This is a genomic window from Escherichia sp. E14S1, from assembly GCF_004211995.1.
Taxonomy (GTDB): domain Bacteria; phylum Pseudomonadota; class Gammaproteobacteria; order Enterobacterales; family Enterobacteriaceae; genus Escherichia.
The window spans coordinates 255203-347339 of record NZ_RHJQ01000002.1 but is presented as its reverse complement, the minus strand read 5'-3'; the positions used below and the strand labels follow the sequence as shown (position 1 = coordinate 347339).

At 51.1% G+C, this 92137-nt stretch carries 86 protein-coding genes; 40 read left to right on the top strand and 46 right to left on the bottom strand.

Annotated elements, in window-relative coordinates; genetic code table 11:
* Positions 1-233: 233 nt before the first annotated feature.
* Positions 234-806 (bottom strand): D-glycero-beta-D-manno-heptose 1,7-bisphosphate 7-phosphatase, encoded by a 573-nt coding sequence (gmhB, locus tag D9734_RS02285; protein WP_130205052.1) that lies wholly within the window; start codon positions 804-806, stop codon positions 234-236.
* Positions 807-993: 187 nt separating this feature from the next.
* On the opposite strand from gmhB, the gene metN reads away from it, so the two are divergent.
* The 7 genes from metN to D9734_RS02250 all read left to right on the top strand — a co-directional run bounded on the left by metN (position 994) and on the right by D9734_RS02250 (position 7457).
* A complete protein-coding gene (gene metN, locus D9734_RS02280) occupies positions 994-2025 on the top strand; it encodes a methionine ABC transporter ATP-binding protein MetN (RefSeq protein WP_000593990.1) in 1032 nt (343 codons plus the stop codon).
* Positions 2018-2671: a methionine ABC transporter permease MetI gene (locus D9734_RS02275; RefSeq protein WP_001294600.1), complete on the top strand. Its 654-nt coding sequence runs from the start codon at positions 2018-2020 to the stop codon at positions 2669-2671. The genes metN and D9734_RS02275 overlap by 8 nt, the downstream gene beginning before the upstream one ends.
* A 39-nt stretch (positions 2672-2710) precedes the next feature.
* The gene (gene metQ / locus D9734_RS02270) at positions 2711-3526 is read left to right on the top strand and encodes a methionine ABC transporter substrate-binding lipoprotein MetQ (protein ID WP_130205050.1); all 816 of its coding nucleotides are present in this window, start codon (positions 2711-2713) and stop codon (positions 3524-3526) included.
* A gap of 117 nt (positions 3527-3643) precedes the next feature.
* Positions 3644-4048: an Rcs stress response system protein RcsF gene (rcsF, locus tag D9734_RS02265; RefSeq protein WP_001202329.1), complete on the top strand. Its 405-nt coding sequence runs from the start codon at positions 3644-3646 to the stop codon at positions 4046-4048.
* Entirely contained in the window at positions 4045-4752 is a 708-nt protein-coding gene (gene tsaA, locus D9734_RS02260; RefSeq protein ID WP_130205048.1) for a tRNA (N6-threonylcarbamoyladenosine(37)-N6)-methyltransferase TrmO, read from the top strand. Before rcsF ends, tsaA begins: the two co-directional genes overlap by 4 nt.
* A 110-nt stretch (positions 4753-4862) precedes the next feature.
* Positions 4863-6581, top strand: a complete 1719-nt coding sequence (proS, locus tag D9734_RS02255) for a proline--tRNA ligase (protein ID WP_001260707.1) — start codon at positions 4863-4865, stop codon at positions 6579-6581.
* 51 nt (positions 6582-6632) lie between these two features.
* Positions 6633-7457, top strand: coding sequence for a YaeF family permuted papain-like enzyme (locus tag D9734_RS02250; protein ID WP_130205046.1), 825 nt, complete (start codon positions 6633-6635; stop codon positions 7455-7457).
* Between the two features lie 154 nt (positions 7458-7611).
* Here the strand turns inward: D9734_RS02250 and nlpE are convergent, their stop codons facing one another.
* Genes nlpE through D9734_RS02235 form a run of 3 tightly spaced genes read right to left on the bottom strand, consistent with a single transcriptional unit; the run spans position 7612 to position 9300 of the window.
* Positions 7612-8322, bottom strand: coding sequence for an envelope stress response activation lipoprotein NlpE (nlpE, locus tag D9734_RS02245; protein WP_130205044.1), 711 nt, complete (start codon positions 8320-8322; stop codon positions 7612-7614).
* Between the two features lie 13 nt (positions 8323-8335).
* Positions 8336-8758 (bottom strand): alternative ribosome rescue aminoacyl-tRNA hydrolase ArfB, encoded by a 423-nt coding sequence (gene arfB, locus D9734_RS02240; RefSeq protein WP_130205042.1) that lies wholly within the window; start codon positions 8756-8758, stop codon positions 8336-8338.
* The gene (locus D9734_RS02235; protein ID WP_001185282.1) at positions 8755-9300 is read right to left on the bottom strand and encodes a YaeQ family protein; all 546 of its coding nucleotides are present in this window, start codon (positions 9298-9300) and stop codon (positions 8755-8757) included. Before D9734_RS02235 ends, arfB begins: the two co-directional genes overlap by 4 nt.
* Positions 9301-9465: 165 nt before the next feature.
* Here D9734_RS02235 and D9734_RS02230 point away from each other — a divergent pair, with 165 nt between their 5' ends.
* Together D9734_RS02230 and rof are read left to right on the top strand one after the other, a co-directional pair.
* Positions 9466-9666 carry a YaeP family protein gene (locus D9734_RS02230; protein WP_000417058.1) on the top strand — a complete coding sequence of 67 codons (201 nt, stop codon included), beginning with the start codon at positions 9466-9468 and terminating at the stop codon, positions 9664-9666.
* A complete protein-coding gene (rof, locus tag D9734_RS02225) occupies positions 9653-9913 on the top strand; it encodes a Rho-binding antiterminator (protein ID WP_000062312.1) in 261 nt (86 codons plus the stop codon). The genes D9734_RS02230 and rof overlap by 14 nt, the downstream gene beginning before the upstream one ends.
* Positions 9914-9961: 48 nt before the next feature.
* Here rof and tilS read toward each other — a convergent pair whose 3' ends face one another.
* From tilS to rpsB, 20 genes are all read right to left on the bottom strand, one after another.
* On the bottom strand, positions 9962-11260 hold the full coding sequence (gene tilS / locus D9734_RS02220; protein WP_130205040.1) for a tRNA lysidine(34) synthetase TilS: 1299 nt from the start codon (positions 11258-11260) through the stop codon (positions 9962-9964).
* Positions 11261-11324: 64 nt separating this feature from the next.
* Complete coding sequence (locus D9734_RS02215) at positions 11325-11714, bottom strand: VOC family protein (RefSeq protein ID WP_130205038.1); 390 nt, start codon at positions 11712-11714, stop codon at positions 11325-11327.
* Positions 11715-11878: 164 nt separating this feature from the next.
* Entirely contained in the window at positions 11879-12133 is a 255-nt protein-coding gene (locus D9734_RS02210; protein WP_130205036.1) for a DUF4282 domain-containing protein, read from the bottom strand.
* Between the two features lie 224 nt (positions 12134-12357).
* Entirely contained in the window at positions 12358-13317 is a 960-nt protein-coding gene (gene accA, locus D9734_RS02205; RefSeq protein ID WP_000055746.1) for an acetyl-CoA carboxylase carboxyl transferase subunit alpha, read from the bottom strand.
* Between the two features lie 12 nt (positions 13318-13329).
* Entirely contained in the window at positions 13330-16812 is a 3483-nt protein-coding gene (gene dnaE / locus D9734_RS02200; protein ID WP_130205034.1) for a DNA polymerase III subunit alpha, read from the bottom strand.
* Positions 16813-16848: 36 nt separating this feature from the next.
* The gene (gene rnhB, locus D9734_RS02195; RefSeq protein WP_130205032.1) at positions 16849-17445 is read right to left on the bottom strand and encodes a ribonuclease HII; all 597 of its coding nucleotides are present in this window, start codon (positions 17443-17445) and stop codon (positions 16849-16851) included.
* Positions 17442-18590: a lipid-A-disaccharide synthase gene (gene lpxB, locus D9734_RS02190; RefSeq protein ID WP_130205030.1), complete on the bottom strand. Its 1149-nt coding sequence runs from the start codon at positions 18588-18590 to the stop codon at positions 17442-17444. The genes rnhB and lpxB overlap by 4 nt, the downstream gene beginning before the upstream one ends.
* Positions 18590-19378 carry an acyl-ACP--UDP-N-acetylglucosamine O-acyltransferase gene (lpxA, locus tag D9734_RS02185; protein WP_000565966.1) on the bottom strand — a complete coding sequence of 263 codons (789 nt, stop codon included), beginning with the start codon at positions 19376-19378 and terminating at the stop codon, positions 18590-18592. Before lpxA ends, lpxB begins: the two co-directional genes overlap by 1 nt.
* A 3-nt stretch (positions 19379-19381) precedes the next feature.
* Positions 19382-19837 (bottom strand): 3-hydroxyacyl-ACP dehydratase FabZ, encoded by a 456-nt coding sequence (gene fabZ, locus D9734_RS02180; RefSeq protein ID WP_000210739.1) that lies wholly within the window; start codon positions 19835-19837, stop codon positions 19382-19384.
* Between the two features lie 104 nt (positions 19838-19941).
* Positions 19942-20967, bottom strand: coding sequence for a UDP-3-O-(3-hydroxymyristoyl)glucosamine N-acyltransferase (lpxD, locus tag D9734_RS02175; protein WP_064524990.1), 1026 nt, complete (start codon positions 20965-20967; stop codon positions 19942-19944).
* Between the two features lie 3 nt (positions 20968-20970).
* Positions 20971-21456 carry a molecular chaperone Skp gene (gene skp / locus D9734_RS02170; RefSeq protein ID WP_000758958.1) on the bottom strand — a complete coding sequence of 162 codons (486 nt, stop codon included), beginning with the start codon at positions 21454-21456 and terminating at the stop codon, positions 20971-20973.
* A 121-nt stretch (positions 21457-21577) separates the two neighbouring features.
* Positions 21578-24010 (bottom strand): outer membrane protein assembly factor BamA, encoded by a 2433-nt coding sequence (gene bamA / locus D9734_RS02165; RefSeq protein ID WP_130205028.1) that lies wholly within the window; start codon positions 24008-24010, stop codon positions 21578-21580.
* A gap of 29 nt (positions 24011-24039) precedes the next feature.
* The gene (rseP, locus tag D9734_RS02160; protein ID WP_130205026.1) at positions 24040-25392 is read right to left on the bottom strand and encodes a sigma E protease regulator RseP; all 1353 of its coding nucleotides are present in this window, start codon (positions 25390-25392) and stop codon (positions 24040-24042) included.
* 11 nt (positions 25393-25403) lie between these two features.
* Positions 25404-26261: a phosphatidate cytidylyltransferase gene (gene cdsA / locus D9734_RS02155; protein WP_130205024.1), complete on the bottom strand. Its 858-nt coding sequence runs from the start codon at positions 26259-26261 to the stop codon at positions 25404-25406.
* 12 nt (positions 26262-26273) lie between these two features.
* Positions 26274-27032, bottom strand: a complete 759-nt coding sequence (gene ispU / locus D9734_RS02150; RefSeq protein ID WP_112014149.1) for a (2E,6E)-farnesyl-diphosphate-specific ditrans,polycis-undecaprenyl-diphosphate synthase — start codon at positions 27030-27032, stop codon at positions 26274-26276.
* A 188-nt stretch (positions 27033-27220) separates the two neighbouring features.
* On the bottom strand, positions 27221-28417 hold the full coding sequence (gene ispC / locus D9734_RS02145; RefSeq protein ID WP_130205022.1) for a 1-deoxy-D-xylulose-5-phosphate reductoisomerase: 1197 nt from the start codon (positions 28415-28417) through the stop codon (positions 27221-27223).
* Positions 28418-28509: 92 nt separating this feature from the next.
* Entirely contained in the window at positions 28510-29067 is a 558-nt protein-coding gene (gene frr, locus D9734_RS02140; RefSeq protein WP_000622419.1) for a ribosome recycling factor, read from the bottom strand.
* 291 nt (positions 29068-29358) lie between these two features.
* Positions 29359-30084, bottom strand: a complete 726-nt coding sequence (pyrH, locus tag D9734_RS02135) for a UMP kinase (RefSeq protein ID WP_000224573.1) — start codon at positions 30082-30084, stop codon at positions 29359-29361.
* A 146-nt stretch (positions 30085-30230) separates the two neighbouring features.
* The gene (gene tsf, locus D9734_RS02130; protein ID WP_000818112.1) at positions 30231-31082 is read right to left on the bottom strand and encodes a translation elongation factor Ts; all 852 of its coding nucleotides are present in this window, start codon (positions 31080-31082) and stop codon (positions 30231-30233) included.
* 258 nt (positions 31083-31340) lie between these two features.
* Positions 31341-32066 carry a 30S ribosomal protein S2 gene (rpsB, locus tag D9734_RS02125; RefSeq protein ID WP_000246884.1) on the bottom strand — a complete coding sequence of 242 codons (726 nt, stop codon included), beginning with the start codon at positions 32064-32066 and terminating at the stop codon, positions 31341-31343.
* 367 nt (positions 32067-32433) lie between these two features.
* Between rpsB and map the strand changes: the two genes are divergently transcribed.
* The 5 genes from map to D9734_RS02095 all read left to right on the top strand — a co-directional run bounded on the left by map (position 32434) and on the right by D9734_RS02095 (position 38349).
* On the top strand, positions 32434-33228 hold the full coding sequence (gene map / locus D9734_RS02120; RefSeq protein WP_001018190.1) for a type I methionyl aminopeptidase: 795 nt from the start codon (positions 32434-32436) through the stop codon (positions 33226-33228).
* 179 nt (positions 33229-33407) lie between these two features.
* Complete coding sequence (gene glnD / locus D9734_RS02115) at positions 33408-36080, top strand: bifunctional uridylyltransferase/uridylyl-removing protein GlnD (RefSeq protein ID WP_130205020.1); 2673 nt, start codon at positions 33408-33410, stop codon at positions 36078-36080.
* Positions 36081-36110: 30 nt separating this feature from the next.
* Positions 36111-36935, top strand: a complete 825-nt coding sequence (dapD, locus tag D9734_RS02110) for a 2,3,4,5-tetrahydropyridine-2,6-dicarboxylate N-succinyltransferase (protein ID WP_001186656.1) — start codon at positions 36111-36113, stop codon at positions 36933-36935.
* Between the two features lie 53 nt (positions 36936-36988).
* Positions 36989-37801, top strand: coding sequence for a phosphodiesterase YaeI (gene yaeI / locus D9734_RS02105; protein WP_130205018.1), 813 nt, complete (start codon positions 36989-36991; stop codon positions 37799-37801).
* Between the two features lie 161 nt (positions 37802-37962).
* Complete coding sequence (locus D9734_RS02095; protein WP_000272188.1) at positions 37963-38349, top strand: DUF3461 family protein; 387 nt, start codon at positions 37963-37965, stop codon at positions 38347-38349.
* Positions 38350-38437: 88 nt separating this feature from the next.
* On the opposite strand, the gene cdaR is transcribed toward D9734_RS02095, so the two are convergent.
* From cdaR to dgt, 3 genes are all read right to left on the bottom strand, one after another.
* On the bottom strand, positions 38438-39595 hold the full coding sequence (gene cdaR / locus D9734_RS02090) for a DNA-binding transcriptional regulator CdaR (protein WP_130205014.1): 1158 nt from the start codon (positions 39593-39595) through the stop codon (positions 38438-38440).
* A gap of 154 nt (positions 39596-39749) precedes the next feature.
* A complete protein-coding gene (gene degP, locus D9734_RS02085) occupies positions 39750-41177 on the bottom strand; it encodes a serine endoprotease DegP (RefSeq protein ID WP_130205012.1) in 1428 nt (475 codons plus the stop codon).
* Positions 41178-41306: 129 nt separating this feature from the next.
* The gene (dgt, locus tag D9734_RS02080) at positions 41307-42824 is read right to left on the bottom strand and encodes a dGTPase (RefSeq protein WP_130205010.1); all 1518 of its coding nucleotides are present in this window, start codon (positions 42822-42824) and stop codon (positions 41307-41309) included.
* An 83-nt stretch (positions 42825-42907) separates the two neighbouring features.
* Between dgt and mtnN the strand changes: the two genes are divergently transcribed.
* From mtnN to D9734_RS02065, 3 genes are read left to right on the top strand one after another with little or no spacing between them, the layout of a single operon-like run.
* Positions 42908-43606 carry a 5'-methylthioadenosine/S-adenosylhomocysteine nucleosidase gene (mtnN, locus tag D9734_RS02075; protein WP_064525028.1) on the top strand — a complete coding sequence of 233 codons (699 nt, stop codon included), beginning with the start codon at positions 42908-42910 and terminating at the stop codon, positions 43604-43606.
* Complete coding sequence (gene btuF, locus D9734_RS02070) at positions 43599-44399, top strand: vitamin B12 ABC transporter substrate-binding protein BtuF (RefSeq protein WP_130205008.1); 801 nt, start codon at positions 43599-43601, stop codon at positions 44397-44399. The genes mtnN and btuF overlap by 8 nt, the downstream gene beginning before the upstream one ends.
* A gap of 37 nt (positions 44400-44436) precedes the next feature.
* Positions 44437-45060 carry a TRIC cation channel family protein gene (locus D9734_RS02065; protein WP_064525034.1) on the top strand — a complete coding sequence of 208 codons (624 nt, stop codon included), beginning with the start codon at positions 44437-44439 and terminating at the stop codon, positions 45058-45060.
* A 46-nt stretch (positions 45061-45106) separates the two neighbouring features.
* Here D9734_RS02065 and erpA read toward each other — a convergent pair whose 3' ends face one another.
* From erpA to D9734_RS23455, 4 genes are read right to left on the bottom strand one after another with little or no spacing between them, the layout of a single operon-like run.
* The gene (gene erpA, locus D9734_RS02060) at positions 45107-45451 is read right to left on the bottom strand and encodes an iron-sulfur cluster insertion protein ErpA (RefSeq protein ID WP_001295564.1); all 345 of its coding nucleotides are present in this window, start codon (positions 45449-45451) and stop codon (positions 45107-45109) included.
* Entirely contained in the window at positions 45444-45509 is a 66-nt protein-coding gene (gene yadW, locus D9734_RS02055; RefSeq protein ID WP_120795373.1) for a small protein YadW, read from the bottom strand. The genes erpA and yadW overlap by 8 nt, the downstream gene beginning before the upstream one ends.
* 23 nt (positions 45510-45532) lie before the next feature.
* Positions 45533-46954 carry a H(+)/Cl(-) exchange transporter ClcA gene (gene clcA / locus D9734_RS02050; RefSeq protein WP_130205006.1) on the bottom strand — a complete coding sequence of 474 codons (1422 nt, stop codon included), beginning with the start codon at positions 46952-46954 and terminating at the stop codon, positions 45533-45535.
* Complete coding sequence (locus tag D9734_RS23455; protein ID WP_214251109.1) at positions 46951-47013, bottom strand: hypothetical protein; 63 nt, start codon at positions 47011-47013, stop codon at positions 46951-46953. Before D9734_RS23455 ends, clcA begins: the two co-directional genes overlap by 4 nt.
* A gap of 162 nt (positions 47014-47175) precedes the next feature.
* Between D9734_RS23455 and hemL the strand changes: the two genes are divergently transcribed.
* Positions 47176-48456, top strand: coding sequence for a glutamate-1-semialdehyde 2,1-aminomutase (gene hemL, locus D9734_RS02045; RefSeq protein ID WP_130205003.1), 1281 nt, complete (start codon positions 47176-47178; stop codon positions 48454-48456).
* A gap of 250 nt (positions 48457-48706) precedes the next feature.
* On the opposite strand, the gene fhuB is transcribed toward hemL, so the two are convergent.
* From fhuB to hrpB, 6 genes are all read right to left on the bottom strand, one after another.
* Positions 48707-50689, bottom strand: coding sequence for a Fe(3+)-hydroxamate ABC transporter permease FhuB (gene fhuB / locus D9734_RS02040; RefSeq protein WP_130205001.1), 1983 nt, complete (start codon positions 50687-50689; stop codon positions 48707-48709).
* Positions 50686-51576: a Fe(3+)-hydroxamate ABC transporter substrate-binding protein FhuD gene (fhuD, locus tag D9734_RS02035; RefSeq protein WP_130204999.1), complete on the bottom strand. Its 891-nt coding sequence runs from the start codon at positions 51574-51576 to the stop codon at positions 50686-50688. The genes fhuB and fhuD overlap by 4 nt, the downstream gene beginning before the upstream one ends.
* Complete coding sequence (gene fhuC, locus D9734_RS02030) at positions 51576-52373, bottom strand: Fe3+-hydroxamate ABC transporter ATP-binding protein FhuC (RefSeq protein ID WP_096319580.1); 798 nt, start codon at positions 52371-52373, stop codon at positions 51576-51578. The genes fhuD and fhuC overlap by 1 nt, the downstream gene beginning before the upstream one ends.
* 50 nt (positions 52374-52423) lie before the next feature.
* Positions 52424-54619 carry a ferrichrome porin FhuA gene (gene fhuA, locus D9734_RS02025; RefSeq protein WP_130204997.1) on the bottom strand — a complete coding sequence of 732 codons (2196 nt, stop codon included), beginning with the start codon at positions 54617-54619 and terminating at the stop codon, positions 52424-52426.
* A gap of 218 nt (positions 54620-54837) precedes the next feature.
* Positions 54838-57357 (bottom strand): bifunctional glycosyl transferase/transpeptidase, encoded by a 2520-nt coding sequence (mrcB, locus tag D9734_RS02020; protein ID WP_130204995.1) that lies wholly within the window; start codon positions 57355-57357, stop codon positions 54838-54840.
* Positions 57358-57519: 162 nt separating this feature from the next.
* Positions 57520-59949, bottom strand: a complete 2430-nt coding sequence (gene hrpB, locus D9734_RS02015) for an ATP-dependent helicase HrpB (RefSeq protein ID WP_130204993.1) — start codon at positions 59947-59949, stop codon at positions 57520-57522.
* 73 nt (positions 59950-60022) lie between these two features.
* Here hrpB and thpR point away from each other — a divergent pair, with 73 nt between their 5' ends.
* The 15 genes from thpR to panC all read left to right on the top strand — a co-directional run bounded on the left by thpR (position 60023) and on the right by panC (position 74117).
* Entirely contained in the window at positions 60023-60553 is a 531-nt protein-coding gene (gene thpR, locus D9734_RS02010) for an RNA 2',3'-cyclic phosphodiesterase (protein ID WP_130204991.1), read from the top strand.
* Between the two features lie 14 nt (positions 60554-60567).
* A complete protein-coding gene (gene sfsA / locus D9734_RS02005; protein WP_130204989.1) occupies positions 60568-61272 on the top strand; it encodes a DNA/RNA nuclease SfsA in 705 nt (234 codons plus the stop codon).
* A gap of 177 nt (positions 61273-61449) precedes the next feature.
* Positions 61450-61905, top strand: coding sequence for an RNA polymerase-binding protein DksA (dksA, locus tag D9734_RS02000; RefSeq protein WP_001155227.1), 456 nt, complete (start codon positions 61450-61452; stop codon positions 61903-61905).
* 66 nt (positions 61906-61971) lie between these two features.
* The gene (gluQRS, locus tag D9734_RS01995) at positions 61972-62868 is read left to right on the top strand and encodes a tRNA glutamyl-Q(34) synthetase GluQRS (RefSeq protein ID WP_135383394.1); all 897 of its coding nucleotides are present in this window, start codon (positions 61972-61974) and stop codon (positions 62866-62868) included.
* A gap of 59 nt (positions 62869-62927) precedes the next feature.
* Positions 62928-64325, top strand: a complete 1398-nt coding sequence (gene pcnB / locus D9734_RS01990) for a polynucleotide adenylyltransferase PcnB (protein ID WP_205712810.1) — start codon at positions 62928-62930, stop codon at positions 64323-64325.
* Entirely contained in the window at positions 64322-64801 is a 480-nt protein-coding gene (folK, locus tag D9734_RS01985; protein ID WP_130204983.1) for a 2-amino-4-hydroxy-6-hydroxymethyldihydropteridine diphosphokinase, read from the top strand. The genes pcnB and folK overlap by 4 nt, the downstream gene beginning before the upstream one ends.
* Positions 64802-65147: 346 nt before the next feature.
* Positions 65148-65732, top strand: a complete 585-nt coding sequence (locus tag D9734_RS01980) for a fimbrial protein (RefSeq protein ID WP_130204981.1) — start codon at positions 65148-65150, stop codon at positions 65730-65732.
* 104 nt (positions 65733-65836) lie between these two features.
* Positions 65837-66577, top strand: a complete 741-nt coding sequence (locus D9734_RS01975) for a fimbrial chaperone (protein ID WP_130204979.1) — start codon at positions 65837-65839, stop codon at positions 66575-66577.
* Positions 66578-66611: 34 nt separating this feature from the next.
* A complete protein-coding gene (gene htrE, locus D9734_RS01970) occupies positions 66612-69212 on the top strand; it encodes a Yad fimbria usher protein HtrE (RefSeq protein WP_130204977.1) in 2601 nt (866 codons plus the stop codon).
* A 16-nt stretch (positions 69213-69228) separates the two neighbouring features.
* A complete protein-coding gene (locus tag D9734_RS01965) occupies positions 69229-69798 on the top strand; it encodes a fimbrial protein (RefSeq protein ID WP_130204975.1) in 570 nt (189 codons plus the stop codon).
* Positions 69799-69812: 14 nt separating this feature from the next.
* Entirely contained in the window at positions 69813-70418 is a 606-nt protein-coding gene (yadL, locus tag D9734_RS01960) for a fimbrial-like protein YadL (protein WP_130204973.1), read from the top strand.
* A 26-nt stretch (positions 70419-70444) separates the two neighbouring features.
* Positions 70445-71041 carry a fimbrial-like protein gene (locus tag D9734_RS01955; protein ID WP_130204971.1) on the top strand — a complete coding sequence of 199 codons (597 nt, stop codon included), beginning with the start codon at positions 70445-70447 and terminating at the stop codon, positions 71039-71041.
* Positions 71042-71063: 22 nt separating this feature from the next.
* Positions 71064-72347, top strand: coding sequence for a fimbrial-like adhesin (locus tag D9734_RS01950; protein ID WP_276320409.1), 1284 nt, complete (start codon positions 71064-71066; stop codon positions 72345-72347).
* A gap of 112 nt (positions 72348-72459) precedes the next feature.
* The gene (gene panB / locus D9734_RS01945; protein ID WP_130204969.1) at positions 72460-73254 is read left to right on the top strand and encodes a 3-methyl-2-oxobutanoate hydroxymethyltransferase; all 795 of its coding nucleotides are present in this window, start codon (positions 72460-72462) and stop codon (positions 73252-73254) included.
* Between the two features lie 11 nt (positions 73255-73265).
* A complete protein-coding gene (gene panC, locus D9734_RS01940; protein ID WP_000905370.1) occupies positions 73266-74117 on the top strand; it encodes a pantoate--beta-alanine ligase in 852 nt (283 codons plus the stop codon).
* A gap of 81 nt (positions 74118-74198) precedes the next feature.
* Here panC and D9734_RS01935 read toward each other — a convergent pair whose 3' ends face one another.
* Positions 74199-75143: an Rpn family recombination-promoting nuclease/putative transposase gene (locus D9734_RS01935; protein WP_130204967.1), complete on the bottom strand. Its 945-nt coding sequence runs from the start codon at positions 75141-75143 to the stop codon at positions 74199-74201.
* A gap of 273 nt (positions 75144-75416) precedes the next feature.
* Between D9734_RS01935 and panD the strand changes: the two genes are divergently transcribed.
* Complete coding sequence (gene panD / locus D9734_RS01930; protein WP_130204965.1) at positions 75417-75797, top strand: aspartate 1-decarboxylase; 381 nt, start codon at positions 75417-75419, stop codon at positions 75795-75797.
* Between the two features lie 3 nt (positions 75798-75800).
* Here the strand turns inward: panD and D9734_RS01925 are convergent, their stop codons facing one another.
* The 4 genes from D9734_RS01925 to D9734_RS01910 form a co-directional block, all read right to left on the bottom strand.
* A complete protein-coding gene (locus tag D9734_RS01925; protein ID WP_130204963.1) occupies positions 75801-77027 on the bottom strand; it encodes a polysaccharide deacetylase family protein in 1227 nt (408 codons plus the stop codon).
* A 56-nt stretch (positions 77028-77083) separates the two neighbouring features.
* A complete protein-coding gene (locus D9734_RS01920) occupies positions 77084-77524 on the bottom strand; it encodes a PTS sugar transporter subunit IIA (protein WP_130204961.1) in 441 nt (146 codons plus the stop codon).
* 104 nt (positions 77525-77628) lie between these two features.
* Positions 77629-78399 carry an ABC transporter permease gene (locus D9734_RS01915; RefSeq protein WP_064525104.1) on the bottom strand — a complete coding sequence of 257 codons (771 nt, stop codon included), beginning with the start codon at positions 78397-78399 and terminating at the stop codon, positions 77629-77631.
* Positions 78396-79322, bottom strand: coding sequence for an ABC transporter ATP-binding protein (locus D9734_RS01910; RefSeq protein WP_000150637.1), 927 nt, complete (start codon positions 79320-79322; stop codon positions 78396-78398). Before D9734_RS01910 ends, D9734_RS01915 begins: the two co-directional genes overlap by 4 nt.
* A 108-nt stretch (positions 79323-79430) precedes the next feature.
* Here D9734_RS01910 and can point away from each other — a divergent pair, with 108 nt between their 5' ends.
* Positions 79431-80093 (top strand): carbonate dehydratase, encoded by a 663-nt coding sequence (can, locus tag D9734_RS01905; RefSeq protein ID WP_130204959.1) that lies wholly within the window; start codon positions 79431-79433, stop codon positions 80091-80093.
* A 40-nt stretch (positions 80094-80133) separates the two neighbouring features.
* Here the strand turns inward: can and hpt are convergent, their stop codons facing one another.
* Positions 80134-80670, bottom strand: coding sequence for a hypoxanthine phosphoribosyltransferase (gene hpt, locus D9734_RS01900; protein ID WP_000683335.1), 537 nt, complete (start codon positions 80668-80670; stop codon positions 80134-80136).
* 205 nt (positions 80671-80875) lie between these two features.
* Here hpt and gcd point away from each other — a divergent pair, with 205 nt between their 5' ends.
* A complete protein-coding gene (gcd, locus tag D9734_RS01895; RefSeq protein WP_130204957.1) occupies positions 80876-83266 on the top strand; it encodes a quinoprotein glucose dehydrogenase in 2391 nt (796 codons plus the stop codon).
* 46 nt (positions 83267-83312) lie between these two features.
* Here the strand turns inward: gcd and cueO are convergent, their stop codons facing one another.
* A complete protein-coding gene (cueO, locus tag D9734_RS01890) occupies positions 83313-84863 on the bottom strand; it encodes a multicopper oxidase CueO (protein ID WP_130204955.1) in 1551 nt (516 codons plus the stop codon).
* 164 nt (positions 84864-85027) lie between these two features.
* Between cueO and D9734_RS01885 the strand changes: the two genes are divergently transcribed.
* From D9734_RS01885 to speD, 3 genes are all read left to right on the top strand, one after another.
* Positions 85028-85375, top strand: a complete 348-nt coding sequence (locus D9734_RS01885) for a YacC family pilotin-like protein (RefSeq protein WP_000846617.1) — start codon at positions 85028-85030, stop codon at positions 85373-85375.
* A gap of 105 nt (positions 85376-85480) precedes the next feature.
* Entirely contained in the window at positions 85481-86347 is an 867-nt protein-coding gene (speE, locus tag D9734_RS01880) for a polyamine aminopropyltransferase (RefSeq protein WP_130204953.1), read from the top strand.
* A 15-nt stretch (positions 86348-86362) separates the two neighbouring features.
* Positions 86363-87157 carry an adenosylmethionine decarboxylase gene (speD, locus tag D9734_RS01875; RefSeq protein WP_000734287.1) on the top strand — a complete coding sequence of 265 codons (795 nt, stop codon included), beginning with the start codon at positions 86363-86365 and terminating at the stop codon, positions 87155-87157.
* A 37-nt stretch (positions 87158-87194) separates the two neighbouring features.
* On the opposite strand, the gene yacL is transcribed toward speD, so the two are convergent.
* Both yacL and acnB read right to left on the bottom strand, forming a co-directional pair.
* The gene (gene yacL, locus D9734_RS01870) at positions 87195-87557 is read right to left on the bottom strand and encodes a protein YacL (RefSeq protein ID WP_000384304.1); all 363 of its coding nucleotides are present in this window, start codon (positions 87555-87557) and stop codon (positions 87195-87197) included.
* Positions 87558-87732: 175 nt separating this feature from the next.
* Complete coding sequence (acnB, locus tag D9734_RS01865) at positions 87733-90330, bottom strand: bifunctional aconitate hydratase 2/2-methylisocitrate dehydratase (RefSeq protein ID WP_130204951.1); 2598 nt, start codon at positions 90328-90330, stop codon at positions 87733-87735.
* A 354-nt stretch (positions 90331-90684) separates the two neighbouring features.
* Between acnB and D9734_RS01860 the strand changes: the two genes are divergently transcribed.
* Positions 90685-92137, top strand: a 1453-nt coding sequence (locus D9734_RS01860) for a DUF3300 domain-containing protein (protein ID WP_240780529.1), incomplete at its 3' end; no start/stop codon positions are given.

The following is a 92137-nucleotide window of genomic DNA, read 5'->3' as shown; positions in this document are numbered from 1 at the left end:
TTGTTAAAGAGCAGTTGCGACACGGCTTTCAGCTCACTGTCGCGAGGTGGCGTATATTACGCTTTCCTCTTTCAGAGTCAACCCTGAATTTCAGGATTTTCTCTTCAACCGAACCGGCTGTTTGTGTGAAGTGATTCACATCTGCCGTGTCGATGGAGGCGCATTATAGGGAGTCAGCTCAGGAAGACAAGCGGAAAAATGCATTTTTATTTCAACCGCTCATCTTTTAGTCATTACACCGATTTTTGCTGCTTTTTTATCGCTTGCGGCAGGTCTGCCAGGCTATTTAACACCCAATCCGCCGCCGTTTCTGCTTCAGGGGTAATAGGTTTACCCGTACGCACCAGCACTTTTGTTCCCACGTTCGCCGCAGCCGCTGCCTGCATATCTTCTAATTTATCGCCCACCATATAAGAAGCGGCCATATCAATATGCAAATAATCGCGTGCTGACAAAAGCATCCCCGGATGTGGTTTGCGGCAATCGCAGACCTGGCGAAACTCTTCAACACTGCCCTGCGGATGATGCGGACAATAATAGATGCCATCCAGATCAACATCGCGGTCCGCCAGCGACCAGTCCATCCACTCGGTCAGCGTTTCAAACTGTGCTTCAGTAAATTTACCGCGAGCAATGCCAGACTGGTTAGTTACTACCACCAGCGCGAAGCCCATTTTTTTTAGCTCGCGCATGGCGTCAATAACACCGTCGATAAACTCAAAGTTGTCGATCTCATGGACATAGCCGTGATCGACATTAATGGTGCCATCACGGTCAAGAAAAATTGCGGGTACGCTCTTCGCCACCTTTTATAGCTCCTTAATAAGGCATGTGACGCTAGTATCGCATGTTTCGACCAGCAAGAAAGTGCTCTTCGCATAAACCTGATTGATTTAGACGTCTGGATGCCTTAACATCCATTTCATTGACGGCGATGCCCGTTCCAGGCATTCGAAATGCCACGACTAACTTAATGACGATAATAAATAATCAATGATAAAACTTTCGAATATCACCAAAGTGTTCCACCAGGGCACCCGCACCATCCAGGCGTTGAACAACGTCAGCCTGCATGTGCCAGCTGGACAAATTTATGGCGTTATCGGTGCCTCAGGCGCGGGTAAGAGTACGCTTATACGTTGTGTAAACCTGCTGGAGCGCCCAACCGAGGGTAGCGTGCTGGTCGATGGCCAGGAACTGACCACGCTGTCAGAATCTGAGTTGACTAAAGCTCGCCGCCAGATTGGTATGATTTTCCAGCATTTTAACCTGCTCTCTTCGCGTACTGTTTTTGGCAACGTGGCTCTGCCGCTGGAGCTGGACAATACGCCGAAAGACGAGATCAAACGTCGCGTGACGGAATTGCTGTCATTGGTTGGTCTTGGTGATAAGCATGATAGCTATCCGTCGAACCTTTCCGGTGGGCAGAAACAGCGTGTGGCGATTGCCCGTGCATTAGCCAGCAATCCCAAAGTATTGCTGTGTGATGAAGCCACCAGCGCGCTGGACCCGGCAACGACACGTTCTATTCTCGAACTGCTGAAAGATATCAACCGCCGTCTGGGTTTGACGATTCTGTTGATCACCCACGAAATGGACGTTGTGAAGCGCATTTGTGATTGCGTGGCGGTCATCAGCAATGGCGAACTGATCGAGCAGGACAAGGTAAGTGAAGTGTTCTCGCATCCGAAAACGCCGCTGGCGCAAAAATTTATTCAGTCGACTCTGCATCTGGATATCCCGGAAGATTACCAGGAACGTCTGCAAGCGGAGCCGTTCACTGACTGCGTGCCGATGCTGCGTCTGGAGTTTACCGGTCAGTCGGTCGATGCCCCACTGCTCTCCGAAACCGCGCGTCGTTTCAACGTTAATAACAACATTATTAGCGCGCAGATGGATTACGCCGGTGGCGTTAAGTTCGGCATCATGCTGACTGAAATGCACGGCACACAACAAGATACGCAAGCCGCCATTGCCTGGCTGCAGGAACACCATGTAAAAGTAGAGGTACTGGGTTATGTCTGAGCCGATGATGTGGCTGCTGGTTCGTGGCGTATGGGAAACGCTGGCAATGACCTTCGTATCCGGTTTTTTTGGGTTTGTGATTGGTCTGCCGGTTGGCGTTCTGCTTTATGTCACGCGTCCGGGGCAAATTATTGCTAACGCGAAGCTGTATCGTACCGTTTCTGCGATTGTGAACATTTTCCGTTCCATCCCGTTCATTATCTTGCTGGTATGGATGATTCCATTTACCCGCGTTATTGTCGGTACATCGATTGGTTTGCAGGCAGCGATTGTTCCGTTAACCGTTGGTGCAGCACCGTTTATTGCCCGCATGGTCGAGAACGCCCTGCTGGAGATCCCAACCGGGTTAATTGAAGCTTCCCGCGCAATGGGTGCCACGCCAATGCAGATCGTCCGTAAAGTGCTGTTACCGGAAGCGTTGCCAGGTCTGGTAAATGCGGCAACTATTACCCTGATTACCCTGGTCGGTTATTCCGCGATGGGTGGTGCAGTCGGTGCCGGTGGTTTAGGTCAGATTGGCTATCAATATGGTTACATCGGCTATAACGCGACTGTCATGAACACGGTACTGGTATTGCTGGTCATTCTGGTTTATTTAATTCAGTTCGCAGGCGACCGCATCGTCCGGGCTGTCACTCGCAAGTAACGTTCAACACAACATAAATAATTGAAGAAGGAATAAGGTATGGCGTTCAAATTCAAAACCTTTGCGGCAGTGGGAGCCCTGATTGGATCACTGGCACTGGTAGGCTGCGGCCAGGATGAAAAAGATCCGAACCACATTAAAGTTGGCGTGATTGTTGGTGCCGAACAGCAGGTTGCAGAAGTCGCGCAGAAAGTTGCGAAAGACAAATATGGCCTGGACGTTGAGCTGGTAACCTTCAACGACTATGTTCTGCCAAACGAAGCATTGAGCAAAGGCGATATCGACGCCAACGCCTTCCAGCACAAACCGTATCTTGATCAGCAACTGAAAGATCGTGGCTACAAACTGGTCGCAGTAGGCAACACTTTTGTTTATCCGATTGCTGGTTACTCCAAGAAAATCAAATCACTGGATGAACTGCAGGATGGTTCGCAGGTTGCCGTGCCAAACGACCCAACTAACCTTGGTCGTTCACTGCTGCTGCTGCAAAAAGTGGGCTTGATCAAACTGAAAGATGGCGTTGGCCTGCTGCCGACCGTTCTTGATGTTGTTGAGAACCCAAAAAATCTGAAAATTGTTGAACTGGAAGCACCGCAGTTGCCGCGTTCTCTGGATGATGCCCAAATTGAGCTGGCGGTTATCAATACCACTTATGCCAGCCAGATTGGTCTGACTCCGGCGAAAGACGGTATCTTTGTCGAAGATAAAGAGTCCCCGTACGTAAACCTGATCGTAACGCGTGAAGACAACAAAGACGCCGAGAACGTGAAGAAATTCGTTCAGGCTTATCAGTCTGACGAAGTTTACGAAGCAGCAAACAAAGTGTTTAACGGCGGCGCTGTTAAAGGCTGGTAATTTTTAGGCTGTTTCCACAATTTGTAATATCATTCAGGATGGGCGCTTGCCCGTCTTGTCATTTTTACAAGCTCCTGATTCAATATTGACGTTTTGATCATACATTGAGGAAATACTATGCGTGCTTTACCGATCTGTTTAGTAGCACTCATGCTAAGCGGCTGTTCCATGTTAAGCAGATCCCCTGTCGAACCCGTTCAAAGCACTGCACCCCAGCCGAAAGCGGAGCCAGCAAAACCGAAAGCGCCGCGCGCCACACCGGTCCGAATTTATACCAATGCAGAAGAATTAGTCGGCAAACCGTTCCGCGATCTCGGTGAAGTCAGTGGCGACTCTTGCCAGGCCTCTAATCAGGACTCTCCGCCAAGCATTCCAACCGCGCGTAAGCGGATGCAAATCAACGCCTCTAAAATGAAAGCCAATGCGGTATTACTGCATAGCTGCGAAGTCACCAGCGGTACGCCAGGCTGCTATCGTCAGGCTGTATGTATCGGTTCTGCGCTTAACATTACGGCGAAATGAGCAGTTTCCAGTTCGAGCAAATAGGCGTTATTCGCTCGCCCTATAAAGAAAAATTCGCCGTTCCGCGCCAGCCAGGTCTGGTAAAAAGCGCCAACGGCGAACTGCATCTCATTGCTCCCTACAACCAGGCCGACGCCGTGCGCGGCCTGGAAGCGTTCAGCCATTTATGGATCCTTTTCGTCTTTCATCAAACGATGGAAGGCGGCTGGCGCCCAACTGTGCGTCCGCCTCGTCTTGGTGGTAATGCCAGAATGGGCGTTTTCGCCACACGCTCTACTTTCCGTCCTAATCCGATTGGTATGTCGCTGGTAGAGCTGAAAGAGGTTGTTTGCCATAAAGACAGCGTGATTCTGAAGCTTGGCAGTCTGGATCTGGTCGATGGGACGCCAGTGGTGGATATCAAACCGTATCTCCCCTTTGCCGAATCGCTTCCCGATGCCAGCGCCAGCTATGCGCAAAATGCGCCAGCGGCAGAAATGGCGGTGAGCTTTACCGCAGAGGTCGAAAAGCAGCTTTTGACACTGGAGAAGCGTTATCCGCAGTTAACGCTGTTTATCCGCGAAGTACTGGCGCAGGACCCGCGCCCGGCCTATCGTAAAGGTGAGGAAACGGGCAAAACCTATGCCGTCTGGCTGCATGATTTTAACGTTCGCTGGCGCGTCACCGACGCAGGTTTTGAAGTCTTTGCGCTGGAACCGCGTTAAATTCACGCCCTTCTCTTTTGACATTTCTTTTGCACTGGTAAACTAAATCACTTTTTTTGTCCCAGGCTCGCCTTGAGCCTGTTCTACCTTCCAACTGGAACCGTAACAACATGCGTACTAGCCAATACCTGCTCTCCACTCTCAAGGAGACACCTGCCGACGCCGAGGTGATCAGCCATCAGCTGATGCTGCGCGCCGGGATGATCCGCAAGCTGGCCTCCGGGTTATATACCTGGCTGCCGACCGGCGTGCGCGTTCTGAAAAAAGTCGAAAACATCGTGCGTGAAGAGATGAACAACGCCGGTGCGATCGAGGTGTCGATGCCGGTGGTTCAGCCAGCCGATTTGTGGCAAGAGAGTGGTCGTTGGGAACAGTACGGTCCGGAACTGCTGCGTTTTGTTGACCGTGGCGAGCGTCCGTTCGTACTCGGCCCAACTCATGAAGAAGTTATCACTGACCTGATTCGTAACGAGCTTAGCTCTTACAAACAGCTGCCGCTGAACTTCTATCAGATCCAGACCAAGTTCCGCGATGAAGTGCGTCCGCGTTTCGGCGTCATGCGTTCCCGCGAATTCCTGATGAAAGATGCTTACTCTTTCCATACTTCTCAGGAATCCCTACAGGAAACCTACGATGCAATGTATGCGGCCTACAGCAAAATCTTCAGCCGCATGGGGCTGGATTTCCGCGCCGTACAGGCCGACACCGGTTCTATCGGCGGTAGCGCCTCTCACGAATTCCAGGTGCTGGCGCAGAGCGGTGAAGACGATGTGGTCTTCTCCGACACCTCTGACTATGCAGCGAACATTGAACTGGCAGAAGCTATCGCGCCGAAAGAACCGCGCGCTGCTGCTACCCAAGAGATGACGCTGGTTGATACGCCGAACGCGAAAACCATCGCGGAACTGGTTGAACAGTTCAATCTGCCGATTGAGAAAACGGTTAAGACTCTGCTGGTTAAAGCGGTTGAAGGCAGTAGCTTCCCGCTGGTTGCGCTGCTGGTGCGCGGTGATCACGAGCTGAACGAAGTTAAAGCAGAAAAACTGCCGCAGGTTGCAAGCCCGCTGACTTTTGCGACTGAAGAAGAAATTCGTGCCGTGGTTAAAGCCGGCCCGGGTTCACTGGGTCCGGTAAACATGCCGATTCCGGTAGTGATTGACCGCACCGTTGCGGCGATGAGTGATTTCGCTGCTGGTGCTAACATCGATGGTAAACACTACTTCGGTATCAACTGGGATCGCGATGTCGCTACCCCGGAAATTGCGGATATCCGCAACGTGGTGGCGGGCGATCCAAGCCCGGATGGTCAGGGTACGCTGCTGATCAAACGTGGTATCGAAGTCGGTCACATCTTCCAGCTGGGTACCAAGTACTCCGAAGCACTGAAAGCCTCCGTACAGGGTGAAGATGGCCGTAACCAAATCCTGACAATGGGTTGCTACGGTATCGGGGTAACGCGTGTAGTAGCTGCGGCGATTGAGCAAAACTATGACGAACGCGGCATCGTATGGCCTGACGCGATTGCGCCGTTCCAGGTGGCGATTCTGCCGATGAACATGCACAAATCCTTCCGCGTACAGGAACTGGCCGAGAAACTGTACAGCGAGCTGCGCGCGCAAGGTATCGAAGTGCTGCTGGATGACCGCAAAGAGCGTCCAGGCGTGATGTTTGCTGATATGGAACTGATCGGTATTCCGCACACTATTGTGCTGGGCGACCGTAACCTCGACAACGACGATATCGAATATAAATATCGTCGTAACGGCGAGAAACAGTTAATTAAGACTGGTGACATCGTCGATTATCTGGTGAAACAGATTAAAGGCTGATGCCAGAAAGGGTCCTGATTTCAGGGCCCTTTTTTACATGGATTGTATAAAATGGATAAACCAAAGGCGCACTACCGCCTGCTTCTCCCCTGCTTTATTTTGCTTTCAGCCTGTACCGTTGATATCAGCCAGCCGGGTTCATCAGCCACAGCGGTGGATGCCGAGGCAAAAACATGGGCAGTTAAATTCCAGCATCAAAGCTCTTTTACCGAACAAGCAATAATTGAAATAACCGAGCCTGACCTCAAACCCGGCGATTTACTGTTCTCCTCAAGCCTTGGGGTAACCTCATTTGGTATCCGCGTCTTCAGCACTTCCTCTGTGAGTCACGTTGCAATCTATCTGGGTGATAATAACATTGCAGAAGCGACAGGCGCTGGCGTCCAGATTGTTTCCCTGAAAAAAGCCATGAAGCACAGTGATAAGCTTTTCGTTTTACGAGTCCCGGACCTTACCCCGCAACAAGCCACAGAAATCACCGCGTTCGCCAACAAAATCAAAGATAGCGGGTATAACTATCGCGGCATTGTCGAGTTCATTCCATTTATGGTGACCCGCCAGATGTGCTCACTAAATCCGTTCTCCGAGGATTTTCGCCAACAGTGCGTCAGCGGCCTGGCGAAAGCACAGTTAAGCAGTGTGGGCGAAGGAGACAAAAAGTCGTGGTTTTGTTCGGAATTTGTCACTGATGCTTTTGCCAAAGCCGGGCATCCGCTTACGCTGGCGCAGTCAGGTTGGATTAGCCCTGCCGATCTGATGCATATGCGTACTGGTGATGTCTCTGCGTTTAAGCCAGAAACGCAGTTACAGTATGTTGGGCACCTGAAGCCTGGGATTTATATCAAGGCGGGTCGCTTTGTTGGGCTGACCAAGTGATAAAAGCCAGCCTCGTGTGCAAAATGCCGGATGCGGCGTGAACGCCTTATCCGGCCAACAAATCGTGCCAATTCAAAATATTGCATTATATGCTGTAGGCCTGATAAGCGCAGCGCATCAGGCATTTTTTCGTTTGTTTCTGTCTCAAGACGGGTTACAGCCCCAAACTACTGCAATCCTTGTTCGGGTAAAATTTACCCGCCGTATCGGGCGCTAATAATTTGGTCGGCGCACCGGTATCCGGATTAACCTCCAGCGTAAAGTGACCTTCAACTGACAATAACACCGGTTTTTCACTGTTACCACGAGCCGCCAGATAGCCACGCTCCAGCTCTGCGTTATTCGCCACCATAAAACGTTTTCCGGTCGCGCAATCAGTAAAAGTTGCTGCGTCTGCCATATAGAAATACATGCCACGCAGGGTCATCGGCGTCATTGGCATGCTCGATTTTGCCGGTTCCAGCGTGTAGTTGAACTGCGATTCAATCGGATTGCCTTCGCGATCGAGCATCTCCAGCGCATCCCCTTTCGCCCGATAATATGACTTTTCGCCTTTACTGTCGGTTAATACCAGCTTGTCGGCAGTTCGCGCCCATGTACCGTAAGAGGCAAAGGATGAAGGCTCTTCACGAGCGCCAAGATAGCGTTCGTTCATCACCCAGGTTCCATCTTTTTCGAGGAACAGAGAGGTTTCGATCCCTTCGCAATCGGCACACGGCAGCACGCCGCGCCAACTTTGCGGCATCGGTTTCAGTTCGGCAGCCTGCGCCGGAGAAAGCGTATCGACTTCGGCCCGATTGTTACATCCCATCAGAGTAAAGAGGCTGATTACAGCCATCGCTGTCACTATCGCTTTTCTCACCATCCATTCCTTCTTTTTACTCCCGACCGCTGCGCACTTTGCCGCGCATCGCCTTCACGCTTGATTTTTGTGCCTTCGATGCCAGCCTGCGCTCTTTTGATGCGCGGGTGGGCCGCGTGGGTCGTCGGGCTTTTTGTTCTGTTGTTAATTCTTTAATCACTGCCACCAACCGGGCCAGCGCCGCTTCGCGGTTGAGCTCCTGACTACGGTATTCCTGCGCCTTAATGACAATCACGCCATCGCTGCTGATTAAATGATGGCTGGCGGCGAGCAGGCGCTCTTTGTAATACTCTGGCAGGCTGGACGCCCGAATGTCAAAACGCAGATGAATGGCCGTTGAGGTCTTATTGACATGCTGCCCACCCGCGCCCTGTGCACGAATAGCAGTGATCTCAAGCTCGTCATCGGGGATAGCAACATGTCGGGAAATCACAATCATGAAGGTTGTTGCCAGGCAGTTAAGTTCACTTCCAGATTATTCTTATCATCCGATAACCAGATCACGCCATCCTGAATCGTTGCCTGCAGCGTCATGGTACGATCGGCAAAGGCACTCACTTTCGCCAGCTGCTCGTCGTCCAGATACCAGACGGAAAGATTGGCAAACTGCGCACATTTGCTCTGATTTTGCTGCCACCAGATTTGCGCCGCCCGACTATTATAGGCAAACAGCGCCACTTCTGCGGCCTGGGTGCAGGCTTTCTTAATCCGTCGCTCATCCGGCAGCCCCAGTTCAATCCACAAATCAATGCCCAGGTGATCGTTACGCAGCCACGCTTCCGGCTCATCATCGGCACACAAACCTCGGGTAAATTGCAGACGTTCATCAGCATATTTCAGCCACGCCAGCAGGCGCAGCATCATGCGCTCCTGGGTTTCTGAAGGATGGCGCGCCAGCGTCAGAGAGGCATCGAGAAACTGGTTGCGGTCGAGATCGGCCACATTAACCGTCGCTTTATAAATTGTCGCTTTAAGCGCCATAAGAAAACTCCTTTCGAATCAGGAGGCCATTGTAACGGAATACGTGCAGTTGCGGCGCTGATATTGCAGAAATGAGTGTGGTATAGTCACCTTGCGAAACAGAGTTTATCTTCGTAGGCTTAGACTTGCATCCACGGTTAAGTCAGAGTGCTGACAGGAGGGCATGTGGAAAAATATTGTGAGTTAATACGCAAGCGGTACGCGGAAATCGCCAGCGGAGACTTAGGATACGTTCCGGACGCGCTGGGCTGCGTTTTGAAAGTGCTGAATGAAATGGCTGCCGACGACGCCCTTTCTGAGGCTGTCAGGGAAAAAGCAGCATACGCTGCGGCAAACTTACTGGTGAGCGATTATGTCAATGAATGATACGTATCAACCAATCAATTGTGATGATTACGATAATCTTGAGCTCGCCTGCCAGCATCATTTAATGCTGACACTTGAGCTGAAAGATGGCGAAAAATTGCAGGCGAAGGCCAGCGATTTAGTCTCCCGCAAAAATGTGGAGTATCTGGTCGTCGAGGCCGCTGGCGAAACCCGCGAGCTACGTCTGGATAAAATTACCAGCTTTAGCCACCCGGAAATCGGTACGGTGGTGGTGAGCGAGTCCTGATTGACTTTCGCCGGATGCGACGTTTGAAGCGTCTTATCCGGCTTTCACTTAACTAAGTGTTTTCTGCCAGATAAAACTTACGCCATTCTCACCTTCAGCCACACCTTCTTGCGTCACAAATACCCCTGCCGCCGCAATCAGCGTTTCGCCATAAAACAGCAGTGGCGTGGTGTCACGTAGCCACGGCGGCACGCCCAGCTCTTGCCAGATTTTCTTCAGCTTACGTCCGCCGTTGCGCCCGACAATATGCAGCAATCCTGGCGCTTTGAAACGCACGCTGACCGCTTCGTCTGCACGCGGAGAGCGAATATCGCCTCCCGCAGTAAGCTGTACACTTCCCAGCCCCGCCGGTAATTCCAGCGGTTGTAGCCACGTCTGCCACGGCACAATGGTTTCGCTTTGCCCGGCGACGGATTTAATCCACCACAATTGCGACTGATAGCGGCGGATTTCAAACGCGCCAAAACGTAAACAGGGGGAAGCATCTTCCCGCGCCAGCGCCACTTCCTGCCAGATCCGCCCCAGCGCGTCGCGGGAAGGCATTGGGGCATTCAGCCCTGCCAGCCAGCGGCGGATAATCGCGGCGCGACGGGCATCACTCATCGCCAGCATTGGCGCAATCTGCAGCGTCCTTTGCGGCGTTTGGCAGTGCGCTAAATCATCCGCCAGCAGTTCATCCAGCAGGCTCTCTTGTTCGGCGCAAAGTGCGGCACTTCGGGCCGTCGCTTCGGCAAAATGTGGCCAACGCTGCTGCAATAACGGCACCACGCGCAGGCGCAGGAAGTTACGATCGTAGGAATCGTCCTGATTACTTTCGTCTTCAATCCAGCGTAAACCATGTGCCAATGCCCACTGCGCCAGTTCTCCCCGCGTACGGGCGAGCAACGGACGGATAAGCCGCGTTCCGGCAAACTCCGAGACTTCCCCCATAGCCGAAAGCCCGGCGGGGCCGCTTCCGCGTTTTAGCGCCAGCAGAAAGGTTTCACATTGATCGTCAAGATGTTGCGCTGTGACCAGCACTTCGCCAGGTAACAAGGTGCGGGCAAATGCCTGATAACGCGCCTGCCGTGCCTGGGCCTCAATGCCTAACCCCTCTTGCGCAAGCTGCACACGCTCAACCACCAGCGGCACCTGCCACTGCTGGCAGATATTTTCACAATGTTTCACCCAGGCATCAGCATTGGCACTTAACCCATGATGCACATGGATAGCGCGCAAAGCGACGCCCGGATTTTCCGCCCGCCACTGCACCAGTTGATGCAGCAGAACGGTAGAGTCAAGCCCGCCGCTAAAGGCCGCCAGAATCTGGCGTGAGGTGAGAAGTTGTGTATTCAGTGTGAGTGTCATGATAGCGCGATTTTACAGTAGCGATGCCCGGCACGTTACCGGGCAAATGCAGTAATGACAAGCCTTACTGCTCATACAGTTCCAGCGGCAGTCCGTCAGGGTCGTTAAAGAACGTGAAGCGTTTTTGCGTGTATGGATCGACACGTATCGCTTCACATTTCACGTTATTGCTTTCCAGGTGCGCCACTGCCGTATCGATATCATCAACGCTAAAAGCCAGATGGCGCAGGCCGCAGGCTTCCGGTCGACTGGGTCGTTGCGGCGGAAACGGAAATGAGAAAAGCTCAATCACGTACTGCCCGTTAAGTGCCAAATCCCCTTTCCACGAATCTCGCGCTTCACGATAGACTTCGCTTTGCAACGTGAAGCCGAGAATGTCGCAGTAAAAAGCTTTGCTCACCGCATAATCCGTCGCAATAATCGCAATATGGTGAACCTGTTTTAACCCCAACATAGAATCTCCTGCATTGATATGATACGCACGTGCATCGCTATATATTGATAATACGCACAAATTACAGGAAAGATGAATCAGACATTTACACTGACTTTAAAACAACATCTCAAACGCCTGTAATAGCGGTTGAGATGCGGTTTGGTGAAGCGCTTTGCGGGAGATTACTCTGCGCTATTCTTGCTAACACTCTCGGCAATGCGGCGCAAATATTCGTTATTCTTAAACGCTATCATAATTAATTCGAAAGTCATACGACAGCTTATAAGACCAATGACGGTATAAGCTAACCCTAAAATAATGTTTCCGCTAAATATGGAGAAGACGCCGCCTATCAGTGTCAGCACCATAGCCAGCCAGTAAAAAAACACCAGAACACGCGGCATAAGAAGATGATCAAATCCTAAAATTGCTTTCATATTTTATCCTTAAAAATTCTATGAGATTGATAAATTTATATTATTTTTGACCACTGTGTATATTGGTATATGCCTCCGAAATCGGAGTTATCAACAGGAGTTCAAGAATTTTATGGCAGGAGAAAACGAAAGTAAGATTATCTAAATGTAATTTATAATATGACTAAATAAACTACATAGAAAAAAAGGCCACCGAAGTGACCCTTTTTCAGAACTTTTGCGAATTACGCGTAACCGTAGCTCATCAGGCGCTGATAACGACGATTTTTTAAATCTTCAGTGCTTAACACGTCGAGATCGGCCAGATCCGCCAGCAGTTGCGCTTTCAAAGACGCCGCCATCGCTTCCGGGTTACGGTGAGCGCCGCCCAGCGGTTCCGGGATGATGGAGTCGATCAGTTTCAGTTCTTTCAGGCGCGGAGCGATGATACCCATCGCTTCAGCCGCCAGCGGCGCTTTGTCGGCGCTCTTCCACAGAATGGACGCACAACCTTCCGGCGAGATAACGGAATAGGTGCTGTATTGCAGCATATTCACTTTATCGCCCACGCCAATCGCCAGCGCGCCGCCAGAACCACCTTCACCGATAACGGTACAAATAGTCGGTACACTAAGGCGAGACATTTCACGCAGGTTGCGCGCGATGGCTTCAGACTGACCGCGTTCTTCTGCGCCCACGCCCGGATAAGCTCCAGGAGTGTCGATAAAGGTGATGATTGGCATCTTAAAGCGTTCAGCCATTTGCATCAGACGCAGAGCTTTGCGGTAACCTTCTGGTGCTGGCATACCAAAGTTACGGCGAATTTTTTCTTTGGTTTCACGACCTTTCTGATGACCAATGATCATCACCGGACGACCGTCAAGACGTGCGATACCACCGACGATAGCTTTGTCATCTGCATACGCACGATCACCAGCCAGTTCGTCAAATTCATCAAATGCCAGGCGAACGTAATCCAGGGTATAAGGGCGCTGTGGATGGCGTGCCAGTTGGGCAATCTGCCATGCGCCGAGATCGGCGAAGATTTTACGTGTCAGTTCTACGCTTTTTTCACGCAGACGATGCACTTCTTCATCGATGTTAATATCCAGTTTCTCGTCCTGACGGCTAACCGCAGTCAGAGAATCGATTTTCGCTTCCAGCTCTGCAATCGGCTGTTCAAAATCAAGGAAATTCAGACTCATAGTATTCCTGTATTAGTCAAACTCCAGTTCCACCTGCTCCGAACCAATGAGGCCACGGAGATCGTTTAACAAACGATCGCTCGGAGAGACACGCCACGTCGCGCCAAAACGCAACCGCGCGCGTGCATCCGCCCTCTGATAGTAGAGATGTACTGGAATTGTCCCAGAGCGGTGGGGTTCCAGAGACTGACGGAGTCGGTTTAAAAGCTGGTCATCAATTTGCCTGTCCGTCAGCGAGATAGCAAGCCCGCGAGCATATTTTTCCCGGGCTTCGTCAATATCCATCACTTCGCGAGCGGTCATTTTAAGCCCACCGCTGAAGTCATCAAAGCTGACCTGTCCGCTGACGATAAGTATGCGGTCTTTTTCCAGCAATTGCTGGTATTTATCCAGGGCGTCTGTAAACAACATCACTTCCAGGCGCCCGGAACGGTCATCCAGCGTGCAGATACCGATACGATTGCCGCGCTTGGTGACCATAACCCGCGCGGCAACAACGAGCCCCGCAGCCGTGGTGACTTTACCACGTTCTGTCGGGTGCATGTCTTTCAGCCTTACGCCTCCGACATAACGCTCAATCTCTTTTAAATACTGATTGATGGGGTGGCCCGTCAGGTACAGCCCCAACGTTTCACGTTCCCCATCTAACACCACCTGCTCCGGCCAAGGCTGGCAGCTGGCGTAGGATTGTTCAATTTGTTCCGGCTCTTCGGCCAGCACGCCGAACATATCGGCCTGACCGATGGCTTCCGCTTTCGCGTGTTGATCTGCCGCTTTTAACGCATCGCCCAGCGAGTTCATCAGCGCCGCGCGGTGTGGACCCAGACGGTCAAACGCCCCGGACATGATCAGTTTTTCCAGCACTCGCCGGTTTAACTTTTTGGTGTCGGTACGAGCGCAGAGATCAAACAGTTCGCGGAAATAGCCGCCTTTATTTCGGGCTTCGATGATGGCCTCAATCGGACCTTCACCTACCCCTTTGATCGCGCCAATACCATACACGATTTCGCCGTCGTCGTTGACGTGGAAATGGTAAAGACCGGAGTTTATATCTGGTGGCAGGATTTTCAGCCCCATCCGCCAGCACTCATCCACCAGGCCCACCACCTTCTCGGTATTGTCCATATCGGCGGTCATTACCGCCGCCATAAACTCCGCCGGATAGTGCGCTTTCAGCCATAACGTTTGATATGACACCAAAGCATAGGCCGCAGAGTGCGATTTGTTAAATCCGTAACCGGCGAATTTCTCCACCAGATCGAAGATTTTCATCGCCAGTTCGGCGTTGATCCCGTTCTTTTCTGCACCTTCAGCAAATACAGAACGCTGCTTAGCCATCTCTTCCGGCTTTTTCTTACCCATCGCACGACGCAGCATATCCGCGCCACCGAGGGTATAACCAGAAAGCACCTGGGCAATCTGCATGACCTGTTCCTGATACAGGATGATGCCGTAGGTTGGCTCCAGTACCGGTTTCAGGCTTTCATGCTGCCATTGCACGTCCGGGTAGGAAATCTCTTCGCGACCATGTTTACGGTCGATAAAGTTATCCACCATCCCTGATTGCAACGGGCCGGGGCGGAACAGTGCCACCAGTGCGATCATATCTTCGAAGCAGTCAGGTTGCAGACGCTTGATCAGGTCCTTCATGCCGCGCGATTCAAGCTGGAATACCGCCGTGGTTTCCGAGCGTTGCAGCATGTCGAAGCTTTTCTTATCATCCAGCGGGATCGCGGCGATATCCAGCGGCGGCTCGCCATTCTTCGCTCGCCGCTTGTTGATCATCTCCAGCGCCCAGTTGATGATGGTGAGCGTACGCAAACCGAGGAAGTCGAACTTCACCAGCCCGGCGTATTCAACGTCGCTTTTATCAAACTGGGTGACCGGATGTTTGCCCTCTTCATCGCAATAAAGTGGCGCAAAATCAGTAATTTTTGTCGGCGCGATAACCACCCCACCGGCGTGCTTACCGGCATTACGGGTGACCCCTTCCAGTTTGCGCGCCATGTCGATCAGCGCCTTAACTTCTTCATCCGCTTCGTAGATTTCCGGCAGCTGTGGCTCAGCTTCAAACGCTTTTGCCAGCGTCATTCCCGGATCGGGCGGGATCAGTTTCGAGATACGGTCGACAAAGCCGTACGGATGCCCCAGCACGCGGCCTACGTCGCGGATCACCGCTTTCGCCGCCATCGTACCGAAGGTGATGATCTGCGATACCGCATCACGACCGTACATGTCTGCCACGTGTTCGATCACCTGATCGCGTTTCTCCATACAGAAGTCAACGTCAAAGTCAGGCATGGAGACACGTTCCGGGTTAAGGAAACGTTCGAACAGCAGGTCAAATTCCAGCGGATCGAGGTCGGTGATTTTCAGCGCGTAGGCCACCAGTGACCCTGCACCGGATCCACGGCCCGGCCCTACCGGTACGCCGTTATCTTTCGACCACTGGATAAATTCCATAACGATGAGGAAGTAGCCCGGGAAGCCCATCTGGTTGATAACCTGAAGTTCAGTCTCCAGACGCTCGTCATATTCCGGGCGGCGCTTAACACGTTCTTCTTCATCAGGGAATAAAAATGCCAGACGCTCTTCCAGCCCCTCTTTTGCACGCTTGACCAGATAATCTTCAGTACTCATGTCCCCGGTCGGGAACTGCGGCAGGAAGTATTCACCAAGACGCACAGTCACGTTACAACGTTTGGCGATCTCAACGGTGTTGGCAAGGGCTTCGGGGATGTCGGCAAACAGCTCGCACATCTCCTCTTCGCTACGCATATATTGCTGCGGCGAATAGTTACGTGGGCGTTTGGGATCGTCGAGGGTAAAACCGTCATGAATCGCGACGCGGATTTCGTGTGCGTCAAAGTCGCTGCTGTCGATAAAGCGCACGTCGTTGGTCGCCACGACGGGCAAACCGCGCGCTTCCGCCAGTTCCACCGCCGCGTGCAAATAGCTTTCTTCGTCCGGCCTTCCGGTGCGAATCAGTTCGAGAAAATAGCGATCCGGGAAGTGTTCTTCATAAAACGCGACACACTCATCTACCAGCGCGCTGTTACCACGCAAAAGACTGCGTCCGACGTCGCCCATGCGCCCGCCAGAGAGCAAAATCAGCCCTTCGTTTAATTCGATAAGCCAGTCGCGATCGATGATCGGTCCGGCGGCACCGTAACCGCGCTGATACGCTTTTGAGATCAGCAACGTCAGATTCTGATAGCCGGTATTGTTCGCCGCCAGCACCGTCAGGTGGGTTAACTCATCACCCAATAAGTCGCACTGGACATTAAAATCCGCCCCGACGATGGGCTTAATCCCTGCGCCATGTCCCGCTCCGTAGAACTTCACCAGACCGCAAAGGTTGGTGAAATCGGTGATCGCCAGCGCAGGCATACCCAACGCCGCCGCCTTTTTTACCAGCGGCGCGGTTTTGGCCAGGCCATCGATCATCGAGTAGTCGCTGTGCACCCGCAGGTGTACGAAACGTGGTTCAGACATCTTCAGATTCCGGTTTACTTAATCTCGACACAAGAATCAGGACGCAAGTCCCAGTGCGCGTTTGACAGGCCCAAAGCTGCGACGATGATGTTCAGTCGCGCCATATTCAGCCAGTTTTTCCAGATGAAAAGCGGTTGGATACCCTTTGTGTTGGGCAAAGCCATATTGTGGATAAACGATGTCCAGCGCCGCCATTTCAGCGTCGCGCGTCACTTTCGCCAGGATAGACGCAGCACTGATTTCCGGTACGCGGCTATCGCCTTTAACTACAGCCATCGACGGCATCGGTAATTTCGGGCAGCGGTTACCATCAACCAACACATATTCCGGCGCAATATGCAGCCCAGCGACGGCACGCTGCATCGCCAGCATGGTCGCGTGTAAAATATTCAGTTCGTCGATTTCATGAGGTTCCGCACGGCCCAGGCTCCAGCTTAACGCTTTCTCTTTGATCTCTTCACAGAGCGCAAGACGACGTTTTTCACTTAGCTTTTTGGAATCATTCAACCCGACAATCGGGCGCGCCGGATCGAGGATCACGGCAGCGGTAACGACCGCGCCAACCAACGGCCCGCGCCCAACTTCATCCACACCTGCAACCAGATTCGTGTGCGGATAGACAAATTCGATCATTGTGCTAACTCCAGAACGGCTTGTGCCGCCTGCTCATCGGCATTGCAGCGGATCTGCTGATGCAACTCGCGGAAGGTGTCGTGCATCGCGTGGCTGGTTTTCCCGTTCGCCAACAGCGGTAACAGCGACTCAGCCAGTTTTTGCGGCTCACACTCTTCCTGCAATAATTCTTTAACTAACTCTCTGCCCGCCAGCAGGTTTGGCAGCGAGACATAATCGGTTTTCACCAGCCGCTTCGCCAACCAGAAGGTGAAAGGCTTCATGCGATACCCCACCACCATCGGGCATTTCGCCAGCATGCACTCCAGTGCAGCCGTACCCGATGCCAATAGCGCCGCATCGCTGGCGACCATCGCCTCACGGCCCATTCCATCCAGCATATGAACCGACAGGTCTGGCGCGACTTCAGCTTTGATGCGTTCAAACTGCTCACGGCGTTTGGCATTTACCAGCGGCACCACGATCTCCAGCTCAGGGTACGTCTGGCGCAAAAGCTGGGCAGTTTTCAGGAAATCGGCGCTAAGCATCTCAACTTCCGCGCCACGACTTCCCGGCAACAGCGCCAGACAGTGGGCATCGTGAGGGATCCCCAGCACATCACGCGCGGCGTTTTTATCTGGATCTAACGGCATGGCATCAGCCATGGTGTGACCGATAAAACGGCACGGCACGTTATATTTGTCATAAAACGCTTTTTCGAAAGGCAGAAATGCGAGCACCAGATCGGTGGCTCTGCCTATTTTGAAAACGCGTTTCTGTCGCCACGCCCAGACGGACGGACTGACATAATGAATGGTTTTGATACCCTGCTTTTTAAGGTTACCTTCAAGGGTAATATTGAAGTCAGGCGCATCAATACCGACAAAAACATCTGGCTTCAGTTCGCCAAAACGCTTTGTCAGATCGGCACGAATATGCAGTAAGCGACGCAGACGCCCGAGCACTTCAACAATGCCCATCACCGCCAGCTCTTCCATTTCGTACCAGGCTTCGCAACCTTCGCCTTGCATTCGTGGCCCGGCAACACCAACAAAGCGGGCATTGGGCACACGTTCTTTCAGAGCACGGATTAAACCGGCCCCCAGGATATCGCCGGAGGTTTCTCCGGCGACCAGGGCAATCGTTAATGGACGCTGTTCAGTCATTAACGAATCAGACCGCGCGTTGAGCGTGCAAAGAAATCGGTAAACGCTTTCACTTCCGGATATGTTTCCGCCAGTTCAGCAATTTCCGGTTTCACTTCATCGAGCGTTTTACCGCTGCGATAAATCAGCTTATACGCATTGCGGATAGCGGTAATCGCCTCACGGCTGAATCCGCGGCGCTTCAGCCCTTCGATATTGACACCGAACGGTGTTGCATGGTTACCCTGCGCAATGACATAAGGAGGGACGTCCTGCGCCACACCAGAGCAACCGCCTACCATCACGTGCGCACCAATGATGCAGAACTGATGGACTGCGGTCATGCCGCCGATGATCGCGAAGTCGTCTACCGATACGTGACCCGCCAGCGTTGCGTTGTTGGCGAGAATGCAGCGGTTACCTACCGTACAATCGTGCGCAATGTGCGCGTTGATCATCAGTAAGTTGTCGCTGCCCACCTTCGTCAATCCACCGCCCTGGACCGTGCCACGATGAATGGTGACGCTTTCGCGAATGCGGTTACGATCGCCAATTTCCACGCGGGTCGGTTCGCCAGCATATTTCAGATCCTGGTTAACTTCACCGATGGAGGCGAACTGATAAATCTCATTGTCGCGGCCAATTTTAGTATGACCATTCACGACAACGTGAGATTTCAGTACGGTACCCTCACCAATTTCGACATGGGGTCCAACGATACAAAAAGGACCAATGTGGGCGTTAGCGCCAATCGACGCGCCCTCTTCCACAATGGCAGTTGGATGCACAAAGGCGGATTTATCAATCACGTATCAGGCCTCCCGGCTACGAGCACACATCATCGTTGCTTCGCAAACTACTTTACCGTCGACCAGAGCAACCCCTTTAAAACGGGTCAGGCCGCGGCGCGTTTTTTCGAAAGTGACTTCCATGATCATTTGATCGCCTGGCACGACCGGGCGCTTGAAGCGCGCTTCGTCAATACCGGCGAAGTAGTACAGCTCACCCGGTTCCAGTTTTCCTACGCTTTTAAACGCCAGAATACCTGTTGCCTGTGCCATAGCTTCCAGAATCAGCACACCCGGGAAAATCGGTTTTCCAGGGAAATGGCCCTGGAAGAATGGCTCATTGACAGAGACATTTTTTACTGCGCGCAGAAAACGACCTTCTTCAAAATCCAGCACGCGATCCACCAGTAAGAACGGAAAACGGTGCGGCAGAAGTTCTAAAATCTCTTCAATCTGCAGAGTATGAGTGTTAGTAGTCAAGATACTCTTCCTGTCAAAATATAAGAAACGACAATAATAACACGGCCTGCCGCAATCGTAAGAATGAGACAGGCCGTAAAGTTTGGCGAACAAAAGATGGAACGTTAGTCTTGTTGATTAACCTTGCGCTCAAGCGACTTCAGACGCTTGCTCATGTCATCAATGTTCATCACCAGTGCAGCGGTTTTGCGCCAGACTTTGTTGGGTTGCAGCGGAATGCCTGAGGAATAGACGCCTGGTTCAGTGATGGGACGCATCACCATACCCATGCCCGTAACCGTCACTTTATCGCATATTTCCATATGCCCGTTGATTACGCTGGCACCGCCGATCATGCAGTAACGACCAATTTTCAGGCTGCCCGCCATAATGACGCCACCGGCAACCGCCGTATTGTCGCCAATCACGACGTTATGTGCAATCTGGCACTGGTTATCAATGATCACGCCATTGCCAATAACGGTGTCGTCCAGCGCACCGCGATCGATGGTGGTACATGCGCCGATCTCCACGCGATCGCCAATAATTACGCGACCAATCTGCGGGATCTTCACCCAGTTACCACGATCGTTGGCATAGCCAAAGCCGTCTGCGCCTACCACAGTTCCGGATTGGATCAGGCAATTCTGACCAATCTGGATCTCATGGTAAATCGTCACGTTCGCCCAAAGACGCGAACCTGCACCGATTTTGCTGTTTTTACCAACGAAGCAACCGGCACCGATAACCACGTTATCGCCCAGTTCAACGCCGGACTCAATCACCGCGTTAGCGCCAATTGATACGTTGTTACCCAGCTTCGCCGTCGCGTCGATCACTGCACTCGGTGCAATGTTTTGCGCGGGCTGTGGCGTGGTATCTAAAATTTGCGCCATGCGCGCGTAAGTCAGGTAGGGATTCTTCACTACCAGCGCGGCACTTTTCGCGAAAGGGAGATCGTCCTGAGTCATGACAACCGCGGACGCCTGGCACAAGCCTAAATGTTCACGGTATTTAGGGTTAACCATGAACGTGATGTGACCTGTTTGTGCAGATTGCATGGACGCAACGCCGGTGATGACGATATCGCCATCACCGTGTAGTTCTGCATCCAACTGCTGCGCTAAATCAGCCAGTCGAATTGAAGGCATTACTTATTTAACCTGTTTCAGTACGTCAGCAGTGATGTCTTTTACATCGCTGCTGTTGTAAGCAACGGCGTTTGCGTCAACAACCAGATCGATGCTCTGGCTGCTGGCAACGGATTTCACAGCAGTCTGGATACGAGTAACCAGTTTACCGCGTTCTTCGTTGGAACGACGTGCACGATCCTGCTCAAAAGCCTGCGCTTTCTGAGCAAAAGTCTGGCGCTGAGCCATCACGTCTTTTTCCAGCTTAGTGCGATCGCTGCCGGCTTTCATGGACTGCAGCTTTTTCATTTTAGCTTGCAGATCAGTTTCCATACGCTGCAGTTCGCTGGCACGGCCTTTGAACTCATTTTCCAGCGTGTTAGAAACACCGGTTTTCTGTGCTACCTGCTGAAACAGGCTGCCCATATTGACGATTGCAATTTTGTCAGCCGCCTGAGCAGAAGTTGCCAGTGCTAAACCGAGACCTGCCGCTAATAACCACTTTTTCACAATAAACTCCTTACCATCCCATTTGCACCGGAAGGTGCAGTTCTTTGCGTGGCCCGGCGATCTTATCGAGATCGCCTAAAGTCATCGCTACACTACCACTACATTCCTTTGTGGAGAACACTTACCAGGTTTTACCAATGTTAAACTGGAACTGTTCAGCCTTGTCTCCATCGTACTTTTTGAACGGCTGGGCGTAGGAGAACACCAACGGCCCCAATGGGGACATCCATTGTAATGCGATACCCGCAGACATACGGATATTGCTTGGATCACTATAGTCCGGATATCCAGAGTACTGACTTGAATCCCAGTTAGTATCCCAAACGGTACCCATATCCCAGAAGAAGGAGGTACGGACCGAGTTGGCATACTTATCGCTAATGAACGGCGTCGGAGTGATGAGTTCCAGGCTGGCAACCGCCATAGCGTTACCCCCAATTGCATCATCCGATTTACACAGGTCGGTTGCACCGTCCTGAGTTGCACATTCATAATCGTAGTCCGGATTATAATCACTGGCCTGATGCGGGAAGTAAACCGCTTTCGGACCGATGGTATTGGACTGGAAGCCACGCACGGTGCTGGAACCACCTGCATAGAAGTTTTCATAGAACGGCATTTCTTTGCCGCCTAAACCATCACCGTAGCCCCAACGAGTACGACCCAGAACAACCCATTTGTGATCGTCGTCGATCGGCACATAGGTCGCCGTGTCTAACGTCACTTTATAGTATTCGTTATCCGATCCCGGAATGGTCACTTTACCGGTCAGGTTGACACGGGAACCATCCGTCGGGAAGTAACCACGGTCGAGCTTGTTATAGGTCCAACCATAGTTAAACGTGAAATCGTCCGTTTTGAAGCTGTTATCCTGATCAGAGGTGTTTGGATGCTCACCCATAGAGTAGAGATAACGCCACATCGCAACCTGCGGCTGCATATTGGACAGGGAGTTATGGACATAACCCAAACCCGCACGTAGCGAGTTATATTCGTTGATCGGGAAGCCCAACGTCACGTCTGTACCATAACTCTTGTTGGTATAGTCGGACAGGTCAGCGTCATCTGCCTGGAAGTCATTATAGAAGACACGACCGCCAAGGCTTACACCATCTACAGTGAAGTACGGGTTGGTTACCGACAATTCAGCATAGGTCTGGTAATCGTTTTTGGTCCCGTTGATACCAACAGCATAACCGGTACCTAACCAGTTATCCTGCTGCACGCCAGCCTGGAAGCTCACACCACTTTCAGTACCGTAACCGATACCAAAGTTGAAGCTACCGGTGTTGCGCTCTTTTACCTTGTAGACCACGTCAACCTGGTCCGGGCTACCCGGAACACGTTGGGTATCGGTATCAACCGTTTCAAAGAAGCCCAGACGATTCAGACGTTCTTTACCCTGATCGACCAGATCGCTGCCTAACCAGGCACCTTCCATCTGGCGCATTTCGCGGCGCAGGACGGCATCTTTCGAGGTGTCGTTACCTTCAAAACGGATCTTACGTACGTAGAAACGGTTACCCGCATCAACGTTCACACGTAATTTAACGGTTTTGTCGGCGTCGTTGATTTCAGGCATCGACTGCACGCGCGGATAGGCATAACCGTAGCGACCGAGAAGTTTTTTAATGTCATCTTCCATTTTGGTCACTTTGGTGCCGTTATACAGCTCACCCGGCTCGATCTTAGTCAACTGTTCGATTTCCGCAGAGTGCCCGGCAAGGTTACCGCTCACTTCAACGCCAGAGAGTTTGTACTGATCGCCTTCGGTGATGTTTACCGTGACGTAGATACCTTTTTTATCTGGAGTCAGACTGACCTGGGTAGAGTCGATGTTGAAACGGGCATAACCGCGATCCAGATAGTAACTGCGCAGGGTTTCAAGGTCGCCCGCCAGTTTCTGTTTCTGATATTTACGATCGCCTACCACGTTCCACCACGGCACTTCGTCACGCAGCTGGAAATGAGAGATCAGTTCGTCGGTGGTGAAAGCATGGTTACCAACAATGTTGATTTGCTGGATTTCAGCTGACACACCTTCCTGGAACACCAGTTTTAGGTCAACACGGTTACGCGGCAGTGGGGTCACGACAGCTTTTACGCTGGCGCTGTATTTACCGACGCTGTAGTAGAAGTCTTCCAGACCTTTCTCGATATCGGCAATGGTGGTGCGATCGAGGGATTCCCCCACTCGCACGCCAGAAGCCTCGAGGTTTTGCTTCAGCATGTCATCTTTCACCGATTTGTTACCGGAGAAAGTGATGCTGGCAATCGTCGGACGTTCTTTTACCTGAACCAGAAGGGTATCACCATCACGAAGGACGCGAACATCCTCAAAGTTGCCGGTAGCAAACAGAGCGCGAATGGTATTACTGATATCTTCATCATTAACCGTGTCGCCTGTGCGCACCGGCATACTGAGGAGGGCCGCACCAACGGCGACACGCTGAAGGCCTTCGAAATGAATGTCTTTCACTACGAACCCTTCAGCACCGTATACGGTGGCGCTGCTAAACAGCAGCGACGCTATGAGCAACTTTTTCATCGCCATCGTTATTATGCGTTCTTCCTAACTAACTCTCATAACCGAGAGAAATCATTGAAAAGTGCAAGCCCCATTAACAGCACCAGCAGAATCGAGCCAATGCGATAACAAAAGTCTTGAACCCGCTCGGATACCGGTCCGCCCTTGATCTTTTCGATCGCAAGGAACAGCAGATGCCCCCCGTCAAGTACGGGCAACGGAAACAGGTTAATTATCCCTAAGTTCACGCTAATAAGCGCAAGGAACGGCAGGTAATAAACAACCCCGAGTTCCGCTGTCATCCCAGCCCCCTTGGCGATAGAGATCGGCCCACTGAGGTTGTTCAGTTTCACATCACCGGTGATCAATTTTCCCAGCATACTGACCGTCAGCTTCATCAATTGCCACGTTTTGTCCGTGGCCTCAACGATGGCGTTGAACGGTCCATACTGGCGTACAACTTTATACTCATCTGGCAAAGGAATGACTTTCGGCTCAATGCCGGCAAAACCAATCGCTTTACTCTTACCCGGTTTGCTCTCCGGGATTAATGTCAAAGACAAGGGACTCCCCTGTCTTTCGATATCTAACGCTAATGGTTTATCCGGGTTATCCCGGACAAGCATCACAAACGTCAGCCATTGCGTTAATGGCTGACCATCGACTTTAACGATCCTGTCGCCTGCTTGCAAACCCGCCTTACTTGCCGCTGAGTTTGGTGACACATTTTCCAGTACAGGTTCAATTTGCGGACCACGAGGGCGAATTCCCAAGGAAGATACCGGATCTTCCTTATCAGGCTCAAACGCCCAGTTTCGCAAATCAAGCTTTACATCTCGTCGTTGATCGCTGCCAAAAGGTGCCACCGTAAGGGTGGTGCTTTCGTCGCCGATTTTGTCAACCAGTTGTAAGCGCACGGCATCCCAATCAGGCGTTTCGATACCATCTACAGCTTTTAGTTCCGTGCCAGGTACAATTTGTGCTTGTGCGGCAATCGAGTTGGCTGATATTTCACCAACAACCGGACGAACACCGGGAACACCAATGATAAAAACCAGCCAGTAAGCAAAGATAGCAAAAATGAAGTTTGCAACCGGACCTGCGGCGATTATCGCTGCACGCTGGCCAACAGTTTTATTGTTGAAGGCATGGTGGCGAAGTTCCGGAACAACCGGTTCTGCGCGTTCATCCAGCATTTTGACATAACCGCCCAGGGGGATCAGGGCGATGACATATTCGGTGCCGAGTTTGTCAGTGCGGCGCCAGAGCGCCTTACCAAAACCTATTGAGAAACGCTCAACGCGAACACCACAGCGCCGGGCAACCCAGAAATGACCAAATTCATGCACGGTGATAAGCACACCCAGTGCAACAATGAACGAAGCCAAATCCCAGAGAAAACTCAGCATAATACCTTCCGTTAAAGCGTCCTGAATACCAGCAACAACAGGCAAGCAAAGACCGGCACCGCAGCCGTCAGGCTATCAATACGATCTAAAATACCACCGTGTCCTGGAATTAAATGACCGCTGTCCTTAATTCCTGCTTCGCGCTTAAACATGCTCTCAGTTAAGTCGCCGAGCACAGAAGCTAACGCTGCGACAATGGAGCAAATGAGTAAGGTGACGGGGGCGACGTCGAGATTCGCCCACATACCATAACCCCATGAGATTACTGCTGCGGTCGCGAGTCCGCCAATAAAACCTTGCCAGGTTTTACCCGGAGAAACCTTCGGCGCCAGCTTATGTTTGCCAAATAATTTGCCAAACATATATGCCCCTGAGTCAGCTCCCCAGACCAGGATCATGACATAGAGCAGCCATATCGCGCCACTGTAATGATTCTCGTCATAGTGCCAGGCACGTAACGTCAGCATGCCCCAAAAGAAAGGCACAATGGTTAATACACCGAAAATAATGCGTAACGTTTTAGAGTTGCGCCAGATTGCCGCCGAACCGGGGTAAAATAGCACCAATAATAACGCAACACCCCACCAACCAAGCGAAGCCCAAAGTGAGACTTCAACCAGTGGTTGATGAATATTCCGATGATATTCCGGCAATAGAAAAAGCATCAGCGCCAGCAATAACCCGCACAGCACCGCCAGCCATACCCGCTGCGAGCGAGTGGTAAAACCGCTAAGCTGTCCCCATTCCCACGCCGCCAGCATACAAACTACCAGCGTAACAATGGCGAACCCCACCGGCGGCAACAAAAACAGCGCCGCGATGACTACGGGTATTAAAACAAAAGCAGATATCAGGCGATACTTCAGCAAAAGCGACCCCCATCAGGCTGTTTCATCACCGGGCTCGGTGCCGCCGAAACGACGCTCACGATTAGCAAAGGCATTTAACGCCCCTTCAAAGTCTTGTTCATCGAAATCGGGCCAAAGAACATCTGTAAAGTAAAGTTCGGCATAGGCAATTTGCCAAAGCAAAAAGTTACTAATGCGATGCTCCCCCCCAGTCCTAATTACTAAATCTACAGGGGCCAGTTCATGCATACAGACATGCTGGTTAAGCATCTCTTCATCTATCTGATCCGGTTGCAGGTTTCCTTGCTGCACCTTTTCAGCCAGTTGCCTGACTCCCTGGGCAATATCCCAACGTCCACCGTAGTTCGCAGCAATATTTAGCGTCAGACCGGTATTCCCGGCAGTTAACGCTTCAGATTTACGAATACGTTCTTGCAAACGCGAGTTAAAGCGACTGGTATCGCCAATAATACGCAGACGCACGTTATGTCGGTGCAGGCTTTTTACTTCGCTATCAAGCGCCCACACAAACAGTTCCATTAACGCACTGACTTCCTGCGCTGGTCGGTTCCAGTTTTCACTACTAAAGGCATACAGCGTTAACGCCTCAATACCGTTGTTGGCCGCAAAAGAGACAGCCCGGCGGACGGATTTTGCCCCGGCTTTATGCCCAAAGGCACGAATCTTCCCTTGCTTTTTTGCCCAGCGACCATTGCCGTCCATAATGATCGCAACATGGCGACAGCCATGTGCTGGCAATTTTTCGCTAAGTGGTTGAGTAGCAGACAACATCACGCGTTTTTTATTCCCTGATAGGGTTTACGGTACTCAGGAATACTGAAGCCTATACAAAAAAAAGCCGTGTAAAACCACGGCATATCTGACCTTACAAAGCCAACTACTGACGATCAGATGGCGCAGACTATATCACTGAAGCCCTACGCTAACAAATAGCACGACTCTCTGTAGCCAGATTATCCTCAGCTTGCGAGACGCATCACCTCTTTTCTGGCGACCTCACGCGCATTGGCATCAACAGACAACACATCGTCCACACTTTGTGGTTCGCGCATATCCATTTTTTCCAGCACGGATAAATTCAACGCGGCGATATCCGTAAAGCGGATTTGTTGCGCAAGAAAGGCTGCAACAGTGATTTCGTTTGCAGCATTCAATGCGGTCGTCGCTGCCTGGCCCTGTTCGAACGCCTTCATCGCCAGTTTCAGGCATGGATAACGCTCATAATCCGGTGCGGCAAATGTCAACGCACTTAGTTTGCAAAAATCGAGCGGCTTCACGCCAGAGTTCACGCGATTCGGCCATGCCATGGTGTGGGCAATTGGCGTACGCATGTCGGGTTCGCCCAGTTGCGCCAGAACGCTGCCGTCCTGATAACGCACCATCGAGTGAATCACTGACTGCGGGTGAATCAGCACTTCCATCTGGCTGGCGCTGGCGTTAAACAACCAGCGAGCTTCAATGTATTCCAGACCTTTGTTCATCATGGTAGCCGAATCGACAGAAATTTTACGTCCCATCGACCAGTTCGGATGACGGCATGCTTGATCGGGCGTCATTGTTGCCAAATCGCGCAAGGGCGTCTCACGGAAAGGGCCACCAGACCCGGTAAGTAAAATGGACACCACTCCATTTTGCTCAAGGTCAGCGTATCCCAGATTATGCTGAATAGGTTGCGGTAAACTCTGAAAAATGGCGTTGTGTTCGCTATCGACCGGTAATAACTGTGCTTTACTCTGCTTTACTGCGTCCATAAACAGACGTCCGCAGGTGACCAGTGATTCTTTGTTTGCCAGCAGGATGGTTTTACCGGCGCGGATCGCGGCAAGGGTAGGTAACAGGCCAGCAGCGCCCACAATCGCCGCCATCACCTGATCAACATCTTCAAGCGCCGCCATATCGCAGGCAGCTTGTTGCCCGCTTAAGACTTCGGTGCGGCTACCCTGTTGCTGTAGCATCGTTTTAAGAAGTTTCGCACTCGCTTCATCGTCCATAACGGCATAGCGGGGAGAGAACTCCAGGCACTGTTCTACCATGCGAGTGACATTTTTGCCTGCCACCAGCGCAACTACGCGGAAGTGTTCGGGATTATGGCGCACCACGTCCAGCGTGCTGCAACCAATCGAGCCGGTCGAGCCCAGAATGGTGAGTTGCTTCATGAAACATCCAGAGTTGAGACAGAATAAAAAGCAAAACGCCGCCAGCCGATCCGCAAGGATCTACTGAGCGGCGTTTTTTGTCGTTCAAGAAATCAGAACTGCATCAGTTCTGCTTCTTTGTCTGCCAGCGCCGCTTCAATTTTCTTGATTGCAGCATCAGTCAGTTTCTGTACATCGTCCTGAGAACGGCGATCGTCGTCTTCGCTGATCTCTTTTTCTTTCAACAGTGCTTTCACTTTGTCGTTCGCATCACGACGCACGTTACGTACTGCAACACGCGCCTGTTCAGCTTCGCCACGAACGATTTTGGTCAGATCTTTACGACGCTCTTCCGTCAGCGGCGGCAGCGGAACACGAATGTCGCTACCCGCAGAGTTCGGGTTCAGGCCGAGATCGGACGCCATAATCGCTTTTTCAACGGCCGGAGACATTGAACGGTCAAACACGTTGATTTTCAGAGTACGGGAATCTTCTACCGTTACGCTTGCCAGCTGACGCAGCGGCGTTGGCGTGCCGTAATATTCCACGACAATGCCATCCAGCAGGCTGGGAGAAGCACGACCCGTGCGTATTTTGCTGATTTGGGTTTTGAACGCTTCAACGCATTTGTCCATGCGTACTTCAGCATCTTTTCTGATATCGCTAATCACGTTACGAATCCTTGAAAACTTGTCTCAGTCAGACCAGACAGTCACACACAGTGGAAGTGTGCTAAGTATAGCCCTGATTAAACATATTACGGGTAATTGTCTGGATTATTAGGCTATTTTATTTGCCATTTTGGCCCCGGGCAGTGCTCGCCATCCTCACGTACTTATGTACGCTCCGGTTGCTGCGCGCTGGCCGTGACCAGACTGCCTGCAACAATAACGCCTTATAACCAGACTTACGCCCCCGCGATACTTATGCGGAATCTTACCCTTATTTATCCATCACGGGAATTATTCCGTGATTAATGTTCCTTCTTTTTCACCCATTACCACACGGCGCAGTGCACCCGGTTTGTTCATGTTGAAAACACGAATCGGTAATTTGTGGTCACGAGCCAGCGTAAAGGCCGCCAGGTCCATGACTTTCAGCTCTTTTTCCAGCACTTCGCTGTAAGTCAGCTGCTCATACATAGTTGCAGTTGGATCTTTCGCTGGATCAGCGGTAAACACACCATCAACTTTGGTCGCTTTCAGCACCACATCGGCTTCAATTTCGATACCACGCAGGCAAGCTGCGGAGTCAGTGGTGAAGAATGGATTACCCGTACCGGCGGAGAGGATCACCACACGGTTGTTACGCAACAGGCTGATTGCTTCTGCCCAGCTGTAACTGTCGCACACGCCATTCAACGGAATAGCGGACATCAGACGAGCGTTCACATAGGCGCGGTGCAGTGCATCACGCATTGCCAGACCGTTCATTACGGTAGCCAGCATCCCCATGTGGTCGCCCACAACGCGGTTCATACCCGCTTTCGCCAGACCAGCGCCACGGAACAGGTTACCCCCACCAATCACCACACCAACCTGAATACCTAGTTCAACCAGCTCTTTAATTTCCTGAGCCATGCGATCCAGTATGCTTGCATCAATACCGAAGCCTTCCGTGCCCTGCAGAGCTTCGCCACTCAACTTAAGCAGAATGCGTTTATAGACGGGTTTTGCATTGGTAGCCATGTTTCTTTCCTGAGACTGTCAACGATTGAAATGAATTAATACTAGCGACATTGTACGTCGCTTTTCAGCGCAGCCCCATAAGGGTTAGCTGAATTTACAAGATGGGCGCAAAAAGAAGCCGCCCTCAGGCGGCTCCTTTTCGATAATTAAGACTGCTTGGACATCGCAGCAACTTCTGCTGCAAAGTCAGTCTCAACTTTCTCGATGCCTTCACCTACTTCGAAGCGGATGAAGCCAGTCACTTCAGCGTTATGCTCTTTCAGCAGCTGACCAACAGTTTTTGCCGGTTCCATAACGAACGGCTGACCGGTCAGAGAAACTTCGCCGGTGAATTTCTTCATGCGGCCTTCAACCATTTTCTCTGCGATTTCTTTCGGCTTACCAGACTGCATCGCGATGTCCAGCTGTACCTGGTATTCTTTCTCTACCACTTCAGCGGATACGTCTTCTGGTTTGATGAATTCTGGTTTGCTTGCAGCAACGTGCATAGCGATGTGTTTAACCAGCTCTTCGTCAGCGCCTTTAGCAGCAACCAGAACGCCGATACGCGCACCGTGCTGATAAGAACCCAGAACGTCGCCTTCCAGTGCAGCAACGCGGCGAATGTTGATGTTTTCACCAATTTTCGCTACCAGCGCAACACGTTCTTCTTCGAACTGTGCTTTCAGAACTTCAACGTCAGTGATTTTGCCAGCTACAGCTGCGTCCAGAACTTTGTCTGCGAACGCCTGGAAACCAGCGTCTTTCGCTACGAAGTCAGTCTGGCAGTTAACTTCCAGAATGATGCCGTAGTTGCCGTCGATTTTGGTTTTGATCACGCCGTCAGCAGCAACGTTGCCTGCTTTTTTCGCTGCTTTAATAGCACCGGACTTACGCATGTTTTCGATTGCCAGCTCGATGTCGCCGTTAGCTTCAGTCAGTGCTTTTTTGCAATCCATCATGCCTGCGCCAGTACGCTCACGCAGCTCTTTTACCAGGGATGCGGTAATTTCAGCCATTCTAAAATCCTCGGAGATGTGATCTGCCCGGCGTTAAACCGCACAGATATAAAAGTGAAAAAGGGGGCCATATGCAGGCCCCCTAACCAAACGTGTACTACCTGGTCTATAAGGGCTCTCCCCCCTTCATATTTCGCGCCGCAGATGCGTTGTCTTCGCTCGCTCATCCCGGTCACTTACTGATGTAAGCTCCCGGGAATTCTCGAGCTTGCCGCCTTTCTGCAACTCGAACTATTTTGGGGGAGTTATCAAGCCTTATTACTCAGCTTCTACGAAGCTTTCTTCCGCCTGGGAAGCCAGATCCTGAGAACGGCCTTCACGTACGGTTGCAGCAACAGCGCCCAGGTACAGGGTCACAGCACGGATTGCGTCGTCGTTACCCGGGATAACGAAGTCAACACCATCCGGATCAGAGTTGGTATCAACGATAGCAAATACCGGAATACCCAGGTTGTTTGCTTCTTTGATAGCAATGTGTTCGTGGTCAGCATCGATTACAAACAGAGCGTCCGGCAGACCGCCCATGTCTTTGATACCGCCCAGGCTGTTTTCCAGTTTCTCCAGCTCACGAGTGCGCATCAGCGCTTCTTTCTTGGTCAGCTTTTCGAAAGTACCGTCCTGAGACTGAGTTTCCAGGTCTTTCAGACGTTTGATGGACTGACGAACGGTTTTCCAGTTAGTCAGCATACCGCCCAGCCAGCGATGGTTCACGAAGAACTGGTCGCAGCTCAGAGCTGCGTCTTTCACCGCTTCGCTTGCAGCGCGTTTAGTACCAACGAAAAGGATTTTACCTTTGCGAGAAGCAATCTTGTTCAGTTCAGCCAGAGCTTCGTTGAACATCGGTACAGTTTTCTCAAGGTTGATGATGTGAACTTTGTTACGCGCACCGAAGATGAACGGCTTCATTTTCGGGTTCCAGTAACGGGTCTGGTGACCGAAGTGAACACCAGCCTTGAGCATGTCGCGCATGGAAACAGTTGCCATGATTAAAACCTCTATATAAAAGTTGGGGTTATGCCTCCACGTATCCCATATTACCGACCCCAAAGGGCACCCCGGAATATGTGCCGATACGTGTGTGTTGTTACACAAAGTGAGATTGTCGCTTCCGTCCAGTCTGTGTATACGAAATGGATCGGAAGTCCGGCGCGCTTTATACCACAAATACGTTGCGGACACCAATAATTGTTGGCGCTGTGTACAGCACCAGACGATGAATTTTCTATTATAGAAAACGTTCAGTGGCACGTTTGGCGAAATTCAGAATGATTCTCAATTTGCCCGGGTGTGATACCATTGACAGCACTTACATATATATTGTCGGTATCACCGACGCTGATGGACAGAATTAATGGCTATCTCAATCAAGACCCCTGAAGATATCGAAAAAATGCGCGTCGCTGGCCGCCTGGCTGCCGAAGTGCTGGAGATGATCGAACCCTATGTTAAACCGGGCGTCAGCACCGGTGAGCTGGATCGCATCTGTAATGATTACATTGTTAATGAACAACACGCGGTTTCTGCCTGCCTCGGCTATCATGGTTATCCGAAATCTGTTTGCATCTCTATTAATGAAGTGGTGTGCCACGGTATTCCGGACGATGCCAAGCTGCTGAAAGATGGCGACATCGTTAACATCGATGTCACCGTTATTAAGGATGGTTTCCACGGCGATACCTCGAAAATGTTTATCGTCGGTAAGCCGACCATCATGGGCGAACGCCTGTGCCGCATCACGCAAGAGAGCCTGTACCTGGCGCTGCGTATGGTGAAACCAGGCATCAATCTGCGCGAAATCGGTGCAGCGATTCAGAAATTTGTCGAAGCAGAAGGCTTCTCTGTCGTTCGTGAATATTGCGGGCACGGTATTGGTCGCGGCTTCCATGAAGAACCGCAGGTGCTGCACTATGACTCCCCTGAAACCAACGTCGTGCTGAAACCAGGGATGACATTCACTATCGAGCCAATGGTCAACGCGGGTAAAAAAGAGATCCGCACCATGAAAGATGGCTGGACGGTAAAAACCAAAGATCGCAGCTTGTCTGCACAATACGAGCATACTATTGTGGTGACTGATAACGGCTGCGAAATTCTGACGTTACGCAAGGATGACACCATCCCGGCGATAATCTCGCACGACGAATAAGAGGAAGACAAACGCAAAAATGCCTGATGCGTCCTACCTTCTCCATTTGCAAGGAGTTGTAGGCCGGATAAGGCGTTCTCGCCGCATCCGGCATGAACAAAGCGCACTTTGTCAACAATCTGAAGCCGGCGAATGCCGGCTTTTTTAATGTGATAATGTAATCTTATGGGTGGCGCACGATGAATACCCTTCCAGAACAGTACGCAAATACCGCTCTCCCCACCCTGCCCGGTCAACCGCAAAATCCATGCGCCTGGCCCCGTGATGAATTAACTGTCTGTGGGATAAAAGCCCATATTGATATTTTCCAGCGTTGGCTGGGTGATGCCTTTGATAGTGGGATCTCCGCTGAACAATTGATTGAAGCCCGCACTGAATTTATCGACCAGCTCTTGCAACGGTTATGGATTGAAGCAGGATTCAGCCAGATCGCCGATCTGGCGCTGGTCGCCGTCGGTGGCTATGGTCGTGGCGAGCTGCATCCGCTTTCAGACGTCGATTTACTGATCTTAAGCCGTAAAAAACTTCCGGACGATCAGGCACAAAAAGTGGGCGAGCTGTTAACGCTGCTCTGGGATGTGAAGCTGGAAGTCGGTCATAGCGTGCGCACGCTTGAAGAGTGCTTACTGGAAGGATTATCAGATTTAACCGTCGCAACCAACCTGATCGAATCCCGCTTGTTAATTGGCGATGTAGCGCTATTTCTCGAACTGCAAAAGCATATTTTCAGCGAAGGATTCTGGCCGTCCGATAAGTTTTACGCGGCGAAAGTTGAAGAACAAAACCAGCGCCACCAGCGTTATCACGGCACCAGCTACAATCTTGAACCAGATATCAAAAGTAGCCCCGGCGGCTTGCGCGATATCCACACTCTGCAATGGGTGGCCCGCCGTCATTTTGGCGCAACATCACTCGATGAAATGGTCGGATTTGGTTTCTTAACGTCTGCGGAACGTGCAGAGCTAAATGAGTGTTTGCATATTCTCTGGCGAATTCGCTTCGCCCTGCATTTGGTGGTCAACCGTTACGATAATCGCCTGTTATTTGATCGCCAGCTTAGCGTTGCCCAGCGTCTGAATTACGGTGGCGAAGGTAACGAGCCTGTCGAACAGATGATGAAGGATTATTTTCGCGTTACGCGCCGCGTTAGCGAACTTAACCATATGCTATTGCAACTGTTCGACGAGGCTATCCTCGCCCTCCCTGCCGACGAAAAACCGCGACCAATAGACGATGAATTTCAGCTACGCGGCACGCTTATCGATCTGCGCGATGAAACGCTATTTATGCGCCAACCAGAAGCGATATTACGCATGTTCTATACCATGGTGCGCAACAGTGCGATCACCGGCATTTACTCCACCACACTACGCCAGTTACGTCATGCCCGTCGCCATCTGCAACAACCGCTGTGCAATATTCCGCAAGCGCGAAAGCTATTTTTGAGCATTCTGCGTCACCCTGGTTCGGTGCGTCGTGGACTGTTACCGATGCATCGCCATAGCGTGCTCGGTGCCTATATGCCACAATGGTCGCATATCGTCGGGCAGATGCAGTTTGACCTGTTCCACGCCTACACGGTGGATGAACATACTATTCGCGTGATGTTGAAACTGGAGAGTTTTGCCAGTGAAGAAACGCGCCAGCGCCATCCGTTGTGTGTGGATGTCTGGCCGCGATTGCCGTCACCTGAGCTTATCTTTATCGCCGCACTGTTTCACGATATCGCCAAAGGGCGCGGCGGCGACCACTCTATACTCGGCGCACAAGACGTAGTGCATTTTGCCGAGCTCCACGGGCTGAACTCGCGCGAAACGCAACTGGTAGCCTGGCTGGTTCGCCAGCACTTGCTGATGTCGGTCACCGCCCAACGCCGCGATATTCAGGACCCGGAAGTCATCAAGCAATTTGCCGAAGAAGTGCAAACGGAAACCCGGCTGCGCTATCTGGTATGCCTGACAGTGGCCGATATTTGCGCCACCAACGAAACACTATGGAATAGCTGGAAGCAAAGCCTGCTGCGCGAACTCTATTTCGCCACCGAAAAACAGCTACGACGCGGGATGCAAAACACGCCGGATATGCGCGAACGGGTTCGCCATCACCAGCTTCAGGCGCTGGCGCTGCTGCGCAAGGACAATATCGACGAAGAGGCGTTACACCAGATTTGGTCACGTTGTCGCGCCAACTATTTTGTCCGCCATAGCCCAAATCAACTGGCCTGGCATGCGCGCCATTTATTACAGCATGATTTAAGCAAGCCGCTGGTATTGCTTAGTCCGCAAGCCACACGCGGCGGAACGGAGATATTTATCTGGAGTCCGGACCGCCCCTATCTGTTTGCTGCCGTCTGTGCCGAATTAGACCGCCGCAATTTAAGCGTTCACGACGCACAAATTTTCACCACTCGCGACGGTATGGCGATGGATACCTTCATCGTGCTGGAACCAGATGGCAGCCCGCTGTCCGCTGATCGCCATGAAGTCATTCGTTTTGGACTTGAGCAGGTACTGACGCAAAGTAGCTGGCAGCCACCACAGCCGCGTCGTCAACCGGCAAAACTACGTCACTTTACTGTTGAAACCGAAGTGACGTTTTTGCCTACCCATACCGACCGAAAATCATTCCTTGAGCTTATCGCTCTCGACCAACCTGGACTACTGGCCCGAGTTGGGAAAATTTTTGCCGATCTGGGAATTTCGCTTCATGGCGCTCGAATTACAACCATTGGCGAGCGAGTAGAAGATTTATTCATAATCGCCACCGCTGATCGGCGCGCACTTAATAACGAGTTGCAGCAGGAAGTGCATCAGCGGTTGACAGAGGCCCTCAATCCAAACGATAAAGGGTGATGTGTTTACTGATATGAAAAGAGTTTAACAATGCAGCAGTTACAGAACATTATTGAAACCGCTTTTGAACGCCGTGCCGAGATCACGCCAGCCAATGCAGACACCGTTACCCGCGAAGCGGTAAATCAGGTGATCGCCCTGCTGGATTCCGGCGCACTGCGTGTAGCGGAAAAAATTGACGGTCAGTGGGTGACGCATCAGTGGTTGAAAAAAGCGGTGCTGCTCTCTTTCCGTATTAATGATAATCAGGTGATCGAAGGGGCAGAAAGCCGCTACTTCGATAAAGTGCCGATGAAATTCGCTAACTACGATGAAGCGCGTTTCCAGAAAGAAGGCTTCCGCGTCGTGCCACCAGCGGCAGTGCGTCAGGGCGCATTTATCGCCCGTAATACCGTGCTGATGCCATCTTACGTCAACATCGGCGCATACGTTGATGAAGGTACGATGGTTGATACCTGGGCCACTGTCGGTTCCTGTGCGCAGATTGGTAAAAACGTCCACCTGTCTGGCGGTGTAGGCATCGGCGGTGTACTGGAGCCGTTGCAGGCTAACCCGACCATTATTGAAGATAACTGCTTCATCGGCGCACGCTCTGAAGTGGTTGAAGGGGTGATTGTCGAAGAAGGTTCCGTCATCTCTATGGGCGTATACATCGGTCAAAGCACCCGTATTTACGACCGTGAAACCGGCGAAATCCACTACGGTCGCGTTCCGGCGGGTTCTGTGGTGGTATCCGGCAACCTGCCGTCGAAAGATGGCAAATACAGCCTCTACTGTGCGGTTATCGTTAAGAAAGTTGACGCGAAAACTCGCGGTAAAGTTGGTATTAACGAACTGCTGCGTACCATCGACTAAAAGTATGCACACGGGCAGCACGACGCTGCCCGATTTTTTTGCAGGGATGAGCGATGATTTCACGCCGACGATTTTTGCAGGCTGCCGCCGCGACGTTAGCCGCGGGCTCAGGTTTCGGTTATATGCATTACTGGGAACCTGGCTGGCTTGAATTAATCCGTCACCGCCTCGCCTTTTTTAAAGACAACGTTCCACCTTTCAAAATCCTTTTTCTGGCAGATCTCCATTACTCTCGTTTTGTTCCTCTAAGCCTGATTTCTGACGCGATTGCTCTTGGCGTAGCACAAAAGCCCGATTTGATATTGCTGGGCGGCGATTACGTATTATTTGATATGCCGCTGAATTTTCCGGCGTTTGCTGACGTACTCTCCCCCCTTGCCGAATGTGCGCCGACGTTTGCCTGCTTCGGCAACCACGATCGCCCTGTTGGTACAGAGAAAAATCGCTTAATTGGCGAGGCGTTGCAATCGGCGGGCATCACGGTGTTGGTTAACCAGGCAACCGTGATCGCCACGCCGAACAGGCAATTCGAACTGGTAGGCACTGGTGATTTATGGGCCGGACAATGCAAACCGCCTCCCGCCAGCGAAGCCAATCTGCCACGACTGGTGTTGGCGCATAATCCCGACAGCAAAGAAGTCATGCGTAATGAAAAGTGGGATCTGATGCTTTGTGGTCACACTCACGGCGGTCAGTTACACGTGCCATTAGTTGGCGAACCTTTTGCGCCAGTTAAAGATAAACGCTATGTCGCAGGGTTAAACGCTTTTGGCGAACGACACATCTACACGACTCGAGGTGTGGGAAGTTTGTATGGCTTGCGTCTGAACTGCCGTCCGGAAGTGACAATGCTGGAACTGGTGTAGAACATGAATGATATCGCCAGAATAAAGCAGGTAATTTTTTTAATTTTACGCCATGATAGAAGTCTGGAAGAAAAAGGCTTTCTGCGATCACAGTCGAGCCGGGCGGGCCAGGCCAAATGCTAAGATAAGCACAATTTACTGACTCATTTTGAGGTAACGCTATGTACGACAATCTGAAAAGTCTGGGTATTACCAATCCTGAAGAAATTGATCGTTACAGCCTCCGGCAGGAAGCCAACAACGATATTCTGAAAATCTATTTTCAGAAAGACAAAGGCGAGTTTTTCGCTAAGAGCGTGAAGTTTAAATATCCGCGCCAGCGCAAAACGGTCGTCGCCGATGGTGTGGGTCAGGGTTATAAAGAAGTGCAGGAGATCAGCCCGAATCTGCGTTATATCATTGATGAGCTTGATCAAATCTGCCAGCGTGACCGCAGCGAAGTTGATCTTAAACGTAAGATCCTCGACGACTTACGTCACCTGGAGTCAGTAGTAACCAATAAGATCAGCGAGATTGAAGCCGATCTGGAAAAACTGACGCGTAAATAATCCCGAACAGACAGTTAGCTCGGGAAATCCCCTCTTCCCTTCGGGGTGAGGGGAACAAGCCAGCGCCGCCTCGACCTTAACGCGTAACCTACCGCTCTTCATCCAGTTGCAACGCAACATACAGCAGCAACCTGTCATCAAAATTGCCCAAATCCAGCCCGGTCAGTTCCGATATACGATTAAGCCTATACTCCAGAGTATTGCGATGGATAAACAGCGCCTTTGACGTTGCCAGCGGCTGCACATTATGGCGAAACCACGCTGCCAGCGTCCGCCGCAGCAAGCCATTATTATCCATCGCTTTTAGCCGTGCCAGAGGACGCGCCAGTTCGTTGGCTTGCCAGTCGCCACGCAAACTGTCGAGTAATACTGGCAGTATCAGATCCTGATAAAAATAGCAGCGACTTTCTGGCATCCGCTGTTTACCCACGACCATCGTTGTTTTCGCCGTACGATAAGAACGCGCAATACTGCCAGCGCCGGTAAAATAATTGCCCAGTGACACGCGAAAACGCAGCTGACCGTACTCCTTCATACGAGTAATAAGTTGCTCTACTCGCTTACGATGGTCTTCCGCATCCCAGCGCCCAAACGTATTCAACGCCGGTTTCAGCACCACCATTTCGGTTAGCGAGACTATCGCCACCAGATTGTTGCGTTCCGGCGTGGTGAGTGCATTTTGCAGTTGCTGTAGTTCCGCCATCGCGCTGTCCACGCCAAGCTGGCCGCTATCGACCTCGACAATGGCCACCACACGGGGTTGATTGAGATCGATACCCAGTCGTTGCGCCCATTCGGTTAACGCTGGCGTATTTTCTTCAGCCTGAATCAGATGCATGACTAACTCTTCACGCAGTCGGCTATCCTGCGCCAGCAGGTGCATCAACCGCGACTGTTCCAGCATCATCTCCGCCGTCATACAGACCAGTTCACCATATTTGCGCAAATGCTCCGGTTCACCGGTCAGGCCGATAACGCCGACAATCTCGCCTTCCAGCCGTAACGGCAGGTTAATCCCCTGACGTACACCGTGCAGATGGCGCGCTACCGCATCATCGATATCGACCACCCGCCCTTGCGACAGTACCAGTAATGCACCTTCGTGCAATTCACCAATACGCTCACGATCGCCGCTGCCGATAATTCGCCCGCGAGCATCCATTACGTTGATATTGGTATCGATGATGCGCATGGTACGCGCCACGATATCCTGCGCCATTTTGGTATCAAGATGCCAGCCAGCCATAAGCCCTCCGTTGTGCACGGTTTAGCATAAGGAAGTACGCAACGCACAGCATTGTGCAAATGCACAAAGGACGACAGAGAAATATGGAGTTGTGGAGGGGGTCACAAATTGAAAAGAGAACCCCTTCCCGTTTGCAGGAAGGGGTTGAGGGAGATTACTGCATTAACAGGTAGATGGTGCTATCGCCGCGCTGAATGTTCAGCGCCAGCACTGACGGCTTGCTGTCGAGAACTTTACGCAGTTCAGCGATGTTTTTCACTGTCTGCTGGTTCGCGCCAATAATCACATCACCTTTTTTCAGGCCAATCTGCGCAGCCGGAGTACCGGTTTTCACGTTGTTCACGACCACGCCCTGATCTTTGCCTTTGTTGCTCATTTCAGCGCCTTCAATGCCGTTGAAGATAGAGCTGGAATCAACCTGATTCTGGCTGCTCTGCTGCAGTTCCAGATTCACGTTGACCTGCTTACCATCGCGCAGCAAGCCCAGGGTCAGTTTGCTGCCCACCGGCATAGTACCCACCTGAGCACGCAGCGCGGCAAAGCTGCTGATCGGCTTACCGTTCAGTGAGGTGATCACATCACCCGCTTTAATACCCGCTTTTGCAGCAGAAGAGTTCGGCAGAACCTGGCTTACGAAAGCGCCACGCTGGGCGTCAACTTTCATTGCTTTCGCCAGCTCAGAGTTCAGCTCGGTCCCCATAATGCCCAACTCACCGCGTTTCACCTGGCCGTATTCCACCATCTGCGAGGTCAGGTTTTTCACCATGTTGCTCGGGATAGCAAAACCGATACCGATGTTACCGCCATCCGGTGCAAGGATCGCGGTGTTGATACCGATCAGTTCACCGTTCAGGTTAACCAGCGCACCACCGGAGTTACCCCGGTTGATTGCTGCGTCCGTCTGGATGAAGTTTTCGTAGTTTTCGGCGTTCAGACCGCTACGCCCCAGTGCAGAGACGATACCGGAAGTTACCGTCTCGCCCAGACCAAACGGGTTACCGATAGCGACGGTGTAATCACCCACGCGCAACGCATCGGAATCCGCCATCTTAATCGCGGTCAGGTTTTTCGGGTTCTGGATCTGGATCAGCGCGATATCAGAGCGCGGATCTTTGCCGACCATCTTCGCGTCGAACTTACGGCCATCGCTCAGTTGAACTTTAATGACCGTCGCATTATCGACAACGTGGTTGTTAGTCACGACATAGCCTTTATCGGCATCAATGATGACGCCAGACCCCAGCGCCATGAATTTTTGTTGCTGGCCACCGCCGTTACCACCTTGTCCACCACCCTGACAGAACGGGGAGCTCTGGAACGGAGAACCTTCCTGGCAGAACGGGGAATCATCACCGAAGAACTGCTGGAAATTACGCGGCATACGCGGCGTATTAACGGTTGTGCTACCTTCTACGTTAATGCTGACCACTGAAGGCATCACCTTTTCGAGCATCGGTGCAAGGCTTGGCATCTGCTGGGCTGTCGTTGCTGAAGAAGTCTCAGCCGCCGTTGCAGAGAGCGGAGATAACGCCAAACCTAAACTCAGAGCCAGTGCACTCAGTGCTAATGTGGTTTTTTTCATGTATTTCAGTCTCGATTAACAGATAACGCAAAATTGCTGTGTTCTTCAGATTCGTTTTATAGCGCGAAGTTCCGAACTAAAGTTTCTGCAAAAAGTAAAAATTTATTGTCCGTCTTTACAAAAGCCTGGTTATTGTTCTACGGCCATCAGACGGCGGTATTCATCCCACGCATAAAGGTCTGTCATACCGCTGATATAATCCTGTAACAGCCGGCAGCGGTAATAATATTCCCATAGCGGGAACTCAGGTGAATCTGACGATAATTTACTGACAGCCTCAACATAGGCCAACCGATGACGCGTTGAGAGCTTATGGAATAAACGCGTTTCAATAGGGAAACGTTTCACACGTTCTTTTTCAACAAGCTCGGTAAAGTCTGATAACGACATGTTTAACAACGGTCGATATATCTCTAATAAACCGCTAATCACCCGGTAGCCCTGCAATTCAAGCTGCTCGACATCTGGATGGCTAAACACATGTTTTACAGCGACATTTTTATATAACTTCAGCAACTGGCTACATTCGCTGGCATCCTCTAACAGTGCATGATTAAAGGTTCCGGCAAAAATTGCAGGTAAGTTATCAATAAATCGTTGTGCCGCATACGGCACCAGTTTATTTAAGGTATTTACGCGTAAATACATAAAAAACTGATCTTCCGTGCTACGACTTAAGCTATTTGAGCGCGACTTTTCCCAGGCATTTTCTACCACCTGCGCAAACAGAGAACCGTTCTCATGCTGGCCCCACGCTTCATGCAGATGATGATAAAGCTGTTCAACGGTAAATATTCTTTTTTCTACCGCATCTTCAAGGTCAGCCACACAATAAGATATATCGTCGGCAGCTTCCATAATCCACGTTAATGGGAAGCGACTGTAAAGTGCTAAATTAAGTTCTTTACGTAAACGCGCAATATAGAATTCTTCAGAAAGGTAGTAGCCCGGCTTTTTCATTAAATAATCGTGAGTCTCGGGCGTTTCGCCGCGCCACCACGCCGGACGGGTATATTTTAAAATACCGCCGACCTGAGCCCAGGTAAGATTCATCCGCATCAATGTATGCACCAGACGAATACCCTGTGCGTTACCTTCAAAATGACATAAGTCCTGACGAATTTTTCGCCGCAGGTCGTTAAGTGACTCCTCCCCTTCCCTCAATCGCAACGCCGCCACGCTACAGCGATCGTCGGTTAATGGCTGGCTTTCGGCATCCGCCGGGTACAAACGCTGACGGAACCAGTCATTAATAGCTGCCTCGCCAAAATGACCAAACGGCGGATTTCCTATGTCATGCATCAGACACGACATTTCGACAATGCTTTCAAACGGCCCGGTCAACTCGTCCAGACCGTAAGCCTCCAGCAATTTAAGCTCTTTCAGGCGGCTTAAAATCTCTTTAGCGATATAACGCCCCACCTGCTGAACTTCCATAGAATGGGTAAGACGCGTGCGCACGGCAGCATTGCGCTCAAGTGGGAAGACCTGGGTCTTTTGTTGCAGACGGCGAATCGCTGGGGAGTTGATAATACGCCCGCGATCGCTCTCGAAGATCCGCAGGATCTCATGTTCAGTTTTAACGCCCTGCGGTGAACGATAACGACGATGCCAGTTTATTTTATTTCGGAAATCAATCTGTGCCATGTCCTCTCCCGCGTGAGAAATACGCTTCCCCTCAAGCGCATGATAAACTATGCCTTCAAATCGAGCTTATCGCGAGTAAATCTATGAAAATCGGCATCATTGGTGCAATGGAAGAAGAAGTTACGCTGCTGCGTGACAAAATCGAAAACCGTCAAACTATCAGCCTGGGCGGTTGCGAAATCTATACCGGCCAACTGAACGGAACCGAGGTTGCGCTTCTGAAATCAGGCATTGGTAAAGTCGCAGCGGCGCTGGGTGCAACTCTGCTGCTGGAACACTGCAAGCCTGATGTGATTATTAACACCGGTTCCGCGGGTGGCCTGGCGCCAACGCTGAAAGTGGGCGATATCGTTGTCTCGGACGAAGCACGTTATCACGACGCGGATGTCACGGCGTTTGGCTATGAATACGGTCAACTGCCTGGCTGCCCTGCAGGCTTCAAAGCTGACGATAAACTGATCGCTGCCGCCGAGTCCTGCATTGCCGAACTGAATCTTAACGCTGTACGTGGCCTGATTGTTAGCGGCGACGCTTTCATCAACGGCTCTGTTGGTCTGGCGAAAATCCGCCACAATTTCCCGCAGGCCATTGCAGTAGAAATGGAAGCGACGGCTATCGCTCACGTTTGCCACAATTTTAACGTCCCGTTTGTGGTGGTACGCGCCATCTCTGACGTCGCCGATCAACAGTCTCACCTTAGCTTCGACGAGTTCCTGGCCGTTGCTGCCAAACAGTCCAGCCTGATGGTTGAGTCACTGGTGCAGAAACTGGCTCATGGCTAAGTCACTCTTCAGGGCGCTGGTCGCCCTGTCTTTTCTTGCGCCACTGTGGCTCAACGCCGCGCCGCGTGTCATCACACTTTCCCCCGCTAACACCGAACTCGCATTTGCCGCCGGGATCACGCCGGTAGCGGTCAGCAGTTATTCCGACTATCCGCCAGAAGCACAAAAAATAGAGCAGGTTTCCACCTGGCAAGGGATGAATCTGGAACGTATTGTGGCGCTAAAACCCGATCTGGTCGTAGCCTGGCGCGGGGGTAACGCCGAGCGGCAAGTTGACCAGCTTGCTTCGCTGGGAATAAAAGTGATGTGGGTCGATGCGACAAGCATTGAACAAATTGCCGATGCGTTACGTCAACTGGCCCCGTGGAGCCCGCAACCTGACAAGGCCGAGAAAGCCGCGCAAACCTTGCTGGAACAGTATGCGCAACTCAAAGCTAAATTCGCCGATAAGCCTAAAAAACGTGTTTTCTTACAATTCGGCATTAATCCGCCGTTCACCAGCGGAAAAGAGTCGATTCAGAACCAGGTACTGGAAGTTTGCGGTGGAGAAAACATCTTTAAAAACAGCCATGTTCCCTGGCCGCAGGTTAGCCGCGAACAGGTATTAGCACGCGCGCCACAGGCAATTGTCATCACTGGCGGATCGGACCAAACTCCTAAAATCGAGCAATACTGGGGTGAACAGCTCAAAATTCCCATTATTCCTCTCACAAGTGACTGGTTTGAACGTGCAAGCCCACGTATTATCCTCGCTGCACAACAACTCTGTAATGCGCTTTCACAAGTGGATTAGCGCCTGACCTTTTCAGGTGCTCAGTGGGGATTGAACAATGCTCGTCTATTGGCTGGATATAGTCGGCACAGCGGTATTTGCCATCTCCGGCGTTTTACTTGCCGGAAAATTGCGTATGGACCCTTTTGGCGTCCTGGTATTAGGCGTGGTTACCGCGGTAGGCGGTGGAACCATTCGCGACATGGCGCTGGATCACGGTCCGGTATTTTGGGTGAAAGATCCCACCGATCTGGTCGTTGCAATGGTAACCAGCATGCTGACGATCGTCCTGGTACGCCAGCCAAGACGCTTGCCGAAATGGATGCTGCCGGTGCTGGATGCTGTTGGGTTGGCAGTCTTTGTTGGCATTGGCGTCAACAAAGCCTTTAATGCGGATGCGGGTCCATTGATTGCGGTATGTATGGGCGTTATTACGGGCGTCGGCGGCGGGATCATTCGCGATGTACTGGCGCGCGAAATCCCCATGATTTTACGTACAGAAATCTACGCTACAGCCTGTATTATCGGCGGTATTGTCCACGCTACGGCTTATTATACGTTTTCCGTCCCGTTAGAAACGGCCAGTATGATGGGGATGGTGGTAACGCTATTGATTCGACTGGCAGCTATCCGTTGGCATCTTAAACTGCCGACGTTTGCGCTGGATGAGAATGGGCGTTAAAGAGAGCAGATGTGCCGGATAGTTTATCCGGCACATTAACAGCAGATTAGATGCTGAAGGAAGAACCGCAACCACAGGTGCTTTTCGCGTTCGGGTTGGTCACGATGAAACGCGAACCTTCCAGTCCTTCAGTATAATCAACGGAACCACCAACCAGATATTGCAGGCTCATTGGGTCAACGACCAGGCCAACGCCCTGTTTTTCGATGGTCATATCGCCTTCGTTCACCTGATCATCAAAGGTGAAACCATACTGGAAGCCGCTGCAACCGCCACCGGTGATATACACGCGTAATTTCAGATTCGGGTTATCTTCGTCAGCGATCAGGCTTTTAACTTTGTTGGCTGCTGCGTCGGTAAACTCCAGCGGCAGTGCTACGTCATCACTCATATTTTGCTCCAAACGACATCGGCAATTGGGCAAATTCTAACCCAATAATAATCGCCATTATCTAATACCCTGGTATTTCGTTCAAGTATTCTCGCTGGCTGGTGCGGCCTTGGCTCGCGCCAGTTGTTCCGCTTCCTGTTTTGCCAACGTGCGCGCAAGAATCGCCGAGTATAGCGGTTTTCCGCCGGTAAATTGTGCTAATAGTGTTGCGCCAAGACCGGTAATAATCATTGGCAAAATGAGCTGATAGTTATCTGTCATCTCTAATACCAGAATGATCCCCGTTAACGGCGCACGAATGGATGCCGCCAGTAACGCGCCCATTCCGGCAATAGCAAAGGTGCCTGCTTCAAGGTGATATTGCGGAAACAGTTCAACGGCAACCATTCCGAACGCGGTTCCCAGCACGGTACCCAGCGCCAGCATCGGGGCAAAAATACCGCCCGGCGCGCCGGAAGAGAAACAGAGTAAGGTGGTAATGACCCGCGCGACAAAGATAAACACCAGCATTCCCATGCTGAAGTTCCCCGCCGTGGCGATAGGAATCAGGTTAAAACCGCCACCGGAGGTTTCAGGCGCAACAAACCCCAGCAGCCCACACAAACCGCCAATCGCCCCCCCCATCAGTACCCATTTGGTAATATTGCCGCCGTGCACGCGATGCAGCAAATCCTGCATCCCCAGCACCCATTTATTAAAAATAGGGCCGAAGATGCCAAAAATAATACCGAGGATCAGATAAAGCCAAAGCGTATTGAGCGGGGCGTCAGAAAGTTTACCGACATCAATAAGTGCAACTTCGTGGTTAAATACCCGGTACATAATGGTCGACATAATGACGCCAATAAATACCGCTTTAATCGAAATTAGCGTATAGCGAAACTGCGGACGCATCTCTTCAATAATAAAAAGAATACCCGCCAGCGGCGCATTAAAAGCCGCCGCCAGACCCGCCGCCGCACCGGTTGCCAGTAACGTATGGCGAGCTTCGTCACCTTTCATGCGGAAAATATCAAGCACCATCCGGCCAATATTACCGCCAATCTGCACGGTTGGCCCTTCGCGCCCCAGGACCATACCGCCGCCCAGCGTCCCCAGACCACCAAAGAATTTCACTGGCAATACACGCCACCAGCGAACGGGACGTTGATCTTCCAGCGCCCCTTCAATTTCCGGGATACCCGAACCACCCGCTTCCGGCGCGTATTTGCGCACCAAGAAATAACCGAACATCGCCAGCGCTGCCGAACAGAGAAAAGCAACGGTTAACAGAAGTGGGTAATTATCGGCAGTATGTACCAGCGCGCCCATTCGTTGGTTCTGCAACCAGGCGACACCTTTGTCAAAAGCAACCGCTGCCAGCCCGACAAGGGTACCGACGACCGCCGCCATAAACAAAATAGCTAATGGCGTTTTATCACGCTCAAGAAGCTGGCGAATGAGTTGTCTGCGTCGCAGACGCGCAGCCTGCGGTATTTCATAAGAGGGAGTATCAGTTTTCATCCAATGATCACATATTGGTCATACAAATAAGATGACGGCATTTTACTCGCACATTCAATGAAAATCCTTTGCAAAGCGTAATGTTTCAAATGCACAAAACTTTTATACTCTACGAAGTCAAAGTTGCAGCAGTAAAAGCAACTTGTTGACGAGTATTTAACTTGTTATGAATAACCTAGAATAGCAGCCATTCACTTTTTCTACGAATCAGGAACCCCTCCATGAGTAAGTCTGAAAATCTTTACAGCGCAGCGCGTGAGCTGATCCCTGGCGGTGTGAACTCTCCTGTTCGCGCCTTTACTGGCGTGGGCGGCACTCCACTGTTTATCGAAAAAGCGGACGGCGCTTATCTGTATGATGTTGATGGCAAAGCGTATATAGATTATGTCGGTTCCTGGGGGCCGATGGTGCTGGGCCATAATCATCCGGCGATCCGTAACGCAGTGATTGAAGCCGCCGAGCGCGGTCTGAGCTTTGGTGCACCGACCGAAATGGAAGTGAAAATGGCGCAACTGGTGACCGAACTGGTGCCGACGATGGATATGGTGCGCATGGTGAACTCCGGCACCGAAGCGACAATGAGCGCCATCCGCCTGGCCCGTGGTTTTACTGGCCGTGACAAGATCATTAAATTCGAAGGTTGCTACCACGGTCACGCTGACTGCCTGCTGGTGAAAGCCGGTTCTGGCGCGCTCACTTTAGGGCAGCCAAACTCACCGGGCGTTCCGGCGGATTTCGCTAAACATACCTTAACTTGTACTTATAACGATCTGGCCTCTGTACGCGCCGCGTTCGAACAGTACCCGCAAGAGATTGCCTGTATTATCGTCGAGCCGGTGGCAGGCAATATGAACTGTGTTCCACCGCTGCCAGAGTTCCTGCCAGGTCTGCGCGCGCTGTGCGACGAATTTGGCGCGTTGCTGATCATCGATGAAGTAATGACTGGCTTCCGCGTGGCGCTAGCTGGCGCACAGGATTATTACGGCGTGGTGCCAGATCTCACCTGTCTGGGCAAAATCATCGGCGGCGGAATGCCGGTAGGTGCCTTCGGCGGTCGTCGTGATGTGATGGATGCGCTGGCTCCGACTGGCCCGGTGTATCAGGCGGGTACGCTTTCCGGTAACCCGATTGCGATGGCCGCCGGTTTCGCCTGTCTGAATGAAGTCGCGCAGCCGGGCGTTCACGAGACCCTGGATGAGCTGACAACACGTCTGGCAGAAGGTCTGCTGGAAGCGGCGGAAGAAGCGGGAATTCCGCTGGTCGTTAACCACGTTGGCGGCATGTTCGGTATTTTCTTTACCGACGCCGAGTCCGTAACATGCTACCAGGATGTGATGTCCTGTGACGTCGAGCGCTTCAAGCGTTTCTTCCATATGATGCTGGACGAAGGTGTTTACCTGGCACCGTCAGCGTTTGAAGCGGGCTTTATGTCCGTGGCGCACAGCATGGAAGATATCAATAACACCATCGATGCTGCACGTCGGGTGTTTGCGAAGTTGTGATCCAACATTGTTTGCCGGATGCGGCGTGAACGCCTTATCCGACCTGGAGTGCAGGACCATTTGTAGGCCCGATAAGACGCGTCAGCGTCGCATCGGGCATTATTTGTCGGATGCGACGTGAACGCTTTATCCGACCTGGAATTCAGGACCGTTTGTAGGCCCGATAAGACGCGCCAGCGTCGCATCGGGCATTGTTTGTCGAATGCGGCACCTTATCTGACCTGGAGTTCAGCGCCGTTATATGGGCAAATTAACGGCTCTGCTTTCTCAGCAAATAGATAAAATATGGCGCACCGATAAAGGTCGACAGCAGCCCCGCAGGGATCTGGAACGGAAACAGCACCATCCGCCCACACCAGTCAGCGAACACCAGCAGTAAACCACCCACCAGCGCCGAAATCACGATGTGCGGCATCGTCCGTCGAAAGCCCATCATCCGCGCAATATGCGGTGCCATTAAACCAACAAAACTCAACGGCCCAATGGTCATTGTCGCGGTCGCCGTAAGGCAAGCCGCTAGCATCAGCAGTGCAATTCGCGTCGGCGTTAGCGCCATCCCCACGGCCCGCGCGGTATCACCCCCCAGCGGTAAAATGGTCAGCCAGCGGCGGCACAGCGGGGTAATCGCCAGCAAAATCACCATCACAATTCCGGTGCGCCAGACCTGCGCATCGGTCGCGTTGTAGGTCGAACCAGAAATCCAGGTCAGCACTTGCGCCATTCGCGGGTCGCCGCTCGCCTGCAACATCATCAAAAGCATGGTGAATGCGGTGCTTAACGCCATTCCCGCCAGTAGCATCCGGTGTGGGGAAAATCCACCGCGCCCGGCAGCGATCATAATGATCAATAGCGTCACCGCCGCGCCCAGGCTTCCCGCAGGCAACAGCCAGCCAAAGGCATTACCCGATACCAGAAACAACATCAACACCACGCCAAACGCCGCGCCAGAGCTAATCCCCAGCACTTCTGGGCTTGCCATCGGGTTTCCGGTCAGCCGCTGAATAATACAGCCCGCCACCGCCAGCATGACGCCCGCAAACAACGCCGCCATAATTCGCGGCCAGCGCCAGGGCATCAAATCCTCGAGCAGCGCCCCGCTCGCCCACGTCCAGCCATGCGCATCACGACCAAACGACAACGCCACCACCACAGCCATCAACAGCAGCACGCCGCCCGCGAGGGCAAACGCCAGCACGTGTTGGCGTTCAGTCGCCACCCGATCGTTCACTTTCATATCTGGCGCACTAATGCTGCGTAAACGCGGCAGCAGCCACAGCAGCAGCGGCGCACCGATCAACGCAGTGACCGAACCGGTAGAAACTTCCATCCACACGCGAGTCAGCCAGAGGATGATTTGATCGGAAAGCCAGAGGATCAGCGCCCCAATCAGCGACGCCAGCATCAGTCGCGGCAGCAGACGCCGCGCGCCCAGCATTTTTGCCAGCAGCGGCGCGAACAAGCCGATAAAGCCGATAATCCCCACCGCGTTCACCAGCAGCGCACTGATGACAATCGCCAGCGACAGTGCCGCCAGACGCGCCAGCGACAAGGCCAGCCCCAGATTGCGCGCCACGCCATCATCAAGCCCCATCAGGGTTAACGGGCGAAGTAGCAGTAACGTCAGCATCACGCCGCCCAGCAGCTGCGGCCATAAACGCTCAACGCCGCCCCAGTCGGTTTGCGTCAGCGTTCCGGTGCTCCACAGGAACATGCTTTGCAGCTGGTCGTGATGGAAGATAACCAGTAGCTGATTAATTGCCCCGCAATAAAGGCTCACCACCAGCCCCGCGAGGATCAGCGTTACCGGCGAAAGCCGTTTACCCCACGCGACGCCAAAAACGATTAAGCCAACGACACAAGCGCCCGCCAGCGCAGCAAACTGGCTCGCCATCGCGCCGGGGATCGCCCAGAGCGTCGTGACGGTAATCCCCAGTTGCGCGCCTGTAGCAACGCCCAACGTCGTCGGTTCCGCCAGCGGGTTACGCAGCACTTGCTGAAACAGCACGCCCACCAGCCCCAGGCCCGCGCCCACCAGTAGCGAAATCGCCAGACGCGGCAGCAAGCTGTAGTGAAAAATCATCTGCTCGATGACATCGATATCCGGCGACCAGGCAGCCTGCGCCCATTGGCTACGCGGCAGCGCCTGCGAAAAGTTCATCCAGGTCAGCGCCGTAGCGACAATCACCAACAGCGCCAGCAATAACGCCGGGAAAAGCGCAATTCGTTTACTCACGCTTTACCTCCGATGGCGTTATCCAGAATACGTACAAAGTGCATTGCCGAAAGCGTCGCACCATAAAACCAGACTGCGGGTACGCGCTGAAAGCGTCCGGCGCGGACAAACGGCATGGCCTGCCACAGCGGGGTTGCCATTAGCGCGTCCATGTCTTTGCTGTTGTCGTGATCAAAACAGAGCACATCAACATCTTTATACGCCGCCAGACGATCGATACTGACGGTAGTACTGCCCCAGAAATTGGTTTCTCCCTGCCAGGCATTCACAATGCCGTATTCATCGAGAATTTCCTGGAACAGGCTGTTTGGACCGAAGACCAGCATATGGCGCGGATCGAGAAGCGACGTCAGCAATAACGGGCGCGCTCCACGCTTCACAAAGCGGGGTTTCATGCTGCGGATAAAGTCTTCATATTGCGCTAAATGCGTTTCTGCTGCGCTTTGTAGATTAAGTAAATCCGCCATTTCCGTCAGCGATTTACGCGCCATCGCCAGCGGCTGTTTGCCGTCGCTGAAGTTAAATCCGCGTCCCGGCGCAATGCGTGCCAGCATTTCTGGCGAAGGGCCATATCCCGCCGACCAGACCATAAACGACGGTTTCATTTCGGTCAGCAGTTCAAGGTTAGGTTCTGTACGCAAACCAACGTCAATCACCGAATCTGGCAATGGCGGTTCGCTGACCCACAGGCGATAGTTAATGGTATCCGCCACGCCGTAAGGTACGATGCCGAGCGCCAGCAGTAATTCCACCGGCAACCACTCCAGCGCCACAACGCGATGTGGATCAATAGCCGCCGCACGGGCGGTATTCATCTGCCATAGCAACGGAGAAAGCGCCATCGCCGTTAACAGTCGGCGGCGCGAAATAAGAGGTAAACCGCTCATCAATAAACAAAACTCACAGGTGCAGCACCCGCCGGATGCGGCAAAATCCCCATCGGGATGCCATAAATCATTTCGAGGGTTTCGCCGCGCATAATTTCCGCAGGCGTTCCCTGAGCAATCATTTCACCACCGCGCAGGGCGACCAGATAATCACAATAGCGCGCCGCCATATTGATATCGTGCAGCACAGCAATGACCGTCAGACCACGTTCCTGACTTAAACGATGCACCAGCGCCAGCACGTCAACCTGGTGGGCGATATCCAGCGCCGAGGTCGGTTCATCCAGCAGCAGGCAACGGCTGTCCTGCGCCACCAGCATGGCGATCCACGCTCGCTGACGCTCGCCGCCGGAGAGACTATCGACCAGCCGATGCGCCAGCGGTTTTAAGCCAACCAGCGAGATAGCCTCTTCGACCTTTTCGCGATCTGCCGCACCAAAGCGCCCCAGCGCGCCATGCCACGGGTAACGACCAATCGCCACCAGTTCACGCACGGTCATCCCTTCTGCCGGAGGAAGCTGCTGCGGCAAATAAGCCACTTTGCGGGCGAACGCTTTGCTGCTCCAGCTTTCCAGCGGCTGGGTATCAAGAAGGATTTCGCCTTCCGACGGTGGCTGATGACGGCCAAGCATTTTGAGCAGAGTGGATTTACCAGAACCGTTGTGACCAATCAGACCGGTCACTTTCCCGGCAGGAAAGGTTAACGACAGCGGATGCAAAAGCGTGCGCCCTGGCACACGAAAGGAGATATTACGCAGTGCAAAAGTGGTATCGGAATGATTCGTGTATTCCTGCATAACAGCCAACTTGTGAAGCGGGCACGGAAATCCGTGCCCCAAAGAGAAAATTAGAAACGGAAGGTTGCGGTTGCAACGACCTGACGTTCTGCGCCCCAGTAACATGCATAATCACGATAGCAACTGGAGACATATTCGCGGTCGAACAGGTTATTCACGTTAACACCAACAGAAGAACCAGGCATACCGAAACGAGCAAGATCATATTTTATCATTGCATCAATCAGGGTATACCCCCCAACATTGAATGTCTGATTGGTCTTATCACCCGTAGTGTAGAAACTTGAAGTGTCGCCAAAATAACGCGCCCCTGCACCAAAACTCAGACCACTAAGAGTTGTTTCGTGGAAAGTGTAATCTGCCCACAGCGACGCCATATTTCGAGGAACCTCCGCCGGGCGTTTACCCTTATACAGTGTATCTTTGGTGTATTCAGCATCGGTGTAGCTGTATGCCGCAGTGACATTGATATTAGCGTTGACAGCTGCTTTCGCCTCAATTTCAAAGCCACGAGAACGAATCTCCCCCCCCTGTACGCTAAACAAAGTATTACTTGGGTCTGCAGTCAGATTTTTGTCTTTCGTCAACTGGAATACCGAGGCAGTGACAGTGACAGGCGTATCTTTCGGTACGTATTTGACACCTGCTTCGTACTGCTTACCGCGAGAAGGATCAAATGGTTTACCTTCTTTAGTCGCTCCAGATACTGGCTCGAAGGATTCGCTATAACTGAAATAAGGTGAGATACCGTTATCGAATAGATAATTAATGCCACCTCTCCAGGTGAACTGCTGATCGTTAATTTCATCCAAAGAACTCGTTGAACGAGTATAGGTAGAGGTTTTCGCAAAATCGTAACGACCACCCAACGTCAATACCCACTTATTCCACTCAGACTGATCCTGAATATAAAGTCCTGTCTGTTCCTGACGGTTAATTACCGCATATGGGAAATTGATATTGATATTGGCGTTACCATACTGTGGATCCTGCATACTAATTGGATTTGCAGTACCATAGTTCGCATCAATATCGTTACGCATGCGCAGGTAATCCACGCCAGTAAGCAAGGTATGTGCTACAGCACCGGTAGCAAAGTTGGACTGTAGTTGCGTATCAACGGTGAACGAATTTAAATCTTCGTCTGAGCGTACATAAGCACGGCTAATTTGCGCTGGCGCGATGTAACCATTGCCATATACTGCATCGTAGAGTGTATGAATGCGGGTATAGCGCAGATTCTGACGTACAGTAAAAGTATCATTAAATTCATGAGCAAAGCTGTAGCCAATTAATTGTTGACGACGAGACATCCTATTGTCTTTCTCGCCTTCATTAAAATCTGTTGGCAATTTGTGCCAGCTACCATTTGCATCCTGATAGGGGACAACGGTTCCCTGACGCGGTAACCAACCATAATAGCCCGCATCGGGATCACTCTGGAAATTACTCAGGAAAGTCAAATCCGTTTTATCATCAGGACGCCAACTGAATGAGGGAGCTACTGCATACCGTGTAGCTTTTGCATACTTTTGTTGTGCATCCTGACTATGTCCTAATCCCGTCAAGCGATATGACCAAACACCATCATCATCTATTGCATCACTAAAATCGAATCCAGTCTGCCAAAGATTATCCGTTCCCATTTTGAACTGGATCTCTTTAATCGGATCCGTTGAAGGACGCTTGCTGACCATGCTCACGACTCCGCCCGGATGGCTTTTACCGTACAGTACGGATACTGGGCCACGGAGTAATTCCACACGTTCAAGGAAATAAGGGTCAATAGAGGCTTCAGAGTAGTTATCCCCCTGAAGTTTTAAGCCGTCCAGATATTGGTTGGTATTAACTGTACTGGGTGTAGTAAATCCACGAATAGTAACAACATCATATGTCGTTGAACTACCACGCGTTGAAAAGACACTTGGCGTATAATCCAGAGCTTCTTTTACCGTTGCGGGTTGTTTGATATCCATCTCTTCTCGGGTCACAACCGAAATAGACTGTGGCGTTTTTTCGATTGGCGTATCCGTTTTAGTCGCAGTAGCAGAGTGCTTCGCCGCAATAGTTGCAGCCGGCCCCCATGCGCTTTCTTGCGGCGCAGGTGCAGCGGTAACGGTGATAGTGTCTTCTTTCGGTTCAACCGCTGCCTGTGCATAAACAGACATGCCGCTAACCGCTGTGGCTACTACAACTGCGATTTTACGCAGCGAGTGTTTTGGCTGAGCAGTTTTGGTACGCGCCATTGGTATATCTCTGATGAAAGTGAATGATAACGTAAACGAGAATGATTATTATAAAGATAAAATAATATTCGAAACGGCGAGACGATAGCAAGCAGTACCCATCAGAGATCCAACCAAAGGGTCAATAAATAACCAGATGAAAAGAAAGGGTTAATGCTTTTGGAGGGATGTTATTTTACCGGATGGCTACTCGCCATCCGGTATGTCACGCTTAGACGTTAATTACTACCAAACATATCCTTGATCCAGCCTGCCACGCCGTCGCTGTCTTTCTGCTGCTGTTGAGCAGGTTGCTGTTGCGGCTGTGAAGACTGATCAAATGGATTGCCTGACGGCTGCTGTACCTCACTCTGCTGGCACAGCGATTGCGGATCGCTGGTCCAGACCGGCAAAGTACGCATACCACCGCTGCAAACAAAGTTACCATCGTAATCCACGCCCATATCCACGATATCTTCCGGCGGTACAAGATTCAGCGGCGTTGGTGTCTGATTAGCCAGATAACGCTGGTAAATCGACATCGCCCCGCTGGCACCGTACAGCTTAGTCGGCTGGTTGTTATCGCGGCCGACCCAGGTGATAGTCACCGTGCTGCCGTCAATGCCCGCAAACCAGGTATCAACGTTGTTGTTGGTAGTCCCCGTTTTCCCTGCCAGATGCAGATTTGGATATTTCGCCCCAAGCTGACGCCCTGTACCACGTTGCACCACTTGCTGCATGGTCCACAGCGTCAGATACGCCGCCTGCGCCGGAACTGCGCGTTCCGCCTGCGGGAAGCTCTGATACAGCACCTTACCATCTTCCGCGATTACCGAACGCAGCGCAGAAAGCGGCGCGCGGTTACCGCCGCTGGCGATAGTCTGGAACGCCTGCGCCACTTCGATTGGCGTTAAGTTCAGCGCTCCCAGCAACATTGCCGGAACTGGATTCAACTGGTCTTTCGGCACGCCCAGTTTGATCCAGGTATCCGTAACCGCAGGCAGCCCCAGCGCCATCCCCAGATTCACCGTCGGCACGTTCATCGAACGGGTCAACGCATCCACCAGCATCACTCTGCCGCTTTCGCTATAGCGACGATCATCGTTCTGCGGTGACCAGACCTGACCGTTCGGCTGACGCAGCGCGATTGGCGCATCAGCAATCCACGTGTTCAGGCGATAGATTTTCGGCTGACTTAACGCCGTAAGGTAAGTCGCTGGTTTTGCCAGTGAACCAATCGAACGACGCGCCTGCATCGCACGGTTGTAGCCCGCGAACTGCGGTTCAGCCCCCCCGACCATCGCACGGACTTCGCCACTAAAGCGGTCAACGACGACAATCGCCGTTTCCAGATCGCTCAACTTACGCTGTTTCTTCAGTGCAGGAATGCCTTCTACGGCAGCTTTTTCTGCCGCATCCTGGGCCACTGAGTCAAAAGTAGTGAAGATCTTCACACCAGAGAGATCTTTCACCTTATCGCCCAGTTTCGCCTGCAACTCCTGACGCACCAGCTGCATAAAGGCTGGCTGAGGAGAGATTACTCCGCCGCGTGGCTGTACGCCCAGCGGTCGCGCACTCAGCATTTCATACAGTTCGCCATCGATAATCTGCTGTTGTTGCAGCAAACGCAGCACCAGGTTACGTCGCTCCAGCGCCAGTTTCGGATTACGCCACGGGTTGTAGATCGACGCGCCTTTCACCATGCCAACTAACAGCGCCTGCTGGTCAAGGCTCAACTCTTCTACCGGGCGACCAAAGTAGTACAGGCTCGCCAGCGGGAAGCCACGAATTTCGTTGTCGCCGCTCTGACCGAGATACACCTCGTTCATATACAGCTCAAGAATGCGATCTTTGCTGTAACGTGCATCCATGATCAACGCCATATAGGCTTCGTTCGCTTTACGCCAGTAAGAACGTTCGCTGGAGAGGAACAGGTTTTTCACTAACTGTTGCGTCAGTGTACTCGCCCCCTGCACCGTGCGTCCGGCTGTCAGGTTCGCCAGCACCGCACGTCCAATGGAGTAGAGGCTGATGCCATCATGCTCGTAGAAATGACGGTCTTCTGTCGCCAGCAAGGTATCTACCAGCAAGTCCGGGAAACCACTGCGCGGCACAAACAGACGCTGCTCGCCGTTTGGCGAGGAGATCATGGTGATCAGGCGCGGATCAAGACGGAAGAAACCGAACTGACGGTTGTTCTCCATATTGACGATGGTCGCCAGATGATCACCATCAAAAGTCAGACGCGCACGCACCTGCCCTTCTTTACTGTCCGGGAAATCAAACGGACGGCGGATCATTTCAATGCTGTTGGCCTGCACGGTAAATTCGCCAGGACGGGTCATCTTCGACACCTGACGATACTGGGTCGCCTCCAGCAGTTTCACCATCTCGTTCTTGCTGATGGTCATATCTGGTTCAAGGTTAACCATTCGGCCATAGACCGCCGCTGGCAACTGCCAGACCTTGCCATCAATACGGCTACGAATTTTTTGATCGAGATAAACGCCGTAAATGGCGATCAGCACGGCAAAAACGATAGCCAGTTTTAGCAGCAGCCATAACCAGCCGCGTTTGCCACGAGGCTTACGCCCTTTTCCTTTGCCCTTTCCTTTGCGCGGCATCGGTTCTTCGTCCTCATAGTCATCATAATCGTCGTAATCATCGTCGTCTTCGTAACGACGACGGCTTACCTTTTGTTTGACTGGACGCGTCGGTTTCCCTTTGCGTCCAATTGGCTCGCGGTCATTCCCGGCCATGCTTTTTCTCCGCAATATTCAGGCGCAAAAGCCCGATTTTCTGTTCTTCTGTTGCAATACAGAAGAAGATATCTCTCAAAATGCTTTTCTCCCTCTCCCTGTGGGAGAGGGCCGGGGTGAGAGCATCAGCGCGCACATTACCCCTATGCCCGTTTACCAACCTTACGAATACTTTTTCGTCCGCCGCGTTGGTGCGGTATTCGCCGGGTCGTCCGGCCAGACGTGTTTGGGATAACGCCCTTTCATCTCCTTTTGCACCTCACGATACGCCCCTTTCCAGAAGGCCCCCAAATCACGCGTGATTTGCAGCGGCCTTTGGGCGGGTGAAAGCAACTCCAGCACCAGTGGCACACGCCCCTGGGCGATTGTCGGATTGGTGGCTTCGCCAAACATCTCCTGCATTCTTACTGCCAGCGCAGGCGGGTTATCTTCATGATAACGAATGGCGATCCGACTTCCCGTCGGCACAGTGTAATGCGCAGGCAGGGAACTCACCAGACGTTGCTGCATTCCCCAATCGAGTAATCCATGCAGCGCCTGGTAAATATCGACTGATTTCAGGCCACGTAGCGAATGTACGCCGCTCATATGCGGCAACAACCACGTTTCAAGCGTCGCCAATAAACTCGCGTCATCGACCGCTGGCCAGTCATACTCTGGTAACCACTTCGCAGCGCACAGTAAACGCAGGCGTAGCTGTTCCGCTTCTGGCGTCCAGTTGAGGACGTTTAATCCTTTATCGCGTATACCGTTAAGCATCGCCTGATGTAATTCTTCTTCCGAAGGTTTCGCTAGTGGCTGCACTTTTACCGTGAGCTGGCCAATTTGCAGCCGACGCCAGGCTTTCAGCGTGCCTTGAGCATCGTCCCACTCCACAGTGTCAGACTGCTGCACCAGTTGCGGGCAACGTTCTACTAACGTATCAATATCGACCGGCAGCGCCAGCAAAATCCGCGCATCCGGCGAGGCGCTGCCCTGCAATAATAACGGTGCGATCAGCCATTCGTGGCGGTTTAACGCGTCGTCGGCATCCAGCATTGCCCCCATGCCGTTCGCCAGTTGATAGCGACCATCTTGCCCACGCCGACGAGCAATACGATCGGCAAACGCTCGGGTGAGTAGCGGCGCAATAAGCGAACTGTCCTCCTCACCGCCGCGAACGTTTAAGCGTTTCAACAGTTGCTGACTACGTTGCTGCCAGGCTGGTTGATTACGCGAGAACGCCACGCCAAGATCGCCATTCCGCATCCGTGGCGGTTCTTCGAGTATGGCGGCAATTTTTGCGGCGGTAGCCGCTTCATCGTCGCTCTTCGCACTCACCAGCATTGCCGCTAAACGCGGATCGTTACCCAGCGCCGCCATTTTTTGCCCTTGCGCACTAAGCCGTTCACCGTCCAGCGCCCCCAGCATGTGTAACAGACGTTTCGCCGCCTGTAGAATCACCGCTGGCGGGTGATCCAGCCAGTTCATCTGTGCCGGATCGCTACATCCCCATTGCAGTAATTCCATCAACAAACCGGAGAGATCGCTTTGTAAGATCTCCGGTTCACTTTGCGCTGCGGCGCGTTCCGCCTGCTCTTTAGCGATTAAATGCAGGCAAATACCTGGCTCCAGACGCCCGGCGCGCCCGGCACGTTGCGTCATCGACGCCTGACTAACGCGCTGAGTGATCAACCGAGTAAGACCCGTACGCGGATCAAAGCGCGCAACCCTTTCCTGGGCGCAATCCATCACCAGACGGATACCTTCGATGGTTAGACTGGTTTCAGCGATGTTGGTCGCCAGCACCACTTTGCGCATTCCTTGCGGCGCAGGGAGGATAGCTTTTCGCTGATCGTTCAGCGACAACGCGCCATACAGCGGGCAGAGCAACACATCACTGCCGATACGTGACGCCAATTGTTCCTGCACGCGCTGAATTTCTCCGACACCAGGTAAAAATAACAGTAATGACCCAGTTTCCTGGCGCAGCAATTCGGCGGTAGCGGCAGCTACTGCTTCGTCAAAGCGTTGGTGTGCAGGCAACGGCAAATAGCGGCGCTCCACCGGATACGAGCGCCCTTCGGAAACAACAACGGGCGCTTCTGGCAGCATCTGCTGCAAGCGATCGTTATCCAGCGTAGCCGACATAATTAGCAGCTTTAAGTCATCGCGCAGACCTTGTTGCACATCGAGTAACAACGCCAGCGCCAAATCCGCCTGCAAACTGCGTTCATGAAATTCATCGAGGATCACCAGCCCCACGCCGTTCAGTTCCGGGTCGCGCTGGATCATGCGCGTCAACACGCCTTCGGTGACCACTTCCAGACGAGTATTCGGCCCGACGCAGTTTTGCGCACGCATCCGGTAGCCAACTGTGTCGCCAGGCTTTTCGTTCAGCAGCTCCGCCAGGCGTTGCGCAACGTTACGCGCCGCCAGTCGACGTGGCTCCAACAGGATGATTTTCCCGTGAATCCCTGAATGCGCCAGCAGTTGCAGCGGTAGCCAGGTCGATTTTCCGGCTCCGGTCGGCGCACTTAATAACACCTGCGGCGCATAATCGAGGGCGGCAAGTAATTCAGGTAAGACGGCTGCAACGGGTAACGACGACACAAAACGCTCCAGAGGGTTAACATTCTTCGCGCCACATTGTAGCATCGCGGTAATTCATAACCGAGTGCCTGACATGTCTGAACCGCAACGGCTGTTCTTTGCCATTGACCTACCTGCTGAAATCCGCGAACAGATTATTCACTGGCGCGCCGCACAGTTTCCACCTGAAGCGGGCCGCCCGGTTGCTGCTGAGAATTTGCATCTGACGTTGGCGTTTTTAGGCGAAGTAAGCGCAGACAAAGAGAAGGCGCTCTCACTGCTGGCCGGGCGAATTCGTCAACCCGGTTTTACACTCACGCTTGATGACGCAGGTCAGTGGCTGCGTTCACGCGTGGTATGGTTGGGTATGCGCCAGCCGCCGCGCGGCTTAATCCAACTGGCGAATATGCTTCGTTCTCAGGCAGCACGCAGTGGTTGTTTTCAAAGCAATCGACCATTTCATCCGCATATCACCTTATTGCGCGACGCCAGCGAGGCGGTAACAATCCCACCGCCTGGTTTTAATTGGTCATATGAGGTGAAGGAGTTCACTCTTTATGCTTCCTCGTTTGCCCGTGGGCGTACACGCTACACACCGCTCAAACGCTGGACGCTGACGCAATAAAAAGGATTGTCATAATGGAATTTTCTCCTCCTTTACAGCGCGCCACGCTAATTCAGCGTTATAAACGCTTTTTAGCCGATGTGATCACACCTGATGGTCGTGAATTGACGCTACACTGCCCCAACACTGGCGCGATGACCGGTTGTGCAACGCCTGGCGATACCGTCTGGTATTCGACTTCCGACAATACAAAACGGAAATACCCGCACACCTGGGAATTAACCCAAAGCCAAAGCGGCGCATTTATTTGCGTTAATACGCTTTGGGCGAATAGATTGACGAAAGAGGCTATCCTTAATGGGGAAATTTCGGAGCTATCAGGCTATAGCTCGCTGAAAAGCGAAGTAAAATACGGTGCCGAGCGCAGTCGTATTGACCTCATGTTACAGGCGAGGTTTCGACCTGACTGCTATATTGAAGTGAAATCGGTTACGTTAGCGGAAAATGAGCAAGGTTACTTTCCCGATGCCGTTACCCAACGTGGGCAGAAACATCTTCGGGAGTTGATGAGCGTAGCGGCTGAAGGCCAACGAGCGGTGATTTTTTTCGCTGTACTGCATTCAGCCATTACACGGTTTTCACCCGCGCGCCACATCGATGAGAAATACGCGCAACTATTGTCAGAAGCACAACAGAGGGGAGTAGAAATTCTGGCTTATAAAGCGGAACTTTCTGCTGAAGGTATGGCTCTTAAAAAATCACTGCCTGTTACATTGTAGTAGTGTAAGTAACTGGTTAATTTACATTCTGGTCGCGTGCGCAAATACGCTTTTCCTCACACAGTTGTCAAGTGTTACGTTTAGATAATTGCTATCCGGAAAAGCATCTGCTATTTATAGCGGCCTCATTTTTCCCCCGAACATGGGGATCGATAGTGCGTGTTAAGGAGAAGCAACATGCAAGAAGGGCAAAACCGTAAAACATCGTCCCTGAGTATTCTCGCCATCGCTGGGGTGGAGCCATATCAGGAGAAGCCGGGCGAAGAGTATATGAACGAAGCCCAGCTGGCGCACTTCCGTCGTATTCTGGAAGCATGGCGTAATCAACTCAGGGATGAAGTCGATCGCACCGTTACACATATGCAGGATGAAGCAGCCAACTTCCCGGACCCGGTAGACCGTGCAGCCCAGGAAGAAGAGTTCAGCCTCGAACTGCGTAACCGCGATCGCGAGCGTAAGCTGATCAAAAAGATCGAGAAGACGCTGAAAAAAGTGGAAGACGAAGATTTCGGCTACTGCGAATCTTGCGGTGTTGAAATTGGTATTCGTCGTCTGGAAGCGCGCCCGACAGCCGATCTGTGCATCGACTGCAAAACGCTGGCTGAAATTCGCGAAAAACAGATGGCTGGCTAATTACAGCCGTTCCATCACGTTTACCACAGGCGGGAAATACTCCCGCCTTATTTTTTGTTCAAAGAGATGACAGACACACAGTATATTGGTCGCTTCGCCCCCTCACCTTCCGGCGAACTTCATTTTGGCTCTCTGATTGCTGCGCTTGGCAGCTATTTGCAGGCTCGCGCCCGGCAAGGTCGCTGGCTGGTACGCATTGAAGATATCGACCCGCCTCGTGAAGTTCCCGGTGCCGCAGAAACTATCCTGCGCCAGCTGGAACATTACGGCCTGCACTGGGACGGCGATGTTCTTTGGCAATCCCAACGTCACGACGCCTATCGCGAAGCACTCGCCTGGTTACATGAGCAAGAGCTAAGTTATTACTGCACCTGCACGCGTGCGCGTATCCAAAGCATTGGCGGTATTTACGACGGTCATTGCCGAACATTGCATCATGGACCAGACAACGCGGCTGTGCGTATTCGGCAGTTGTATCCGGTCACGCAGTTTACTGATCAACTACGCGGAATTATTCACGCCGACGAAAAACTGGCGCGAGAAGATTTTATTATTCATCGTCGTGATGGTTTGTTTGCCTATAACCTGGCGGTGGTGGTCGATGATCACTTCCAGGGCGTCACAGAAATTGTTCGTGGGGCAGATTTAATTGAACCGACAGTGCGGCAAATCTCGCTGTACCAGCTTTTTGGCTGGCAGGTGCCAGATTACATTCATTTACCGCTGGCGCTAAACGCACAAGGCACTAAACTTTCCAAGCAGAATCATGCGCCTGCGTTACCGAAAGGCGATCCGCGCCCTGTGCTAATCGCGGCACTTCATTTTCTGGGTCAGCAGGCAGAAGCGCACTGGCAGGATTACAGCGTAGAGCAAATCCTTCAGTCAGCCGTCAAAAACTGGACGCTGACCGCCGTGCCAGAGTCGGCAATTGTAAATTCAACATTCTCAAATGCGTCATGCTGAGCTATGATTAGCCGCTATTTTTTTGTCCTGAATGATGTTTGACACTACCGAGGTGTATTATTTTTACCCGAGTCGCTAATTTTTGCCGCAAGGTGTTGAGCCGCGAGGAGAGCGAAGCTGAACAGGCAGTCGCCCGTCCACAGGTGACGGTGATCCCGCGCGAGCAGCATGCTATTTCCCGCAAAGATATCAGTGAAAATGCCCTGAAGGTAATGTACAGGCTCAATAAAGCGGGATACGAAGCCTGGCTGGTTGGCGGCGGCGTACGCGACCTGTTACTTGGCAAAAAGCCGAAAGATTTTGACGTGACCACCAACGCCACGCCTGAGCAGGTGCGCAAATTGTTCCGTAATTGCCGCCTGGTAGGTCGCCGTTTCCGTCTGGCTCATGTGATGTTTGGCCCGGAAATTATCGAAGTCGCCACCTTCCGAGGTCACCACGAAGGCAATGTCAGCGACCGCACGACTTCTCAGCGCGGGCAAAACGGCATGTTGCTACGCGACAACATTTTCGGCTCCATCGAAGAAGACGCCCAGCGCCGCGATTTCACTATTAATAGTCTGTATTACAGCGTCGCGGATTTTACCGTCCGTGATTACGTTGGTGGCATGCAGGATCTGAAAGACGGTGTTATCCGCCTGATTGGGAACCCGGAAACGCGCTACCGTGAAGATCCGGTACGTATGCTGCGCGCAGTACGTTTTGCCGCGAAACTGGGGATGCGCATCAGCCCAGAAACTGCCGAGCCGATCCCACGCCTTGCTACTCTGCTCAACGATATTCCGCCAGCACGCCTGTTTGAAGAGTCTCTTAAACTGTTGCAAGCGGGCTACGGTTACGAAACCTATAAACTGCTGTGTGAATATAATCTGTTCCAGCCGCTGTTCCCGACCATTACCCGTTACTTCACGGAAAATGGCGACAGCCCAATGGAGCGGATCATTGAGCAGGTACTGAAGAATACCGATACGCGTATTCATAACGATATGCGCGTTAACCCGGCGTTTTTGTTTGCCGCCATGTTCTGGTATCCACTGCTGGAAACAGCGCAGAAAATTGCTCAGGAAAGCGGCCTGACCTATCACGACGCTTTCGCGCTGGCGATGAACGACGTGCTGGACGAAGCCTGCCGTTCACTGGCAATCCCGAAACGTCTGACTACGCTAACTCGCGATATCTGGCAGCTGCAGCTGCGTATGTCCCGTCGTCAGGGCAAACGGGCATGGAAACTGCTGGAGCATCCGAAATTCCGCGCCGCCTACGACCTGCTGTCCCTGCGTGCTGAAGTGGAACGCAACGCCGAGCTGCAACGTCTGGCGAAATGGTGGGGTGAGTTCCAGGTTTCTGCGCCACCAGACCAAAAAGGGATGCTCAACGAGCTGGATGAAGATCCAACACCGCGCCGTCGTACTCGCCGTCCGCGCAAACGCGCGCCGCGTCGCGAGGGTACCGCATGACGGTGGCGTATATTGCCATAGGCAGCAATCTGGCCTCTCCGCTGGAGCAGGTCAATGCTGCCGTGAAAGCATTGGGTGACATTCCGGAAAGCCGCATTCTTGCCGTTTCTTCATTTTACCGTACCCCACCGCTGGGGCCGCAAGATCAACCCGATTACTTAAACGCAGCCGTAGCGCTGGAAACCGCTCTTGCCCCTGAAGAGTTACTCAATCACACACAGCGTATTGAGTTGCAGCAAGGTCGCGTCCGCAAAGCTGAACGCTGGGGGCCACGCACGCTGGACCTCGACATTATGTTATTCGGTAATGAAACGATTAATACCGAACGACTCACCGTTCCGCACTACGATATGAAGAATCGTGGATTTATGCTGTGGCCGCTGTTTGAGATTGCGCCGGAGCTGGTTTTTCCTGATGGAACAACATTAGACAACTTATTACGAATAAATAAATACGATGAATTAAATAAGTGGTAATACAATAATCTCTTGAATATAAATAAATTCTGAAAATACTTCCCAACAATTGCAATCAATGCTTCCTTTAAGCTACAACCACAATTAATAATATATTCCACCCTCTTAACCTTCCCACCCCATACACTATTTTTTCAACTTTAGATATTTAGTTTTACTTAAAGTTGAATTAAGTGGATATATAATTTTTATTATGCACAATATCCCCCCTAATGATGAGCAGATGTAACATTCGGTAAATTCAAGTCCTCATCATTAACAAACCAATCTTTCTAGTCTATCGGGCCTCCCCATGTGCGGACTCCCGATTGAAGTTAAACTCATGGAATATAATTCAAGGATTTTTATGTCTAAAAAATTAGGTTTTGCCCTGTCTGGTCTTATGCTGGCAATGGTTGCAGGTACTGCTTCTGCAGATATGGACGGTGGTCAGTTAAATATCAGCGGTCTGGTTGTTGATAACACCTGTGAAACCCGTGTAGACGGTGGTAACAAAGATGGTCTAATCCTGCTGCAAACTGCAACTGTTGGTGAAATCACTGACGGCGTACTGAATGATACCGTTGGTGCTAAAGCTAAACCTTTCAGCATCACCGTTGACTGTAGCAAAGCGAACCCGAATCCAGGTAGCACAGCTAAAATGACCTTCGGTTCTGTTTTCTTTGGTAATAGCAAAGGAACGCTGAACAACGACATGTCTATTAACAACCCGTCTGATGGCGTAAATATCGCTCTGCACAATATTGATGGTTCCACTATCAAACAGGTTCAAATTAACAACCCCGGCGATGTGTATACTAAAACCATGGATGCAACGACAAAATCTGCAATTTATGATTTTAAAGCATCTTACGTTCGTGCTGACGCAAATCAGACAGCGACTGCTGGTTATGTAAAAACTAACACTGCATACACCATTACTTATCAGTAAGTATTCACCAATTAAATTGATTGAATGAATATACAGGGAATAGTATTAATAATTACTATTTTTATATTATTCCCTGTTTTAATTAACTCTGTCAGGGATGGTTTATGTTTTTTAACACCAAACATACAGCAGCTTTATGCTTCGTAACCTGTATGGCTTTTAGCTCATCGTCTATTGCGGATATTGTCATTTCGGGTACTCGCGTAATATATAAAAGCGATCAAAAAAGTGTCAGCGTACGTCTGGAAAATAAAGGGAATAACCCGTTACTTGTCCAGAGTTGGTTAGATACTGGCGATGACAACGCTGAACCTGGCAGTATTACAGTCCCCTTTACCGCCACACCGCCAGTATCGCGTATTGATGCCAAACGTGGGCAAACAATCAAACTGATGTACACCGCCAGTACCTCACTGCCTAAAGACAGGGAGAGCGTATTCTGGTTTAACGTACTGGAAGTTCCACCAAAACCAGATGCAGAAAAGGTCGCGAATCAAAGCCTGCTGCAACTGGCATTTCGCACACGTATAAAACTGTTCTATCGCCCGGATGGATTGAAGGGAAATCCCTCTGAAGCCCCATTAGCCCTGAAATGGTCCTGGTCAGGTTCAGACGGTAAAACGGCATTACAAGTCACTAATCCAACGCCTTACTACGTCTCTTTTAGCAGTGGCGATTTAGAAGCCAGCGGTAAACGCTATCCGATTGATGTGAAAATGATTGCACCATTCAGTGATGAAGTCATGAAAGTCAATGGCCTTAATGGCAAAGCAAATTCTTCAAAAGTGCACTTTTACGCCATTAATGACTTTGGTGGCGCCATTGAAGGTAATGCCCGACTGTAATCAGGCAAGGATATAATTCCGCAGGAAGCATAGCGTGACTATAAAATATACTAAAAATTATCATCATCATCTGACCCGTATCGCCACGTTATGCGCGCTGCTGTATTGCAATAGTGCTTTCAGTGCTGAACTCGTTGAATATGACCCTACCTTCCTGATGGGGCAGAATGCATCTAATATTGATCTCAGTCGATACAGCGAAGGTAACCCCGCTATACCGGGTGTTTACGACGTCAGTGTTTATGTCAACGATCAACCAATCATTAACCAAAGTATTACATTTGTAGCAATTGAAGGAAAAAAGAACGCCCAGGCCTGTATCACATTAAAGAATTTATTGCAGTTTCATATTAATTCCCCCGATATAAATAACGAAAAAGCCGTTCTGCTTGCCCGGGATGAAACGCTCGGGGATTGCCTCAATTTGACGGAAATTATCCCTCAGGCTTCCGTTCGTTATGACGTTAACGATCAACGTCTGGATATAGACGTTCCTCAAGCCTGGGTAATGAAAAATTACCAAAACTATGTTGATCCATCATTATGGGAAAACGGCATTAATGCGGCTATGTTGTCATATAACCTCAACGGATATCATAGTGAAACCCCTGGTCGAAGAAATGACAGCATTTATGCTGCTTTTAACGGTGGGATGAATTTAGGTGCATGGCGACTGCGAGCCTCCGGCAACTACAACTGGATGACCGATTCTGGCAGTAATTATGATTTTAAGAATCGGTATGTACAACGAGATATCGCCTCACTACGCTCTCAATTAATTATTGGTGAATCTTATACTACGGGCGAAACCTTTGATTCCGTCAGTATCCGAGGCATTCGCGTATACAGTGACAGCAGAATGTTGCCTCCGACATTAGCCAGCTTTGCACCTATCATACATGGCGTCGCCAATACCAATGCCAAAGTCTCTATTACGCAAGGCGGCTATAAGATTTATGAAACGACTGTGCCTCCAGGCGCTTTCGTCATTGATGATCTTAGCCCGTCAGGGTACGGCAGTGATCTTATTGTGACCATCGAAGAATCCGATGGCTCAAAAAGGACATTCTCGCAACCTTTTTCATCGGTTGTTCAAATGTTACGCCCTGGCGTTGGACGTTGGGATATTAGCGGTGGCCAGGTCTTAAAAGATGATATTCAGGATGAACCTAATTTATTTCAGGCCAGCTACTACTACGGTCTGAATAACTATCTGACGGGTTATACTGGTATTCAGATTACCGATAATAACTATACCGCCGGTTTGTTAGGTCTTGGCCTGAATACCTCAGTCGGTGCATTTTCTTTCGATGTGACTCACTCCGATGTCCGTATCCCGGATGATAAAACATACCAGGGGCAAAGTTATCGTGTTTCCTGGAACAAATTATTCGAAGAAACAAGTACTTCACTGAATATCGCGGCCTATCGCTATTCAACACAAAATTACCTTGGTCTTAATGATGCACTAACTCTAATTGATGAAGTGAAACATCCCGAACAAGATCTTGAGCCGCAAAACATGCGTAATTACTCGCGCATGAAAAATCAGGTTACGGTCAGTATTAACCAACCGTTGAAATTTGAGAAAAAAGATTACGGTTCATTTTATCTTTCCGGAAGTTGGTCCGATTACTGGGCTTCAGGACAAAATCGTAGCAATTACTCTATTGGCTACAGTAACAGTACATCCTGGGGCAGCTACAGTGTCAGTGCACAGCGTTCATGGAATGAAAACGGCGACACTGACGATAGCATTTATCTCAGTTTCACCATTCCTATTGAAAAATTACTTGGCACTGAACAGCGTACTTCAGGTTTCCAGAGTATTGATACTCAAATGAGCAGTGACTTTAAGGGCAATAATCAACTCAACGTCAGTAGCAGTGGCTATAGCGATAACGCTCGCGTCAGTTATAGCGTGAATACAGGCTATACGATGAATAAAGCCAGTAAAGATATGAGTTATGTTGGTGGATATGCCAGCTATGAGTCACCGTGGGGAACCCTGGCCGGTTCAGTTTCTGCGAATAGCGATAACAGTCGTCAAGTTTCTCTCAGCACTGACGGTGGTTTTGTATTACATAGCGGCGGCCTGACCTTCAGTAATGACAGTTTTAGCGACTCCGATACACTGGCGGTAGTTCAGGCTCCTGGTGCCAAAGGGGCTCGAATAAATTATGGCAACAGCACTATCGATCGGTGGGGTTATGGTGTCACCAGTGCCCTTTCTCCTTATCATGAAAACCGTATCGCGCTGGATATCAACGATCTTGAGAACGATGTTGAATTAAAAAGTACCAGTGCTGTTGCTGTGCCGCGTCAGGGTTCAGTCGTCTTTGCTGATTTTGAAACTGTGCAAGGGCAATCAGCGATTATGAACATCACTCGAAGTGATGGTAAAAATATTCCATTTGCTGCAGATATTTATGATGAGCAGGGTAATGTAATTGGTAATGTTGGACAGGGTGGACAGGCTTTTGTTCGTGGTATTGAGCAGCAAGGAAATATCAGCATTAAATGGCTCGAAGAAAGTAAACCTGTAAGTTGTCTTGCGCATTATCAACAAAGTTCAGAAGCAGAAAAAATAGCGCAATCTATTATTCTGAATGGAATTCGGTGTCAGATTCAGTAACTACAAGGGACGTCAAATGATAAAAACAACGCCACATAAAATAGCGATACTGATGGGAATATTATTATCACCCTCAGTATTTGCAACGGATATTAATGTAGAGTTTACAGCCACTGTCAAAGCGACAACCTGTAACATCACACTTACTGGTAATAATGTCACGAATGATGGTAATAATAACTACACATTAAAAATCCCTAAGATGGGGCTGGATAAGATCGCGAATAAAACGACAGAAGCTCAGGCTGATTTTAAACTGGTTGCCAGTGGGTGCAGCAGTGGCATTAGCTGGATCGATACCACTCTGACCGGAAACGCCTCATCAAGTTCACCCAAGCTTATTATACCGCTGTCTGGTGATACAAATTCTACGACAAGTTATATCGGTATAGGTTTCAAGAGACGGAATACTGATGATGCCACTTTTCTTAAACCCAACAGTGCGGAAAAGATACGCTGGGACACAGGCGAAATACCGTCCGACAAAGGTCTTGAAATGACTGTTGCGCTACGTGAAACATCTCAAGGCGCTGGTGTGCCGGGGAACTTCCGCGCTCTAGCGACGTTTAATTTCATCTATCAATAAGAAGGATAATTAAGATGACATTTAAAAATTTACGTTATGGATTATCCAGCAGTCTGGTTCTGGTAGCCTCACTATTCAGTGTCCCGTCTTATGCTGCAACAGACAGCATTGGACTGACTGTTATTACCACTGTGGAAATGGGTACCTGCACAGCAACACTTATGGATGGTAATAATAAAATCTCCACGGTTAATTTTGGTGATGTATATATATCTGAAGTCAATGCTAAAACCAAAATTAAAACATTCAAACTACAGTTTAAAGATTGTGCAGGAATTCCAGGAAAGAAAGCATATATAACATTAACCAAAGTTGGCACATGTGAAGGAAATGCCAATAATGGTGATGGATTTGCCAATGCATCTACATCCACAGAAAAAGCAAATGCGGTTGTGGTTGAAGTCTGGGGTGCCATCACACCAGATCGAGCAGACAAAAATAAACAATTTAGCTGCGCTACTCCTCAAGCGAAAGAAAAGAGTATTGTGGGTGCAACAGGTACTAATGTTGTGGACTTTGATATGAGTGCAGTCCTTGTGGTAGATAAGGATAAAACTGTCAATAATGTTACGGCAGGTGATTTTTTCGCCCCTGCAACATTTACTATCACCTATAACTAACAGACTGACAGATTCAGGAACTATATATGCATCCCACTCAACGTAAGCTGATGAATAGAATAATTCTGTTTCTGTCATTACTGTTTCCCATTACCTGTCCAGCCATCGCTGGACAGGATATCGACCTTGTTGCCAATGTAAAAAACAGCACTTGCAAAAGCGGAATCAGTAACCAGGGTAATATTGATCTTGGCGTCGTTGGGGTGGGATATTTTTCAGGTAATGTGACTCCTGAAAGTTATCAACCAGGTGGAAAAGAGTTCACTGTCAGTGTATCCGACTGTGCATTACAGGGAACTGGCGATGTGCTAAATCAGTTACATATTGATTTTAGAGCCCTTAGCGGTGTCATGGCTGCTGGCTCCAGGCAAATATTTGCCAATGACGAAGCAACAGGCGCTAAAAATGTTGGCGTAGTTATTTTTTCTATCCAGGATTCTGCAAATACGTTCAATGTATTAAATACAGCAGGTATATCACGCTCAGTCTATCCCGTGATGACATCAGTAATGGATAATTCATCATGGAAATTTTATGCCAGAATGCAAAAAATTGATTCCACACTGGATGTTACTTCTGGCCAAGTCAAAAGCACCGTACTGGTTGATATTTATTATGAGTAACTCTAATGTAAGAAAAAACAATATGCACACACAGACCACCACATATTATATGCACGTATTATTTAAATTTTTCTATATAATTCTAACTACACTATTCTGCATCTCAGCTTACGCAAACAATACAAGTTTCATTGTAGGTAATAATGCTGGCGTTGATGCCTTTAGTGGTCCATCTTCAAGCGGAAAAGCAATATTTCGTTATGCGACTATTACTAACAATCTGGTGTTTTATAAACCACCTCCCGGTGATGGCATTAACAAAACTGATGTAAAACTGTTTTGGTCTCAACTAGATAGTTTGGGAGGGAGTGGGGGGACAGGGACTCTTTACTGTAATACCAGTGGAAATGCCAGTGGGGCACCGATGAAAATTGAAAATGCAATGATTGACTCTCATTTAACTTACGCGGGTCATAAGTTATTTTCAACGTCTGTTCAGGGACTCTATTATACGCTATCAATTTCCAACATTTGGTCAGCCTGGGTCAAATCAAATATCAGTGGAGATAGTATTTATATTGGAGATAGCGCAGACCAATACTTTTCATTCTACATAGATGATGTGGATCTTCAGACAAGAGGTTGCGACAGAGCAAATACAACCAGTAAATATTGGGCTATTGGTGGTTTAATGCAGAGTCTCACCGTTGAATTTTATACTGATTCATCTTTCAACCCGACACAAAACCAACAGGTTCAGTTGTTAAGCTCATCCGACTATCTTTATGCTTTCAAGGCTTATGGTGTTGGTGATGGTATTAATCAACACAGCAATCACCTTTATATAAATTTTGATTTAGTCAATATAAAAATCACTTTACCTACTTGTTTTACTTCAGTATTAAGCGGCACCAATGTAAGCGGCTCTACAGTAAAAATGGGAGAATATGGTCCTGGACAAATTAAAAATGGCGCAACTCCGGTTCTTTTTGACATTTCGTTACAGAACTGTATTCGTGTTCGTAATATCGAAACAAAATTAGTTTCAACAAAAATCGGCATAGAAGACAAACAGCTTCTTGGAAACACCCTCACAGGAACGGGGGGGGCAAAAGGTGTCGGTGTACTTATTGAAGGATTAGCCACTAGCAGAAGCGCCTTAATGACTCTGAAGCCTAATGACGCAACCTCTGTATATAAAGATTATGAAGAGGAAGATGATAATACTGACGGAATTTACCCAGATAAAGGCAATGGAACGACACAACCACTTCACTTCCAGGCGACGTTAAAGCAAGACGGGAATATTGCTATCGAACCCGGTGAATTTAAAGCCACCAGTACATCCCAGGTAACCTATCCCTGATAACATTGTGGCACCGTCTGGTAATGGCGGTGCCACAATAGAGAAATCATTGCCCCCACCAATGTGACTGATAAAATGCCAGACAGCACAACATCATTTATCAGGATACGTTATGAAACCGACCACCATCTCCTTACTGCAGAAGTACAAACAGGAAAAAAAACGTTTCGCGACCATTACCGCTTACGACTACAGCTTCGCGAAACTTTTTGCTGATGAAGGACTTAACGTCATGCTGGTAGGCGACTCACTGGGCATGACGGTTCAGGGGCATGACTCCACCCTGCCAGTTACCGTTGCTGATATCGCCTACCATACCGCTGCGGTACGTCGCGGCGCGCCAAACTGCCTGCTGTTGGCTGACCTGCCGTTTATGGCGTATGCCACGCCGGAACAAGCCTTTGAAAACGCCGCAACGGTTATGCGTGCCGGTGCCAATATGGTCAAAATTGAAGGCGGTGAGTGGCTTGTTGAAACGGTACAAATGCTTACCGAGCGCGCAGTTCCTGTATGTGGTCACTTAGGTTTAACGCCGCAGTCAGTGAATATTTTCGGCGGCTACAAAGTACAGGGGCGCGGCGATGAAGCGGGCGATCGACTGCTCAGCGATGCATTAGCCTTAGAAGCCGCTGGTGCACAACTGCTGGTGCTGGAATGTGTGCCGGTTGAGCTGGCAAAACGCATTACCGAGGCACTGGCGATCCCGGTTATTGGTATTGGCGCAGGCAACGTCACCGATGGGCAGATCCTCGTGATGCACGACGCCTTTGGCATTACCGGCGGTCACATTCCTAAATTCGCTAAAAATTTCCTCGCTGAAACGGGCGACATCCGTGCTGCCGTGCGGCAGTATATGGCTGAAGTGGAGTCCGGCGTTTATCCGGGCGAAGAACACAGTTTCCATTAAGGAGTCACGTTGTGTTAATTATCGAAACCCTGCCGCTGCTGCGTCAGCAAATTCGCCGCCTGCGTATGGAAGGTAAGCGCGTGGCGCTGGTGCCAACCATGGGTAACCTGCACGATGGCCATATGAAACTGGTCGACGAAGCCAAAGCCCGCGCCGATGTGGTGGTGGTCAGTATTTTCGTTAACCCGATGCAGTTCGACCGCCCGGAAGATCTGGCTCGATATCCACGCACTTTGCAAGAAGACTGCGAAAAACTGAACAAGCGCAAAGTCGATCTGGTTTTCGCGCCCTCGGTAAAAGAGATCTACCCGAACGGTACCGAAACCCACACCTATGTTGATGTTCCTGGCCTTTCGACCATGCTGGAAGGTGCCAGCCGTCCGGGACATTTTCGCGGCGTTTCGACTATCGTCAGCAAGCTGTTTAACCTGGTCCAGCCGGATATCGCCTGCTTCGGTGAAAAGGACTTTCAGCAACTGGCGCTGATCCGCAAAATGGTTGCCGATATGGGCTTCGATATTGAGATTGTCGGCGTACCGATTATGCGTGCGAAAGACGGTCTGGCGCTGAGTTCCCGTAACGGTTATCTGACGGCGGAACAACGCAAAATTGCGCCAGGTCTGTACAAAGTTTTAAGTTCGATTGCCGACAAATTGCAGGCGGGAGAGCGGGATCTCGATGAAATTATTGCCATTGCAGGGCAAGAACTGAATGAAAAAGGCTTCCGCGCTGATGATATTCAGATTCGCGATGCCGACACGCTGCTGGAAGTCTCTGAAAACAGCAAACGGGCAGTAATTCTGGTAGCCGCCTGGCTTGGCGATGCTCGCCTGATCGACAACAAAATGGTCGAGCTGGCGTAATACTTAACTGGCGCTACAGCTGATGGCGCCAGTTATTCATTGCCACGATATTTGTAAGCGATTGTTCATATCGTAGACAACTTAGTTAATCAGCTTATCAAGCTCAGCAAGAGGTAAATTTGCCATCTCTGCAACATCTTCTCGAGACATCCCTTTACTCAAAAGACGCTGGGCGAATTCCTGCCTTTCCTCTTGTCTTGCCTCCTGTCTCCCTTCCTGTCTTCCCAGCTGAATCCCCTTCTCCATCCCTTTCTCAATCCCCTTCTCAATCCCTTTCTCTTCAAACCACTGCGCCAGCGTTATCATAGACTCCCCTCCTATTTCCCTGTCTCTCACCACACCGTAAAACAAATCCGCTTGTTCAGTATGACCGCGTTGCAGCATATAATTTTGCATGGCAACTAACTGACTTCCGCTAGTGTACCCTTCGTCAATCAGCGTGACCAGTTGCTCCAGCAACAACATTAAGTCGCGCTGGCGAATATGTTTTTGCAGCAGTTCGAGAATCGCAATCCGCCGATGTTGCATGATTTCGTCATCCGGTGTGATGGTGATGTCCACCAGCGGGAATGGACTGTTATAGACGCGTCGCGCCAGCTCCGGTGAGTAAAACATATCAAACCAGCACATTGAGAGTGGATAAGGTGTGGCCTCGCCCTGATAAAACAGAATTGGCACCACCAGCGGCAGCTTATCGTGATCCGCCTCCAGATGCCGGTGCATGGCAGCAATCGAATAGCGCATCATGCGAAAGGCCATTTTCTTATCCGGCTTGCTTTGATGCTCAATCACAACGTGCAGATAACCAAGATTGCCCTGCATTTGCACGGAATAGAGCACGTCCGTGCTATGTCCTTTCAGGCTCTCTTCAATGAAACTCCCCGACTCAAGATGCAGCGTGTCGAGATCACACAGTTCGCGTAATTCCACTGGCAAATGTATCTCCAGAAAGTCGCGAGCCGTCTCCGCATGCATTAAAAATTGTTTAAATACCGCGTCATGCGGTGTGGTACTCGGTGCGTCCATCGTCCCTGCCTTCCATGTTGCCCTGTGTGAAGGAAGTATCCAGTCAAGGCGTGCCGTCGTCAGCCACCTCTTTGTTGTTTACCGAGCAGCGTTCAGAGAAATTTCAATTGGTTACAGGCGTTACATGGCAAGCTTCGGCGCGGTACGCAAACTGCTGGTGCAAATGCCACCAGATCAGTAGACACTTATCAAAAATCGGGCAATACTGCGTGAGAATTTCCTCAAAGCAGGCATCGCCTGCTTCGTTAACGACAGGGTAGAAAGGTAGAAGTTATGATTCGCACGATGCTGCAGGGCAAACTCCACCGCGTGAAAGTGACTCATGCGGACCTGCACTATGAAGGTTCTTGCGCCATTGACCAGAATTTTCTTGACGCAGCCGGTATTCTCGAAAACGAAGCCATTGATATCTGGAATGTTACCAACGGCAAGCGTTTCTCCACCTATGCCATCGCGGCAGAACGCGGTTCGAGAATCATTTCTGTCAACGGTGCGGCGGCCCACTGTGCCAGCGTCGGCGATATTGTCATCATCGCCAGCTTCGTCACTATGCCAGATGCAGAAGCCCGTACCTGGCGCCCCAACGTTGCCTACTTTGAAGGCGACAATGAAATGAAACGTACCGCGAAAGCGATTCCGGTACAGGTTGCCTGATAATCACCCCTGCGGCTGGTTACTCACCAGCCGCGACATCGTCTCCAGCGAATCTGTTCTTAAAATATACAGCCGCTTTAATAAATACGGATTATCCCCCGGTTTTACTTTACCTTTCATGGTGGTCACCGCCAGATGAAATCCAGCTTCATTTGCCGCCGTTACCGCTTTGTCATTAAATCCACCAAATGGATACGAAAGATACAAGACTCGAGGATTAAATTGGTTTAGCGCCCGGCGAGAGCGTTCGAAATCAAACAGAATATTATGCTCACTGCGGCTGAGTAATATGGGTCGGCGATAACCATCAACCCGATGTAAAAAATGCGTATGCGACTGGAAATCAAAAACATCGCTGACATCACGCAGTTCAGAAACACTCATAAACTGTAATGACTGCGGATTCCATTTCTGTGGATGACGTTTGATGCGAGAGGTAATAATAAACGCCGTCGCCTTCATGCCATATTGTTTCAGAATGGGATATGCATAACGACTCACTGATTTCAAGCCATCATCAAACGTCAGCACCACCGCGCGAGCCGGAAGATTCATCGAATTACGCAGATACCCTTCCAGTTGATACAAGGTTAACGTGGTATATCCACGATCGCGCAACCAGGTCATCTGGTTATTGAAAGCTCGCACCGACGTCGTGGTCGAAGTATGACGAAAACGGGTGTTCTCTTCATCGCGTAAAATATGATGGTAGGTCAATACAGGAATACCGTTATCCTGCTGCGCATCCAGCGCACTGATATAGGCCAGACGCTCGCCAATACGAATTTGATACCAGGTTTGATTCAGGCGATCTTTTAATTTATTAATAATGGGATAACGCAAATTATCGGCCAACACGCCAAATGGCGCACTACCCGCATCAGGCGCGTTGTATATCGGAGTATCTTTCCATGTAATAAGATTTTGGTTACTCAGTGGCTTATTCAGATCCCCCAGACCATCTTCAACTTTTTGCCGCCCTTGTACAGGTTCCAGATGCCCTTTATCAATATACCCCGTAGCAAAACCAAAATTGAATTCATAATAATCGGCAGCGGTTGGGATGACCGAAATAATCTGCCCGGCGCGAATGTTGCCGACGGTTACCGTTTTGTCGCCAATTTTTCCCCAGATAGCTGCATCCTGAGTGGTTTGCATATAACGCGCGGGAAGCGCTGCGCCGACACCAGATGAAACCAGCAGCAGTAAAAAAATAATCTTTTTAATCATGAGAAAACTACCAGGCGAGAAACAGCGCCGTTAGTGTAGCAAAATCGGAATGCGATTTAATACTCGAACCAATTATGCTTGAGGACAAAGGGGGGATTTTTTTGTTGTTGGTGCCAGAGACTACTGACTTCAGGCCCACCCAGTTCGACAATTCGCTCACGAAACTCCGCGCTGGATAACGTTTCACGGTAGGCCATCATCTGCTCAATTAACGGTAACGTGACACCAGAAATCACTTCGCAACGGGAATGTTTGTGGCTTAATAACGATGCAACACGATAAGGCGCAGCACCTGCAATATCGGTTAAAAAGATAACCCCATCGCCAGAATCTGTTTCATGCAGAGCATCGCACATCATGCGGCTGAGCATATTGGAACTTAATCCGCGCCAGAAATTCACCGCCCGGCACTGGATAAGTGCGCCATGTTTTTTTTCCAGCGCATCCAACATCTCTTGCGCCCGGTCGTCGTGACAGGTAATTACCCAACCTAACATTACCTTCCTCCTTAGCTGAAAATCAGTCTACCCTGACCATTGTTGATAAAGGGTGATAGTCGTCAAAACTCCTCTCCCCCGAATCCAGAGGAGAGGAACTAGCCTTAGCTGCGCAGACCGCGTCCGCGCTGGATCAACGACCAGCAGATCAGATAAAACGCAATAATAAAAATAACCAGCACACCAAAAGTAGTAACCAGCGGCACATCATTAATGCCGAGGAAGCCGTAGCGGAATCCACTGATCATATAAACGATTGGGTTGAGATGCGACAGCCCCTGCCAGAACGGTGGCAACAAGGTCAGTGAGTAAAACACCCCGCCCAAATACGTGAGTGGCGTTAACACAAAGGTTGGTACCAGGCTGATGTCATCAAACGTTTTGGCAAACACCCCATTAAGCAATCCGGCAAGAGAGAACAACACCGCCGTGAGCACCAGCGTTAAAGCGACAAATACCCACGAATGCACCTGAAACGGTACAAAGAACAGCGAAATTGCTGTCACCAGCATACCAACAAGCAGTCCGCGCGCTACGCCACCGCCGACATACCCGGCAATAATGACGTGAGTCGGAACCGGAGCGACCAGCAGTTCTTCAATATTACGCTGGAACTTGGCGCCAAAAAATGATGAAGCGACGTTGGCGTAGGCATTGGTGATCACCGACATCATGATCAGCCCCGGTACGATGAACTGCATGTAGCTGAAGCCATGCATATCGCCAATACGCGAACCAATCAGGTTACCGAAGATGATAAAGTAAAGGGTCATGGTGATAACCGGTGGCACCAGCGTCTGTATCCAGATACGCATAAAGCGATGGATCTCTTTCGCCCAGATGCTTTTTAACGCCACCCAGTAAAGATGCATCATGCGCGATCTCCTTGTTTTTCATTAACCAGTGAAACAAACAACTCTTCCAGACGGTTAGCTTTGTTACGCATACTTAATACCTGAATGCCCTGCTCACTTAACTGCGTGAATACGCTGTTGATCCCCTGCTCACGCAGCACTTCAACTTCCAGCGTCGCGGTATCCACCAGTCGATACTGATAGCCATCGAGTTTCGGTAACGGGCTTTTCGGTGCGAGATCGAGAATAAAGGTTTCTGATTTCAGCTTTGCCAGCAGTGCCTTCATCGAGGTATTTTCCACCAGTTCGCCGTGCTGAATAATGCCGATATTGCGGCACAGCATTTCTGCTTCTTCCAGGTAATGCGTGGTAAGAATGATGGTGGTGCCTTTGTCGTTTAAATCCTTCAAAAAGCCCCACATTGAGCGACGAAGTTCGATATCCACGCCTGCCGTTGGCTCGTCCAGAATCAGCAGTTTAGGTTCATGCATTAACGCACGGGCGATCATTAAACGGCGCTTCATACCGCCAGATAACATACGCGCACGTTCGTTACGTTTTCCCCACAAATCGAGTTGTTTAAGATACTTTTCGCTGCGGATGTACGCTTCTTTGCGCTCTACACCGTAGTACCCCGCCTGATTCACCACAATTTGCTGTACGGTTTCAAACGGGTTGAAGTTAAATTCCTGTGGCACCAGTCCTAACTGACGTTTAGCGTTGACGACATCTTTTTCAAGATCGTAACCAAATACGCTGACCCGCCCGGAGGTTTTATTTACCAGAGAGCTGATAATACCGATAGTGGTTGATTTTCCGGCCCCGTTCGGCCCGAGAAGCGCATAAAAATCACCCGCTTCGACTTGCAAATCTATTCCACGAAGCGCCTGAACGCCGCCTGGATAGGTTTTTTTAAGCTGTTGAAGTTCCAGTGCAATGGTCATAAATTTTTACTTACCTTACGTTCTTACACTTTATCTGTGGTTTAAATCGTCCCGGAGTTGCCCTATATTAGCCAAACGTAATTATTTGGTTACAGGTCGTTAACCTCCATGAAAGACATAGATACACTCATCAGCAATAATGCACTATGGTCAAAAATGCTGGTGGAAGAGGATCCCGGGTTTTTTGAGAAACTGGCACAAGCGCAAAAACCGCGCTTTCTATGGATTGGATGTTCCGACAGTCGCGTTCCTGCAGAACGTTTAACCGGTCTTGAGCCGGGCGAACTCTTTGTTCACCGTAATGTTGCTAACCTGGTCATTCACACCGACCTGAACTGCCTTTCCGTGGTTCAGTATGCAGTGGATGTTCTCGAAGTTGAACACATTATTATCTGTGGCCACTACGGTTGCGGCGGCGTACAAGCCGCAGTTGAAAACCCGGAACTGGGGCTTATCAACAACTGGCTGCTGCACATCCGCGATATCTGGTTCAAACATAGCTCATTGCTCGGCGAAATGCCGCCAGAGCGCCGTCTGGATACCTTGTGTGAACTGAACGTCATGGAACAGGTGTATAACCTGGGCCACTCCACCATTATGCAATCAGCGTGGAAACGCGGGCAGAAAGTGACCATTCACGGCTGGGCCTACGGCATTCACGACGGCTTGCTGCGTGATCTGGATGTTACTGCCACCAACCGCGAAACCCTTGAGCAACGTTACCGTCACGGGATTTCCAACCTCAAGCTGAAACACGCCAACCACAAATAAATATGCTATGCCGGATGCAACACATCCGGCAACTTCACACTTACTCGTCCAGCAGAATCACTTTGCCGATATATGGCAGATGACGGTAACGCTGTGCGTAATCAATGCCGTAACCCACCACAAACTCATCCGGGATCGAGAAACCGATAAATTCTACCGGGACATTCACTTCACGACGGGACGGTTTATCCAGCAGCGTACAAATCGCCAGCGACTTCGGTTCACGCAGGCTTAAGATTTCACGCACTTTCGACAGTGTATTCCCCGAGTCGATGATATCTTCAACAATCAGCACGTCCTTGCCACGGATATCTTCATCCAGATCTTTGAGGATTTTCACATCACGGGTGGTGGACATGCCGCTACCGTAGCTGGAGGCGGTCATAAAATCGACTTCATGAGATACCTGAACTTCACGGCACAGGTCCGCCATAAACATAAATGAGCCACGCAGCAGACCTACCAGCACCATATCGCTGCCGCTGTCTTTGTAACGCTCAGTAATCTGACGACCCAGTTCGGCGATACGCGCTTTAATCTCCGCTTCGGGGATCATTACTTCTACAGTATGTTTCATATCTCTAACCATATGATTTAAAAACAAATCACTTCGCACGGGCGGGATTCAGCACCGCAACAAAGCGCAAGACATGCAGTATACCAGTAAAACTATTCATTCGCGGAATCTGTTAATAAAGCTCAAATTGTGATGACGATCACACATGTTAAAACCTATAATTAATTGCTACTAAAATATTAATGAATTGAAATGGTGTTTCTTTATGGCAATTAACAATCCCGGCTCGCGACGATTACTCGTCACGCTAACCGCCCTATTTGCAGCGCTTTGCGGGCTGTATCTTCTCATTGGCGGAGGCTGGCTGGTCGCCATTGGCGGCTCCTGGTACTACCCTATCGCAGGCCTTGTGATGCTCGGCGTCGCCTGGATGCTGTGGCGCAGTAAACGCGCCGCGCTTTGGCTGTATGCCGCTCTGCTGCTCGGCACCATGATTTGGGGCGTCTGGGAAGTTGGTTTCGACTTCTGGGCGCTGACTCCGCGCAGTGACATTCTGGTCTTCTTCGGCATCTGGCTGATCCTGCCGTTTGTCTGGCGTCGCCTGGTCATTCCTTCTGGCGGCGCAGTTGCTGCGCTGTTAATCGCACTGTTGATTAGCGGCGGTATCCTCACCTGGGCCGGATTTCACGATCCGCAAGAAATCAACGGCACTTTAAGCGTCGATACCACACCAGCAGAAGCCATTTCTCCCGTTGCCGATCAGGACTGGCCTGCCTATGGCCGCAATCAGGAAGGTCAACGCTTTTCACCACTGAAACAAATTAACGCCGATAACGTCCACAACCTGAAAGAAGCCTGGGTATTCCGTACAGGCGATGTGAAACAGCCGAACGATCCGGGCGAAATCACCAATGAAGTGACGCCAATTAAAGTGGGCGACACCCTTTACCTGTGTACCGCTCACCAGCGCCTGTTTGCGCTCGATGCCGCCAGCGGCAAAGAGAAATGGCATTACGATCCTGAGCTGAAAACTAACGAGTCTTTCCAGCACGTAACCTGCCGTGGCGTCTCTTATCATGAAGCCAAAGCAGAAACGGCTTCGCCGGAAGTGATGGCGGATTGCCCGCGTCGTATCATTCTTCCGGTCAATGATGGTCGACTGATTGCGATTAACGCTGAAAACGGCAAACTGTGCGAAACCTTCGCCAATAAAGGCGTGCTCAATCTGCAAAGCAATATGCCGGACACCAAACCGGGTCTGTATGAGCCGACTTCTCCGCCGATTATCACCGATAAAACCATCGTGATGGCCGGTTCAGTTACCGACAACTTCTCAACCCGCGAAACGTCTGGCGTGATCCGTGGTTTTGATGTCAACACCGGGGAGCTGTTATGGGCTTTTGATCCGGGCGCGAAAGATCCGAACGCAATCCCGTCTGACGAGCACACCTTTACCTTTAACTCGCCAAACTCCTGGGCGCCTGCGGCCTATGACGCGAAGCTGGATCTGGTTTATCTGCCGATGGGCGTGACCACACCAGATATCTGGGGCGGTAACCGCACACCGGAACAGGAACGTTATGCCAGCTCGATTCTGGCGCTGAATGCCACCACCGGAAAACTGGCGTGGAGCTACCAGACCGTTCACCACGACCTGTGGGATATGGATCTTCCGGCACAGCCGACGCTCGCGGATATCACCGTCAATGGTCAGAAAGTTCCGGTCATTTATGCTCCGGCGAAAACCGGCAACATTTTTGTGCTCGATCGTCGTAATGGTGAACTGGTGGTTCCGGCCCCGGAAAAACCAGTGCCACAAGGTGCAGCGAAAGGCGATTACGTTACCCCTACTCAACCATTCTCGGAACTGAGCTTCCGTCCGACGAAAGATTTGAGCGGTGCGGATATGTGGGGCGCCACCATGTTTGACCAGCTGGTGTGCCGCGTGATGTTCCACCAGATGCGCTATGAAGGCATTTTCACCCCGCCATCTGAACAGGGTACGCTGGTCTTCCCGGGTAACCTGGGGATGTTCGAATGGGGCGGGATTTCCGTTGATCCGAATCGTGAAGTGGCGATTGCCAACCCAATGGCACTGCCGTTTGTTTCGAAACTGATCCCGCGCGGACCGGGTAATCCGATGGAACAGCCGAAAGATGCCAAAGGTACGGGTACGGAATCCGGCATTCAGCCGCAGTACGGTGTGCCGTATGGCGTCACGCTCAACCCGTTCCTCTCACCGTTTGGTCTGCCATGTAAACAGCCAGCATGGGGTTATATCTCGGCGCTGGATCTGAAAACCAATGAAGTGGTGTGGAAGAAACGTATTGGTACGCCGCAGGACAGCATGCCGTTCCCGATGCCGGTTCCGGTGCCGTTCAATATGGGTATGCCGATGCTGGGCGGGCCTATCTCCACGGCGGGTAACGTGCTGTTTATTGCCGCTACGGCAGATAACTACCTGCGCGCTTACAACATGAGCAACGGTGAAAAACTGTGGCAGGGTCGTTTACCAGCGGGTGGTCAGGCAACGCCGATGACCTACGAAGTGAATGGCAAGCAGTATGTGGTGATCTCCGCAGGCGGTCACGGTTCATTTGGTACAAAAATGGGCGATTATATTGTCGCTTATGCGCTGCCGGATGATGTGAAGTAACCATAATGCCCGGAGAGATCCGGGCATATTTCCGATTACGGTCTTTTTATACCGTAAACCCTAACATCATCCCCGTATCTTCATGCTCCAGCAGATGGCAGTGCGCCATATAAGCATGCTCTTTCGGTGCATCGTGATTAAACTTCACCAGTACTTCGCTGACATTACCTTCTACCTTAACGGTATCTTTCCAGCCTGCGCGATGCGTCGCTGGCGGTTTGCCATTTTCTGACAAGATACGGAACTGCGTGCCGTGAATATGGAACGGATGCAGCATCATGTCACCCACGCCAGAGATAACCCAACGTTCGTACTGCCCTTTCGCCGCCGCAAACATCGGCTTGTTCATATCAAACGCCTGACCGTTGATTTTATTGGCATGGTGGAAATCGAACTTCCCGCCGTGGTTCATATGATTCATATTGCCATGCCCCATATGGCCCATCATCTGGCTGTGATCCATCCCGGCCATCGCCTGATCGCCATATTTCTCCATCAGCATCTGCATCCCCATCATATCGAGCATCGGGTCCATGGAAAGTTGCAGCTTGCGTACCGTCAGCCCTTCCAGCGAAGGTAACGCAGGCAGGCTACTTAACGTATCTGGCAAAGCACCGGAGGCACTAATAGCAATCGGCTGAATCCGCATTACCGGATGCGGCTTATCAAAAGGCGCGATCGCCATCCCCATCTGGCTGACTGGCAACGTCACCAGGTCAAATGGTTTGTTGTCGTTAACCTCCACCAGCACTTCGAAACGCTCGCCCATCAGCACTGGCAGCTCGCTCACCTTCACCGGCTCAGGCAGCAGACCACCATCGCTGGCAATCACATACAGCGGGCGATTGTCGCTGGTGGCGAAATTGAGCGAACGGGCATTACAGCCATTGAGCAAACGCAGGCGCAGCCAACCACGCGGGGCTGCGTGTTGCGGGTAGATTGCACCGTTGGTCAGCAACGTATCACCAAACCAGCCCACGGCGGCGGTCATCACATCCAGTTGATAATCAATCTGTCCGTCGGCGTTAAATTTTTTATCCTGAACGATCACCGGAACATCATCGATACCCCACTGTTTTGGCAGCATTAATTTCAGGATCTCGTCATCTTCAATCACCAACAGACCTGCCAGCCCCATCGCCACCTGACGCCCGGTTTTGCCGTGCTGATGCGGATGGAACCAGCAAGTAGCGGCAGGTTGATCGACGTTCAGCGTCACCGTGCGTTGACCGCCTGGCGGAATAATTCCCTGCGGGCCGCCGTCCACTTCTCCCGGCACTTCCAGCCCGTGCCAGTGCAACGTCGTCTCTTCCGCCAGTTGGTTATTGATATCAACCGTCACGGCTTTACCGCGCTGCAACTTCACCGCAGGCCCTAACAGATTACCGTTATAGCCCCAGGTGGTCGCCGTTTTCCCGGCAAAGGTGGACTGACCTGGCATGATCGATAATCTTATGCGGCCACGAACATCAGAAGTGAGGAGTTCGGGGATCGGCAGTGTTGGACGTTCGGCGGCAAAAACTGTTCGACTCCACAGCGGCAAAGCCGAAGCCACGCCCAGCGCGACGGAATATTTTAAGAAATCACGGCGTTGCATAGTTATTTCCTTATTCTCAAGCAGGCGAAACAAAATCAAACGTTGAGCATAGTCCTTACCCTTACGGGAAGGTCAAGCCGCAGACACAATTTAATCGACAATAATGGTCGTCGCCTCGCTCACAGTGTGCTAACGTTTATCTTCTTTAAGTCCTGGTAGAAGCAATGAAGACGTTTTTCAGAACAGTGTTATTCGGCAGCCTGATGGCCGTTTGCGCAAACAGTTACGCGCTCAGCGAGTCTGAAGCCGAAGATATGGCCGATTTAACGGCAGTTTTTGTTTTTCTGAAGAACGATTGTGGTTACCAAAACTTACCTAATGGGCAAATTCGTCGCGCACTGGTCTTTTTCGCCCAGCAAAACCAGTGGGATCTCAGCAACTACGACACCTTCGACATGAAATCCCTCGGTGAAGACAGCTACCGCGATCTCAGCGGTATCGGTATTCCCGTCGCGAAAAAGTGCAAAGCCCTGGCCCGCGATTCCTTAAGCCTGCTTGCCTACGTCAAATAATCCCTGATACCTTTTTGTAGAAACATTGACCGTGCAACCACGGTCAATGTTAGCTATTATGTTGCGCTCTTTTTTTACGAGTGTTAACAAAGGAGGTATCAACCCATGGCCGAAAATAAACTGTGGCATGAAACGCTACACGACCAGTTTGGGCAGTACTTTGCGGTAGATAACGTTCTGTATCATGAAAAGACCGATCACCAGGATCTGATCATTTTTGAGAACGCCGCATTTGGTCGTGTAATGGCGCTAGATGGTGTAGTACAAACCACCGAGCGCGACGAGTTTATCTATCATGAGATGATGACCCACGTTCCACTACTGGCCCACGGTCACGCGAAACATGTGCTGATTATCGGCGGCGGTGACGGCGCAATGCTGCGTGAAGTGACCCGACATAAAAACGTTGAGTCAATCACGATGGTGGAAATCGACGCGGGCGTGGTGTCGTTCTGCCGTCAGTATTTGCCCAACCATAACGCCGGTAGCTACGACGATCCGCGCTTTAAGCTGGTGATCGACGATGGCGTCAATTTCGTGAATCAAACCAGCCAGACCTTTGATGTCATTATCTCCGACTGCACCGATCCTATCGGCCCCGGCGAAAGTCTGTTCACCTCAGCATTTTATGAAGGCTGCAAACGTTGCCTGAATCCTGGCGGTATCTTCGTCGCACAAAACGGTGTCTGCTTTTTACAGCAGGAAGAGGCCATCGGCAGCCATCGTAAACTCAGCCATTACTTCAGTGATGTTGGCTTTTATCAGGCGGCGATCCCGACCTATTACGGCGGCATCATGACCTTTGCATGGGCGACAGATAACGACGCCTTACGCCATCTCTCAACCGAAATTATTCAGGCGCGTTTTCTCGCCTCTGGCCTGAAATGCCGTTATTACAATCCGGCAGTCCATTCGGCAGCTTTTGCCTTACCTCAGTATCTGCAAGACGCACTGGCTTCACAGGCGCTCTAAGGAGAAGATAAGAAATTGAAAAAACTGAAACTGCATGGCTTTAATAATCTGACCAAAAGTCTGAGTTTTTGTATTTACGATATCTGCTATGCCAAAACTGCCGAAGAACGCGACGGTTATATTGCTTATATCGATGAACTCTATAATGCCAACCGTCTGACCGAAATCCTGTCAGAAACCTGTTCCATTATCGGGGCCAATATTCTTAACATCGCCCGCCAGGATTACGAACCACAAGGTGCCAGCGTCACTATTCTGGTGAGTGAAGAACCGGTCGACCCAAAACTTATCGACAAAACAGAACACCCCGGCCCACTGCCAGAAACGGTCGTTGCCCATCTCGATAAAAGTCATATTTGCGTACATACCTACCCGGAAAGCCATCCTGAAGGCGGTTTATGTACCTTCCGCGCCGATATTGAAGTCTCTACCTGCGGCGTGATTTCCCCGCTGAAGGCACTGAATTACCTGATCCACCAGCTTGAGTCCGATATCGTGACCATTGATTATCGCGTGCGCGGCTTTACCCGCGACATTAACGGTATGAAGCACTTTATCGACCATGAGATTAATTCGATTCAGAACTTTATGTCTGACGATATGAAGGCGCTGTATGACATGGTGGATGTAAACGTCTATCAGGAAAATATCTTCCATACCAAGATGTTGCTTAAAGAGTTCGACCTTAAGCACTACATGTTCCACACCAAACCGGAAGATTTAACCGACAGCGAGCGCCAGGAAATTACCGCTGCGCTGTGGAAAGAAATGCGCGAGATTTATTACGGGCGCAATATGCCTGCCGTTTAACGGCCCTGGCGGAGCACGGAGGCTCCGCCTGATTTACCTACTTCTGCTGCACGAAATTACGGTACGCCGCCACCACCTGAAGAAAATCCTCAACGCCGCACAGCGACAAGCTCTCTTCGTCGTAGTAGTTCATCCCCTCTTCCATTTCATCGCCAGCGAATTCCAGTTGATTGGCGCGAACCATCACCTCTTCGCCGTCCATCCATAGCGTGTACTCATGCCCTGCCCGCTGCCAGGAACGTTCGCTACCTTTGAGCGTGCGCGCGGCGTCTTCCACTTCATCAAGCAAGGCCAGGTTTTCTTTCACCTCTTCATTAAACCAGTGCCCGACCACTTCATGCCCCATGGACATGCGCACCTTTACCACTCCGGTAATATCGCGCAGAAATTCGTAATCCATAGTGTGTTCCTCTGCTCCCGGCAATGCGCCGAAATCGCATTGCGCCATTGATGTAATTATCGCAGCCTTATCGGAGAAAAACAGCGGAGCGACGGTGGTTTAGAGATAAAAAAATGCCCGGGAATCACATTCACCGGGCATTGTGTCGTTTATGCGCAGCGCGTGCGCTTACTTATTAAACCGCAGTCTGGAAAATCACCCCGTCCGCTTTTTCGGTGTACTGAGAAAGCTGGTTGAAGTTCAGATAACGGTAAGTATCAACGGCAGTTTTATCCACCTGCGCAACGTAGGTCTGGTACTCTTCCGGCGTCGGCAGTTTGCCAATCAGCGCCGCAACAGCAGCCAGTTCCGCAGAAGCCAGGAAGACGTTCGCGCCAGTCCCCAGACGGTTCGGGAAGTTACGGGTAGAGGTGGAAACCACCGTCGCACCGTCTGCTACACGCGCCTGGTTACCCATACACAGGGAACAGCCAGGGATCTCGATACGCGCACCACTCTTACCGAAGACGCTGTAGTAGCCTTCTTCTGTCAGCTGCGCGGCGTCCATACGCGTTGGCGGTGCCACCCACAGGCGGGTCGGCAACTGGCCTTTGTGCGCATCCAGCAGTTTACCCGCAGCACGGAAGTGACCGATGTTAGTCATGCAAGAACCGATAAACACTTCGTCGATCTTCTCGCCCTGTACCGCAGACAGCGGACGCGCGTCGTCCGGATCGTTCGGTGCACAGAGGATTGGCTCTTTAATATCCGCCAGATCGATGTCGATCACTGCCGCGTATTCCGCATCTGCATCGGCTTCCAGCAGCTCAGGATTCGCCAGCCATTTTTCCATGCCCTGAATACGGCGTTCCAGAGTACGACGATCGCCGTAACCTTCCGCGATCATCCACTTCAGCAGGACGATGTTGGAGTTCAGGTATTCGATGATCGGTTCTTTGTTCAGCTTGATAGTACAACCAGCGGCAGAACGCTCGGCGGACGCATCGGTCAGCTCAAAGGCCTGCTCAACTTTCAGATCCGGCAGACCTTCAATTTCCAGAATGCGGCCAGAGAAGATGTTTTTCTTACCTTTCTTCTCAACGGTCAGCAGACCTTGTTTGATCGCATACAGAGGAATGGCGTGTACCAGATCGCGCAGGGTGATACCCGGCTGCATCTTGCCTTTGAAGCGCACCAGAACAGATTCCGGCATATCCAGCGGCATTACGCCTGTTGCGGCAGCAAATGCCACCAGACCAGAACCCGCAGGGAAAGAGATGCCGATCGGGAAACGGGTATGGGAGTCACCACCGGTACCGACGGTATCCGGCAGCAGCATACGGTTTAGCCAGGAGTGGATTACGCCGTCACCCGGACGCAGCGACACACCGCCACGGTTCATAATGAAGTCCGGCAGCGTGTGGTGCGTGTTAACGTCAACCGGCTTCGGATATGCCGCTGTGTGACAGAAAGACTGCATCACCAGGTCAGCCGAGAAGCCCAGGCACGCCAGGTCTTTCAGTTCATCACGGGTCATCGGGCCGGTGGTGTCCTGGGAACCTACAGAAGTCATTTTCGGTTCACAGTACGCGCCTGGACGAATACCTTTCACACCACAGGCGCGACCTACCATTTTCTGCGCCAGCGAGAAGCCACGGTCGCTTTCAGCGACATCTTTCGCCTGACGGAACACATCGCTCTGCGGCAGACCAAGTGCTTCACGCGCTTTGGTGGTCAGGCCACGCCCGATAATCAGCGGAATACGACCACCAGCACGCACTTCATCAATCAGCACGTCGGTTTTCAGTTCGAAGGTCGCCAGCAGCTCGTTGGTTTCGTGGTTACGCACTTCGCCTTTGTACGGGTAAACGTCAATCACATCGCCCATATTCAGGTTAGAGACGTCCACTTCAATTGGCAGTGCACCCGCGTCTTCCATCGTGTTAAAGAAGATTGGTGCAATTTTACCGCCGAGGCACAGACCACCGCCGCGTTTGTTCGGCACATGCGGAATATCATCGCCCATAAACCACAGTACGGAGTTAGTGGCGGATTTACGCGAAGAACCCGTACCCACAACGTCACCGACATACGCCAGCGGGAAACCTTTCTGTTGCAGAGCTTCGATTTGCTTGATCGGACCAACAGCGCCTGGCTGGTCTGGCTCAATGCCTTCACGGGCGTTTTTCAGCATCGCCAGCGCGTGCAATGGGATGTCCGGGCGCGACCACGCATCCGGTGCCGGAGAAAGGTCATCGGTGTTGGTTTCGCCAGTTACTTTGAAGACGGTAACGGTCAGTTTTTCAGCCAGCGCCGGGCGATTCAGGAACCATTCGGCATCCGCCCAGGACTGCATTACCTGCTTCGCGTATTTGTTGCCTGCTTTGGCTTTCTCTTCTACGTCATAGAAGTTATCGAACATCAGCAGCGTGTGGGACAGTGCTTTGGCAGCGATCGGTGCCAGTTTGGCATCATCCAGCGCGTCGATCAGCGGATGAATGTTGTAACCACCCTGCATGGTGCCCAGCAGTTCGATGGCTTTTTCCGGAGTCAGCAGTGGGGATTTGGCTTCGCCTTTGGCGACAGCAGCCAGGAAGCCTGCTTTTACATAGGCGGCTTCATCGACGCCAGGGGGAACACGGTTGGTTAACAGATCTAACAGGAATTCTTCTTCGCCCGCGGGCGGGTTTTTCAGCAGCTCTACAAGCGCGGCCATTTGGTTTGCATCCAGGGGTTTGGGCGCAATCCCCTCAGCGGCACGCTCAGCTACGTGCTTACGGTATTCTTCTAGCACGACGGTTCTCCTCGCTCTCATTGTCATAGTGCGGCAGGCGATTCTCTTCACGCTCCTGTGAGACAGCAGTTTGTAGGGTAAATGCCCAGTACCGCAACGGGCAGAATAGCAGGATTTTGACGATGTGTTAATCTGTTTACAAAAAAGCAACATAAAAAAGTGGCTGAATCGTTAAGGATGGTCTAGAGATTGTTTCCCTCCGTAAAAACTTCGTTAATTTGCATTGTGATAATCACCTTTCTCAACGAATCCCAAGATTAGTCAAAATTTAAACTACTGCCTCTTTATACTCGGATTCACAGCACCTGCGGGTGGCAGTTCGCCGACCATTGCGATTTCCTTGAGATCCGAATTATGAAAATGATTTTGCCGTTTAAACCCCATGTGCTGGCGCTAATTTGCAGTGCCGGGCTTTGTGCCGCCTCTGCCGGGCTATATATAAAAAGCCGCACAGTGGAAGCACCTGTGGAAGCGCAATCGACACAACTGGCTGTGTCTGACGCTGCCGCGGTTACGCTTCCTGCAACGGTTTCCGCGCCCCCCGTAACGCCTGCCGTCGTCAAATCTACATTCAGCACTGCACAAATCGATCAATGGGTCGCGCCCGTCGCGCTATATCCCGACGCTCTGCTTTCGCAGGTGCTGATGGCATCGACCTATCCGGCAAATGTCGCCCAGGCCGTGCAGTGGTCGCACGACAACCCGCTCAAGCAAGGTGATGCCGCTATTCAGGCAGTGTCCGACCAGCCGTGGGATGCCAGCGTCAAATCACTTGTGGCTTTTCCGCAATTGATGGCGTTGATGGGGGAAAACCCGCAATGGGTACAAAATCTTGGCGACGCGTTTCTGGCGCAGCCGCAGGATGTGATGGACTCGGTACAACGTTTGCGGCAACTGGCGCAACAAACCGGGTCACTGAAGTCATCAACTGAACAAAAGGTCATCACGACAACGAAAAAAGTCGTACCGGCAAATCAGCCCGCCAGCGCCCCTGTCACACAATCAAATACCGTTTCTACATCCAGCCCCGTCGTCGCTGAACCTGCGCCGACCGTAATAACCATTGAGCCCGCCAATCCGGATGTAGTTTATATTCCCAACTACAACCCAACCGTGGTTTACGGCAGTTGGGCCAATACCGCTTATCCGCCGGTTTACCTGCCGCCGCCAGCCGGAGAACCGTTTGTTGACAGCTTCGTGCGCGGATTTGGCTACAGCATGGGCGTTGCTACCACGTATGCACTATTCAGCAGCATCGACTGGGACGATGACGATCATGACCATCATCATCATGACGATGATGATTATAATCACCACGATGGCGGTCATCGTGACGGTAATGGCTGGCAACACAACGGCGACAACATCAATATCGACGTCAACAATTTCAACCGTATTACTGGTGAGCATCTTACTGACAAGAATATGGCATGGCGGCACAATCCAAACTACCGCGATGGTGTGCCTTATCATGATCAGGATATGGCAAAACGGTTTCACCAAACCGATGTTAAAGGCGGCATGAGTGCCACACAGTTACCTGCCCCAACGCGCGACAGCCAGCGCCAGGCGGCAGCAAGTCAGTTTCAGCAACGAACACACGCAGCACCAGTCACTACGCGAGATACCCAGCGTCAGGCTGCGGCACAGCGGTTTAATGAAGCGGAACACTATGGCAATTATGACGACTTCCGCGAGTTCAGCCGCCACCAACCACTGACCCAGCAGCAAAAGGACACCGCTCGCCAGCGTTATCAGCCTGCCTCGCCTGAGCAGCGCCAGGCGGCCCGCGAGAAAATGCAGACTA

Excerpts from the sequence above, each read along its gene's own strand:
- metN (WP_000593990.1), top strand. The coding sequence starts at position 994 with ATGATAAAACTTTCGAATATCACCAAAGTGTTCCACCAGGGCACCCGC.
- D9734_RS02275 (WP_001294600.1), top strand. The coding sequence starts at position 2,018 with ATGTCTGAGCCGATGATGTGGCTGCTGGTTCGTGGCGTATGGGAAACG.
- metQ (WP_130205050.1), top strand. The coding sequence starts at position 2,711 with ATGGCGTTCAAATTCAAAACCTTTGCGGCAGTGGGAGCCCTGATTGGA.
- rcsF (WP_001202329.1), top strand. The coding sequence starts at position 3,644 with ATGCGTGCTTTACCGATCTGTTTAGTAGCACTCATGCTAAGCGGCTGT.
- tsaA (WP_130205048.1), top strand. The coding sequence starts at position 4,045 with ATGAGCAGTTTCCAGTTCGAGCAAATAGGCGTTATTCGCTCGCCCTAT.
- proS (WP_001260707.1), top strand. The coding sequence starts at position 4,863 with ATGCGTACTAGCCAATACCTGCTCTCCACTCTCAAGGAGACACCTGCC.
- D9734_RS02250 (WP_130205046.1), top strand. The coding sequence starts at position 6,633 with ATGGATAAACCAAAGGCGCACTACCGCCTGCTTCTCCCCTGCTTTATT.
- nlpE (WP_130205044.1), bottom strand. The coding sequence starts at position 8,322 with ATGGTGAGAAAAGCGATAGTGACAGCGATGGCTGTAATCAGCCTCTTT.
- arfB (WP_130205042.1), bottom strand. The coding sequence starts at position 8,758 with ATGATTGTGATTTCCCGACATGTTGCTATCCCCGATGACGAGCTTGAG.
- D9734_RS02235 (WP_001185282.1), bottom strand. The coding sequence starts at position 9,300 with ATGGCGCTTAAAGCGACAATTTATAAAGCGACGGTTAATGTGGCCGAT.
- rof (WP_000062312.1), top strand. The coding sequence starts at position 9,653 with ATGTCAATGAATGATACGTATCAACCAATCAATTGTGATGATTACGAT.
- tilS (WP_130205040.1), bottom strand. The coding sequence starts at position 11,260 with ATGACACTCACACTGAATACACAACTTCTCACCTCACGCCAGATTCTG.
- D9734_RS02215 (WP_130205038.1), bottom strand. The coding sequence starts at position 11,714 with ATGTTGGGGTTAAAACAGGTTCACCATATTGCGATTATTGCGACGGAT.
- D9734_RS02210 (WP_130205036.1), bottom strand. The coding sequence starts at position 12,133 with ATGAAAGCAATTTTAGGATTTGATCATCTTCTTATGCCGCGTGTTCTG.
- accA (WP_000055746.1), bottom strand. The coding sequence starts at position 13,317 with ATGAGTCTGAATTTCCTTGATTTTGAACAGCCGATTGCAGAGCTGGAA.
- dnaE (WP_130205034.1), bottom strand. The coding sequence starts at position 16,812 with ATGTCTGAACCACGTTTCGTACACCTGCGGGTGCACAGCGACTACTCG.
- rnhB (WP_130205032.1), bottom strand. The coding sequence starts at position 17,445 with ATGATCGAATTTGTCTATCCGCACACGAATCTGGTTGCAGGTGTGGAT.
- lpxB (WP_130205030.1), bottom strand. The coding sequence starts at position 18,590 with ATGACTGAACAGCGTCCATTAACGATTGCCCTGGTCGCCGGAGAAACC.
- lpxD (WP_064524990.1), bottom strand. The coding sequence starts at position 20,967 with ATGCCTTCAATTCGACTGGCTGATTTAGCGCAGCAGTTGGATGCAGAA.
- bamA (WP_130205028.1), bottom strand. The coding sequence starts at position 24,010 with ATGGCGATGAAAAAGTTGCTCATAGCGTCGCTGCTGTTTAGCAGCGCC.
- rseP (WP_130205026.1), bottom strand. The coding sequence starts at position 25,392 with ATGCTGAGTTTTCTCTGGGATTTGGCTTCGTTCATTGTTGCACTGGGT.
- ispU (WP_112014149.1), bottom strand. The coding sequence starts at position 27,032 with ATGTTGTCTGCTACTCAACCACTTAGCGAAAAATTGCCAGCACATGGC.
- ispC (WP_130205022.1), bottom strand. The coding sequence starts at position 28,417 with ATGAAGCAACTCACCATTCTGGGCTCGACCGGCTCGATTGGTTGCAGC.
- pyrH (WP_000224573.1), bottom strand. The coding sequence starts at position 30,084 with ATGGCTACCAATGCAAAACCCGTCTATAAACGCATTCTGCTTAAGTTG.
- tsf (WP_000818112.1), bottom strand. The coding sequence starts at position 31,082 with ATGGCTGAAATTACCGCATCCCTGGTAAAAGAGCTGCGTGAGCGTACT.
- rpsB (WP_000246884.1), bottom strand. The coding sequence starts at position 32,066 with ATGGCAACTGTTTCCATGCGCGACATGCTCAAGGCTGGTGTTCACTTC.
- map (WP_001018190.1), top strand. The coding sequence starts at position 32,434 with ATGGCTATCTCAATCAAGACCCCTGAAGATATCGAAAAAATGCGCGTC.
- glnD (WP_130205020.1), top strand. The coding sequence starts at position 33,408 with ATGAATACCCTTCCAGAACAGTACGCAAATACCGCTCTCCCCACCCTG.
- dapD (WP_001186656.1), top strand. The coding sequence starts at position 36,111 with ATGCAGCAGTTACAGAACATTATTGAAACCGCTTTTGAACGCCGTGCC.
- yaeI (WP_130205018.1), top strand. The coding sequence starts at position 36,989 with ATGATTTCACGCCGACGATTTTTGCAGGCTGCCGCCGCGACGTTAGCC.
- D9734_RS02095 (WP_000272188.1), top strand. The coding sequence starts at position 37,963 with ATGTACGACAATCTGAAAAGTCTGGGTATTACCAATCCTGAAGAAATT.
- cdaR (WP_130205014.1), bottom strand. The coding sequence starts at position 39,595 with ATGGCTGGCTGGCATCTTGATACCAAAATGGCGCAGGATATCGTGGCG.
- degP (WP_130205012.1), bottom strand. The coding sequence starts at position 41,177 with ATGAAAAAAACCACATTAGCACTGAGTGCACTGGCTCTGAGTTTAGGT.
- dgt (WP_130205010.1), bottom strand. The coding sequence starts at position 42,824 with ATGGCACAGATTGATTTCCGAAATAAAATAAACTGGCATCGTCGTTAT.
- mtnN (WP_064525028.1), top strand. The coding sequence starts at position 42,908 with ATGAAAATCGGCATCATTGGTGCAATGGAAGAAGAAGTTACGCTGCTG.
- btuF (WP_130205008.1), top strand. The coding sequence starts at position 43,599 with ATGGCTAAGTCACTCTTCAGGGCGCTGGTCGCCCTGTCTTTTCTTGCG.
- D9734_RS02065 (WP_064525034.1), top strand. The coding sequence starts at position 44,437 with ATGCTCGTCTATTGGCTGGATATAGTCGGCACAGCGGTATTTGCCATC.
- erpA (WP_001295564.1), bottom strand. The coding sequence starts at position 45,451 with ATGAGTGATGACGTAGCACTGCCGCTGGAGTTTACCGACGCAGCAGCC.
- clcA (WP_130205006.1), bottom strand. The coding sequence starts at position 46,954 with ATGAAAACTGATACTCCCTCTTATGAAATACCGCAGGCTGCGCGTCTG.
- hemL (WP_130205003.1), top strand. The coding sequence starts at position 47,176 with ATGAGTAAGTCTGAAAATCTTTACAGCGCAGCGCGTGAGCTGATCCCT.
- fhuD (WP_130204999.1), bottom strand. The coding sequence starts at position 51,576 with ATGAGCGGTTTACCTCTTATTTCGCGCCGCCGACTGTTAACGGCGATG.
- fhuC (WP_096319580.1), bottom strand. The coding sequence starts at position 52,373 with ATGCAGGAATACACGAATCATTCCGATACCACTTTTGCACTGCGTAAT.
- fhuA (WP_130204997.1), bottom strand. The coding sequence starts at position 54,619 with ATGGCGCGTACCAAAACTGCTCAGCCAAAACACTCGCTGCGTAAAATC.
- mrcB (WP_130204995.1), bottom strand. The coding sequence starts at position 57,357 with ATGGCCGGGAATGACCGCGAGCCAATTGGACGCAAAGGGAAACCGACG.
- thpR (WP_130204991.1), top strand. The coding sequence starts at position 60,023 with ATGTCTGAACCGCAACGGCTGTTCTTTGCCATTGACCTACCTGCTGAA.
- sfsA (WP_130204989.1), top strand. The coding sequence starts at position 60,568 with ATGGAATTTTCTCCTCCTTTACAGCGCGCCACGCTAATTCAGCGTTAT.
- dksA (WP_001155227.1), top strand. The coding sequence starts at position 61,450 with ATGCAAGAAGGGCAAAACCGTAAAACATCGTCCCTGAGTATTCTCGCC.
- gluQRS (WP_135383394.1), top strand. The coding sequence starts at position 61,972 with ATGACAGACACACAGTATATTGGTCGCTTCGCCCCCTCACCTTCCGGC.
- folK (WP_130204983.1), top strand. The coding sequence starts at position 64,322 with ATGACGGTGGCGTATATTGCCATAGGCAGCAATCTGGCCTCTCCGCTG.
- D9734_RS01980 (WP_130204981.1), top strand. The coding sequence starts at position 65,148 with ATGTCTAAAAAATTAGGTTTTGCCCTGTCTGGTCTTATGCTGGCAATG.
- D9734_RS01975 (WP_130204979.1), top strand. The coding sequence starts at position 65,837 with ATGTTTTTTAACACCAAACATACAGCAGCTTTATGCTTCGTAACCTGT.
- D9734_RS01965 (WP_130204975.1), top strand. The coding sequence starts at position 69,229 with ATGATAAAAACAACGCCACATAAAATAGCGATACTGATGGGAATATTA.
- yadL (WP_130204973.1), top strand. The coding sequence starts at position 69,813 with ATGACATTTAAAAATTTACGTTATGGATTATCCAGCAGTCTGGTTCTG.
- D9734_RS01955 (WP_130204971.1), top strand. The coding sequence starts at position 70,445 with ATGCATCCCACTCAACGTAAGCTGATGAATAGAATAATTCTGTTTCTG.
- D9734_RS01950 (WP_276320409.1), top strand. The coding sequence starts at position 71,064 with ATGCACACACAGACCACCACATATTATATGCACGTATTATTTAAATTT.
- panB (WP_130204969.1), top strand. The coding sequence starts at position 72,460 with ATGAAACCGACCACCATCTCCTTACTGCAGAAGTACAAACAGGAAAAA.
- D9734_RS01935 (WP_130204967.1), bottom strand. The coding sequence starts at position 75,143 with ATGGACGCACCGAGTACCACACCGCATGACGCGGTATTTAAACAATTT.
- panD (WP_130204965.1), top strand. The coding sequence starts at position 75,417 with ATGATTCGCACGATGCTGCAGGGCAAACTCCACCGCGTGAAAGTGACT.
- D9734_RS01925 (WP_130204963.1), bottom strand. The coding sequence starts at position 77,027 with ATGATTAAAAAGATTATTTTTTTACTGCTGCTGGTTTCATCTGGTGTC.
- D9734_RS01920 (WP_130204961.1), bottom strand. The coding sequence starts at position 77,524 with ATGTTAGGTTGGGTAATTACCTGTCACGACGACCGGGCGCAAGAGATG.
- D9734_RS01915 (WP_064525104.1), bottom strand. The coding sequence starts at position 78,399 with ATGATGCATCTTTACTGGGTGGCGTTAAAAAGCATCTGGGCGAAAGAG.
- D9734_RS01910 (WP_000150637.1), bottom strand. The coding sequence starts at position 79,322 with ATGACCATTGCACTGGAACTTCAACAGCTTAAAAAAACCTATCCAGGC.
- can (WP_130204959.1), top strand. The coding sequence starts at position 79,431 with ATGAAAGACATAGATACACTCATCAGCAATAATGCACTATGGTCAAAA.
- hpt (WP_000683335.1), bottom strand. The coding sequence starts at position 80,670 with ATGAAACATACTGTAGAAGTAATGATCCCCGAAGCGGAGATTAAAGCG.
- gcd (WP_130204957.1), top strand. The coding sequence starts at position 80,876 with ATGGCAATTAACAATCCCGGCTCGCGACGATTACTCGTCACGCTAACC.
- cueO (WP_130204955.1), bottom strand. The coding sequence starts at position 84,863 with ATGCAACGCCGTGATTTCTTAAAATATTCCGTCGCGCTGGGCGTGGCT.
- D9734_RS01885 (WP_000846617.1), top strand. The coding sequence starts at position 85,028 with ATGAAGACGTTTTTCAGAACAGTGTTATTCGGCAGCCTGATGGCCGTT.
- speE (WP_130204953.1), top strand. The coding sequence starts at position 85,481 with ATGGCCGAAAATAAACTGTGGCATGAAACGCTACACGACCAGTTTGGG.
- yacL (WP_000384304.1), bottom strand. The coding sequence starts at position 87,557 with ATGGATTACGAATTTCTGCGCGATATTACCGGAGTGGTAAAGGTGCGC.